This is a genomic window from Streptomyces sp. NPDC005374 (assembly GCF_042872225.1).
Classification (GTDB): Bacteria; Actinomycetota; Actinomycetes; order Streptomycetales; family Streptomycetaceae; genus Streptomyces.
The window spans coordinates 56,364-168,458 of sequence record NZ_JBIAKA010000016.1 but is presented as its reverse complement, the minus strand read 5'-3'; the positions used below and the strand labels follow the sequence as shown (position 1 = coordinate 168,458).

Below are 112,095 nucleotides of genomic sequence, written 5' to 3'. Positions count from 1 at the left end.
TGGTTGTGGCTGATGACGACCGCGTCGATGCGCGGAAGGATGTTCCAGTCGATGCCCACCGGGGTGATGCGGGCCGGGGTGCCGAGGATGCGGCGGGACCAGACCGGGTCGGTGAGAACGGTCAGGCCGCCGATCCGCACGACCCAACTGGCGTGTCCCGCCCAGGAGACGGCGACCGTGCGGCTGTCGACGGCGGGCAGCGGGCCGGGTTCGTAGGGCAGCTTCGGGATGTCGGCGAGGCCCTCGGGGCCGGGGCGTACGGCGCCCTCGCGGGCGAAGCGGGCCATGGACTTCAGACCCGGCAGCGGGGCGGTCAGACGGTCGTGGAAGGACCGTGGCCACACTCTGCGTTCCCCCAGCGGGCGGGGTTCGGCGAGCGGCGGGGACGGCGGCGCGAAGGAGGAGGAGACCAAGGGCTCGTCGGCCACTCGCATGCTCGTGGTCGACTCGGACTGCTGCGTCATCGAGGAGGCTCCCATCGCTGAGCGTCGTCGCAAAGGTCGTCGAAGACCGACTTCAAGGTGATCAACGCGCGTTGCACGTGTGGCAGTTCCAACGGTGCGGGTGACGTGAGGCATTCCGCGCGCTGCTCGTCCGTGGCGCCGAGCAGCGGGCCGGTGGACAGCCGTACGCGCAGCGCGCCGAGGTCGTCGCCGAAGCGGTGGCCGCCGGGCGCGGGCATGCCGAGCCGGGCGGTGAGGAAGTCCTCCAGGTCCTGGGCGTCGCCGACGCCCCGCGCGGTGAGCGCGGGGCGCAGGGGTCCGAGGTCGGGGTAGAGGTGGCGGCCGGCCCGCGGGGGCCGGCACAGAGCGCCCGCGCCGACGGCCACGGCGTGCGCGGCGGCGGCCACACGCGCGTGGAGGTCGACCACGGCGCCGCGGTGGGCGATGACCGGGGCGGGCTCGGTGAGCGCGTGGGCGGCGGCCGCGGCGACCGGGGCGGCGACGCGGGCGTCCAGGGCGGTCAGTACGTCCAGCACACGCGCGCGCAGGCCGTCGCCGCTGCCGTTGGCCGGGAGGCGGGCGATGGCGGCGGGCCAGCCGGCCGGCAACAGGCTGCCGGCGAGGTCGGTGACCACGGTGACCCGGTCGGGCATCATCTCGGCGGGGCTGAGCAGGACCGTCTCGTGCGGGGCGTGCACGGTGTCGCGCCAGGTCTCGTCGCTGACCAGGTGCAGGCCCTCGCCCGCGGCGGCCTCGACGGTCTCGTGCAGCACCTCGGGCGGGGCGACGGTGGCGGTGGGGTCGTCGGCGACGGACAGCACCAGCAGCCGTGGGTCACCGCCCTCGGCACGCACCCGGCGCACGGTCTCCAGCAGGGCGTACGGGTCCGGGACACCGCCGCACTCGGCCGGTGTCGCCACATGGAAGACGGGCCTTCCGAGCAGGCGTGCGTACGGCGCCCACCATGCGGCGCAGGGGCGGGGGACCAGGACGTCACCGCCGATTGCGGCGGTCAGGGCGAGCAGGAGGGAGGGGGCGCCGGGGGCGGCGACCACATGGTCGGGCCGGGCGGGCAGGCCACGCCGGTCGCCGTAGTCGCAGGCGGCTTCGAGGAACGGGGCGCCACCGCCGACGGGTTCGGCGTGGGGGCGGGCGGCCGCGGCGGCGAGCACGGCGGTGAGTTCGGGCAGTACCGGCAGCGCGTCGTCGGGCGGCGGGGGGCCGTAGCGGACGGGGCCGTGGCCCTCCGGGTGGGTCCGCATGATCACCTCCGTGAGCCGCTCTCCGGTGGCACGCAGGGCCCGCCGTCTCGTTTCCCGCGCTTCGGGGTGCGCTCGGCGCACTCCTCGCGGTCTGAGTACCCACGGTGCCACCGGCCCATGGGCGCCCGTGCGGGTTGCACCCGTCACACGGGCCCGGCGTTCCGCTCAGCCGTCCGCCGCGGGAGCCTTGCGGCGCAGCCGGTACACGGCCCCTGCCGCGGCGCCCGCGATCAGCAGCCCACCGGCGGCCAGGGCGGGGACGCTGTCGCTGAAGGTGCCGCCCTGACCGGCCCGGACGGGACGCTGGACGGTCGCGGCGTCGCAGGTGCCGGTGGCCGGTTCGGTGCGCGGCTCGGTGCACGGGCGGCGCTCGGGGCTTTCGGTGGCGCCGCCGCGGGCGACGGTGAACGTGGCGCTCCACGCCTTGCCGACCGCGCGGTCCGCGGCGGGGCAGGTGCCCTCGACGGTCCACGCGGAGTCCGGGCCGACACCGCCGGCGCCGTCCTGGAGCTCCTGGTCGGCGGCGATGAGCGCGGTACCGCTGTAGGCGGGGCCGGAGACCCCGTCGTCGTTGCCGGGCACCAGTTGCAGCCGGACGGTGTCCGTCTGGAAGGCCTGCGAGGTGGCGTCGACGGTGGCGGGTGGCGTACCCGCGCCGGGGTCGCACGAGACGGACACGGTGACACTGCCGCCCGGTGTGACACTGCTCGGGCTGACTTCGGCGGCCGGGTCGGCGAAGGCACTCGGCGCGGCGAGACCCAGGGCGATCCCGAGCGCGAAGAGGACGACGGACAGGGCCCGGAGACGGGCGGTGCGGCGCATGGGGTGGACTCCTTCGGCCGACGGCTGCGGGGCCCGTCGTCGGGCGTCGGGGGTACGACGACTGGACCGGGGGCACGACGGTCGCACCCACGGTCATCACAGCCCGCGGAGCTCCGGCCCGCGCGCGGCCGGAGGCCATTGGCGGGACGGTGAGGGCCGAGTGGGTGACCCCGGACGGCGTCGAAGGCTCAGGCGCTGTCGCTTCGGGACCGCCCCGTCACGCGGCGGCGTCACGCATGATCTGCTCGCGCAGTCGTGCACAGCAGCGGCTGATCAGCCGGGACACGTGCATCTGGGAGATGCCCAGCTGCTCGGCGATACGGCTCTGGGTCATGTCGCCGAAGAACCGCATGTAGAGGATGGCCCGCTCCCGCTCGGGCAGTGCGGCCAGCCGGGGCCTGACGGACTCGCGGTCCACGACCGTGGCCAGTGCGGGGTCGAGCGAGCCGAGGGCGTCGGCGAGGGAGTAGCCGTCCTTGCTGCCGGGCAGTTCGGCGTCGAGGGACAGGGCGGTGAAGCTCTCCAGTGCCTCCAGACCGACCAGGACGTCCTCCTCGCTCATGTTCGCGTGCGCGGCGATCTCGGCGACGGTGGGCCTGCGGCCGGGGATGGTCTGGGCGAGGTCCTGGGAGGCGAAGCGGACGCGGTTGCGCAGGTCCTGGACCCGGCGCGGCACGTGCAGGGTCCACATGTGGTCGCGGAAGTGCCGCTTGATCTCGCCGGTGATGGTGGGCACGGCGTAGCTCTCGAAGGCGTTGCCGCGTGCGGGGTCGTATCGGTCGACGGCCTTGACCAGGCCGAGCGCCGCGACCTGGCGCAGGTCGTCGAAACTCTCGCCGCGGTTGCGGAAGCGGCCGGCGAGGCGGCCGGCCATGGGCAGCCAGGCCTCCACGATCCGTCCGCGCAGGGCCTCGCGCTCGGGGCCCGGGGGCAGTGCGGCGAGCCTGCGGAAGCTGTCGGCCGTGTCGGGGGCGTCGTCGTGCGGGTGGTGCTTCGCGCTCACTGGAGTGGGCATGTGCGTCGCAACTCCCTAGATCGTGCTCTGGGGCGGGCGATCGGGGTGGGAGCGCGTCTGCGAGGGGGCCGGGCAGGCGCGACCGTGGCGGCGCGGAGCCGCTCCCACGGACGTGCCTCCGGTCCGAAGCACTGGGACTGCGCCTGCCCCCGGCCCCCGGGGGCAAACACCGGGGCAGGTTTTCCGGGAGCGCGCAGGGAGACTCGTAGGGCTGCTGCCCGTGCCACCTACGTCCGGGAGGTCAGCCCATGAGCACCAAGGTGTCCGATCACATCCTCGAGCGGCTGCGCGAGTGGGGTGTGGACCATGTCTTCGGCTATCCGGGCGACGGCATCAACGGCCTGCTGGCGGCCTGGGGCCGGGCGGACAACCAGCCACGGTTCGTGCAGTCCCGGCACGAGGAGATGTCCGCGTTCGAGGCGGTCGGTTACGCCAAGTTCAGCGGCCGCATCGGAGTGTGCGCGGCGACCTCCGGGCCCGGTGCGATCCACCTGCTCAACGGCCTGTACGACGCCAAGCTGGACCATGTGCCGGTGCTGGCGATCGTCGGGCAGACGCACCGGACCGCGATGGGCGGGTCGTACCAGCAGGAGGTGGACCTGCACACGCTGTTCAAGGACGTGGCCTCGGAGTTCGTGGAGACGGTGACGGTTCCCGAGCAGTTGCCGAACGTCCTGGACCGGGCGATCCGCACCGCGTACGCCCGCCGGTGTCCCACGGCGATCATCATTCCCGGGGACGTCCAGGAACTCGACTACTCGGCGCCCACACACGAGTTCAAGATGGTGCCGTCCAGTCTGGACCGCAGCGAGTGGACGTCGGTGCCCTCCCAGGAGGCGTTGGAGCGGGCCGCGGAGATCCTCAACTCCGGTGACAAGCCCGCGATCCTGATCGGCCAGGGCGCGGCCGGTGCCCGGCCCGAGGTGGAGCGACTCGCCGAACTGCTCGGCGCGGGGGTCGCCAAGGCGCTGCTCGGCAAGGACGCCCTGAGCGACGAACTCCCCTTCGTCACCGGCTCGATCGGCCTGCTGGGCACGCGGCCGTCGTACGAACTCATGCGGGACTGCGACACCCTGCTGACCATCGGCTCGTCGTTCCCGTACACGCAGTTCCTGCCGGAGTTCGGCAAGGCGCGGGGTGTGCAGATCGACATCGACCCGCACATGGTCGGAATGCGCTATCCGTACGAGGTGAATCTCGTCGGTGACGCGAAGGCGACGCTCCAGCGGCTGATCCCGATGCTGGACGTGGAGCGCGGCGGGCGAGAGTGGTACGACACGGTGTGCGACAACGTCACCCGCTGGCGTGACGTGATGGACCGGCGGGCGCAGCAGTCCGCCGACCCGATCAACCCGGAGTACGTGGCCCGCGCCCTGGACCCGCTGCTGCCGGACAACGCGATCGTCACCTCGGACTCCGGTTCCACCGCCAACTGGTACGCCCGGCACCTGACCATGCGGCCCGGTATGCGCTCGTCGCTGTCCGGCACGCTGGCGACGATGGGTCCGGGGGTGCCGTACGCGATCGGCGCGAAGTTCGCGCACCCGGACCGGCCGGCCATCGCGCTGGTCGGGGACGGGGCGATGCAGATGAACGGCATGGCGGAGCTGATCACCGCGGCCAAGTACCGGGAGCTGTGGGAGGATCCGCGGCTGATCGTCGCCGTCTGGAACAACCACGATCTCAACCAGGTCACCTGGGAGATGCGGGCCATGGAGGGCGCTCCTTCGTTCCTGCCCTCGCAGCAGTTGCCGGACGTGCAGTACGCGGCGTTCGCCCGGTCCCTGGGTCTGACCGGGATCCGGGTGGAGAAGCCGGAGGACGTCGAGGCGGCCTGGCGGGCCGGCCTGGCGGCGGACGGGCCTGCGGTCCTGGAGTTCCTCACCGACCCCGCCGTACCGCCGATCCCGCCGCACGCGACCTGGGAGCAGATGGAGGCCACGGTCTCCTCGATCCTCAAGGGCGACGCGGACGCGGCGTCCATGGTGAAGCAGGGCTTCAAGGCGAAGGTGCAGGAGTTCCTGCCGGGGCGGGAGAGGAAGTAACCGCCGCCGTCGGAAGGACGGCCGGTTCGGGCCGGTCGTCCTCCCCGATCGGAAGCATCAGCTCCTCGTACCGGCCCAGCGCGAGGACCACGCCGAGCATGAGCAGGGGTATGAGCGCGGCGAGGAACACCATCGCCAGTCCTTCCCGAGGGAGGTGCGCGGGGGGTCCGGACCGGGTCTCCCGGCTTCGGTGGCACAAACCCCGTGTCGGCCCGCGGTGCTCGGGTACGCGGTGCGGACCCGAAGATCTGGAGGGGAGACATGCAGCGAGGCAGCGACCGGCTGAGCCGCCACCGCGACGACGAGATGAAGCACGAACTCCAGGGAATGCTCCGCTCCGGGCATCCCACCCGGAGCGAGGAGTGGAACGACCCGGAGCCGACCGCCGACGACGATCCGCAGGTCTGGGGCGGGCCCGTGACACCCGGCCGGCCCGGGGCGTCACTGGAGGGCGTCCGGCTGGAACTGGCCCGGATCCTGGGCCGCAGCTCCTTCCCCGCCACTGCCGTGGAGCTGGGGCGGGCACTGCGCCGCAAGCACGCCCCCGACGCCCTTGTCGAGGCGGTGGAGGCGTTGCCGCGCAAGGAGAGCTACGCCACCGTCCAGGAACTCGCGCGGGCGCTGACCCGCGCGGAGGGCACGCCGTGACGGCCGAGCTCGTACGGGACGTGATGACACCCGGTGTGGTGGCCGTCCGCCCGGACGCCTCGCTGGTCGAGGCGGCGCGGCTGATGCGGGCGCAGGACATCGGCGACGTGGTGGTCGCCGACGGTCAGCGGGTGGTGGGGCTGCTCACCGACCGGGACATCACGGTCCGGGCGGTGGCCGAGGGCGTCGACCCGTTGACGGTGAGCGCCCGGTCGGTGTGCACGCCGGATCCGGTGACGGTGGCCCCCGGCGACCCGGTGACCCAGGCGGCCGCGCTGATGCGCGCGCATGCCGTACGGCGGCTGCCGGTGATCGAGGACGGTATGCCGGTCGGCATGGTGAGCCTCGGGGACATCGCGGAGGCGCGGGACCCGGGTTCGGCACTCGCCGACATCAGCCGTGCCGGTCCGGAGGACGGGGCCCCCGTATGAGCCGGGCCCCGCGGAACGGGCGCACGGCCCGTACAGGCCGTGGAAGGAAAATGCTTTCCAGGAAAGGTCGTTGATCCATCATGCGTATCGCGTTTGTGACCGCGCCCGAGGGCGTCGAGCAGATCGAGCTCACCGATCCGTGGCAGGCGGCGGTGGACGCGGGACACGAGCCCGTACTCGTGTCGACGAAGCCCGGGAAGATCCAGGCCTTCAACCACCTCGACAAGGCGGACACCTTCCCGGTGCAGGAGGTCGTGGGCGAGACGTCCGCGGAGTCCTTCGGCGCGCTGGTGCTGCCTGGCGGGGTGGCCAACCCGGACTTCCTGCGGACGGACGAGAAGGCCGTGGCGTTCGTCCGGGACTTCTTCACGCAGGGCCGCCCGGTGGCGGCGATCTGCCACGCGCCGTGGACGCTCGTCGAGGCGGACGTCGTACGGGGCCGGGTGCTCACGTCCTGGCCGAGTCTCGAGACGGACATCCGCAACGCGGGCGGCACCTGGGTGGACGAACAGGTGAAGGTCTGCGACCACGGGAACAACAAGCTGGTCACCAGCCGCAAGCCGGACGACCTCAAGGCGTTCTGCGAGACGTTCCTCGACGTGTTCGCCCAGGAGGCGGCCGCCTGACGGGATCAGGCCCCGCGAGCAGGACTCGGTGACCTGCTGATCACATGGTCGGCAGGTCACCTTTCGCTTTCGTGGGGCCGGTCACAACGTCGGCGCCGCCGACTCCCCCGGCCTGCGTTCACGCGCGCCCTCACGGGTGCGGCCCGCGGCCACTGTCCGGCGCGGGTTGCGGCGCAGGTACTCACCCTCGAGCCGTGCCATGCGCTCGTTGTGGGCGCTGAGCGCGTCGTTCGAGCCGTGGAGCAGCGTCTCGTGCCGGGTGCGGTGGATCGTCTCCAGCTCTTTCATGAGCTGCTGGTCGTCCAGCCGGTCGGGGTCGACTCCGGTCATGGTGGTGTCCCGCTCGTCGTGTTCGTTCATGCGCTTCGGGTACCCGCCCGCGAAGCATTACCGCACTGCCCCCGAGCGGTATCCGGGAGGGAAACAATGGATCTCGCTTTTCTGCATCCACTCTACGAACATCCGGGCCCCTGGGCCTCCGCGTACGTCGACGCCCCACGTCCCACGGAGGACGCGTCCCACGAACGGCATCTCGCGGCGGTCGCGGTCGCCCGCGAGCTGTCCACGCAGGGGGCCGACGAGGAGACCTGCGTGGCTGTGCGGGAGGCGCTTCAGGAGGTGCGGCAGTCGTCCGAACCGCACGGCCGGGCCGTGTTCGCGCGGGCGGGCGAGGTCGTCCTGGCCCTGCCACTGAGCCGGTCCCCCGACGGCAGCGTGGTCCGCTGGGCCCCGTTGCCGCACACCGCGCCGCTGCTCGAGCTGGCAGGTGAGGAGCCGGTGTGCGTGGTGGCGTGCGTCGACCGCAAGGGCGCGGACCTCGAGCTGCGCGGGTCGCTCGGGCGCGAGGACGCCGGCACGGTCACCGGCAGGCAGTGGCCCGTCCACCGGACGAGCACCGGCGATTGGTCGGAGCGGCACTTCCAGCTCAGGGTGGAGAACACCTGGGAGCACAACGCGGCCGAGATCGCGGACGCGCTCGCGGTCTGCCAGGAGGAGACCGGCGCCGACCTGCTGATCCTGGTCGGCGACGAACGCGAGAAGCGGTCCGTGCGCGAGCGGCTGCCGAAGCGGCTGCACGACATGGTCGTCGAGGCCGCGCACGGCGCCGGGAGCCGGCTGCTCGACGAGGACGTGGAACACACCCGCGCCGAGCATGTACGGCTGCGCGCGGAGCGGGAGCTGGAGCGGTTCCTCGCGGCCCGGGCGCCGGGTGACGACGGGCGTCCCGGGGCCGTGGAGGGCGTGCCCGCGCTGGTCGAGGCGGCGCGTGAGCACCGGATCGGCGAACTCCTGATCCGCCCGGACGGCCCCGACGCGCACCGCGAGGTGTGGGTCGGCGAGGATCCCGACCAGCTCGCGGTCCGTCGTACGGATCTGAAGATCCTCGGCGAGCAGAACTCCTGGTCGGCACGCGCGGACGACGCCCTGATCAGGTCGGCGGTGGCGACGGGCGCCGCGGCGCTCTCCGTGACACCGGCGCTCGGGGACGAGGCGCCGGTGGGTGGACTGGGCGCGCTGCTGCGGTGGACGTGACCCGCTTCCCGGACGGGCCCGGTGGCTACCGGGCCCGTTCCACGCGCCGCTCGTCCCACACCGGCTCGTCGGTCTCCCGTACTCGCCCGTCCGAACCGAAGACGAGATAACGGTCGAACGAACGCGCGAACCACCGGTCGTGCGTGACCGCGAGGACCGTGCCGTCGAAGGCCTCCAGACCCTCCTGCAGGGCCTCCGCGGACTCCAGGTCGAGGTTGTCCGTGGGCTCGTCCAGGAGCAGCGCGGTGACGCCCTGGAGCTCCAGCAGGAGGATCTGGAAACGGGCCTGCTGGCCGCCGGAGAGGCGGTCGAAGCTCTGCTCGGCCTGGCCGGTCAGTTCGTAGCGGCGCAGCCGGGAACTCGCGGCGCCCCGGTCCTGGGCGTGCTCCTTCCAGAGGATGTCCAGGAGCGTGCGCCCCTCCAGCTCGGGGTGGGCGTGGGTCTGGGCGAAGTGTCCGGGCACCACACGCGCCCCGAGCTTCCACTCCCCCGTGTGCGCCACGTCGCCGCCGGCCAGCAGCCGCAGGAAGTGGGACTTCCCCGAGCCGTTGGAGCCGAGGACGGCGACGCGTTCGCCGTAGAAGACCTCCAGGTCGAAGGGCTTCATCAGACCGGTCAGCTCAAGTCCCTTGCAGGTGACCGCCCTTACCCCGGTACGGCCGCCCTTGAGCCGCATCGTGATGTCCTGCTCGCGCGGCGGCTCGGGCGGCGGCCCGGCCTCCTCGAACTTGCGCAGACGCGTCTGCGCGGCCTGGTAGCGGGAGGACAACTCGTGGCTGATGCTGGCCGCCTGACGGAGGTTCAGCACCAGCTTCTTCAGCTGTGCGTGCTTCTCGTCCCAGCGTCGGCGCAACTCCTCGAAACGGGCGAAGCGTTCACGCCGCGCCTCGTGGTAGGTGGCGAAGCCGCCGCCGTGCACCCAGGCGTCCGCCCCGGTCGGCGAGGGCTCCACCGAGACGATCCTCTCGGCCGCGCGCGAGAGCAACTCCCGGTCGTGGGAGACGAACAGAACCGTCTTGCGGGTCTCCTTCAGCCGCTCCTCCAGCCAGCGCTTGCCGGGTACGTCGAGGTAGTTGTCCGGCTCGTCGAGGAGCAGCACCTCGTCCGTCCCGCGCAGCAGCGCCTCCAGCACGAGCCGCTTCTGCTCGCCGCCTGACAGCGTCCGCACCTCCCGGAACTGCGCCTTGTCGTACGGCACCCCGAGCGCGGCCATGGTGCACATGTCCCACAGCGTCTCCGACTCGTACCCGCGCACCTCGGCCCAGTCGGACAGGGCCTGCGCGTACTTCAGCTGCGCGGCCTCGTCGTCGACGGTCATGATCAGGTGCTCGGCGCGGTCCACGGCCTGCGCGGCCTCCCGGATCCGGGGCTGCGCCACCGACACGAGCAGATCCCGTACGGTCGTCTCGTCCCGCACGGAGCCCACGAACTGGCGCATCACGCCCAGGCCGCCGCTCACGTTGACCGTCCCGCCGTGCGGTTTCAGCTCTCCGGAGATCAGCCGCAGCAAGGTCGTCTTGCCGGCGCCGTTCGGCCCGACCAGGGCCACCACGGCCCCTTCGCCCACCCGGAAGGACACATCGCCGAGCAGCGCCCTCCCGTCGGGGAGGTAGTACTCGATGTGCGCGGCTTCCAGATGTCCCATGAGGCCGCATTCTGCGTGCGACCACGGGACCAGGGCAAACGCATATCGCTTGGTACCGGGTGCGGGGACCGCGCCCTTCAGGGGCGCGGGGCTGTATCGATGTGCGGCTCCGCCGCGTGGGCGCGACCAGCCACAGCGAACCCGCACCCGGCACCGAACAAGCACCCCCACGGCGGGTACCCGACACATCATGAGCCCAGACGTAGACCTGACCGCCCAGCCCATCGGCCCCCTCCGCGACCGCCTCCTCGCCCTGGACTCCCGCCTCTTCCACTTCGCGGCCACCCGGAACTGGCCCGCGGCCGAGCCGGTCCTCCCCCGCCTGAGCAGAAGCGCCAACCACGGCGTCCTCTGGTTCGCCACCGCCGCCGCGATGGCCGCGAGCCGCACCCCGCGGGCCCGCAGGGCGGCAGCCAGGGGCCTCGCCTCACTGGCCCTGGCCTCGGCGACCATCAACACCCTCGGCAAGCGCTCGGTACGCCGTACACGCCCCCTCCTGGATCCGGTCCCCCGCGTCCGGCAGCTGAAGCGTCAGCCGATCACCACCTCGTTCCCATCCGGCCACTCCGCGTCCGCCGCCGCCTTCGCTACCGGCGTCGCCCTGGAGTCCCCGGCCTGGGGAGCCGTCGTGGCCCCGGTCGCCTGGTCGGTCGCGCTGTCCCGGGTCTACACGGGTGTGCACTTCCCGAGCGATGTCCTGGCGGGCGCCGCCCTCGGTGCGGGCGCCGCGTTCGCCGTACGGGGCCTGGTGCCGACGCGTGCCCAGATCGTGCCGCCGGCCCGGCCCCGTGCGCAGGTGCCGGCACTGCCGGACGGCGAGGGGCTGATCATGGTCGCGAACACCGCCTCGGGTACCGCCGACCGGGTGCGCGCCCTGCACGACGGGCTGCCGCTGGCCGAGATCGTCGAGTGCGAACCGGCTCTCGTCCGGGCCGAGTTGGAGAAGGCGGCGGCCCGGGCCACGGTGCTCGGCGTGTGCGGCGGCGACGGCACGGTCAACACGGCCGCCGAGATCGCCCTGCGTCACGACGTGCCCCTCGCGGTGCTGCCCGGCGGCACCCTGAACCACTTCGCCCACGACCTCGGCGTGGAGGGGACACGCGATCTGACCCGGGCCGTCCAGCGGGGCGAGGCCGTGCGCGTGGACGCGGGCCGGTTCGTCTGCGGGGACCACGAGGGCGTCTTCGTCAACGCGTGCAGTCTGGGCGTGTACCCGGAGCTGGTGCGTGAGCGGGAGCGCTGGTCGAAGCGGGTCGGCGGCTGGCCGGCCGGGGTCCTCGGGGCGCTGCGCGTCCTGCGGGCCGACCGGCATCCGCTGGAGGCCGGGTTCGGCGGCCGGAGCAGGCCGCTGTGGCTGCTGTTCGTCGGCAACGGCACCTACCACCGGATGGGACTCACCCCCGGCCGCCGCACCGACCTCGCCGACGGCCGGTTCGACGTGCGGGTCGTGCACGGCGGCCGCCGGCCCGCCCTGCGCCTGCTCGCCGCCGTGCTCGCGGGCCCGCTGACCCGGTCCCCCGCCCATGCCGCCGTCCAGGTGGGGCGGCTCCACCTGTCGGGCGTCGCGCCGGGCACGCTCCTCGCCTACGACGGCGAGGTGACCGAGGTGGAGGGCGAGGTGACGCTGGAGAAACTGCCCGAGGGGCTCACGGTGTACCGCCCGCTGCGCGAGAACTGATCAACCGTCAGTCCACATCGCAATACTGGGGTCTCACCATTCGACATGCGGGCGTACGGTTCTGCGTACCGACGGACAAGTCGAGAAGGGGAGCCCGACCATGCCTGAAGCACAGGGAAAACCGCGGGAGACCGCCGTCTACACGCACGGCCACCACGAGTCCGTGCTGCGTTCGCACACCTGGCGTACCGCCGCCAACTCAGCGGCCTACCTGCTTGGTTCGCTGAAGCCCCATATGAAGATCCTCGACATCGGCTGCGGCCCGGGCACCATCACCGCCGACCTCGCCGCACTGGTCCCGGACGGACATGTCACCGCGGTCGACCGGGCGCCGGGCATCCTGGACCAGGCGCGGTCCACGGCCGCCGAGCGCGGTCTGACGAACGTCGACTTCGCGGTCGCGGACGTGCACGCCCTGGACTTCCCCGACAACACCTTCTGCGTGGTCCACGCCCATCAGGTGCTCCAGCACGTCGGTGACCCGGTGCAGGCGCTGCGCGAGATGCAGCGGGTCACCAAGAGGGGCGGGTACATCGCCGTACGCGAGTCGGACTACGCGGCCATGACCTGGTACCCCGCGTCCGAGGGGCTGGACGACTGGCTGGACCTGTACCGCCGGGTGGCGCGGGCCAACGGCGGCGAGCCCGACGCCGGGCGCCGGCTGAAGTCCTGGGCGCTGAGCGCGGGCCTCACCGACATCACGGCGAGCTCAGGCACCTGGACCTACTCCACCGCCGCGGAACGGGAGTGGTGGAGCGGGCTGTGGGCGGACCGCACCCTGGAGTCGGCGTACGCCGAGCGGGCCGTCGAGGGCGGTCACGCCACCGCGGACCAGCTGGCGGCCGTATCGGACGCCTGGCGGGAATGGGGAAAACGGGAGGACGGCTGGTTCTGTGTGCTGCACGGAGAGATTCTGTGCCGAAAGGACGGCTGAATCTCCTTTTCGGGGATACCCGGAAAGGAGGAGGTTCACATCATGATTGCCATTCTGCTGGTCCTGCTTCTGGTGCTGGTTCTTTTCGGCGCCGGATTCGCGGTGAAGATTCTCTGGTGGATCGCACTGGCCGTGCTGGTGCTGTGGCTCTTGGGGTTCCTGATGCGCGGCACGACAGCGGGCGGAGGCAGGGGCCGCTGGTACAGGTGGTGACGACTCCCGGGAACCGGTCCTGACAGGACCGTCCTGACTCATTCCCGGGGAAGCAGCGGTCCCAGCGGCCCGAGGTCCAGATTGAGGTCCTCGGGCCGCAGCCCGTAGCGCTCGCGCAGTTCGGTCATGCGGTCGTCGAGCAGCATCAGGGTGAGCCCGATGCGCTCCTCCTGCTCCTCGTTCAGGTCGCCCTCGTCGAAGCGGCGCAGCGCCTGCCGTTCCATGAGCTGACGCAGCAGCTCCACGACGGTCAGCACGAGCTTGACCAGGTCCCGCTCGACGGTGTCGGGTTCGAGGTCCAGTTTGTTGCGGCGGGCCGTCACAGCAACTCCTCCCAGGGCGAAGGCACTTGGGCGTTGACCGAGCTGATCAGCGCGTTCAGGTCGATGCGCACGAGATCGACGTCGGCGATGCGCAGGGTGATGTCCCCCGTGATGACGACCCCGCCGGCCAGCAGCCGGTCGAGCAGGTCGACCAGGGCCACCTCACGGCGTTCTATGACGGTCACGCCTGTTCCTCCCCCGTTTCCTCCCCGGCGAAGGAATACGCAGCCCAGGGGCCGGTGAGTTCCACCCGCATTCCCGGGACCTCGTCCTTCGTCCGGTCCACCATTTCCACGAATTCCTCGGAATCACCGCGCGGCACGAGATAGGCGGCGTTCAACACGTTCCGCCCGGACGCCCCGGAAAGCGTGGGGTTCTGCGGAGCGTGCAGTCGCGCGTCCTCGGAATACGCGGAAAGCGTCTGGTGCAGCCCGGTCGCGAAGGCCTCCGCCTGCTGCCACAGATCCTCGTGCGAGCGCACCTGCGAGCGCCGGCGCCGCAGATAGTCCCGGCCCGACACCGGCTTGGCCGGTGTCTCCTCCGGCTCGGCAGGCGCCGTCGCAGCCGTTTCGGCGTACACCTTGACGCCCCACTCCACCCGGTCCTTGAGCCGGTCGAGCGTGCGCAGGAAACCGTCCTCGCGTTCCTCGAGCATCACGCGGACCCCGCTGTCGTCGCGGAAGACGGTGCCGAGGCGGAGCGGCAGCGGGGTGGTGACGACGGTGAGCGCGTCGATGACGCTCTGGTGGGCGCGCACCGTCGTGGTCAGCCAGTCCAGGTCCTCCAGATGCTTGCGGAGCGGCTCTTCGGCGAAGTCCCGCTCCGGCACATGGCTGACCACGGCCACCAGTCCGTGGTGGTGCAGCAGTCTGGGCGGGTCACCGGCGACCCCGGCCAGCTGGGCCTGCAACGGGGTGCCGAAGGGACGGCAGACGGCGTAGACGTACCGCAGTCCGGTCATGAGCTCTTCTCCTCCTCGCCACGGGCAGGCTCCAGCTGTTCGAGACGCGCCAGCCGCTCGCGCAACTCGGTGTTCTCCCGGGTGAGTTCGTCACGGCGGGCGCGGGTGGACAACGCGGGGTCGTCCTCCCACCAGTCGATCCCCATCTCCTTGGCCTTGTCGACCGAGGCGACGATCAGCCGCAGTTTGATGGTGAGCAGCTCGATGTCGAGCAGGTTGATGCGGATGTCACCCGCGATCACGATGCCCTTGTCCAGCACGCGCTCCAGGATGTCGGCCAGGTTGGCGCCGCTTCCCTGTCCGTAGGGGTCCGGGAGCCGGCTGGGCATGCTCATCGTCGGCTCCCACCCTCGGCGTACTCGTAGTCCTCTTCTTCCTCGGGCTCTTCCTCGGGCGCCTCTTCGTCGTCAGCGGCCGCCTCGCCCTCGACCTCTTCGTCGGGCTCGGCCTCCTCCTCCGGCTCCTCCTCGTCGTACTCCTCGTACTCGTCCTCGGGCTCGCCCTCTTCCTCCGGCTCCTCCTCGGTCTCGTCCTCGGCGTACGGGCCTTCCTGCTCCTCTTCCTCTTCCTCGGTCTCCTCGGCGCCCTCTGCGCCCTCTTCTTCTTCCTCCGCCACCGCGTCCTCGTGGCTCTTGACGACCTCGCCGTCGCGGATCTCGCCGCGCCAGCCGTCCTCCGCCTCGCCCTTGAGCGTGATGAAGCGGGCGAAGTGCTTGAGGTCGAGCCGGGCCCGGCGGCCCTGGGCGCGCCAGATGTTGCCGGTCTTCTCGAACAGGCCCTTGGGGTAGTACTCGATCACCAGCAGGACCCGGGTGAGGTTGTCGGCGAGGCGGTGGAAGGAGACGACGCCCTTGGTGGTGCCCTTGGCGCCCTCCGACGTCCAGTGGATCCGGTCGTCGGGGATCTGGTCGGTGGTGGTGGCCTTCCAGCTGCGGTTGGACCAGAAGATCTTCATCTGCCAGTCGGTGTGGGTGTCGTCGGCGCGGTTCGCGCTCTTGACGCCCTTCGCGAAGGTGGAGAAGTCCTGCCACTGCGTCCACTGGTCGTAGGCCGTGCGCAGGTCCACGCCCACATCGATGAACTCGATGATCACCGTGGGCTTCTGGCCCGCCCCGCCCTTGCGCTTGCCCTTGCCGCCGCCGATGTTCTTGAAGGCGCCGACGACCTTGTCCTTGGCGTGCGAGAAGCCGAGCTCCACCGCGCTGCGCACGGGGCCCTTGCCCTCGGCGATCTTGCGGCCGCCGTCGAGGGCGAGCTTGGCGAAGCCGGGGCTGTTGCCCTCGGCTATGTCGTTCAGCTTGCCCGTGGTCTCGCCCAGCTTGTGACCGACTCCGACCAGCATCCGCTGGACCTGCGCGGACAGGTAGTCCTGCACCTCGCCCTTGAGCCGGTCGGCGGCCTCGCTGCGGACCACGTCCGTGACCGGGTTCTTCTTCGCCTTGTCGGTCACGTTCTTCGCTGCTCCGAGTGTCTCGGTCATCACTCACCGCCGCCCTTCGGCAGTCGGGTCCTGGCACCGCGGGCGCTGCCCCCGGACGCGGTCGACTTCTTGGCGGCCGACTTCTTCGCGGCGGTCTTCTTGGCCGGGGCGCGCTTGGCGGGCGGCTTGTTCTCGGCCGTCTTCTTCGCCGGCGCCTTCTTGGCGGTCCTCTTCACCGCAGCCGTGCCCTTGCTCTCGGGCCTCCGGCGGCGCGGTTCGGATTCCTCGTCGTCCTCTTCGCCGTCGTCCGCATCGGCGTCGGCGGCCTCGTCCGTCCCGGCGTCCTCCGCCTCCGGGTCGTCGTGCGCGCGGCTCTCGTCGTCCTCGGCGTCCTGGGTCTCTTCGTCCTCGTCCTCGAAGCCCAGGTCCGGCGTCACGCCGGAGAGCTGGTCGCGGACCTGGGCGGTACGACCGTGCAGACGGTCGGCGACGGCGTTGATCTGCCGCTCCACCATCGCGCCGGAGGCCGCCTTGCCGACGCCGCGCAGGTCCTGGCGCAGCGTGTCGCCGATCTCCTTGAACTGCGGGTTCTTCAGCAGTTGCTGGGTCACCAGGTCGGCGATCGCCCGAGGGCTCAGGTTCATCTTCTTGCCGGCGACTATGCCGCCGATGGCGAATGCCAGTTTCAGTTTCTTCGTACGTCCGAGGACGTATCCGGCCCCTACCGCGAGGCCCATTCCCACTCGGTTCATCGTGTCGTCCCGTCGCCAGTCCCCGCGCCACCGCGCAGGCCGATCTCCAACCGGTCGAGGAGTTCGTCCTCCTGTCGGTCGAACTCCTCCTCGTCGATCTCGCCCGCCTCCAGCCGCTCCTCCAGCCGCGCGAGTTCGGCCCGGACGGCCGCCGGGTCGTAGTAGAGGCGCTCCGCCTCGCTCAGCACCTGCCTGATCACCCAGGCGCTGCCGCGTACCGGTGCGAACGGCAGCAGCAGCACCTCTCCTATGAGTCCCACCGCCGCCTCACTCCTCGGCCCCCATGTCGGAGCTGATCCCGGCACCCGCCGGCTCCGGGCCCGGCTCCACGAAGCTGTACGGCGGCAGCGGGCCGTTGATCCGCAGTTCGAGGTGTGCGTGGCTCTTGCGGAGCTGCTCCGCGGTGGCCAGGAAGGTCTCCGCCGAGTCGCGGGGTACCAGGAAGGACACGTTGGCGAGCCAGCCGCTGGACTCGGGGCCCACGCTGACCGCGTCGGCGACGGGTTCCAGGGCGTGCTGCACATCGGCGGCGTCCTCGGCCTCGCGGGCCTTGACCGCGGCCACGACCATCTCGCCGAGCCTGAGCCGCTGCTCGTAAGTGCCGCCGCCCGCCTGCCGGTTGGCCTCGGTGACGGACCGGATCTCCGGGTTGTCGGACATCACCCGGTGCAGCACGGCCTCTTCGTCGTGCGTGGCCTTGATGTTGTACTCGACCCTGCCGTCCAGGGCCCGGAGCCGCTCCTTGTAGTGCTCGGCGCGGTCCTCCAGCACTCCGGTGACGGCACTGTCGTCCGTGGCGACGCTGCCGAAGCGCATGGGCAGCACGACACCGTCGGCGCCCGTCTCGGCCAGGACGTTCTGGTGGGCGAGCAGGTCCCGCCGCTTGGGCCGCAGTCCCTCGGGGGCGTCACTGACGACGGCCGCCAGATCGCCCGCCTTCAGCACCCGCACGGGGAGCGACGGCTCGCCGACGCCCGCCATGCCGTCCGGCAGCGAGGGGTGGGAGGCGGCGGTGATGCCGTAGACGTAGGTGCTCACTCCTGCTCCTCCTTCCTGCGCGTGGCCGTGGCCTTGCGGGCCCGCGGCCTGGACTGCCGCTCGGAGCTCTCGGACTCCTCACGTGACTGCTTGAAGGCGTCGGAGATGGTCTCCGCGGCTCCGGACAGCGCTCCCTTGGACTTGCCGCGCGCGCCGGACTCGGTCATCTCGCCGACGAGGTCGGGCAGACCGGGGTCACGGTGCGGGCCGGCCTCCAGGTCGAGTCGGTTGCAGGCCTCGGCGAAGCGCAGATAGGTGTCGACGCTCGCGACGACGACACGGATGTCTATCTTCAGGATCTCGATACCGACCAGGGAGACCCGTACGAACGCATCGATGACGAGACCCCTGTCGAGGACTAGTTCCAGAACGTCGTAGAGGCCACTGCTGCCGCCTCCGCCACCGCTCTGCTGGGCCGGGACAACGGTCATGTCGACCGCACCTCCTTGTCTGTGCACTGGTGACTGTCTGTGCTGGTGACTTGTCTGTCTGGTGACTTGTCTGTGGACAGGTGAGCAACGGGCGCGTGAGCTGCGGGGGCCTCCTAGCGACGGTGTGCGTCGGCCCGGCCGCGTTCGTAACGGCGAACGCGTCGATAGCCGGTGAGCTGACCCTCGTGGTCGAGTTCGACCCGGTAGCTCGCCATCAGGCTCATCGTGTCGGGCACCCGCGAGAGCTCGAGGACCTCCACCTCCAACGACCAGCCGTCTTCGGTCTGTTCGAAGGAGGAGACGTTCTCGGCGGTCATGCCGGTGAGCTCCGAGAGCTGGGCGCGCGCCTCGCGCAGCACCTCCATCGGCTTGGGCCGCCGCTCGTCAGCCACGTTCTCTTCCGTGTCCTTTTCTTTCCCTCTGGGGGAATTCTGTGAAGTCTGTGCTTCCGGTGAGTTCTTTGTGTTCGACATGGCACCTCTCCCTGCGGGTGGCCGCTCGTCCGTCGGCCAAACCTTCAGGAGGACATCAACGCGTTCAGCCGGCGCCGGGCCGGGCCCAGCGCCCGGCCCTTGGACAGCACTCCGGCCCAGGGATTGGTGCGGGCCTGCTCGACGGCGTCGGCGATGGTCCAGCGGCGCGCGTCCAGGCCCGGATCGTCCAGCTGGGTCCAGGCCATCGGGGTGGCCACCGGCGCGCCGGGTTTCGCGCGGACGGTGAAGGGAGCGACGGCGGTCTGCGCGTAGGCGTTGCGCTGCACGTCGAGGTAGAGACGATCGCCGCGGTCCTTCTTGCGGGCGGCGGTGGTGAGCCGGTCGGGGTGGCCTGCGACCAGGGTGTCGGCGACGTCCTTGGCGAACTCGCGCACCTCGTCGAAGTCGTGCCGGCCGTTGAGGGGCACGATCACATGCAGTCCGCGTGAGCCGGTGGTCATCAGCACCGAGGGCAGTTTCAGCTCGTCGAGCAGTTCCCCGAGCAGCCAGGCCGCCTCCCGTACGGCGCCGAAGTCGTCGTCCCCGACCGGGTCGAGGTCGAAGACCATCCGGTCGGGACGGTTCTCGCTGCCGACGCGGGACAGCCAGCGGTGCAGGGTGAGGGAGGCCTGGTCGGCGAGGTACAGCAGGGTGGCCGTGTCGTCACAGACGGTGTGACATACGGTGCCGCCCTCCTTCGACACCTCGACACGGCTGATCCACTCCGGGTAGCCGTCCGGGGTGTTCTTCTGCATGAACCGGGGGCCGTCGAGGCCGTCCGGATGCCGCTCCAGCATCAGCGGACGGCCCCGCAGCTGCGGCACCATGAACGGCGCGACGGACCGGTAGTAGTCGACGAGATCGCCCTTGGTGTACTCCTTCGCGCCGTCACCGCCGGGGAACAGCACCTTGTCCGGCCGGTGCACCTCGACGGTCCGCCGTCCCGCTCGTACGGTGCGTACGACGTCGCTGCTCACGGGGTGACCGACTGTTCCACCAGCAGCCGGGCGGCGGTCGCGATCGCCTCGGCGTCGATGCCCGCGGCGTGCAGCTGCTCGTCGGGCGAGGCCGAGCCCGGCATCGTACGGACGGCCAGGCGCACCAGACGGGGCACGGGCCGGCCGTCGGAGAACGCGTCCAGGACGGCGTCGCCGAGGCCGCCCTCCTCGTGGTGGTCCTCCACCGTCATGAGGCAGCCGGTGTCCTCGGCGGCCTGCCGGAGGGTGTCGCGGTCCACGGGCTTGACCGAGTACAGGTCGATCACCCGCACCTGGATGTCCTCGCGGTCGAGGGCGTCGGCGGCCTTCAGCGCCTCGTGCACGGTGACGCCCGCCGCGACGACCGTCATCCGGTCGCGGGCCGAGGAGCGCAGCACCTTGCTGCCGCCGATCGGGAACTCCTCCTCGGGTCCGTAGATCACCGGGCTCTCGCCGCGGTTGGTGCGCAGATAGCGGATGCCGTCCAGGTCCGCCATGGCGGCGATCAGGTGGGCGGTCTGGTTGGCGTCGCACGGGTACAGCACGGTCGAGCCGTACACCGACCGCATCATCGCCAGGTCCTCCAGGCCCATCTGGCTGGGCCCGTCCTGCCCGATGGCGACGCCCGCGTGCGAGCCGACGAGGTTGATGCCGGCCCCGCTGATGGAGGCCATGCGCACGAAGTCGTGGGCGCGGGTGAGGAAGGCCGCGAAGGTGGTGGCGTACGGCACCCAGCCGCGCGCGGCGAGTCCGACGGCGGCGGCGACCATCTGCTGCTCGGCGATGTAGCACTCGAAGTAGCGGTCGGGGTGCTCCTTGGCGAAGAGCTCGGTGCGCGTGGAGTCGCCGACCTCGCCGTCGAGGGCGACGATGTCTCCGCGTCCGGTGCCGAGGGCGGTGAGCGCCTGGCCGTACGCGTCGCGCGTGGCGACGCCCTCCTCCTCGGATCCCTTGTCCCACCTGGGCAGTTCGAGGTGTCCGGCGCGTACGGCGTGCAGCATGCGGGCGGCCTGCGGCTCGCGCACCTGGACCCGCAGGTCCCGTACGCCGCCGAGTTCCTCGATCGCGTCGTCGGCGTTCTTCAGCGGCTTCCCGTGCAGGCCCTCGCGGTCCTCGATGTCGGCGACACCCTTGCCCTTGAGGGTGCGGGCGATGATCGCGGTGGGCTGGCCCTTGGTGGACTCGGCCTCGCCGTACGCGCGCTCGATCGCGTCCACGTCGTGTCCGTCGACCTCGACGGTGTGCCAGCCGAAGGCCTGGAAGCGGCGGGCGTAGGCGTCGAGGTCATGGCCGTGCCGGGTGGCGCCGCGCTGGCCGAGCCGGTTGACGTCGACGATCGCGGTGAGGTTGTCCAGGTGCTCGTGACCGGCGTGTTCGGCGGCCTCCCAGATGGAGCCCTCGGCGAGTTCGCTGTCACCGGTGAGGACCCACACCCGGTAGCCGACACGGTCCAGCCGCTTCCCGGACAGCGCGATCCCCACGCCCACGGGCAGCCCCTGGCCCAGCGAGCCGGTCGCGGTCTCGACCCACGGCAGCCGGCGCGGAGTCGGGTGTCCTTCGAGACGGCTGCCGATCTTGCGGAAGGTCAGCAGTTCCTCGTCGTCGACGGCACCGGCCGCCTTGTAGGCGGCGTACAGCAGCGGGGAGGCGTGGCCCTTGGACAGCACGAAGCGGTCGTTGCCGGGGTGCTCGGGGCGGTCGAAGTCGTAGCGGAAGTGGTTCGCGAGAAGTACGGCCATCAGGTCCGCGGCGGACATCGAGGAGGTCGGGTGCCCGGAACCGGCGGAAGCGGAGGCGCGCACGCTGTCCACGCGCAACTGCTGGGCGAGTTCGACGAGTTCACCGGTGTTCATGAGTCTCCTTCCGCGGAATCCGCGTCAGTGTTCTTGACGGCGCCGAGGGATTTCCGCGGCTCACCGCCGGGGTGGTTCTTGGCGGGGTGGGAGCTGGGTCGGTTCTTGGCGGGCTCGGGGGCGGGTTGGTTCTTGGCGGGTTCACCGCCGGGTTGGCTCTTCGCGGGCTCGACGCCGGGCTGCTCCTTCGCCGGTTCGGAGCCGGGCCGGCCCTCGAAGGATTCGGACACCGGCCCGCTCCTCGCCTGTCCACCACCGGGCTCGCTCTTCGCGGGCTGCTTCCCCTGGGCCGCCTCGCGTGCCTTCGCTTCCGCGATCACCGCCTCGCCGGCACTCGCCCCGGCGACCGTCAGCTCCGGCGGATCGCCCTGCTCGGGCGCGGGGTTGCCCGACTTGGCAGGCTCCGCCGGAGGTTTCCCCGGCTCGCGTCCCCCGTCCGCGGGGTTCCCCGACTCGGGCCGCCCGCCCGCGGGATTCCCCGAACCAGCCTGCTCGGCCCCAGGATTCCCCTGATCGGCCTGCTCGGTCGGTCCCGGCCTCGTGTCCCTCGCTGTCGCGGCTCCAGGACCGGAACGGGCGGCGGCCTCCTCGCGCGCTCCCGGTCGCCCCGGGACGCGTGCCAGCTCCGGCGACGCCGACTCCAGTGGTACCGACCAGGACCGTACGAGGCCCAACTGGACCGCCTGGCGCGGGAGTACGGCGTCCAGCAGCCAGTCGGCGGCGACCCGGACGCGGTTGCCGGGCATGGCGGCGAGGTGGTAGCCGCGGGTGACGGCACCGGCGACGGGCCCGGACAGGGGGATGTGCAGCGGGTTGGCGGCGGCCTTGGCGCCACCGAGGTCGACGACGAAGCCCAAGTCCCTGTGCCGGTAGGGCTGTCGCTCACCGTCCCCGAACGAGGCGGCGATGTTGTGCGCCGCCGTCCTCCCGTGCCGCCAGGCGTGCTGCGCGGTCATCGGCGTGAAGCCGCCGGGGTTGTTCAGGTCGGGTACCGCGGCCGCGTCCCCGCAGGCGAACACCTCGGGGCGGCCTGGGAGTTGGAGGTAGGGGTCGACCACGAGCCGTCCGCGTTCCACGGGCTGACCGGTGGACTCGACCAGCGGATCCGGCCGTACCCCGACACACCACACGAGGGTCCGGGTCGCGACGAACTCGCCGTCGCTCAGCAGGACGCCGTCCGACGTGGCCTCCTTGACGGAGGTCCCCGTCCGCACCTCGACACCCCGCTCCCGCAGGGTGCGGTCGGCGGTGGTGGAGAGGTGCTCGTCGAGTTCGGGCAGCACCCAGTCGGCGATGTCGAGGAGCAGCCAGCGCGGCCGTACGCCCTCCTTCAGGGGCTGCCCCCGGACCTGCGCGTCGGTGTAGAGCTGCCCGTGCGCGGCGACCTCGGTGCCGGTGTATCCGGCGCCCACCACCACGAACGTGCTGCGCGCCCGGCACTCGTCGTGATCGTCGGTCGCGGCCGCGAGCTCCATCTGCCGGGTGACATGGTCGCGCAGGTACAGCGCCTCGGGCAGCCCGCGGAAGCCGTGCGCGTGCTCGGCGACCCCGGGGACGGGGAGCAGCTTGTTGACGCTGCCCACGGCCAGCACGAGCCGGTCGTAGGTCAGGGTGCCGCTGTCGCCCTCCGGGCCGGTGTAGTGGACGGTCCGCGCGTCCATGTCGATGCCGTCGGCCTCGCCGAGCACCAGCCGCACCCGGGGCAGGGTGCCGGAGAGGGAGACGGTCACCCGGCGGGGTTCCAGGATCCCGGCGGCGACCTGGGGCAGCAGGGGCAGATACAGAAAGTAGTCGGTCGGGTTGAGCAGGGTGATGTCGGCCTTGCCGCGGGCTTTTCGGGACAGTTCCTTTGCTGTCCGGTACCCGGCGAAGCCGGCACCGACGATCACGATTCGGGGTCGACTCACGGTTCGCCTCCGGGGCTGTCGCGTACCTCGGGAGCCTTCCGCGTCCCCCTGGCCAGGGCGCCCAAACGCCGGTTTCCGCACGGGTCGCCGGGTACTCGGACCGGGCCCACTGCTTATGGAGCCGCCGGAGGTGCCCCCATGCCCGAATACGGCTATTTCCTGTCGTGCGAGGAGTTCGGTCCCGCGGAGCTGGTCGAACAGGCCCGGATGGCCGAACAGGCCGGCTTCCGCTCCCTGTGGATCTCCGACCACTACCACCCGTGGAACGACGCACAGGGCCAGAGCCCCTTCGTGTGGTCGGTGATCGGCGCGCTCTCGGAGGCGGTCTCCCTGCCCATCGAGACGGCCGTGACCTGCCCGACCGTGCGGATGCACCCCGCGGTGGTGGCGCAGGCCGCGGCGACCTCGGCCGTGATGACGAACGGCCGCTTCCGGCTGGGCGTCGGCTCCGGCGAGGCCCTCAACGAGCACGTCCTCGGCCATGTCTGGCCGCCCGCGCACATCCGGCTGGAGATGCTGGAGGAGTCGATCCAGGTGATGCGGCGCCTCTTCACGGGTGAGGAGGTCAACCACCACGGCACGCACTACACGGTGGAGAACGCCCGCCTCTACACGGTTCCCGACCAGCCCGTCCCCATCGACATCTCCGGCTTCGGGCCCGCGGCCACCGCGCTCGCGTCCCGGGTCGGCGACGGCTACATCACGATGATGCCGGAGGCGCCGATGGTCGAGCAGTTCCGCAAGGGCGGCGGGGCCGGGAAGCCGGTGAGCGGCGGGACGAAGGTCTGCTATGGCACGGACCGCGAGGAATGCGTCCGTACGGTCCGCAAGCTGTGGTTCAACCAGTTCCTGCCCGGCGAGATGGCCCAGATCCTGCCCTCCCCCAGCCACTTCGAGCAGTTGGAACCGCTGGTCACCGAGGAGATGGTGACCGAGAAGTCGGTGTGCGGGGACGACGTCGACGAGCATGTCTCCGCGCTGAGCGCCTTCGCCGACGCAGGCTTCGACCGTGTCTACGTCAACCAGATCGGCCCGGACCAGCGCGGCTTCTTCGACTTCTACCGTACGAAGGTGCTGCCCCAGCTCCAGCAGGGGTGAACGGTAAAACTCCGCGCAGAGGGCCGACGGGGATTCTCGCGTCCCGTCGGCCCTCTGCGCGACCCGCCTGCTGTGCGTTCAGCCCCGGCCCCGGAGTCCGGCGGTCACCGCGGCGCCCAGCCCGCCGGCGGCCATCAGGCCCATGCCCAGCCGGTTGCGGTTGCGGGAGAACCAGTCCTGCCAACTCCTGCTCTGCGCCTCGGAGTCGAAGCGCCCGTGAGCCCCGAAGTCCCGTCCGTGCGGGCCGTCCAGCGGGGCCCACAGGTTCCCCGGCCCGTCGTGCGCGCCCTCGTCCTGCTGGGCCTCGAAGTTGGTCCGGGCCAGATAGCGGTCCAGCACACCGGGAACCACCGCGTTGGCGATCAGCGTGGCGGCCGTGGAGCCGCCGACCCAGTACTCCCGCCGCCGCCCGTGGGACGCCGCGTGCACGACCGCCCGAGCGGCGACCTCCGGCTGGTACACCGGCGCCACCGGCCGTGCCCGCCCCGGCATCCGGTTCAACACCCAGTCGAACTGCGGGGTGTTGAGGCCCGGAAGCTGCACCATCGTGGTGCGGACACCGGTGCCCGAGTGCAGCAGCTCGCACCGCAGGGACTCGTTGAACCCCTGGATGGCGTGCTTGGCCCCGCAGTACGCCGACTGGAGGGGAATCCCCCGGTAGGCCAGCGCGGATCCCACCTGCACGACGGTCCCCCGGTCCCGCGGCAGCATGTGCCGCAGCGCCGCCCGAGTGCCGAACACGTAGCCCAGATACGTCACTTCGGTCACCCGCCGGAACTCGTCCGGGGTGATCTCGGTGAACGGGGCGAAGACCCCGGTGAAGGCGTTGTTGACCCAGACGTCGATGTGCCCGAAGGCGTCGACGACCTGTTGGGCCGCGTCCTCGACGGCCTTCGCGTCGGCCATGTCGACGCTCACGACGAGGGCCTCGCCGCCGGCCCGCCGCACATCGTCGGCGGCCGCCGCGAGGCCCTCGGATCCCCGGGCCAGCAGGGCGACCCGGGCGCCCCGCTCGGCGAAGGCCCGGGCCGTGGCCCGCCCCACGCCGCCGCTGGCCCCCGTCACCACCACGACCCTGCCGGGCCTCACAGGTGGTTCCCTGCCTGTGTCGTGCACCATGCGTCACGCTCGGTGATGCGGCTGCTCGGGGTCGTTGAGGTCCTGTGTCGGCGCCGCACCGGGCGCCGGTGTGGCGGGGGCGACCGGCGGCATGGGCGGATACTGCGCGGCCGCGGGCGCCGTACCCTCGCCGACGCCGTCGCGCCCGGCCGTGGGCCGGTGCGCGGAGGGCCTGGCCGCGCCGCGCAGCGCGTAGGCGACGGCGCCCAGAATCGCGGCGGTGATCAGTGCGGCGGCCCAGTCGGGCAGCCCGAGGGCGAGTGCGAGGCCCACGGCCAGTGCCACGGCCGCGCCCGCGTACAGGGCGACGGCGCCGGACGCGGCGTACAGCATGGCCGTACGGCGTTGCTTGCGCGTCTGCTCGCGCAGCTCCTCCCGTACGGTCTCGCGCGCCACCTGCGCCAGCTCGTCGACCAGATGCTTGTCCAGATGCTCCAGGTGATCCAAGCGGTCCATGCCCGCCGGGTACCCGCACGCCTGTACGCGTAACGCCCGGGTCGGGAGGATCGCGTGAAACGATCTCCTCGTCCCGGCCGCCCGAACTAGGCTCGTCGGCATGGAGATTCTGGGAACCACGCTGCGCGTCTGCGTCGACGACCTGGACAGCGCGGTCGTCTTCTACGAACGACTGGCGGGCGCCAAGGCCCTCCGTTTCGAGCGCGCCGGCGTCCAAGTGGCCGCGGTGGGCTGCTTCCTGCTGATGAGCGGGCCCGAGGCGGAGCTGGAGGTGCTGCGCAAGGTCGCGGCGACCATCGCGGTGAAGGACGTCGACGAGGCCCGTCGGGTGCTGGGCGAGCTGGGCGCGCACATCGTCGCGGGCCCGGTGGCGACACCGGCGGGCCGCAATCTGATCGTGATGCATCCGGACGGTGTGGTGTACGAGTACGTGGACCGCAACGTCCCCCAGGGCCCCTAGGTCGGAGGGGCTTCCAGCACGGCGATATTCCGCATGCCGGGCATGCTCTCCGCCGTACAGTCGGCCCTCCACGACAACGCGAGGGAGCGACAGTGAGTGAGCAGCACACCTACCGGGTGATCGTCCGCGGCACCTGGGACGGACTCACCGAGGAGGCCCGTGCCCGACTGCTCGCCGAGGCGTCGGAGCACGGCATGACGAGCATGCGGTTCACCGAGGAGGGCTCGCTGTCGTACGAGCCCGCGCCGCTGAAGCGCTTCTCCCTGCGGTACGTGGTGGTGTCGGACGCGGCGGACGGCGAGGAGATGGCGGCCGCGATCGCGGAGGACCGCGCCGAGAGCGCGCTGCGCGACCTCGGTCACGGCTTCCGCGAGCTGAAGTCGACGGTCACGGACCTCGACACGATGAAGATCAACCGGAAGTCCGCATCTCGGCGGTGATCGCCCAGCGCTCGTGGTCCCGCCACTCCCCGTCGACGTAGATCATCTTCGGGGAGAAACCCTCCAGCCGGAAACCGCACCTACGGGCGAGCGCGATGGAGGCGGTGTTCCGGGGCTGGGCGTTGATCTCCAGACGGTGCAGCCGCATCGGGCCGAAGGCGTGCCCGACCACGAGGTCCAGCCCCTCACGCATCAGCCCGCGTCCGGCGGCGTGCGCGAAGGCGCCGTAGCCGAGGGCCCCGCACTGGAAGCCGCCCTCGACGATGTTGTTGATGTTGATGAACCCGGCGATGGCCCCGTCACCCCGCTCACCGTCCTTCTCGCAGACCAGGAACCCCCTCTTGGTCCGGTCCTCGATCAGCCGGCCCGCGTAGGCGGTGTACGCGTCGACGCTGTCCGGCGGGAACAGCCAGGGCTGGTGCAGGTCCTTGCTCTCGCGGGCCCGGGCGGTGAACTCGGCGCCGTCCTCGTGGGTGAAGTGGCGTATGCCCACGCGGGGGCCCTCGGCGAGATAGCGGGAAGTGGTCTTCGGCATCCCGCCACCCTACGGTCCGCCAGGGTCCCTCCCGCGGATCGGGCAGCCTGCCTCAGCTGCGCCGTTTCATGAAGTACGCCCCGCACAGGGCACCGATCAGGCCGGTGGCGAGCAGCGCCGTCCACAGCGGCATGGTCACCTCGGGGATCAGCAGCCTGATCTTCGTCTCCCGGGTGTTCTCGAAGATGAAGATCAGGGCGAGGACGGCGAGCAGCAGGACGATCACCCTGGCCGGTGTCACCGCCCCGCCCCTGCCTTTGGTCGTGCCGCGCTCGGAGGTCTTCGGGCTCATGCGACCAGGGTGCGCCCGAAGTCCCCGTCACGCACGGTGAGCGCCGCCCTCCGGGTGACTCCCGGCAGGCGGGGCCGACCGCCGTGACGGGTGTTCCTCGACGGAGACTCAGCGAAGGGCCGGCTCGTCCAGCGTCAACGTGCCCGCGTCGGCGTCGAGTTCGCCCGCCACCCCGAAGGGCATGGTCAACGCCCCCTCGCAGTGCCCGAATCCGAACTCCTCGACGACGGGGACACCGAGTCCGCCCAGCCGGTCGGCGAGAACCGCTCGCAGCACACCGTAGGGACCGCACCCCGCCCAGGAACCGAGGACGATCCCGCTGACCCCCTCCAGCCATCCGCTGCGCAGGAGTTGGGTCAGCATGCGGTCGACGCGGTACGCCTGCTCCCCCACGTCCTCGATCAGCAGCAGTCCGTCCCGGGCTCCGGGGCGGGCGTGCCGGGTGCCGAGGTCGGTGGCGAGCAGGCTGAGGCAGCCGCCCAGCGTGACTCCGCGGGCCCTCCCTGGGGTCAGGGCGCCGCCCCGGGAGGCGATCGTGCGGACCGTTTCCGGGGTGAACAGCGTGGCCTTCAGATGCTCCTGGGCGACGGCGCTCTTGACGAAGTCGACTCCGGCGGCGGCCGGCCCGTACAGCGTGACCAGTCCCATGCGGGTGGCGAACGCCTGGTGCAGCGTCGTGACATCGCTGAAGCCCACGAACACCTTGGGCCCGGCCGCCCGCATCGCGTCCCAGTCGAGCAGGTCGACCATCCGCTGGGCGCCGTAGCCGCCCCTGGCGCACAGCACCGCGTCGACGGACGGGTCGCACCAGGCCTGCTGGAGATCGGCGGCGCGGTCGGCGTCGGAGCCGGCCAGATATCCCAACTCACCGTGTGTGTCGAGCACATGAGGGGCGACGACCGGGTCGAGGTCCCAGCCGCGCAGGACGTCGAGTCCGGCCTGGAGGCGTTCCTCCTGCACCGGCCCGCTGGTCGCGACCACGGCCACGCGGGCGCCGGGGGCGAGTCTGGACGGCCGCACGAGTTCTGTCACTTGGTGAGCTCCAAGGTCGGGACACCGGGCGGGTTCAGCCCGAACACCTGGGCGTACAGGGAGAGTTCGGACTCCAGGGCTCGGATCATCGTGTCGGTCCGGCGGAACCCGTGGCCCTCCCCCTCGAACGCGAGGTAGGCGTGCGGCACCCGTCGCCCCGAGATCCGGGCGAGGAACCGCTCGCACTGCGCGGGCGGGCAGATCACGTCGTCCAGGCCCTGCAGCAGCAGGAACGGCACGGTGACCCGGTCGGCGTGCTCGACGGGTGAGCGCTCGGCGTATCTTCCGGGGACCTCGGCGAGCGGTCCGACCAGGCTCTCCAGGTACTGCGACTCGAAGTCGTGGGTCTCCCCGGCGCCCCAGCCGGCCAGGTCGAGAACCGGATAGGCGACCGTGCCGCAGGCGTAGACGTCGGTCGTGGTGAGGGAGGCGGCCGCGGTCCAGCCACCGGCGCTGCCGCCGCGGATCGCGAGCCGGCCGCGGTCGGCGGTGCCCTCGTCGGCGAGGGCGAGCGCGACGGCCGCGCAGTCCTCGACGTCGACCACACCCCACTGCTCGCGCAGACGGTTGCGGTACTCCCTGCCGTATCCGGTCGAGCCCCCGTAGTTGACCTCGGCGACGCCGATGCCGCGCGAGGTGAAGTAGGCGATCGAGAGGTCGAGCACAAGGGGCGCGTGTCCGGTCGGCCCGCCGTGCACCCACACGACGTACGGCGGCAGCTCGCCGCCGGGTGCCATGTACCCGGGGTGGTGGGGCGGGTAGACGTGGGCGTGGATGTCCCGGCCGTCCGGTCCGGTGAAGGTGCGGATCAGCGGCTCGGGGTAGTGGACGGGGTCGACCGGGTCGTCGTGCTCGGCGCCGATCACCCGGGCCCGGCCGATGGGGGCGCCCCCGCGCGAGGTTGTTCGAGCGTGGGGGAGCGTGTCGAGTTCGACGACCTCGTAGGCGGTGCGGGGGCTCGCCCCGACGCCGACGACCCGCTCGCCGTGCACCGCGAGGGTGGGCGCGAACTCGGTCCAGGGGCCCGCCGCGTCGACGAGTTCGCCGGTCTCGGGGTCGACGATGCCGAGCGCGGTCGAGCCGCTGCCGTGCACGACGGCGATGAGTCCGCTGTCCAGCGGGGCGAACCAGCGGTGGCCGAGCTTCCAGAGGGCGCCGCCGAACTCCTCCTCGCGCGGGCAGAGTTGCTCCCCGTCGCGGTAGAGGTTCCACCAGCCGGTGCGGTCGCTCGCGTACAGGAGGCGGCCGTCGGGCGACCAGTCGGCCTGGGCGATGGACTCCTCCGGTCCGCCGGCCACCGTGCGGGGCTCCCGGAGCATGCCCTGGTGGACCTCGGCGACGACCAGCTCGGTGCCGTCCCACGGCATGCGCGGGTGGTCCCAGGCGAGCCAGGCGGCGCGTGAGCCGTCGGGCGAGAGCCGGGGCCCGGTGATGAACCGGTGCCGGTCGTCGGTAAGTTCACGTACCGCGTCCCGGTCCTGCGCGGCAGAGCCGTCCAGGGGCACGGCGGCGAGCACCCGGCGTACGTCGGTGGGCCCGTCGCCGGTGAACTCCTCCAGGACGCACCACACCTCACCGCGGTCGAGCCTCAACTGCGGTTCCGCCCAGCGCAGTCCGCCGCCGACCGGGGAGTCGGGGGTGAGAGGGCGCGGCTCGGTCCCGGGCTCGTACCGGTACAGCCGCTGGTCGGCGAAGTTCACGAACACGACGAGGGGCGCACCGGCCACCACCGCGCCGGCCCAGGGGTGACCGCCGTACTCGATGACCCGGCTGCGCACGTTCCACGGCGCGGGCAGCACCGACTCCTCCGGGCCGTCGGCGCGTCTGCGCACCAGGGTGCGGCGGCCGTCCTCGGCGGGCCGGGGTTCCGTCCACCACACCTCGTCCCCGACGAAGCCCAGCCATTCGGGGCGTCCGTCGTGCGCGGCCGCGAGTGCCGCGTCGACGGGTGAGGACCAGGAACCGTATGGCGACGTCTGCACGCTCTCCCCCAACTCGCTCAGGCTGTCCGCAGGAACCGGTCGAGTACCCGGACTCCGAAGTGCAGTGCCTCCACCGGGACCCGCTCGTCGACCCCGTGGAACAGGGCCTGGTAGTCGAAGCCCACCGGAAGCTTCAAGGGCGTGAACCCGTACCCGGTGATACCGAGGCGGGAGAACTGCTTGGCGTCCGTGCCGCCGGACATGCAGTACGGCACGACGTGCCCCTCGGGCGCGAACTCCTCGACGGCGGCACGCATACCGGCGTACGTCGGCGAGTCGAGCGGCGCCTGGAGGGCGACCTCGCGATGGCTGAACTCCCAGTCCACGTCAGGCCCTGTGAGCTTGTCGAGGGTCGCGCGGAACTCGTCCTCGCCGCCGGGCAGATACCGGCCGTCGACGTAGGCCACGGCCTCCCCGGGGATGACGTTGAGCTTGTAACCGGCTTCCAGCATGGTCGGGTTGGCGCTGTTGCGGACGGTCGCCTCGACCAGCTTGGCGGCCGGGCCGAGCTTCTCCAGCAGCCCGTCCACGTCGGTGAGGTCGGTCTCGATGCCGTGGAGCGCGGCGAGTTCGGTGAGGGCCGCCCGGACCGTCGGGGTGAGCCGCAGCGGCCACTCGTGCTCGCCGATGCGGGTCACGGCGGCGGCGAGCCGTGTGACGGCGTTCTCCTTGTTGACCTTGGAGCCGTGCCCGGCGCGACCGCGTGCGGTGAGCTTCAGCCAGCCGGTGCCACGCTCCCCCGCCGCGATGGGGTAGATCTGCCGCCCGGCGCCGTCGTGGAAGGTGAACGCCCCCGACTCGCTGATTCCCTCCGTGCAGCCCTCGAAGAGCTCCGGATGCTCGTCGGCGAGGAACCCGGAGCCGTCCACGGCACTGGCCTCCTCGTCGGCGGTGAACGCGATCACGAGGTTCCGCCGGGGCCGCAGGCCCTCCCGGGCCCAGGCCCGCACGACGGCCAGGATCATCGCGTCCATGTTCTTCATGTCGACCGCGCCGCGCCCCCACACGACCCCGTCGCGGATCTCCCCGGAGAAGGGGTGCACGCTCCAGTCCGCGGCCTCGGCGGGCACGACGTCCAGATGACCGTGGACGAGCAGCGCGTCCGCCGACGGGTCGGTGCCCTCGATACGGGCGACGACGTTCGTGCGGCCCTCGGTGCGCTCCAGCATCAGGGGGTCCAGGCCTGCTCCGGCCAGTTGCTCGGCAGCGTACTCGGCGGCGGGGCGCTCCCGACAGTCTCCGCCGCCCCGGTTGGTGGTGTCGATGCGGATGAGGTCGGAGGTGAACCGGACGACCTCGTCCAGTGCCGTCTGGTCAGCCATACTGCTCCTCCACGGCGGCCGAGACGATCGTGGTGACCGCCTTGAAGGTACGGATTCCCTCGTACATGGTCTCGTGGGTGTACGCCACCTTCCGCGCCCCGATCCGCTCCACGCCCGGCACCACGGTGGCCGCCATCGCGAGGTGCTCGGCGTCGAACTCGACCGCGATCGTGAACGGCCCTGCGTCTACGGGTTCCTGACGGACCGCCAGCTGAGCGGCCTCCTTGGCCGCGGCCCTGATGTCGGCCGCGGTGCGGGCCGGGGTACGGCACACGGCGGCGTACCGCGAGACGTGGTCCTTGACGGCGACCTTCAGCGCCTCGGGCGCGTAACCGAGGGCGTCCTCGCAGGCCACGTCGTCGCCGGTGACCAGGATGACGGGGACGCCGTACTCGGCCACCACATGGGCGTTGAGGTGTCCCTCGCTCGCGGGGACGTCGTTCAGCCACACCCCGGTGATGGAGTTGGCGAGGTAGGTGTGGGCGAGGACACCCTCCTGGCCCGCACCCGCGTGGTAGCCGAGGAAGGCGATGCCGTCGACGTCGCCGTACTGGACGCCCTCGACCATGGAGAGGTCCTTGTGCCGTCCGGTGAGCATCTGCGCCCGCTCGTCGAGCTGTTCGAGCAGCAGGTTGCGCATCGTCGAGTGCGCCTCGTTGATGAGGACCTCGTCGGCGCCGCCGTCGAAGAAGCCGAGCACAGCGGCATTGACGTCCGAGGTGAACAGCGAGCGGCAGCGCTCCCACTGCGACGCCCCGGGCATCACGTCGTCCGGCCAGGTGACACCCGTGGCGCCCTCCATGTCGGCGCTGATGAGGATCTTCATGGTCCGTCACGTTACGCGCCGCGGAGGTTGCCGCGGAGGTTTACGCCGCCCGCAAGTGGTGAGGCGAGCCGAATGCCGCTTACCCCTGCCGCTTCGACAACTCCTGTAAGACGCGTATCCTCCCTCGCGGGTTCCACAGGAGACGGACAGGGAGAAGCGTGAGCGACACCGCACCGCCCGTGCAGGCGGCACGACGGACGACGGCGGCCACCACGCCGGGAAACTCCCCGGGGCGCCCGAAGCAACGCGACGCGTTCTTCGACAACGCGAAGTACCTGGCGATCGTGCTGGTCGCGATGGGGCACGCCTGGGAACCCCTGCGCTCCGACAGCCGGGCCGTCACCGCGCTCTACACGGTCGTCTACGCCTTCCACATGCCGGCGTTCATCATCGTCTCGGGCTACTTCTCGCGTTCGTTCGACGCGAGCCCGGCGAAGATCAAGCGTCTGATCACCGGGGTCGTCGTCCCCTACGTCGTCTTCGAGGTGGCGTACACCTTTTTCACCCGGTGGTCCGACGGTGTCCCGGACCGCAAGATCAGCCTGCTGGACCCGCTGTATCTGACGTGGTTCCTGGCCGCGCTGTTCGTCTGGCGGCTGACCACGCCGATCTGGCGGAGCGTGCGGTGGCCGTTGCCGATCGCCCTCACGATCGCCGCGCTCGCCACCCTCTCCCCGTCCATCGGCAACGACCTCGACCTCCAGCGCACCCTGCAGTTCCTGCCGTACTTCGTGCTCGGTCTGTGTCTGCGACCCGAGCACTTCTCGCTGGTGCGGCAGTGGCGGGTGCGGCTGGCGGCGGTACCGGTGTTCGCGGCCACGGTGGTGTTCTCGTACTGGGCGTTGCCGCGCATGGACTACGCGTGGTTCTTCCACCGCGACGCCGCCGAGCACTTCGGCGTGCCGGCCTGGTACGGGCCGCTCATGACACTGGCCCTCTTCGGCTGCTCGCTGGTGCTGGTCGCCTGCTTCCTGTCCTGGGTGCCGGGACGCCGGATGTGGTTCACCACGCTGGGCGCGGGCACGCTCTACGGCTATCTGCTGCACGGCTTCGTCGTCCAGGCCGGCAAGCACTGGGACTGGGCCGGGCACGCGTGGGCGCGCACCCCGCTCGGCGCGATCGCCGTCACCCTTGTCGCCGGTCTCGTCGTGACCGTTCTGTGCACCGCGCCGGTCCGTCGGGTCTTCCGGTGCGTGATGGAGCCGAGGATGGAGTGGGCGTTCCGCAGGACCTCGCCCGAATCGGGCGGGGTGCCCGCCCAGGTGCGCCGATAGCGCCTGCTTGCGGGGGCGGGGTCAGGTCCGGTGGATGCGGTCGACCAGGATGCCGCTGACCAGCGGGGTGCGCGGTCCGAAGCCGAGCAGCACCCCGTCCTCCAGGACAACGCCCACGGCCCGCACAGGCCGGGATCTCGCGGACTCCGGACATCTCGGCAACGCCGTCGGGCAGGCACCCCGTCCTCCGAGGCGGCGACCCCGCGGTCCGGACAGGCCGGGGCCTCCTGGACGCCGGGCAGCTCGACCAGGCCGTCGGAGGGCCCCCCGCCGGCGGGGGAGCCCGGCGGGCCGGGAGTCCCCCCGGCCCACCCGCTCGTCAGGCGGAGCGGCCCACCACCCACCACTTCGACGGCAGTTCGATCCGGGTGCCGTCGGACCGGTACTCGGTGGTGATGAGCGGCAGTTCACCGCTCGCCACGATCGTGAGCCCGGCAGCTCCGAGGTAGACGGGCACGGCGTCGTCGGCCACCTCACCGGGGGCGATGCCGTGCTGGAAGACGGGTGCCAGCTTGGCGGGCGGGCCGTCAGCGCTCTGCGCGAGGCCCATGAGGATGGGCTTGGCGGCCTCGGAGAGCTCGACGAGGAAGGCCCGGCCGCGCTCCCCGACAAGGGTGGCGACCCCGTCGACCATCTGCTGCCGGTCCTCTGGCGCGGCCTGGTGCAGCACGCCCCGCATATAGACGTTGGCGTCCCCGAGTTCGGCGTGCAGGTTCGCCGGCTCGCCCTTGTCGGAGGCGTCCAGCAGACGGTACGTCACCTGCTCGTCGGGGTCGGCGTCGCGCGCGTGGTCGAGGGCCGCGGCGGACAGGTCCACCCCGATCACCTGGTTGAAGTGGGCGGCGAGGAAACGGGCCTGGGTGCCGTTCCCACAGCCCAGGTCCACCAGCGGCAGCCCGGGATCGACCAGCAGGGGCTCGAAGTGGGCGAGGTGGACACCAGAGGTCAACACCGGCTCCGCATCCCAGAACACGGCCCCCTGCCGCCCCGGAGCCTCCCGCCAGAACCCCTCCCAGGACTCCCGGTAACGACTCGTCACGCTCATGCCCAACTCCCCAGGATACGAACACAACCCACCAAAGTTGGCAGGTCAGTACGGTGTATCGCGCCGGGGTCGCACGAACAAGCGCGTGGCGCATTCCTTCACGCCCAGTTCGAGAAACACGCGCCCGGGCAGGGGCCGTTCAGCGCCGGGGCAGGGTCAGTTCGAACCAGACGGTCTTCCCCGCCTTCGTACGGCTCGCACCCCACTCACGCGCGAGGGTGCTCACCACACGCAGCCCTCGCCCCTGTTCGTCGGCGGGCCCCGCGCTCAGCAGATTGGGCAGGTCGTGGTCGTCGTCGTCCACCTCGCACAGCAGGGTGTCGCCCCGCACCAGCCGCAGTTCCACCGCCCGGCTGTGCGAGTGCCGCACCGCGTTGGTCACCAGCTCGCTCACCAGGAGCTCCGCGGCATCGACCAGTTTCACCAGACCCCAGTCGTGAAGCTGCTCCCGCACCACCGCGCGGGCCCGCCCCACCTCGGCCGGATCGAGCGTGATCCGCCACTCGGCCACGTCGTCCGGCTCTATGCCGTTGAGCCGGGCCATCAGCAGGGCCACGTCGTCCTTGCGGCCACCGCGGGGGTTGAGCGCGCGGATGATCGCGTCGCAGGCGTCGTCCATCGACGCGGCCGGGTGTGCGGCGGACTCGGTGAGTGTCGCGAGCCCCACTCCGATGTCCTCGCCCCGGACCTCCACCAGCCCGTCGGTGCACATCAACAGCCGGTCACCGGGCTCCACTCGCACGCGTACGGCCTCGAAGGGCACTCCTCCGACGCCGATGGGCGCACCGGTGGGCAGGTCGAGGAGCTCACTGCGCCCGTCGCGGGCCCGCACGATCACCGGCGGGATGTGGCCCGCGTTGGCGAGGTGGAGTTCGCTCGCGATCGGGTCGTAGACGGCGTAGAGACAGGTTGCGAGGTAGGTGTCGCCGAGTCGCTGGGCGAGGTCGTCGAGGTTGCGCAGCAACTGCGCGGGCGGCAGGTCCAGCGCGGCCATGGTCTGCACGGCCGTGCGCAACTGCCCCATCATGGCGGCCGAGTTGAGGCCGTGCCCCATGACGTCGCCGACGACCAGGGCCGTCCGCGCGCCGGGCAGCTTGACCGAGTCGAACCAGTCGCCGCCGACGCGTCCCAGGAGCGTGCCCGGCAGATAGCGGGTGGCGATGTCGCAGCCCGCCATGCGCGGCGGGATGTGCGGCAGCATGCTGTCCTGGAGGGTCTCGGCGACGGACTCCTGGAAGGTGTACATGCGCGCGTTGTCCAGCACGAGACCGGCGCGGGCGGCGAGTTCGGCGCCGGTGACCCGGTCCATGTCGTTGAACTCGACGCGCTCCGGGTGCCGCAGCAGGATCATGAAGCCGAGGACCACATTGCGGGCCTTCAGCGGTACGACCAGCATGGAGCGGCCGGTGATCAACGGCCGGATGTCCCGCTTCTCGAACTGCGAGGCGATCGCGTGCCCCATCTGCTCGCTGATGCGCGGCACGAGGACGGGGTCGCCGGTGGTCATGCACTGGAAGAACGGGGTGTGCGCGGGGAACGGCATGGCCTCGCCGACCGGCACGACGTCGTCCCAGCGGCCGGGTTCGTCGGTGTGCTCGAGGGCGACCCGGTGCCACATGGTGGTGGTGTCGGGCACGCCGTCGGGGAACCCCTCACCGGCGACGACCTGTTCGCGCAGATAGGTGCCGGCCACGTCGGTGAAGCGGGGCACGACGGCCCTGCTGACCTCGACGATGGTCCGGGACAGGTCGAGGGAGGTGCCGATCTTCCCGCTGACCTCGTTGAGGAACTCCAGCCGCTCGCGTACGGCGACGTATTCGAGGTCCTCGCCCTCGTCGAGGTCGTCCTGCGGTACGGGCAGGCCGTCGGCGGCCGCCCTGGCCGCCCGCTCACGGCGGGCCTTGCGCTCGGCACGCCGGGGCACGCCCCAGTCGGGGGTGACGGGCACCCGGTCGTTCTGGCTGAACTCCAGGACGGGATAGCCCAGTTCGAGGATCTGCGCGACGATGCGGGCGCCTTCGCCGACGCTCATGCTGGGCAGGATCTCGGGAAGTCGGCGGGCGAGTTCGTCGGCGCCGGGGAAGTCGGTGTGCAGGGCGAAGGCGGGCGCGATCCGCTCGACGGCCACGGCGCCCTCGTCCAGGCCGATGTCCTGGTGGAGCCCGTCCGCGTCGGCGGCGAGGACCAGCAGTCGTTCCCGGCCGGGGCCCACCAGCGGGTAGGCCCACCACAGGACGTCGACGCGACCGTCCCCGGGGGCGGTGAGACGGGCACGCCCCGAGGCCGGGTAGGAGAGTCCGCCGTCGAGGGACGACTCCAGATCGGGTCCGAGGCCGTCGTAGGCGGCGAATCCGCCGTAGGACCGGGTGTCCTCGTCGTCGGGCAGTGCTCCGGAGACAGGCAGCAGGTCAACGGCCGTGCGGCCGATGGCCTCTTCCCTGCTGACGCCGAACAGCCGGCGCGCACCCCGGCTCCAGTGGGACACCAGGCCGTCGCGGTCCACCACGACCACGGCCAGCGGGACACGTCCGGCCGCGGCGTGCGCGTCCGCCGCGCCGTTCCCAGCTCCGCGGCTGGGAGGTGCGCCCCTCTCGGTGCCATGGTCCATGGCCCAGGCCCTCTCTCCGCAAGATCTGTGCCGCCTACTCCACCGTACGGCGCCGGTCGGTCACGGTGTGCGGCAATGCGGTAATTGGCCCGGACCGGCTCACCCCGGCGCGCGCCCCCGCCGCACCACACCGTGCGAAGGCGCCGGTCGGGGGCGGGCAACGCGAGCTGACGATCTGTCAGTCCTCGTGTCCGAGCTGGAGATCCCGCTCCGTGCGGCCGCCGTCGGCCATCCGGAACACGGTGGCGACGGGCGGGTAGCCGGCGGCGATGACGGTGTACTCGCCGGAGGACAGGTCGACGAAGCGGTAAGTGCCGTCGAGGCCGGTGGTGAGGGTGTCCACGACGTTGCCGGCCGTGTCCAGGAGCGTCACGCGCGCGTCCTCGACGGGGCGGCCACCGCCGGCCCGCACGGTGCCCCGCAGTACCGCGCCGCCGGCGAGTTCGACGTCCTGGCGGGTCTCCCGGGCGGCCTGGACGGTGACGGGGAGCGCGGCCGGGCGGAAGGCGGGGGCGCTCGCGGCGAGGGTGTACGCCCCGGCGACCAGTTCGGTGACGGCGTAGGCGCCCTCGGGTCCGCTGCGGGTGGTGGCCACGACGTCGCCGTGCCCGTCGGTGAGGGTGACGTTGGCGTCCCGCACGGGCGTGCCGTCGGCGGTCAGCACCCTGCCCGCGAGCCGTCCGGCTCCGCCGAGGACGAGGTCCAGCTCGACGGGGCGCTCGCCGATCGTCACGGCGACGGCCTGCGGCTGGTGTCCGCCCGCGGCCGCGATCAGGACGTACGACCCGGAGCCGGGCGTCGGCAGCGCGTACCGGCCGTCCTCGCCGCTGGCACTGCGCCCGATCTGTGCTCCGGCCACGTCGATGAGGGTGAGCGCGGCCCGGGGCACGACGCTGCCGTCGGAGTGCCGCACCGTGCCGCGGACGGGTGCTCCGTCGGCGCCGGACGAGCGGGCCTGCGGGATCGGCGCGGTCTCCGTCTCGGACGCGTTGTGGGACACCAGCGGTTTCTCCTTGAGGAAGAAGGCGATGAGGAGACCGAGGACGAGCACCGGCACCAGGTAGAGGAAGATCCTCGGCATGGCGTCGGCGTAGGCCCGGATGTAGCCGTCGCGCAGCGTCGGGGGCAGGGCGTGGACGAGCTGCGGGGTGAGGGACTCGGGGTCGGGCAGCCCGGCGCCCGCGGGCAGTCGCTCGGTGAGCGCGTCGGTGAGCCGGTCGGCGAACAGGGTGCCGAAGACCGCCGCCCCCATGCTGCCGCCGATCTGCCGGAAGTAGTTGTTGGCACTGGTGGCGGTGCCGAGGTCGGCGGGGCGCACGGAGTTCTGCACGGCGAGGATCAGTACCGGCATCACCATGCCGATCCCGGCGCCGAGGACGGCCATCCAGATGCTGTAGTGCAGGCGGGGCGTGTCGGTGTCGAGGTGGGACAGCAGCCACATGCCGACGGCGGCGAGGGCGCTGCCGAGGACCGGCCAGATCTTGTAGCGGCCGGTGTGGCTGATGAGTTGTCCGGCGACGACGGAGGCGCCGACGATGCCGGCCATCATGGGCAGCATCAGCAGCCCGGACTCGGTGGCGCTCGCGCCGTCGACCATCTGGAGGAAGGTCGGCAGGTAGCCGGCCGCCCCGAAGAGCGCGACCCCGATCACCAGGCCCACCAGGGCGGTGACATCGAAGACGGAGTCCCTGAACAGCCTGAGCGGGATGAGGGGTTCGGCGGCGAAGTGCTCGGCGACCAGGAAGAGCCCGGCGGACACGACCGCCCCGGCTCCGAGGGCGAGGACGACCCGTGAGTCCCAGGCGTACTCGGTGCCGCCCCAACTGGTCAGCAGCACCAGGCAGGTTGAGGACGCGGCGAGCAGCAGCGCGCCGAGGACGTCGAAGCGGGGCTTCGCCGTGGGCCTGGGGAGTTTCAGTACGGCGGTGACGACCGCCAGGGTCAGCAGACCGAAGGGCACGTTGACGTAGAAGCACCAGCGCCAGGAGAGGTGGTCCGTGAAGTAGCCGCCGAGCAGGGGGCCGGCGACGGAGGCGAGTCCGAAGGCGGCGCCGATCAGGCCCATGTAGCGACCGCGCCGCCGGGGCGGCACGATGTCGGCGATGATCGCCTGCACGCCGATCATGAGGCCGCCCGCGCCGACGCCCTGGACCGCGCGGAAGGCGATCAGCTGGTCCATGGTCTGCGCCCGTCCGGCCAGCGCGGAGCCGATGACGAAGACGACGATCGCGAACTGGAAGACGCCCTTGCGGCCGAGCAGGTCGCCGAGTTTGCCGTAGACCGGCAGTCCGATGGTGGCGGTGAGCAGGTAGGCGGTGATCGCCCAGGACATCCGGTCCAGGCCGTGCAGTTCACCGACGATCCTGGGGAGCGCGGTGGCGACGATCATCTGCTCCAGCGCGGCGAGAAGCAGCGCGAGCATGAGCCCGAAGAAGATCAACCGCACCCTGCGTGGGCCGGGTTCGACGGTGGGGGCGGGAACCTCCGGGGGCGCTTCGACCTGTTCCTCGTGCACCGGAGTCGTCACGCCCACGTCCCGCTCCCCTCGTCGCGCCTGCCACGCATTTCCCGCATAAGGCGACAACTACGAGCAAGCGCGACGAGTTACGGCACACCAGGGGGTCGTGCGGAGATCCACTCGATCCGGTGACCGGGAGCAACATCCGCCGGGCGGCAGGGACTTACTTCTCGACCTCGGTGGCGAGCCGGTCGAGGATGCTGTCGTAGATCCGGCCGAGGCCCTTGGGTGCGAAGGTCCGCTCGAAGAAGCCGCCGATGCCGCCGGCGCCGTCCCAGGTGGTGGTCACCACGACCCGGGACTTGCCCTCACCGGCCGGGGTGACCCGCCAGGTGGTGACCATGGAGGAGTTGCGGTCCTTCTCGACGAGCTCGCCGTCGGTGGGCTCGGTGACCTCCAGGAGGCAGTCGCGCACGCGCTTGCTGGTGGCCTGGAGCTTCCAGTGGACGAGGGTGCCCTCGCCGTCGCCGCCCTCGCGCACCTCGTACTCGCTGAACTGCTCGGGCAGCACCTTCGAGCGCGTGCCGCTGTAGTCGGCGACGGCGTCGAACACCTTCTCCGCGTCCGCCGCGACGATCCGCTCCGTAGTGGCCTCGACCTGCGCCATCGACTTCCTCCAGGACTTCAAGTTCTCGGGGTCGGGGCAAGCCAACCACCCCCGCCCACGGGCTCCCAAATCGGGGTTGCACAAGAATTCGAACAAGTGTTTCACTCGAGGGGCAGTGCTACCGAGGAGGCCTCATGCGCTGGGAGAACCTCACCGGCTCCGCCGAACACGGACGGGCCGACGCCGCCCTGTTCGGCGCCGACGCGGTGGTCAGCCGTACCTTCGACACACCCGAGTTCGCCGGGATCACCTTCCACGAGATCCGGGCCCGTTCGATCATCAACCGGGTGCCGGGCGCCTCCCGCATGCCCTTCGAGTGGACCGTGAACCCCTACCGGGGCTGCTCGCACGCGTGCGTGTACTGCTTCGCCCGCAAGACGCACAGCTACCTGGACCTGGACACGGGGCTCGACTTCGACTCGCAGATCGTGGTCAAGATGAACGCGCCCGAGCTGCTGCGCCGCCAGCTGGGCTCGCGCCGCTGGACCGGTGAGCACATAGCGATGGGCACCAACGTCGACTGCTACCAGCGCGCGGAGGGCCGCTACCGGCTGATGCCGGGCATCCTCGCCGCCCTGCGCGACCACGCGAACCCCTTCTCGATCCTGACCAAGGGCACCCTGATCCTGCGCGACCTGGACCTGCTGAAGCAGGCCGCCGAGGTGACGGACGTCGGCATCTCCGTCTCGGTCGGCTTCACCGACGCCGAGCTGTGGCGCACCGTCGAGCCGGGCACACCGGCTCCCGAGCGGCGCCTGGACGTCGTACGGACACTGGCCGACCACGGCATCGGGTGCGGGGTCCTGATGGCTCCGGTGATCCCGTTCCTGAGCGACGGTCCGGCCCAGCTGCGGGCCACCGTGCGCGCGATCGCCGCCGCGGGGGCCACGTCCGTCACCCCGCTGGTGCTGCATCTGCGGCCCGGCGCCCGGGAGTGGTTCATGGCCTGGCTGGACCGGGAGCACCCCCATCTGGTGCGCCGCTACGAGCGGCTGTACGCGGACGGCGCCTACGCCCCGAAGTGGTACCAGCGCCGGATCACCCGTCAGGTCCACGAGCTGGCGCGGGAGTACGGCATCGGCCCCTCGGGCGCGGAGATGCCGCGGCGGATCCGCGAACCGGAGCCCGAGGTGACGCCGATGTCCGAACCGACCCAACTCACGTTGATCTGAGAGCGTTCGAGCGCATCGGACGGCCCAATCGGGTCAAGTATCAGCAGAACAGGTTCTTCCGGGCGTGCTTTCCGGGACGATGCCGCGTGGACCGTGACCCTCGCGGCCCGAAACCCTCCGTCCTGGGAGGACTTCATGAGAAAACGCGCAGCCGTCCTGTGCGGTGCCGCGGTCGTCATGGCCGGGGCCTTCACCGCCGTCCCCGCCGACGCCGGCACCCCGCAGCACACCCACAACGCCCAAGCCGCGCGACTCGACTGGAAGAAGTGCGGCACCACCAACTCCCCGACCCTTCAGTGCGCGTCCCTCAAGGTGCCGCTCGACCACGCGAACCCGCGCGGGCAGCAGATCACCCTCGCCCTGTCCCGGGTCCCGCACACCGCGAAGAAGTACCAGGGCCCGCTGCTGGTCAACCCCGGCGGCCCCGGCGGCAGCGGTCTGACCTTCGCCGGGTTCATCGCCTCCGGCCTGCCCAAGTCCGTCGCGGCCCAGTACGACGTCATCGGCTTCGACCCGCGCGGGGTGGGCAAGAGCAAGCCCGCCCTCGACTGCAGGCCGGGCCACTTCGACCCGGTGCGCCCGAACTCGGTGCCGAGCACACCCGCCATCGAGAAGGCCAACCTCGATCGCGTGAAGTCCTTCGCCGCCGCCTGCGGCCGGAAGTACGCGGACGTGCTGCCCTACATCGACACCGTCAGCGCCGTGCGGGACATGGACTCCATCCGCCAGGCCCTCGGCGCCGAGAAGATCAACTACTTCGGCTACTCGTACGGCACCTACCTCGGCGCGGTCTACGCCAAGCTCTTCCCGCACCAGGTACGCCGTCTGGTCCTGGACTCGATCGTCGACCCGACCGGCGTCTGGTACGACGACAACCTCGCCCAGGACTACGCCTTCAACGACCGCCACCGCGCGCTGATGGCCTGGATCGCCAAGTACGACACGACGTACAGACTCGGCACCGATCCGGAGAAGATCGAGGCCAAGTGGTACGCGATGCGGGCGGCCCTCGCCAAGAAACCGGCAGGCGGCAAGGTCGGCGCCTCCGAGCTGGAGGACACCTTCGTCCCCGGCGGCTACTACAACGGCTACTGGCCCTACCTGGCCGAGGCGTTCTCGGACTACGTGAACAGCAAGAACGCCGACCCGCTGGTCGAGGCGTACGAGAACTTCGCCGCCGTCGACGCGTCCGGGGACAACGGCTACAGCATCTACACCTCCGTCCAGTGCCGTGACGCCTCCTGGCCGCGCGACTGGGACCAGTGGCGCGACGACAACTGGGCCGTCTACGAGAAGGCTCCGCTGATGGCCTGGAGCAACGCCTGGTACAACGCGCCGTGCGCGTTCTGGCCCGCGGAGTCGCTCGAGCCGGTGAACATCGCCAACGGCAAACTGCCGCCGACGCTGCTCTTCCAGGCGACGAACGACGCGGCCACCCCGTACGAGGGCGGCGTCACGGTCCACCGTCTGCTGGCCGGCTCGAGCCTGGTCGTCGAGCAGGGCGGCGGGAACCACGGCATCACGCTGAGCGGCAACGCGTGCCTGGACAGGTACCTGGCCGCGTATCTGACCGACGGCAAGGTGCCGCGCGGCGGTGGTGAGGCCGACGCGGTGTGCGAGGCGATGCCCGATCCGAAACCGCTGAGCTCCAAGGCCGCGTCCACGTCCTCGCGCGGCTCGACACTGCACGGGCTGCTCGGCTTCCGAGGCTGAGCGTCCGAGGCTCCGTCGGGGACGGGCTCTGTCAGTGCTGTGGTCCACCATGGACACATGAGTGAGCTGACCAGGATTCCCGCCCCCGCCGGGGTCGCCCCCGCGGCCCAGTACTCCCACGTGGTGCTGGGCCGCGGTCGTTTCGTCGCGGTCTCGGGCCAGGTCGCCCTCGACGAGGACGGCAGGCTCGTCGGCGAGGGCGACGCCACCGCCCAGGCCCGCCAGGTCTTCGAGAACCTCCGCCGCTGCCTCACCGCCGCCGGGGCGACCTTCGACGACGTCGTCAAACTCACCTACTTCGTCACGGACATGGCCCACATGCCGGCGATCCGCGAGGCCCGCGCCGAGCACATACCCGACGACGGGCTGCCCGCGGCCTCCGCCGTGCAGGTCGCCGGGCTGGTGCGTCCGGAGTTCCTGCTGGAGATCGAGGCGTTCGCGGTGGTCGGCGGATAATGCGGAGGCCTGGGGGGCGGACGCTGCATAGGGTCTGTCGTCATGGACGCCCCTCTCCTCATCCGCGAGATGGCCCTCGCCGACTGCGACCGTGTCTCGGAGATCCGGATCCGGGGCTGGCAGAGCGCGTACCGCGGCCTCATGCCCCAGCCGTTCCTCGACGCGCTCAGCGTTCCGGCGGACGCCGAGCGTCGCCGCGCCCGCTTCGGACAGAGCGGCAGCCGCAGGGGGGACCTGGTCGCCGAACGGGACGGCGAGATCCTCGGCTGGGCCTGCCACGGTCCCTACCGGGACGGTGAACTGCGCACCGAAGACGCCGAGTTGTACGCGATCTACGTGGACGTGCAGCGGTTCGGCAGCGGCATCGGACACGCCCTGCTCCAGGAGTCCGTACACCGCACCTCGGCCGCCGGGCACCCCCGCCTGCTCCTGTGGGTCCTCAAGGACAACACGCGCGCCCGGCACTTCTACGAACGCCGGGGCTTCACGGCCGACGGCGCCGAGGAGCCCTTCGAGGTGGACGGAGTTCCGGTTCCCGAGGTGCGGTACGTGAAGGAACTGGCCCCCTGACAGCTCACCTCTGCTTCGGGATCCGCCGAAGCGCCCGCACCGCCTCCTCCGCGAGCGACGGATGCGCGAGGGCCTCGTTCAGTACGGGCCGGGCCCGGGCGTCGGCCAGGGTGCCGAGGCCCTCCACGCAGGCGAGTGCCACGCGGCGGTACGGGTCGTGCGGGCGCAGCCGGCGTTCCAGCGTGGTGATCAGCGCGGGCACCGATTCGGGGGCATGGAGTTCGGCCAGCAGCCGGACCGGGTGCAGGGCGTAGGCGACGCGGAGTTCGTTGGTGGCCAGGGTTGCCGCCGCGCGGGCCGTGCGCGGGTCTCCCAGCCGGGCCAGGGCGTACGCGGCGGCGGCGCAACGCGGTGGATCACGGTGGTTGAGCAGCAGGACCAGCGACTCGAAGGCCCGGCGGTCCCCCGCGAGCCCGAGCCGGAACGCGGCCAGCTCCCGGGCCCACAGCGGCTGTCCGGGCTCGGTGAGGACTCCGGCCAGTTCATCGGGGTCCTCCGTCGTCGCAAGACGCTCATAGGCGGCCGATGCCCCCGACTCCAGCCGTAAGCGCTCCGTGACCGATCGCGACTCTTCGTCCATGAACCCGAGGTTAGGGGGCTCGTCGAGGGCGCGGGACGTACATCACAAATCCGGGGGCTGGCGCGCTCGTTACCCACCGGTTAAGCTCAGACGAGCGAGTTACCCACTCGTTGGAACTCCTTGCGGTGGCCTGGTGACGCAGCCGCCGTGAGAGCAGTCGGTTCGGTGCCTCAGGTACCGCCAGTACGCAGTACGACCCGGCTTGGGACAGGGCCGGTCGGCTTCCACCGTTCTCCGGGCGTGTGCACGCCCGCGACGACGGCCCGGGCGTGTGCGCTCGCAGCCCGGCAACACCCGCACTCCGCAGGTCCTCACGCACCCGGTGCGCCTCTCGGCGTACCGGGTCGCGCTCCCAGTCGTCACCCTCATTCCTGGAGTTCCGCGATGGCCACTCCCCTGTCCGACCCCTCTTCCTCCCCGCTCCGGACGATTGCCGTCATCGGCCTCGGCACCATGGGCACCGGCATCGCCGAGGTCCTCGCCAAGGCCGGCCGCGAGGTCGTCGGCATCGACATCAGCGAGGCGCAGGCCGCCAAGGCCGTCGCCGCCCTGGAGAACGCCACCGCCCGCGCCGTGGAGCGCGGCCGGCTCACCGAGCAGGAGCGCGTGGACGTCCTCGCCCGCCTCCGCACCTCCACCGACCTGCGGGCCGCGGCCGACGCCGACCTCGTCATCGAGGTGGCTCCGGAGTCGTACGAGATCAAGCACCAGATCTTCCGTGAGCTCGACGGGATCGTGCGCCCCGAGACGATCCTCGCCACCGGCACCAACGCCCTGTCGGTGACGCGCCTGGCGGCCGACTCGGCCCGCCCGGAGCGCGTGCTCGGTCTGCACTTCTTCAACCCGGCACCCGCGATGAAGCTGGTCGAGGTGGTCTCCTCGGTGCTCACCGCGCCGACGGCCGTCACCGCGGTCACCAACCTCGCCCTCGACCTCGGCAAGGAGCCCGTCGCGGTCGGCGACCGGCCCGGTTTCGTCGCCGACGGGCTGCTGTTCGGCTACCTCAACCAGGCGGCCGCGATGTACGAGGCGAAGTACGCCTCCCGCGAGGACATCGACGCGGCGATGCGGCTCGGCTGCGGCCTGCCCATGGGCCCCCTCGCCCTGCTCGACCTGATCGGCGTCGACACCGCGCGCACGGTCCTGGAGGCCATGTACTCCGAGTCCCACGACCGGCTGCACGCCCCCGCCCCGATCCTCAAGCAGCTCAGCGAGGCGGGCCTGTCCGGCCGTAAGTCGGGCCGCGGCTTCTACACCTATGAGGCTCCCGGCAGTGCGACGGTCGTGCGGGACGCGCTGACTCCCCTGGCGGACTCGGCGCAGGCGCCGGGCCGCGAGGTCCGCTCCGTCGGTGTCGCGGGCTCCGGGACCATGGCGTCCGGGATCGCCGAGGTCTTCGCCAAGGCCGGGTACGAGGTCGTCCTCGCCGCCCGCAGCGAGGAGAAGGCGCAGACGGCGAAGGCCCGTATCGGCAAGTCCCTTTCCCGCTCCGTCGACAAGGGCCGGATGACGGCCGAGGCGGCCGCGCAGACCCTGGACCGGATCACCGCGGCGGGGTCCTACGAGTCCTTCGCGGACGTCGATCTGGCCGTCGAGGCCGTCGCCGAGGACCTGGAGATCAAGCAGCAGCTCTTCCAGGCGCTGGACAAGGTCTGCAAGCCGGGCGCGGTCCTGGCCACGACGACCTCCTCGCTGCCCGTCGTCGCCTGCGCCCGCGCCACCTCGCGCCCGCAGGACGTGATCGGCATGCATTTCTTCAACCCGGCGCCGGCGATGAAGCTGGTCGAGGTCGTCCGTACGGTCCTGACGGCCGAGGACGTCCACTCGACGGTCCGCGAGGTCTGCGTCCGGATCAAGAAGCACGCGGTCGACTGCGGGGACCGTGCGGGCTTCATCGTGAACGCCCTGCTGTTCCCGTACCTCAACAACGCGATCAAGATGGTGCAGGAGCACTACGCGTCCCTCGACGACATCGACGCGGCGATGAAGCTGGGCGGCGGCTACCCGATGGGCCCCTTCGAGCTCCTGGACGTCGTCGGTCTCGACGTCTCGCTGGCGATCGAGAAGGTCCTGCACCGCGAGTTCCGCGACCCGGGCCTCGCACCGGCGCCGCTCCTGGAGCACCTGGTGGCCGCGGGCTGCCTCGGCCGCAAGACCGGCCGCGGCTTCCGCGAATATGCCCGGCGCTGAGCGTCCCGGCGACTGGTTCAGAGACGGTGAGGACTGGGGCGGCCTGCTCGACCCGGGCGGCCGCCCCCCGCTGACGGGGCCCGGCACATGCCCGCCGGTCCCCGCTGGGGGAACCCCCGGACACGCGCGGCAACCTGCGCACATGCAGTACGTTCGGGTCATGCCCCAGCCCGCCAGGTCCTCTCGTCCACCAGCCACGCCCGACGCGCCGGAAAGTGCGGCCGGCGGTCGCGCGGCCGCCCAGCGGCTCAAGATGCGCCGAGAACTGGCGGCCGCCGCGATGGAGCTGTTCTCCACCAAGGGGTACGAGGCGACCACCGTCGACGAGATCGCGGCCGCGGCCGGGGTCGCCCGACGCACCTTCTTCCGCCACTTCCGGTCCAAGGAAGAAGCGATCTTCCCCGACCACGACGACACCCTGATCCGGGCCGAGGCGGTGCTCAACGCGGCCCCCGCGCACGAGCACCCGCTCGACACGGTGTGCCGCGGCATCAAGGAAGTCATGAAGATGTACGCGGCCCGGCCGGACATCTCGGTCGCCCGCTACAAGCTGACGCGCGAGGTGCCGACGCTGCGGGAGGCCGAGATCGCGTCGGTGGCCCGCTACGAGCGGCTGTTCACGCGGTACCTGCTGGGTCATTTCGACGAGCACGCGCACGACGACGAGGCGAACGACGATCCACTGCTGGCGGAGGTCGCCGCGTCCGCCGTGGTCACCGCCCACAACCATGTGCTGCGGCGGTGGCTGCGGGCCGGCGGACAGGGGGACGTGGAGAGCCAGTTGGACCATGCGTTCGCGATCGTCCAGAAGACGTTCGGGAGGGGGATCGGAGCGGGCCGGGACGCGTCGCCGCTCCCGGCACCACCGGCTTCTGTGGCCTCTCAGGGAGAGGTCCTGGTGACCGTCGCCCGGACGGATGCGCCGCTCGACGAAGTGATGCGGGCCATCGAGCAGGCCCTCAAGGAGCGGTGACGGTTCTCAGCGCGCCTCGCAGGTGAGAACCCGGCCGCCGCCTGCTCCGGGTCCGCCTCCCCCACCACCCACCCGGTGATCAGCCGGCCCATCACGGCGCCGGCATGTTGCGACCGGTCGCGAGCAGCACCGCACCCGGGACCGGCCCGGCGACGGTCCGATCAGGGGCAGACCGTCCGGGGTCATCGGCCGGGGGCCCCACCCACTCCCGCTGCCGCCGGTCCCAGGCTCCACCCGGCGTTGCCGTAAGCGGTCGGGGTCACGGCCCATCGCGCCGGCGGCTTCGGCCTGCTTGCCGAGAGCAGTGAGGCCCGCCTTCGCCGCGCCCTGTGCACCAGGCAGCGCGGCAGCGGCTCCACGAGGACCGCGAAGCCGTAGCCCTTGCCGGGCGCGAGGCCGATGCGTAGGCCGAGCGGGTGGCACGGCTCGCGGGGCCACGCCACGGCGGCCACGATCACCCTGTCCGCCGTGCGGGTTCCGGTGGCCGTACCGTGCCCGATAACGCCCGATTGACGCCTACTCGCCAGTAGGTTTGATCGATCATCGCTCATTTGTTACGTAAAGATTTCATCTGAGGGCAATCTCTGGCACTCAGTGCCTTGCACGGTGGCACGCGGTGTCTTACGTTGAAGGAAGTCCGGGCGGCCGGCGTGCAGCGACCTTTCGCACGTCGGCTGTCCCAGCAACTCATCGAGCTGCTCGCCCGGACGCCTGCGTCACAGGCAACCTCCCGCGCCACAAAGCGCTGCCGAGCAAGACACCGCCGAACCGACGGCACCGACGTAACCCTCAGCGTCCCTCCCTCAGGACGCTTATCGCCGGAGGCAACACCGTGACCGTGAAGGACATCCTGGACGCGATCCAGTCGCCGGACTCGACTCCGGCCGACTTCGCCGCTCTGCCGCTCCCCGAGTCGTACCGCGCGATCACCGTGCACAAGGACGAGACGGAGATGTTCGCGGGTCTGGAGACCCGCGACAAGGACCCGCGCAAGTCGATCCACCTCGACGAGGTCGCCCTGCCCGAGCTGGGCCCGGGCGAGGCCCTGGTCGCCGTCATGGCGTCGAGCGTCAACTACAACTCCGTGTGGACCTCGATCTTCGAGCCGGTGTCGACGTTCTCCTTCCTGGAGCGCTACGGCCGGCTCAGCGAGCTCAGCAAGCGGCACGACCTGCCGTACCACGTCATCGGTTCCGACCTCGCGGGCGTCGTCCTGCGCACCGGCCCGGGCGTCAACGCCTGGCGGCCCGGTGACGAGGTCGTCGCGCACTGCCTGAGCGTGGAGCTGGAGTCCTCGGACGGCCACAACGACACGATGCTCGACCCCGAGCAGCGGATCTGGGGCTTCGAGACCAACTTCGGCGGGCTCGCGGAGATCGCGCTCGTCAAGTCCAACCAGCTGATGCCCAAGCCGGACCACCTCAGCTGGGAGGAGGCCGCCGCCCCGGGCCTGGTCAACTCCACCGCTTATCGGCAGCTGGTGTCCCGCAACGGTGCCGGCATGAAGCAGGGCGACAACGTCCTGATCTGGGGCGCCAGCGGCGGGCTCGGCTCCTACGCCACGCAGTTCGCGCTGGCCGGCGGCGCCAACCCGATCTGTGTCGTCTCCAGCCCGCAGAAGGCGGAGATCTGCCGCTCGATGGGCGCCGAGGCGATCATCGACCGCAACGCCGAGGGCTACAAGTTCTGGAAGGACGAGAACACCCAGGACCCCAAGGAGTGGAAGCGCTTCGGCAAGCGCATCCGCGAGTTCACCGGGGGCGAGGACATCGACATCGTCTTCGAGCACCCGGGCCGCGAGACCTTCGGCGCGAGCGTCTACGTCACCCGCAAGGGGGGCACCATCACCACCTGCGCCTCGACCTCGGGCTACATGCACGAGTACGACAACCGCTACCTGTGGATGTCCCTGAAGCGGATCATCGGCTCGCACTTCGCCAACTACCGCGAGGCCTGGGAGGCCAACCGGCTCATCGCGAAGGGCAAGATCCACCCGACTCTGTCCAAGGTGTACTCCCTGGAGGAGACCGGACAGGCCGCCTACGACGTGCACCGCAACCTCCACCAGGGCAAGGTCGGCGTCCTGTGCCTGGCCCCCGAGGAAGGTCTCGGCGTGCGCGACGAGGAGATGCGCGCCAAGCACATCGACGGCATCAACCGCTTCCGCAACATCTGAGACACCCGGGGTCATAGATGACTGAGCGTCAGCCCGCCGAAGGCACGCGGGAGAAGGACCGGCCGTGGCTCATGCGCACGTACGCCGGCCACTCCACAGCCGAGGCGTCCAACGAGCTGTACCGCCGCAACCTCGCCAAGGGGCAGACAGGGCTCTCCGTGGCCTTCGACCTGCCGACGCAGACCGGCTACGACTCCGACCACATCCTCGCCCGCGGCGAGGTGGGCCGGGTCGGCGTGCCGATCGCGCACCTCGGTGACATGCGCCGGCTGTTCCAGGACATCCCCCTGGAGCAGATGAACACCTCGATGACGATCAACGCCACCGCCATGTGGCTGCTGGCGCTCTACCAGGTCGTCGCCGAGGAGCAGGGTGCGGACATCACCCGGCTCCAGGGCACGACCCAGAACGACATCGTCAAGGAATACCTGTCGCGGGGAACCCATGTCTTCCCGCCGGGGCCCTCACTCCGGCTGACGACGGACATGATCGCGTACACGGTCTCCCACATCCCGAAGTGGAACCCGATCAACATCTGCAGCTACCACCTGCAGGAAGCGGGCGCCACGCCGGTCCAGGAGATCGCCTACGCGATGTCCACCGCGATCGCGGTTCTCGATGCCGTACGCGACTCGGGGCAGGTTCCCGCCGAGAAGTTCGGGGACGTCGTGGCCCGCATCTCCTTCTTCGTGAACGCGGGTGTCCGCTTCGTCGAGGAGATGTGCAAGATGCGGGCGTTCGGGCGGATCTGGGACCGGATCACGCGCGAGCGGTACGGCATCGAGAACCCCAAGCAGCGCCGCTTCCGGTACGGCGTCCAGGTCAACTCCCTCGGTCTGACCGAGGCGCAGCCGGAGAACAACATCCAGCGGATCGTCCTTGAGATGCTGGCGGTGACCCTCTCGAAGGACGCACGCGCGCGTGCCGTCCAGCTGCCGGCCTGGAACGAGGCCCTGGGGCTCCCCCGGCCCTGGGACCAGCAGTGGTCGCTGCGGATGCAGCAGGTGCTGGCCTACGAGAGCGACCTGCTGGAGTACGAGGACATCTTCGAGGGCTCGCACGTCATCGAGGCGAAGGTGACCAGGCTGGTCGAGGACTCGTTCGCGGAGATCGACCGGATCCAGGAGATGGGCGGCGCGATGGCCGCCGTCGAGTCGGGCTACCTCAAGTCGCAGCTCGTCTCCTCGCACGCCGAGCGCCGGGCCCGGATCGAGTCCGGGCAGGAGAAGATCATCGGCGTCAACATCTTCGAGACGACCGAGCCGAACCCGCTCACGGCCGACCTGGACACCGCGATCCAGACGGTCGACCCGGCCGTCGAGGCCCGGGTGATCGCGGGACTCCAGCACTGGCGCGACACGCGGTACCAGCCGCCCTTCAACCACCCGCGGCCCTGCAAGGCGCTGGAGAAGCTGAAGGAGGCCGCGAAGGGCACCGGCAACCTCATGGAGGCCACCCTGGAGTGCGCCCGCGCGGGTGTCACTACCGGAGAGTGGTCCGGGGCCCTGCGGGAGGTGTTCGGCGAGTTCCGGGCGCCCACGGGTGTCTCCTCCGCGCCGGTCGCGGTCCCCGCGGAAGCGGGCTCGGCCATGGCCGACGTCCGCCGACGGGTCGAGGTGACCGCCAGGGACCTCGGCGTCGGCAAGCTGCGCTTCCTGGTCGGCAAGCCCGGCCTGGACGGGCACTCCAACGGGGCCGAGCAGATCGCCGTACGCGCGCGTGACGCCGGCTTCGAGGTGGTCTACCAGGGCATCCGGCTCACCCCGGAGCAGATCGTGGACGCGGCCCTCGCCGAGGACGTGCACGCGGTCGGCCTGTCCATCCTGTCCGGCTCGCACGCGCAGCTGGTACCGGACGTCCTGGAGAGGCTGCATGTGGCAGGCGCCACAGATGTACCTGTCATCGCCGGTGGGATCATCCCCAATGGAGACGCCGAGCAACTGCGGGCAGCCGGAGTGGCCGCCGTCTTCACCCCGAAGGACTTCGACATCACCGGCATCATCGGCCGCATCGTCGACGAGATCCGGAAAGCGAACAAGCTCGACCCCCTGGAGGTCCCCGCATGACCGTCAACCGTCTGCGTCCCCGTCGCTCGTGTCTCGCGGTCCCGGGAAGCAACCCCCGCTTCCTGGAGAAGGCACAGGGTCTCCCGGCGGACCAGGTCTTCCTCGACCTGGAGGACGCGTGCGCCCCGCTCGCCAAGCCCGAGGCGCGGCACACCATCGTCAAGTTCCTCAACGAGGGTGACTGGACGGGCAAGACGAGGGTCGTGCGCGTCAACGACTGGACGACCGAGTGGACGTACCGCGATGTCGTCACGGTCGTCGAGGGCGCGGGCCAGAACCTCGACTGCATCATGCTGCCGAAGGTGCAGACCGCCCAGCAGGTCGTCGCCCTCGACCTGCTGCTGACGCAGATCGAGAAGACGATGGGCTTCGAGGTCGGCAAGATCGGCATCGAGGCGCAGATCGAGAACGCGCAGGGCCTCAACAACGTCAACGAGATCGCGACCGCGTCCCAGCGCGTCGAGACGATCATCTTCGGCCCGGCCGACTTCATGGCGTCGATCAACATGAAGTCGCTGGTCGTGGGCGAGCAGCCGCCCGGCTACCCGGCGGACGCCTACCACTACATCCTGATGAAGATCCTGATGGCCGCCCGCGCCAACAACCTCCAGGCGATCGACGGCCCCTACCTGCAGATCCGCAACGTCGACGGCTACCGCGAGGTCGCCCAGCGGGCCGCGGCCCTCGGCTTCGACGGCAAGTGGGTGCTGCACCCGGGCCAGGTCGAGGCGTCCAACGAGATCTTCTCGCCCTCGCAGGAGGACTTCGACCACGCCGAACTGATCCTGGACGCGTACGAGTACTACACGTCCGAGGCGGGCGGCAAGAAGGGCTCCGCGATGATCGGCGACGAGATGATCGACGAGGCCAGCCGCAAGATGGCGCTGGTCATCTCCGGCAAGGGCCGCGCGGCCGGCATGCAGCGCACGTCCAAGTTCGAGATCCCGGAGGCGTGAGCATGCAGTTCGGACGCACCTACGAGGAGTTCGAGGTCGGGGCGGTCTACAAGCACTGGCCCGGGAAGACGGTCACGGAGTACGACGACCACCTCTTCTGCCTCCTCACCATGAACCACCACCCGCTCCACATGGACGTCAACTACGCCGAGAAGACGACGGACTTCGGCAAGAACGTCGTGGTCGGGAACTACATCTACTCCCTGCTGCTCGGCATGTCCGTGCCGGACGTCTCCGGCAAGGCGATCGCCAACCTGGAGATCGAGTCGCTCAAGCACGTGGCGCCGACCTTCCACGGCGACACGCTCTACGGCCAGACGACCGTGCTCGACAAGTGGCCGTCCAAGTCGAAGAACGACCGCGGGATCGTGTACGTGGAGACCAAGGGCTACAAGCAGGACGGCACGCTGGTCTGCGTGTTCCGCCGCAAGGTGCTGGTGCCGACCGAGACGTACATCAAGGAGCGCGGCGGCGAACAGCCCGGCCGCCCGGAACTTCAGGAGGGCTGAGCCCCATGGCACGCCTCGCCCAGACCGCCGGTCTGACGGACATCCAGCAGGAAATCCTCTCCACGGTCCGCGACTTCGTGGACAAGGAGATCATCCCGGTCGCCACCGAGCTGGAGCACCGCGACGAGTACCCGCAGCAGATCGTGGACGGGCTCAGGGAGTTGGGCCTGTTCGGGCTGATGATCCCCGAGGAGTACGGCGGTCTGGGCGAGTCGCTCCTGACGTACGCGCTGTGCGTCGAGGAGATCGCCCGCGGCTGGATGTCGGTGTCCGGCATCATCAACACCCACTTCATCGTGGCGTACATGCTCAAGCAGCACGGCACGCAGGAGCAGAAGGACCACTTCCTGCCGCGCATGGCGGCCGGTGACATCCGGGGCGCGTTCTCGATGTCGGAGCCGGCGCTGGGTTCCGACGTGTCCGCGATCACCTCCAAGGCGGTCAGGGACGGCGAGGAATACGTCCTCAACGGCCAGAAGATGTGGCTGACGAACGGCGGAACGTCAAGTCTGGTGGCCGTTCTCGTCCGAAGTGATGAAGGACACTCCCCGGAAGAGGCAGCCGCCAAGCCCCACAAGTCGATGACGACCTTCCTGATCGAGAAGGAGCCCGGTTTCGGAGAGGTCCGCCCCGGCCTCACCATCCCCGGGAAGATCGACAAGATGGGCTACAAGGGCGTCGACACCACCGAACTGATCATGGATGGCCTGCGACTTCCGGCCGATCGCGTGCTCGGCGGGGTCACCGGGCGAGGTTTTTACCAAATGATGGACGGGGTCGAGGTGGGCCGCGTCAACGTGGCGGCTCGTGGCTGCGGCGTCGCTCAACGTGCCTTCGAACTGGGCGTCCGGTACGCGCAGCAGCGTCACACCTTCGGCAAGCCGATCGCCCAGCACCAGGCGATTCAGTTCAAGCTGGCCGAGATGGCTACCAAGGTCGAGGCCGCGCATGCGATGATGGTCAACGCGGCACGCAAAAAGGACTCCGGGGAGCGAAACGACCTTGAGGCAGGGATGGCGAAGTACCTCGCCTCCGAGTACTGCAAGGAGGTCGTTGAGGACGCCTTCCGGATCCACGGCGGCTACGGCTTCTCCAAGGAGTACGAGATCGAGCGCCTCTACCGTGAGGCCCCGATGCTGCTGATCGGTGAAGGTACCGCCGAGATCCAGAAAATGATCATCGGTCGCAGGCTGCTCGAAGAGTATCGGTTCCAGGGCTAGATGTCCGGATACGGGGTGTTTTCTTGGAGAAGAAGATCACACCCCGTCAACGCGCTTCAAACCCCGACTCGGCTTCCTGGCTTGCCCAGTTGTGGCCCTCGACCGGTACGATCCCGGAAAGCCGCCGTCCCCCGTCTAGTGCGCGGCATCATCCGCTACGAAGGTCATCCATGCCCCACAGCCAAACCTCTGCACCTCGCGACAGCCTGGCAGGCGTACGCCTGGCGCGCGGAGCATCGCCGTGGCTCCTTCCGACTGTCGCCACCGCAGCCGTCAGCCTGCTGCGCGCACGCCGCTCCGGCGTCGCGAAGGCCGTCGCCGTGCCCACCACCGCGCTGGCGGCGGGCATGCTGTGGTTCTTCCGCGACCCCGAGCGCGAGATCGCGCAGGGCCGGGTCATCTCGCCCGCCGACGGTGTGGTGCAGAGCATCATGCCGTGGAAGGACGGTCGCACCCGGGTCGCGATCTTCATGAGCCCGCTCAACGTCCACGTCAACCGCGCGCCGCTCTCCGGCACGGTGACGTCGGTCGAGCACATCCCCGGCGGGTTCGTTCCGGCGTTCAACAAGGAGAGCGAGAACAACGAGCGCGTCGTCTGGCACTTCGACACCGAGCTCGGTGACATCGAGATGATCCAGATCGCCGGCGCGGTGGCCCGCCGTATCGTCCCCTACATCCCGCAGGGCACGAAGGTCGAGCAGGGCGAGCGCATCGGTCTGATCCGCTTCGGCTCGCGCGTCGACATCTACCTGCCGGAGGGCGTGGACGTCGCGGTCGAGGTCGGCGAGAAGACGGTGGCTGGGGTGACTCGCATTGACCGTGATTGATCCTGAGACCCAGGCGGGCTGGGTGCCCGAGGCCGACGTGGCCGACGACGAGGAGGAGATGCCCCTTTCTCTCCGCCTCTCAATAGCGGACACCCTCACCCTCGGCAACGCCACGTGCGGCTTCATGGCGGTGTACTTCACCACCACCGGAATCCTGATCCCGCACCTCACCGACAGCCAGGAATCCGGCATGGCCCGCAACAGCGCGGCCACGGCGGTCATCCTGATGCTGTGCGCGGCGGTCTTCGACCTCTTCGACGGCCTGGTGGCGCGCAAGCTCCGCTCCTCGCCGATGGGCGCGGAGCTGGACAACCTCTCCGACCTGATCAGCTTCGGCCTCGCGCCGGCGTACTTCGTCCTCGTCTACGGCATGGTCGCGGACGACGCGTCGCAGAAGGTCGCCGCTGTCGGGGCGGTGGTGGTGCTTCTCGCGGTGGTGCTGAGACTCGCGCGGTTCTCCTGTGTGACGGTGAAGGACGGCACCTTCCAGGGCATGCCCTCGCCGTTCGGCGCACTGACGGTGGTCTCGATCGTGCTCCTGGAGCTCCCGTTCGTGGCGACGCTCCTGGCGATCGTGGGTACGGCCTGGCTGATGGTGAGCCGGGTCGAGTACCCGAAGCCGCGGGGCCGCCTCGCGGTCGCGATGCTGTCCTGGATCGTCCTGGGGATGGGCCTCCTGGCGGCCTGGGCGTTCGGCGCCCCGGGCGGTCAGCTCCTCCTCCAGACGGGCTGCGCCCTCCAGCTGGTGATGGGCGCGGTGATCCCCCTGTTCGCCACGGCCCGCCGGGTGAACAACTTCCGCGACAACCGGCGCGAAGCCCGGGCGGCCCAGCTGCCGTAAGGCTCCGCCGTACCGCTCCCGAAGGGCCCGAACCGATGACGGTTCGGGCCCTTCCGGTGTCTCACGCCCCCGGCGTGTACGCCTCTGCCGCCTCCGAGGCCGCCGCCTCCCGTACGACCTTCATGCCGCCCGTCACGTTCTTGTCGGGCTGGAGGATCACGCTCTCGTGGGAGGAGGGTGACTTGGGGTCCGTGAAGTCCTGGGTGACGCCGAAGCCGATGTCGTAGGAGCCGATGGACAACAGGGCCTTGTCGACGCCCTCCCTGGTGAGGTCCTTGTTCGCGCAGGCCTTCTTCAGGGCCTCGCCGAAGGCCGACGCGGCGGTCCAGCCGGCGACGATGCCGTTGTCCAGGGCGTCGTCCGGGTAGGCGGCCCGGTAGTCGGCGACGAGCTTCTTCGCCTCCGGGGTGTCCGCGCCGATGGGGAGCGAGGGTGAGGCCACGTAGTAGTTCTTCATCAGGGCCGGGCCCGCCTGGGTGGCCAGGAGCTGCGGAGCGAAGGCCGAGTTGTTGCCGATGACCGGTACGGCGAAGCCACTCGCCGCCGCCACTCCGACCAGCGAGGCCGCCTGCCGCGGGCCCGCGCTGAGCACGATCGCCTTGACGCCGGCCTGCTTGAGGGCGGTGACCTGGGCGGTCATGTCGTTGTCCGTCGGCTTGATCTTCTGCTCGACGACGGTCAGCCCGGCCTCCTTCGCGATGTGCTTGGAGCCGACCAGGGCGCTCTCGCCGTAGTCGCCCTCGAAGTAGACGTGACCGATCCTGTCCCCCTTCTTCACTCCCTTCTCCTTGATCAGGAAGTCCACCGCGTTGATCGTCTCGATGTCGTAGGTGGACCCGATCACCCTGATGTACGGGCTGCCGAGCAGCGCGGCCGACCAGGCCTGTGGGAGCACCAGCCCCTTGTCCTGTCCGTCGATGCGCTGCTTGACCGCGGCGACGAAGGGTGAGCCGATGAACTGCGCGAAGCCCAGCACCTTCGGCTCCAGCTCGGTGTAGCCGGAGACCGCCTTCTGCGGGTCGTAGCCGTGGTCGCGGACCGACAGGGCCACTTTGTAGCCACAGACGCCTCCGGCGGCGTTGAGCTGCTTCACGTACAGCTGCTGGGCCTGGGTGACGCTCTTGCCGAGGGTCGCGTAGACGCCGGTCATGTCGGTGAGCGCGCCGAGCGTGATCGTCTTCCCGGAGATGCCCTTCCCGGTCCTCACCCCGCCCGCGGTCGCCTTGTCACCGTTGCCGTCGTCGGAGTCCTTGGCCTTGGAGCTGCACCCGGCCAGCACCAGCAGCGCGGCGAGCGCGCCCGCGGCGGCCCTGGCGCCGTATGTCCTGATCATCGTTCCTCCCCTGAATGGGTTGTGACTCGACGCCGTACGGCCGTCCCGACCAGGCCGCCGGGCAGGAACAGCACCACCAGCACGACGGCGGCGCCGTAGAGGTACCGGGATGCCTCGCCCGGTGCGATCCCGCCCGTGCCGGGGGCGGAGACCAGCGGCAGCGCATCGCTGTAGCGGGTCAGCAGTTGCGGCAGCAGGGACACGAACACGGCTCCCGCCACCGCCCCGGAGACCGAGCCGAGCCCGCCGATGACGATCATCGCGAGGTACTCGAGCGAGAGCGTGATGCCGAAGTAGTCGGGCACCGTCCGCTGGAAGACCAGCGCGAGCAGCACACCCGCGAGGCCCGCGTACATCGACGACAGCACGAAGACGGCGGCGCGGTGGCGTGCGACCGGCACGCCGAGCACTCCGGCGGCGATGCGGTGGTCGCGGATGGCGTTCATGGCCCGGCCCGGGCGGCCGCGCAGGACGCCCCGCGCGAAGAGGGCGCCTGCCGCCAGCAGGACCAGACCGGCGTACCAGAGCTTCTCCGCCGACCCGAACGGCACGGCGGCGACGAGCAGCTCGCGGTCGTCGAAGGTGAGGCCGAACAGGTTCAGCGGCGGCACGTCACGGCCGTTGGCACCGCCGGTCAGGTCGTGCGCGTTGAACATGACGTGCTGGCCGATGAAGACGAGCGCGAGCGTGGCGATGCCCAGGTAGGCGCCGCTGAGCCGCCCGGAGATCGGGCTGAACAGCCCGCCCGCGGCGCCCGCGGCCAGCACCGCGAGCACGGCCGCGAGCCAGGTCGGCAGCCCGAGCCCGGTGAGTCCGTCGCCGCCGTCGGCCGCGAACACGCAGTAGGTGTAAGCGCCGACCGCGAGGAAGAAGGCGTGCCCCATGGAGAGCTGCCCGGTCGCCCCGGTGAGGAGGTTGATGCCGATCGCGCCGATGGCGGCGGCCATCGCGAACAGACCCGTCTGGAGCCAGAACCGGTCCAGGTAGAAGGGCAGGGCGAGCAGGACCACTCCCCCGGCGGCCCAGAGGTACGTGCGGGAGCGGACCGCTCGCCACGGCTTCACGAGGGCCTCAGACACGGGCGAGCTCCTTCGTGCCGAACAGCCCCGCGGGCCGTACGAGCAGGATCGCGACCATCACGAGGTAGGGCGCGAGATCCCCCAACCCGCGCCCCAGGAAGGTCAGATCGCTCTGGTAGCCGGTGGCGAGGGACTCCGTCACGCCGACCAGCAGCCCGCCCACCAGCGCACCCGTCGTGGAGTCGAGGCCGCCGAGGATGGCGGCCGGGAACGCCTTGAGCGCGGCGAGGGAGGTCGCCCGTTCCAGCCCCGGCGTCGGGAACACGGTGAGGAACAGGGCCGCCACGGCGGCGAGTCCGCCCGCCACCGCCCAGGCGCCCAGCGACACCCGGCCCAGTCGCACCCCCATCAGCGCGGCCGTCTCCGCGCTCTCCGCCGCCGCCCGCATCGCGACCCCCCACGAGGTGTGGCGGAACGCCAGCAGGAACGCGGTGATGAGCAGCGCGGCCGCCACGAACGCGGCGATCCGGGTGTGGGCCAGGGAGATCGGCCCGAGCCTGAGCACGGCGTCGCCCCACGGGTCGCCGAGTGCCAGGACGTCCGTGCCGATACGGCGGGTCAGTTCGGTCGTGAGCAGTATGTCCACGCCGATGGTGACGATGGCCAGGACGCTGTGGTCGCTGCCCCGGTACCGCCGCATCACCAGGAACTCCACGGCCGCCCCGACCAGCGCGGCCCCCGCGACGCCGGCGAGCAGCGCGGGCCAGAAGCCAATGTCGTCGTGGAGGACCGCGGTGACGTACCCGCCCGCCAACAGCAGTGACGCGTGGGCGAAGTTGACGACCTCGGTGGCCCGGAAGATCACCACGAAGCCGAGCGCGATGAGGGCGTACACCGACCCCAACGAGACGCCGTTCAGGAGGATTTCGGTGAGGGTGCTCATGGCGCGGTCCCCAAGTAGGCCTGTACGACGGCTGGATCGTTCTGCACGTCCACGGGGGCGCCGTCGGCGATCCGGCGCCCGAAGTCCAGTACGGTCACCGCGTCCGCGAGCCGCATCACCACCCCCATGTCGTGTTCCACCAGCACGATCGAGATGCCGAGGGAGTCGCGAACTCCCGCGATCACTGAAGCCGTTCGGCGCCGTTCGTCGGCGGTCATGCCCGCGACCGGTTCGTCGAGGAGCAGCAGGCGGGGTTCCATGCACAGCGCGCGGGCGAGTTCGGCGAGCTTCTGCTGCCCGTACGGCAGGGAGCCCGCGGGCCGTGGCAGACAGTCCGCGACGCCGACGAACTCGGCTATCTCGCGCACCCGTTCGCGGTGTCGCCGTTCCTCGCGGGCAGCCGAGGGCAGCCGGAGTCCCGCGGAGAGGAAGCCGGTCCGGGTGAGCCGGTGCCGGCCGAGGAGCAGACAGTCCTCGACCGAGGCGCGGGGCGGCAGCGCGAGGTTCTGGAAGATGCGGGCGACACCGAGGGCGGCGATGCGGTGCGGCGGCATGCCGGTCAGCTCGTGCGGGCCGAGGCGGACGCTGCCCTCGGTGGCCCGGTAGACGCCGGAGAGGACATTGAAGCAGGTTGACTTTCCTGCCCCGTTGGGGCCGATGAGGGCGTGGACGGTGCCGGGGCGCACGGTGAAGCTCACGTCGTCGAGGGCGGTGAGTCCGGCGAAGCGGACGGTGAGGTGACGTACCTCCAGGGCCGGGGAGTTCACCCCTCCCACCTCGCCAGGGTCCGGCCCGTCGCCTGTTCCGCGTCGGCCGCCGCGTCCTCGTCGACCACTCCCAGGTAGCGGCGGCGGACCTCGTCGGAGGCGGCCAGGTCGGCGGCGGGGCCCGACAGGGTGACCTCGCCGACTTCGAGGACGTACGCGCGCGTGGCGAGGCCGAGGGCGAGTGCCGCGTTCTGTTCGACGAGGAGGACGGAGGTGCCCTGGGTGTTGATCTCCCGGACGGTGTCGGCGATGCGCCGGGCCATGAGCGGGGCGAGGCCGAGGGAGGGTTCGTCGAGGAGAAGCACGCGCGGGGTCGCCATCAGGGCGCGGGCGACGGCGAGCATCTGCTGTTCGCCGCCGGAGAGGAGTCCGGCGCGCTGTGAGGCGCGTTCGGCGAGTACGGGGAACAGTTCCTGGACGCGGTCGAGGGCGGTGGACCGTCCCGATCTCGTGCCGCCGAGGGCGCCCGCGCGCAGGTTGTCGGCGACCGTCATGCGCGCGAACACCCTTCGCCCCTCGGGCACTTGGGACACCCCCGCGGCGACCACCCGGTCCGGGCCCAGCCCGTCGAGGCGGCGGCCGTCCAGGGTCACCGTGCCTTCGGTGACCGCGCCGCCGTGGAACGAGAGGGTCCGGCTGATCGCGCGGAGCAGCGTGGACTTGCCCGCGCCGTTACCGCCGAGCACCGTCACCACGGCTGCCTCGGGCACCTCCAGGGACACCCGGCGCAGGGCCCGCACGGGGCCGTATCCGACCGACAGGTTCTGGACGACCAATCCGGCTGACGCCATGGGCTCCCCCGTGTCCGCACTCGGTGTGGCGCTCACCCCAGCACCGGCAAAGGCGTGCGTCCACGGCTCGCGGCGGAATCGCTGCGGGTGCCCAGCGGGGCGGTGCGGTCGTTGTGCGCGTGCACAACACCGCGTGTCAGGGGCCTGTGCGCGGCAGTGTTCCGGTGGCATCCTCCGGCCATGGGAGGGCGACGGCCGCGGACCGGTCATGACTGGAAGCTGCTCGCGGAGTCCTGCACGGCTCTGCTGGAACAGGTGCCCGAGCTCGTCGACGAGCATCTCAGGCAACTCACCGACCACTCCCCCGTCTACGCCCAGGTGCTGTCGCACGACCAGCAGTGGCGGGAGGCGGAGGAGGCGATGCGGATCGGCATCGAGACGATCTCCGCGCCGCGGGACTCGCCGCGCCGCGACCTGCAGTACGCCGAGGACGCGGGCCGGCGCCGGGCCCACCAGGGCCTCCCGCTGGACCTCCTGGTGCACGCCTACCGGAACGCCGGCTACCTGGTGTGGGACGCGCTCGTCGAGGGGACGGCCGGGCGGGAGCCGGAGCGGCTCGCGGCGCTCATGCGGTCGACGACGATGGTGTGGTCGGCGGTGGACGCGCAGGCGCAGGCGGCGTCGGAGGCCTACCGGGCCACCGAGGCGGAGCTCAGACGGCGCACGGACGAACAGCTCCAGGCGCTCCTCGACGCCCTGTTGGAGGGACAGGCGACGCCCGGGCTCGCGGCGCGGGCGGCGGCCGGGCTCGATCTGCCGGAGCACGGGCCGTACGCGGTGGTGGTGCTGCGGGCCGAGCGGCGGGAGGCGACCGAGCGGCCGGTGCGGGGCGCCGGGTTCCGGTTCATCTGGCGGATGCGGGCGGACGGCGAGGTGGCGGTGGTGGCGCTCGCGCCGGGGCAGGGCCTGGACGGCGTGGCGCGTGCGTTGGAGGGCCGCTGCTCCGGGCCCGGCGGGATCAGTCCCGTGGTGCCGGGGCTCGCCGAGCTGGGGCGGGCCCGGCGGCTCGCGGAGCTGGCGCTGCGCACGTGTCCGCCGGACGCCACCGCGGTCGTACGCCTTGATCAGCGGATGCCGACCGCGCTGGTGGTGAGCCAGCCGGAGCTGGCCGACCGCCTGGTGAAGGACGTGTTCGGCGCGCTCCTGGAGCTGGAGCCCGCCGACCGGGCCGTGCTGCTGGAGACCCTCGACGTGTGGCTGGTGTGCGAGGGATCGGCGGGGCGGGCGGCCGGACGGCTGTACTGCCATCGCAACACGGTCTTCAACCGGCTGCGGCGGCTGGAACAGCTCACGTCCCGGTCACTGGCCCGGCCCCGCGATCTCATCGAGATGACGCTGGCGCTGGACGCGTACCGGTTGTCGGGGGTGCGGGGGTGAGCGGCGGCCGGCGGGGGGGCGGGAGACGGTCCGTTCCCGATGGGTCTCGGCGGAGCGGGCGGGCGGATCGGATTCGGCGGGGCGGCGGCCCGGGCGGCCACTTGGGGCGGTCCCCGGCGGGCCTCTGCGGCGACCGCCGGGCCTATGCGGGCCTCGGCGGGGAGGAACCCCTCCAGCAGCTCGCCCCTTCCAACGGCTCAGCCCGAGGATCGCGGCACCTGAATGACGCCCCGGTGCCCCCTGAACCCCCTGACCCCCCTCAGACGAGGAAGTCCCGGGCGATCCGCTCCGCCACGTCCTCCAGGATCGGCCCGGCCTCGGCGATGCACCGCTGGATGTCCGGCTCCGCGTCGGTGAGCGGATAGGCGCGGCGGATGCCGGCCCTGCCGATGGCCTCCGGTGGCAGCGCGAGGCGGCCGCACACGGCGATGACCTCCTTGTCCGCCGCGCGGGCGGCGGCGGCGACGCCCGCCGGGGCCTTGCCGTGCAGGGTCTGCTCGTCCAGGGACCCCTCACCGGTGATCACCAGGTCCGCCCGCTCCAGCGCGGGCGCGAACCCGAGGACGTCGAGCATGACGTCGATACCGGGGCGGAACCTGGCGCCGACGAGGAGGGCGCCATAGCCGATGCCGCCGGCCGCGCCCGCACCCGGCGAGGACGCGTACGCGGCGGCCTTCGCTCCGACGGACTCCTCCAGCACCTTCGCGAAGTGGGCCAGCGCCGAGTCGAGCGCCTCCACGTCGTCCGGGGCGGCGCCCTTCTGCGGGCCGTAGACCGCGGGGGCGCCCTTGGGCCCGGTCAGCGGGTTGTCGACATCGCTGGCCAGGACGAGGTCGATGTCGGCGAGCCGCGGGTCCAGGCCCGACAGGTCGGCCGAGGCGAGGTCGGCGAGGCCTTCGCCGCCGGGTGCCACGGGCTCGCCATCGGCGTCCAGGAAGCGGGCACCGAGCGCGGAGAGCATTCCGGCACCGCCGTCGGTGGTGGCGCTGCCGCCAACCCCGAACACGATCGTGCGGGCACCGGCGTCCAGCGCGGCGCGCAGGAGCTCTCCGGAGCCGTACGTGGACGCCGTGAGCGGGGCGAAGACACCCGCGGGCAGCCGCTGGAGGCCACTGGCCTCGGCCATCTCCACGACGGCCGTGTCCCCGCGCACCGCGAAGGCGGCCGTGATCTCCTGCCCGAGGGGTCCGGCGACCGGCACCTCCCGGCGCTCGAATCCGGCCGCGACCGCCGCGGCGACGGTGCCGTCACCGCCGTCGGCCACGGGCAGCGACTCGACCTCCACGCCCGGCACGACCCGGCGCAGCCCGGCCGTCACCCGCTCCGCGACCTGCACGGCCGTGAGCGATCCCTTGAACTTGTCCGCGGCGATGAGCACGCGCTGTGTCACGTTTTCCCCTTGCTCTAGGGCCTCGCGCACGTCAAGGCCAGTCGCGCCGCTGCGACCCTAACCGCAGACGCCCCCCGCCGTCATGCCCCGACCGGACCCTGAGAAGGCCCTGCGAACCCTCTGTGCGGACTCCCGGAATCGGGTAGACCGGAGCTATGACCCCTGTGGGCACTGAGCCAGAGCTCGCCGACCGCATCCTCGGGGGCTGGCTGGGCCGGATCGCGGGCAACATGCTCGGCAAGCCGGTCGAGCAGGGCGACCTGTGGACGCGGGACCGGATCGACCGCTATCTCCGGCAGGCCGCCGCCCTGCCCCTGACCGACTACCTTCCCGAGCCCGTCGGCGAGAGCGACGGCTTCGAGCTGCGCCCCGAGTGGCGCGAGTGCGTGCGCGGCCGCATCCACGGCAGCTGCCGCGACGACGACGTCGACTACGCCATCCTCGGCCTCGACCTCCTGGAGACCCACGGCTTCGCCTTCAGCACCGAACAGGTCGGTGACCTGTGGCTGCTGAGGCTGCCGTATCTGCAGACGTTCACCGCGGAGCGGGCGGCCTACCGCAACCTCGCGAACGGGCTGAAACCGCCGCTGACGGCGACGTACGACAACCCGTGCCAGGAGTGGATCGGGGCGCTCATCCGCGCCGACATCTACGGCTGGACCTGCCCCGGCGTCCCGCGTCGCGCCGCCTCCCTGGCCCGCCGGGACGCGGTGCTCTCGCACACCGGGAACGGCGTGTACGGGGCGATGTGGGCGGCGGCGCTGATCTCGGCGGCGTTCACGGCCGACACCGTGCGGCACGCCGTGGACCAGGCGCTCGCCGTGATCCCCGCGAGCAGCCGCCTCGCGCGCACCGTACGGCGTGTCGCCTCCCTCCATGACACCCGGATGACCTGGGAGGACACACTGACCACGGTTTCGGAGGAGACCGCCGGGCTCGGCTGGATCCACACGATCCCGAACGCGGCGGTCCTCACCGCCGGGCTGCTGTACGGCGACGGGGACTTCACCCGCACCATCACGCTGACCGTGCGAGGCGGTCTGGACACCGACTCCAACGGCGCGACCGCGGGCTCGGTGGCCGGGGTGCTCACGGGTGCGCAGGCGATTCCCGCGCAGTGGACGGAACCGTTGGAGGACCGGGTGCGCAGTGCGGTGTTCGGGTTCGACGGGGTGCACATCAGCGAACTGGCGGAGCGGACGGTGCGGTTGGCGGGGGCGGAGGGGTAGGCGCGTCGGAGACCATGGCAGGAGCAGGTCTCCCGAGGAGTCCGACGAAGCTCGTTACTCTTCGGAGGTGACCAGCTCCCAGGACTTCGCCACGTACATCGCCGGCCTTCCCCGTGTCCTCGCCGGTGCCGCCGCTCTCTTCCGTGACGCCACGGGCCGGGTGCTGCTCGTCGAGCCCAACTACCGTGAGGGCTGGGCGCTTCCGGGCGGCACCATCGAGTCCGACCAGGGCGAGACCCCGCGCCAGGGCGCGCGCCGCGAGACCCTCGAGGAGATCGGCCTGGACCGTGAGCTCGGGCGGCTGCTGGCCGTCGACTGGACGCACGGCACCGCCCGCCCGCCACTGGTCGCCTACCTCTACGACGGCGGCGTCCTCACCGAGAACGACTTCAAGGCGATCCGCCTCCAGGAGGAGGAGTTGCTGTCGTGGCGGCTGGTGCCCCGCGAGGAACTCACCGAGTATCTGCCGGGGGCGCTCGGCCGCCGGGTGCTGGCCGCGCTGGATGTTCTCGCGGACGGTACGGGAACCGTCGAGCTGGAGAACGGCCGCCAGGTCTCCTGACTCTCACAAGACCCTTTACCGGCCCCATTGCTCAGGGCGGGAATCAGAGTTCCCCGCTCACGGCCGGCTGCGGCCCCGCGTCGATATCCCTTGGCCCCGAGCGGGCAACGGCTCCTATCCTCGCCCCATGAACAAGCCCCTCGTCGCGCTCCTCAGCGGCGCCGGTATCTCCACCGACTCCGGGATCCCCGACTACCGCGGCCCGAACGGACTGTGGCGCAAGGATCCGGAGGCCGAGAAGCTCGTGACGTACGACTACTACATGGGCGATCCGGAGATCCGTCGCCGCTCGTGGCAGATGCGGCGCGCGAACCGGACGCTGAAGGCCGAGCCCAACGCCGCGCATGTGGCGGTGGCCGAGCTGGAGAAGTCCGGCGTGCCGGTGCGGGTGATCACGCAGAACGTGGACGGGCTCCACCAGCTCGCCGGGATGCCCGCCCGCAAGGTCCTCGAACTGCACGGCACCGCACGGCAGGTGGTGTGCACCAAGTGCCACGCCCGCGGTCCCATGGAGGACGCGCTCGCCCGCGTCGAGGCCGGCGAGGAGGACCCGCCGTGCCTGGAGTGCGGCGGCATCCTGAAGTCGGCGACCGTGATGTTCGGCGAGCGTCTCGACCCCGTCGTCCTCGGCGAAGCCGTCGCCATCACCAAGGCCTGCCAGGTCTTCATCGCCGTCGGCAGCAGTCTTCAGGTGCAGCCCGCGGCCGGGCTCGCCGGGGTCGCCGCCGACCATGGCGCCCGGCTCGTCATCGTCAACGCCGAGCCGACACCGTACGACGACCGGGCGGAGCAGGTGATCCGGGAACCGATCGGTACGGCGCTGCCCGCGCTTCTGCGCACGTTGAGTCCTCAGAGCTGAAGTCGGTTCCCATGCCAGAGCTGCAGCAGTTGCACGCTGATCACGCCCCGGCGGTCCTGGCTTTCGAGTTGGCCAACCGCGCCTACTTCGCCGCCTCCGTCTCCGACCGCGGCGACGACTACTTCGACCGGTTCACCGAGCGCTTCAACGCCCTGCTGGCCGAGCAGGAGACCGGCCTCTGCGCCTTCCATGTGCTGGTCGCCGAGGACGGCTCGGTACTCGGCAGGTTCAACCTGGTCGACCTCGAGGACGGCGGCGCGGACCTCGGCTACCGGCTCGCCCAGCACGCCACCGGCCGGGGCGTGGCGACGACGACGGTCCTGGAACTGTGCCGGCTGGCGGCGACCCGTTACGGGCTGCGCAGGCTGCGTGCGGCCACCGCCCACGAGAACATCGCGTCCCGAAGAGTGCTCGTCAAAGCGGGCTTTGTCATGGTCGGCCCCGCCGACCCGGCCGCTCTCGGTGGCAGGGCCGGCGTCTGGTACCAACGCGAGCTGACGTTCCGGCCGTAGACCGCGACCTGCCGGACGACCAGGCGGCCGGACTGCCGAGCCTGGGGCTCGCGGCGGCGGTTCGCGCGGGTCCTCGGGCCGTCCAGGCGGCGACACCGGCCACGGTCAAGCCGATTGCGACGATGTGTCCTCGCCGAACTCGGCCTACGCAACCGGGTTCAAGTTCTCGGGTACGCCTATGAATACGCCCTCGTGCGCCCAGGGGAAACGGACGACCCCTAGTCGGACCTGTGGTCACCATGCTTCGGTCGGTGTCCGTGCCGCTAGAACAGCGCCTCCCCCCGCTCGAAGTCCAGCAGTTGCTGCTTCCGCTCCAGCCCGCCGCCGTATCCCGTGAGGCTGCCGTTCGCGCCGACCACTCGGTGGCAGGGGACGATGATGCCGATCGGGTTCCTGCCGTTGGCGAGGCCGACCGCGCGGGAGGCCTTGGGGTTGCCGAGGGCGTCGGCGAGTTCGCCGTAGGTGCGGGTCTCGCCGTGCGGGATCCCGCGGAGCTGTTCCCAGACCTCGCGCTGGAACGGCGTTCCGTGCAGGCGCAGTTCCAGGGTGAACTCCTTCAACTCGCCCTCGAAATACGCCTTCAGCTGGTCCTCGGCTTCCTTGGACCATCTGTCGTCCGGCGTGCCGAAGGTCTCCTCGGGCGGGCGGTGGCGCTGGGCGGTCATATAGAGGCCGCACAGGACGCCGTCGTCGGCGACGAGGGTCAGGGGACCGTAGGGGCTGTCGATCACGGTGTGCTGCCTGGTCATGGGCTGTCCTCGAACGTGCTCATACGGGAAGGGAATTGATCGGGTGGCTGTCGGTCGCCCACAGGTACTGGACCGCGTAGGCCCGCCAGGGCCGCCAGGCCGCCGCTCGGGCCGTGAGCGCCGCCGGGGTCGAGGGCAGGCCCAACTCCTGGGCGGCGCGGCGGATTCCGAGGTCGGTCGGAAGGAAGGCGTCCGGGTCGCCGAGGGCGCGCATGGCGATGACGTCGACCGTCCAGCGACCGAATCCGGGCAGGTCGAGGAGGCGGGCGCGGGCTTCCGCCCAGTCGCTCTCGACGCCCAACCCAAGGGCCCCGGAGGACAGTTGACCCACCAGGGTGGTGAAGGTCGTACGGCGGGTGCGGGGCATCGCGAGCGAGGCGGGGTCCAGCGTGGCCAGCGCCTCGGAGGACGGGAACAGGTGGGTGAGGCCGCCGTCGGGGTCGTCCACCGGTTCGCCGTGGGCTGCGACCAGGCGGGCCGCGTGGGTGCGGGCCGCCGCCGTGGAGACCTGCTGGCCCAGCACGGCCCGTACCGCGAACTCCTCCTCGTCCACCGTGCGTGGGACGCGTCGGCCGGGGGCCTTGTCCACCAGGGGTGCCAGGAGCGGGTCCGTGCGCAGGTGGTCGTCGATCGCTACGGGGTCGGCGTCCAGGTCGAGCATGCGGCGGCAGCGGCTGATCGCGACGGTGAGGTCGCGCAGGTCGCCGAGCGTCAGTCGGCAGGCGATGTGGTCGGGCCGTGGGGCGAGGGCCACGACGCCGTGTCCGTACGGCAGCCGCAGGGTGCGCCGGTACGCCCCGTCCCGCCACTCCTCCACGCCCGGGACGGCGGTCGCCGCGAGGTGGCCGAAGAGGTTGTCGGGGTTGAGGGGCGCGCGGAACGGCAGGCGCAGACTCAGCACGCCCCGGGTGCCTCCCTCCGCCCTCCTCGGTGCCCGGGCGCGCAGGTCGCTCGGTGCGAGCGCGAAGACCTCGCGCACGGTGTCGTTGAAGGTGCGGATCGCGGAGAACCCGGCCGCGAAGGCGATGTCCGCCATCGGGAGCGCGGTCGTCTCGATGAGGATCCTCGCCGTCTGGGCGCGCTGGGCCCGGGCGAGCGCCAGCGGACCCGCGCCCAGCTCGGCGAGCAGCTGGCGTTCGATCTGCCGGGTGCTGTAGCCGAGCCGGGCGGCGAGGCCGGGCACGCCCTCGCGGTCGACCACTCCGTCGGCGATCAGGCGCATCGCGCGGGCCACGAGGTCGGCGCGCTGGTTCCACTCCGGCGAGCCGGGGCTGGTGTCGGGCCGGCACCGTTTGCAGGCCCGGAAACCCGCCTGCTGGCAGGCCGCCGCGCTCGGGTAGAAGGTCATGTTCGCGGGCTTGGGCGGTACGACCGGGCAGCTGGGCCGGCAGTAGATACGGGTGGTCAGGACGGCCGTGAAGAACCAGCCGTCGAACCGCGCGTCCTTCGATTGCACCGCGCGCACGCAGCGCTCGGTCTCGGTGTGCATCCCCGTCTGCATGTGTCCAGCATCGGCCACCGGCGGGGCCCGGGCTGGCGGGAATCCGACATCAGCCTCCCGTGTGCCGGACCCAGGCGGACTCCTTCAGCAGCCGCAGCCCGTTCAGGCCGACCAGGACCGTCGAGCCCTCGTGGCCCGCGACACCGAGCGGCAGCGGGAGGTGGCCGAGGAGGTCCCACAGGACGAATCCGGTGATGAAGGCACCCGCGATCACCAGGTTCTGGACGACCAGCCGGCGGGCGGCCCGGGACAGCCCCACGACCGCCGGAACGGTCGTGAGCTCGTCCCGTACGACCACTGAGTCAGCCGTCTCCAGTGCCAGGTCGGAGCCCGCCCGCCCCATTGCGACGCCGGAGTGGGCGGCGGCGAGCGCGGGAGCGTCGTTGACGCCGTCCCCGACGAACAGCACCTTGCGCCCGGCGTCCTGGAGCTCTCTTAGGGCGTTCACCTTGTCCTCGGGCAGCAGGTCCGCGCGGACGTCCACCAGGCCGGTGGCGTCGGCGACGCGGGCGGCGGCCCCGGCGTTGTCGCCGGTGAGCAGGACGGGGGCGGTGCCGGTCAGGGCGGTGAGCGCGGCGGTGGTGGCGGGGGCGCCGGGGCGGAGACGGTCGGTGAGGGCGAGGGTGCCGAGGGGGATGCCGTCGCCGGTCACGAGGACGACGGTGGCGCCGGCCTCGGAGCCGGGAGTGCCCGTCGAGGGCGGATCGGCGCGCTCCTCACCGGCGACCGGGGCGGTATGCGTCGGTCCGGAAGTGTGTCCGATCCCCCGGCCCGGTACCCGGCCGACCTCGATCACCCGCCCTTCGACCACTGCCGTCACCCCGTGCCCGGGCACGGCGGCGAAATCCCGCGCGACGGCCATCCGCAGCCCGCGCTCCCCCGCCGCCCGCACGATCGCCCGCGCCAGCGGATGCTCGCTCCGGTGCTCGGCCGCCGCCGCCAGCGCCAGCAACCCGTCCTCGTCGAGCCCGGCTCCCGGCAGCGGCCGTACGGCCGTCACCTCCGGCATCCCCTCGGTCAGCGTCCCCGTCTTGTCGAGCGCCACGGCGTCCACCTCCCCCAGCCGCTCCATCGCGACCGCCGACTTGACCAGGACGCCGTGCCGGCCGGCGTTGGCGATGGCGGAAAGCAGCGGCGGCATGGTCGCGAGGACGACCGCGCAGGGTGAGGCGACGGTCATGAAGGTCATCGCGCGCAGCAACGCGTCCGTGAGGTCGGCGCCGAACAGCAGCGGGACACCGAACACGGCGAGCGTGGCCATCACCATCCCGACCGCGTACCGCTGCTCGACCTTCTCGATGAACAGCTGCGTCGGCGCCGTGGTGCGCGAGGCCTCCTCGACCAGCGTCACGATGCGGGCGATCACGGAGTCGGCGGGGTCGCGCTCGACGCGTACGCGCAGCGCGCCGGTGCCGTTGAGGGTGCCGGCGAAGACCTCGTCGCCGGGGCCCTTGGCGACCGGAAGGGGTTCGCCGGTGATGGTGGCCTGGTCGGCCTCGCTCGCGCCGTCCAGAACCCGGCCGTCGGCACCGATGCGCTCGCCGGGCCGGATCAACAGAACGTCACCTACGGCGAGTTCAGCGGTGGGGACGCTCTCCTCGCCGATGCCGATGCCGATACCGATACCGACGCCGTCTCCGTCGCCGTCGCCGGTAAGCCGGGTGGCGACGGAGGGCGCGAGATCCAGCAGCCCCCGCACCGAGTCGGCGGTCCGGGCGGTGGCCAGGGCCTCCAGGGCGCCGGACGTGGCGAAAATGACGATCAGCAGGGCACCGTCCAGGACCTGTCCGATCGCGGCGGCGCCCAGCGCCGCGACGATCATCAGCAGGTCGACGTCCAGGGTCCGCTCGCGGAGCGCCCGCAGCCCCTCGAGCGCCGGTTCCCAGCCGCCGGTGAGGTAGGCGACCGCGTACAGGGGGCCGTACGCCCACCACGGGAGGCCGCCGAGGTCCAGTGCGAGGCCGAGCAGGAACGCGATCGTCGAGGCCAGCGCCCAGCGGGCCTCGGGGAGGGCCAGCACCCGGGTGCGGCGGTGGGGCGCCGGACGAGCGGTCGGGGGGACGCGGACGGGGGTGAGAGTCGTGGACACCCGAGCACCATACAGGAACACATGAAGACTCGTTCATCTGTTCATGTACGGCGGGTAAGATACCGCCCATGGGTCATGGAGCCGTCACCACCAACGCCGCCGAAGAGCGCGTACGCCTGGACGCGGCCAATGTCGCCAAAGTGGCCACCACGCTCCAGGCTCTCTCCACCCCGTCCCGTCTGCTGATCCTCGCGAGACTGCGCGAAGGACCGTTGCCCGCCACGGAGTTGGCCGCCGAGGTCGGCATGGAGCAGTCGGCGTGCTCGCACCAGTTGCGCCTGCTGCGCAACCTGGGCCTCGTCGTGGGTGAGCGCAGCGGCCGGTCGGTGGTGTACGCGCTGCACGACCACCACGTCGCCGAACTCCTCGACCAGGCCGTGTACCACGTCGAGCATCTGCGGCTGGGGCTCAGCGACACGGCGGAGTAGGGCGCCCGGAGCGGATCACTCCGAGCGCCCCTGCGCCTACTCCCCCGCCGTCGGCCGGCGCGAGGCCGCTGTCGCCCGCGTCACGTCCGTCAGCGGACGCAGCCGGTAGGTGTACGCGTAGTCCGTGTTGGCGAACAGCTTGTACTCGTCGTGGGTGTGCGCGCCCCAGCTGTTGTCACCGCCGACGCCCATCTGCCGGTGGTTCACCCGCAGGACGACCGCGTCGCGCGGGGTGAGCTGGTAGTCGTGCCGCACCCCGTTCGACAGGTCCTCCGGGGTGAAGTGCGAGGCGTTGACCTCCAGGAGCGGCTCACCGGAGACGAGCAGTCCGACTCCGTGACGGTCGGTCAGGGCGGCCCAGCGCACATCCGTCTTGTTGCCGTTCTCCTGCGGGCGGATGTAGGGGGTCCACTGCTCGGCGACGGTCCCGGACCAAATCCCCACGTCCGTACCGTCGTTGCGGTCCCAGTGGTTCTCCTCGGGTCCGCGGCCGTAGTAGTGCAGCCGGTCCAGGCGTCGCGGCAGGAACAGGATCGTGCCGATCTCCGGGATGTACGGCAGTGAACTCGCCCCCGGGTGCAGGGTGTTGTCGACCCTGACCTCACCGTTGCCGAAGACGGTGTAGGTCGTGGTGTACGTCGACACGGTCGTCGTGGGCAGGGTGCCGGCCACCTTGATCTCGACGGCCCTGTCCCCCAGCGCCCGCACGCCCACCTCGGTGACCTTGCGGTTCGCGCCGGCGTCGCGCCAGGTCTGGTTGCGGGTGTGCTGTCCGTTGCCGTGGTCGTTGTCGGTGGGTGCCCGCCAGAAGTTCGGCACGGGCCCGCCGTTGATCAGCCGGGTGCCGCGGGCCTCGTACGAGGTGATGGTCCCGCTGCCCTTGTCGACCGTGACGGAGAACCCCTTGCCGGTGACGGTGACCTGGTCCGACGTGTCCTCGTGCGACAGCACCGGGACCTTGGCCAGCGGCACCGGTGTCACCGCCGGACTGCCCGCGTCGACCGCGAGTTGCTGCGCGGCCACCTCGAAGCCGGCCTTCGCCCAGGGCGTGGACTCCTTGGTGGTGAAGGAGAGCCGGAGGAAGTACTCGGTGCCCGGCGCCGGGGTGTTCGGCAGCTTGTAGGGGACGGTGATCTCCTTGCCGGCCAGCGGCGCCAGATCGAGTTGGTCCCGCGTCAGCTTTCCGCGCTGCACCACCTTGCCGTCGGCGACGAGTGCCCAACTCCCGTCGAATTCGCGGAGGTTGGTGAACAGGTACTCGTTGGTCAGGGTCACCGCCCCACCCTGCCCCCAAGCCGCGTTGACCGCCTGGTAGATCCGCTTGACCTCGGCGGCCTTGCCGGTGTGTCCGCGGTCGGCGGTGACGATGCCGTCCGCGACGAAGGCACCGTCGTTGGGGTTGTCGCCCCAGTCGCCGCCGAACGCGAAGAAGGTCTTCTCGGCGGACCGCTTCTCGCTCAGTCCGACGGTGGCCGCGTCGAACCAGAACCGCACTCCCTGGTCCCCCGACTGCCTGCTGTCGGAGGCCAGTTCGGTGGCGCTCAGGGCGCGGGCGTACACACGCGCCTTCCGGATGGAGCCGCTGAACTCCCGTGTGGGGTTGTCGACATCGACGGCCAGCGCGAGGGGCGCGGTGTTGCTGCCGGGCCGCTGTGTCGTGGTCCGGGTCGCCCTGACCTGGCCGTCCACATGGAGGGTCAGCGTGCCCGCGTCCGCGTCGAAGACACCGGCGACATGGTGCTCGCGGCCCGTCCAGTCGTCCGGCAGCGTCCAGGTGGCGGTGATCCACTGGCCGCCGCCGTAGATGAAGAACTCCAGTGTCTTCCCGGACTGTTTGAGGGCGTACTGGGTGTCGCCCTTGGCTATGAGCGGCTGGTGACCGCTCGTCACCTTCGGGGTGCCCCAGGCCTCCAGGGTCAGCGAGCCGTGGAGGTCGAGGCCGGGGTCGCGGGCGAAGACCGTGCCGCCGTCGACCCCCTTGGCATGGTCGAACCTGGCGCTCGCCGGGAGGACTTCGCCCGTCAGCGCGCCGGGACCGGTCTCGGTCAGCAACTGGCGCAGCGGGACCCGCTCGGTGAGGGACTGGTCCACGAAGTCCCAGATCCAGCCGCCCTGGAGGACGGGGTAGCGGCGGACGATGTCCCAGTACTTCTTGAAGTTGCCGTTGGAGTTGCCCATCGCGTGGCAGTACTCGATCATCACGTACGGCCGGGTGTCCGCGGTGTCCTTGGCGCGCTGCTCGACACGTGCGGGGCTCTCGTACATCTCGGAGCGGATGTCGCTGATGGTGGGCCGGTCGTCGCCCTCGTACTGGACGACGCGGGTGGTGTCGTACGACTTGATCCAGTCGCGCATGTTCACGAAGGTGCTGCCGCCGCCCGCCTCGTTGCCCAGCGACCAGATGACCACCGAGGCGTGGTTCTTGTCGCGGTGGACCATGTTCTGGGCGCGGGCCACGCACGCCGCGCTCCAGTCGGGGTGGTTGCCGGGGTACTCGTCCCGGATGCCGTGGGTCTCCAGGTTGGTCTCGTCGACCAGGTAGAGGCCGTACTCGTCGGCGAGTTCGTACCACAGCGGGTTGTTGGGGTAGTGCGAGGTGCGGACGGAGTTGATGTTCAGCCGCTTGATGATCGTGATGTCCTTCACGAGGTCCGCGCGGGTGAGCGCGGTGCCGCGGTCGGGGTGCATCTCGTGGCGGTTGGTGCCGCGAAGGGAGACGGGCTTGCCGTTGATGCGCATCAGCCCGTCCTTGAGCGCGAACTCGCGCAGGCCGACACGGTGCGAGAGCGTCTCGATCACCTTGCCCGCGGGGTCGCGCAGCCGCAGGACGGCGGTGTAGAGGTTCGGGTGCTCGGCCGACCAAAGCTTGGGCGCTGGTACGGCTTTCGCGGCCTGTACGGTCGTCTCGGCTCCGGCGTCGAGGGCCGCGGCCTGCTGGAGGGGGCGGGACCAGACCGCGTGGCCGCCGGCGTCGTAGAGCTGGGTCTCGACCGTGTAGCGGCCCTGGTTGCCGCCGCCGTAGTCGCGCACGCTCGCGGTGACCGAGAGTTCGGCGGAGGTGTAGTCGTCGCCGAGCGGGGTGTCCAGCTTGAAGTCGCGCAGGTGAACGGCCGGGGTGGAGTAGAGGTGGACCGAGCGGAAGATGCCGCTCAGCCGGATCATGTCCTGGTCCTCCAGCCAGTCGCCGTCGGAGAAGCGGTAGACCTCGACGGCGATCTGGTTGCTGCCCGGCTTGAGGTGCTCGGTGATGTCGTACTCGGCGGGGGTGTAGGAGTCCTCGTGGTAGCCGACGAGTTCGCCGTTGATCCACACGTAGTGGGCGGACTTGACGCCCTCGAAGTGCAGGAAGGTCCGCCGTCCCGACCAGTCCTTCGGGACGGTGAAGCTGCGTCTGTACTGGCCGACCGGGTTGTAGCGGGTCGGGGCTGCGGGCGGCTGGGCCTCCTCACCGAGGCCGTTGGGACCCCACCACGGGTAGGTGATGTTGACGTAGATCGGGAAGTCGTAGCCATGCACCTGCCAGACCGAGGGGACGGGAATCGTGTCCCAGTCCCTGTCGTCCACGTCCGTGCCGTAGAAGTCGACGTCCCGGTCGGCGGGGCGGTCGGCGTAGGCGAACTTCCATGTGCCGTCGAGGCTGAGGCGGTACGGCGAGCGGGTGCGGTCGGCGGTGAGCGCCTGGCCGACGTCCGCGTACGGCATGAGGGTGGTGTGCGGCGGCTCGGTGCCCACCTGGAAGAGGTCGATGGCGCCGTTCCACTGCGGGGAACCCTCCGCCGCGTGGCCGCGGCCGGCCAGGGGACCCGAGGAGAGGGCGAGGGCGCCGAGGACGGCCGCGCCCGACTCGAGCAGACGTCGGCGGCTGATGGGAGCGGGCGGATACGGATGGGACATGGGGGGAACCTTCCTCGGGACGACAGTGCGGTGTACGTACTGAGGGAGCGTCAATTCCTGTGCGCTATTGGTGACTTTGAGGCACAGGATGCGACTCAACCTAGATCCCGAAGACTTCCCAGGCAATGACTCTGTCGGACTTTGAGTGGTCCTGGGGACATGACGACAGACGGCACCCCCGCGTGCGATCACGCGGGGGTGCCGTGCTGCTGCGGTGCTGTGCCCTCGTCTCAGCCGGTGGCAGGCAGCGCCGGCAGGGCGGGCAGGGCCGGCACGGCGGACAGTGAGGGGAGGCCGCCGCCGAGGAGGCCGGTGACGGCGCCGAGTACGGCGCCCAGGAGTCCGGTGACCGAACTCAGCACCCCGCCCAGGTCCAGCGAGGTCAGCGACTTGATGAGGTCGTCGATCGTCGACTGGAGCGAGGCCACCAGGTCGGAGACCGGGTCGGCCGCCGCCGCGGACCGGTCGGTGCCGCTCAACTGCCGCAGCTCTTCCTGGACCTGAGCGTTCGCCGCCTCCACGGCCTTCGCGTGGGCGGCCGCCTCGCTCGCGTCGAGGTGGATGCCGTCCAGGGCGGTGATGTCGGCGACGGCGTCCAGGAGGGGCTGCAGGACGCTGCCGCGCTCGGCCCGGTCCAGTGCGTCGAGGCGGTCCACCAGGGTGTCCGCGTTGTCGGTGCCGTACCAGGTGGCCGGCTGCGCCACCCCGTGGTCCGTTGCTGCACGGCCCGCGTCGGTGACGGCGGCCGCGGTGCCGACCGGGCCGAGGATCAGCGCGGCACAGACCAGGGGCGGCAGGAGAAGGCCGCGGGAGACGAGGGGGCGCATGCACGTTCCTTTCGAAGAACTTCCTTGGGCCCACCGTGGGAAGCGGCCCGCCCTCCCGCAACCGATCACGGAACGCCGGGCCACCCCCGCAGGCCGCCCGCACCGGCGCGACCAGGCTCTTTGCCCTGTACGGCTGTCTCTTCGGCGCTCGGAGCACATTCGTCCGTAAGGGTGTGCCGCCCGTGATGGCGGGTCAGCACAGGTGCCGTGCGAACGCCTGGTACGTCGCGTCGTCGAAGAGCACGAACCGGACCTCGTCGACGGCGGTCGGCGTCTCCCGTACGGTCGCCATCGCGATCCGGGCGGCGTCGTCGATCGGCCAGCCGTAGATACCGGCGGAGACCGCGGGGAAGGCGACCGTCCGTGCTCCGAGTTCGTCGGCGACGCGCAGTGACTCGCGGTAGCAGGAGGCCAGCAGGGTCGAGCGGTCCTCCTGGTGGCTGTGGCGGGGGCCGACGGTGTGGATCACCCACCGGGCGTCCAACTTGCCGGCGGTGGTGGCGACGGCTTTGCCGGTGGCCAGACCCTTGCCGTAGTGCGAGGCGCGCAGCTTTCGGCAGTCGGCCAGGATCGCGGGGCCGCCTCGGCGGTGGATGGCGCCGTCGACTCCTCCCCCGCCGAGGAGGGAGGAGTTCGCGGCGTTGACGATCGCGTCGGCGCTCACGCGCGTGATGTCGCCCTGGACAAGCGTGATGGTGGCCATGACCGCCTCTATAGCAGCCGCGCGGGCCGAGACGTCGCTGCGGGTCCCCGGGTGCGGACCTCTCCACCGCCCGCGGGATCAGATGTCGAGGACCGTGGATCTCAGCTCTGCTGCCGCAGCCTGCGCCAGACCGCCTTCGCCGCGTTGTGGCCCGACATGCCGTGCACGCCCGGCCCCGGCGGGGTCGCCGAGGAGCAGATGAAGACGGCCGGGTGCGGGGTGCCGTACGGGGAGAGGGACAGCCTGGGGCGCAGCATGGTCTGGAGTCCGCTGACCGCGCCGGAGGCGATGTCGCCGCCGACGTAGTTGGCGTTGCGTGCGGCCAGTTCGGGCGGGCCCGCGGTGGCGCGGGCGAGGACACGGTCGCGGAATCCCGGGGCAAAGCGCTCCAGTTGGCGTTCGAGGGCGTCGGTGAGGTCGCCGGTCCAGCCGCTGGGGACATGGCCGTAGGCCCAGAACACGTGCTTTCCGGCCGGAGCCCGGCCGGGGTCCACGACACTGGGCTGCACGGTGATCATGAACGGCCGGTCAGGGGCGCGGCCCTCCCGGGACGCGGCACGCAGGGCGGTGCCGATCTCCGCGGTGTCGGCGCCGATCTGCACGGTGCCCGCGCCGCGCGCCTCCTTCGCGGTCCACGGAACGGGGCCGTCGAGGGCGTAGTCGACCTTGAAGACGCCCGGGCCGTAGCGGTAGCCGTCGTAGTAGCTGCCGAAGCCGGCGATGCGGGCAAGGGCCGTCGGCGAGGTGTCGAAGACATACGCGCGGGCGGGCGGCAGGTCGTCAAGGCGCTTGACCTCGAAGTCGGTGTGAACGGTGCCGCCGAGGTCCTTGAGGTACGCGGTGAGGGCGTCGGAGATGGACTGGGAGCCGCCGCGGGCCACGGGCCAGCCGCGGGCGTGCGCGGCGAGGGCGAAGACCAGGCCGATGGCGCCGGTGGCGAGGCCGTCGAGCGGGGCCATCACATGCGCGACGAGACCGGCGAACAGGGTCTTCGCACGCTCGTCACGGAAGCGGCGCATCAGCCATGTCGACGGCGGCAGACCGACGAGACCGAAACGGGCGAGGGTGACCGGGTCGCGGGGCAACGCGGTCAGGGGCAGGGACATGAAGTCGCGGGCCAGGGTGTCCCACTTGGGCAGGAACGGTTCGACCAGCCTGCGGTAGGTGCCCGCGTCACGCGGCCCGAACGAGGCGGCCGTCTCGGCGACCGACCTCGACAGGACGGCGGCGGTGCCGTCGGTGAAGGGATGCGCCATGGGCAGCTCCGCGTGCAGCCACTCCAGGCCGTAGCGCTCCAGGGGCAGGGCGCGGAACGCCGGGGAGTTGATGCCGAGCGGGTGGGCCGCGGAACACGGGTCGTGGAGGAAGCCTGGGAGGGTCAGCTCCTCGGTGCGGGCTCCCCCGCCCACGGTGCCCCGCGCTTCGAAGACGGCCACGGAGAAGCCGCGCCGGGCCAGCTCCACGGCAGCCGTCAGTCCGTTCGGCCCCGCACCCACCACGACCACATCGAGCATCGACGGCACCTTCGGACCCCTTCGTCAGCCGATGGCCAGAGGATCAGGATATGCCGGGGTGCCGACAGTCCCGGGGTTCGGGGGTAAGTCGGGCAGGCGGGCATCGAGGCCCGGGGTGTCCCGGCCTCCCCCGCGGGCCCCGGTGCCGCGTCAGGCCTCGCCCGCCAGCAGGCCCCGTATCCTGCGGGCCGTCGCCGCGTCGCGGGCGGCCGTGAACGGCAGGGTGTTGCCTCCCGTGATGCGGAGGGGTTCGTCGGCGCGGGTCAGATGGGCGCCGCCCGCCTCCTCGACCAGCAGCAGGCCCGCCGCGTGGTCCCAGGCCGCCTCCCAGGAGAACGCGACCGCGTCCAACTCGCCACGGGCGACGGCGAGATACTCCAGACCGGCCGAGCCACACGGGCGTGGTGCGACACCGTCCGTCCACAGGCAGCGCAGGGCTCGCTTCTCCTCGTCCGTCGTGTAGTCCGGGTGGGAGGTGGCCACTTGGAGGTCCCGCCCGGGGGTGGGGGAGCCCGCGTGCAGCCGCTCGCCGTCGAGGAACGCGCCCCGGCCCCGCTGTGCCGTCGCCAGCTGGTCACGGGCGGGTGCGTAGGTCCAGGAGGCGAGCAGGACGCCGTTTCTCGCGAGCGCGACCAGCGTGCAGAAGCCCGGGTCGCCGTGGACGAACTGGCGGGTGCCGTCGACGGGGTCGACGATCCAGACCGGGGTGTCGCCCTGTATCGCCTCGTACGACGCCGGGTTGGCGTGGACCGCTTCCTCGCCGACCACCACGGAGCCGGGAAGGAGCGCGCCGAGCACCTTGGTGAGGTACTGCTCGGCCAGCCGGTCGGCGTCCGTGACCAGGTCGTGGGGGCCGCTCTTCTGGTCGACCTCGTGCGCGGCGAGCCGACGGAAGCGCGGCATGATCTCGGCCGCGGCGGCCTTGCGCACCGCCTCTTCCACGTCGTCCGTGTGCCGGTCGAGAAACTCGTCGATGGTTTCCATGTGTCCGATCATGACTCCATGAGAGCACGCGGGACTGACAATCCCTCCCGGACCGGTGGACAGCGACTGGAATCGCCGTGAACACCGGGACCGGGCTGCGAGGCCGCGTACCCCGGCGTGACGTCATGACCCACTCGACCGCCGTCGGGGCTCGCCGCCCGGGTCGCCTCCCGGCGAACCGTTACGCCCAGCGCCTCGCTCACCGCCCCACCGCGTACCCCTGCATCCCCCGGGGGTTCGCCGCCGCCGACAGCACACCCGTCTCCGGGTCCCGCGCCACCGCGCACAACCGTCCCTCCGACCAGGGCTCGCCCACCGTCACGTCGTGCCCCCGCCGCCGTAGCTCCGCCACCACCTCCGGGTCCGTCCGCGCCTCCACCGTGACACTGCCCGGGCGCATGCCGCGTGGGTAGAAGGAGCCGGGGAAGCTGTCGTTGTGCCAGTTCGGGGCGTCGATCGCGCCCTGGAGGTCGAGGCCGCCGCGGACCGGGGAACGCAGGGCGACGGCGAGGAAGAAGTGGAGCTGCCACTGGTCCTGCTGGTCCCCGCCGGGCGTCCCGAAGGCCAGGACCGGCACCCCGGCGCGCAGGGCGAGCGAGGGGGTGAGGGTGGTGCGGGGGCGGCGGCCGGGCGTGAGGGAGTTCGGCAGGCCCTCCTCCAGCCAGGCCATCTGGAGCCGGGTGCCGAGCGGAAAGCCCAGTTCGGGCACGACGGGGTTGGACTGCAGCCATCCTCCGCTGGGCGTGGCGGCGACCATGTTGCCCCAGCGGTCGACGACGTCGATGTGGCAGGTGTCGCCCCGGGTGGTGCCGTCGGGACCGGTCTCGGGCTCACCCGGTACCGGGGAGGTGGGGTTCTTCGCGACCGTCGGCTCCCCGACCCCCATCGGGCTGAAACCGGGTGCGTCGGTGACGACCACACGCGCGTGCGCGCTGAGCCGCGGGGCGCGCCCGCCTGGGCTGCCGGGCCGCAGCTCGTACGAGGCCTTGTCGCCGACGAGTTCACGCCGCCCCGCGTTGTACTCCGGCGACAACAGCTCACCGAGGGGCACCTCGGCCGCGTCCCCGTACCAGGCCTCACGGTCGGCCATGGCCAGTTTGCAGCCCTCGACCAGCAGATGGACGTACTCCGCGGACCCGTACCGGGGCAGTTCGGGCGGCAGCAGCGCGAGCTGCTGGAGGAGTACCGGTCCCTGGCTCCAGGGGCCGGCCTTGCACAGGGTCCAGCCGTTCCAGTCGTACATCGCGGGCGCCTCGTAGGCCGCGGACCATCCGGCGAGGTCGGCGGCCGTCAGCGTGCCGGTGTGCCGCGAACCGCTGGTGTCCATGGTGGGCCGCCGGGCCTGCCGTACGAGCGCCTCGGCGATGAATCCGGTACGCCACACCTCGCGCGCCGCCTCGATCTGCGCGACCCGGTCGCCCGCCCCGGCCACCTCGTCGATCAGCCGTTTCCAGGTGGCGGCGAGCGTGGGGTTGCGGAACAGCGAGCCGGGGCGAGGGCTCTGTCCTCCCGGCAGATAGACCTCCGCCGACGAGGTCCACTCCGTCTCGAACAGCTGCCGCACGCTCTCGACGGTCGCGCCGACGTTCTCCACGGGCGCGTGCCCGTCCTCGGCGTACCCGATGGCGTACCTGAGGACCTCTGCGAGGGACTTGGTCCCGTGGTCGCGCAGGAGCAGCATCCAGGCGTCGAAGGCGCCCGGGACGGCGGCGGCGAGGGGGCCGGTGCCGGGCACGAGTTCCAGGCCCAGCCCCCGGTAGTGCGCGACGGTGGCCCCGGCGGGCGCGACGCCCTGACCGCACAGCACCCGCACCTCCCCGTCGGCCGGCGCGAGCAGGATCGGTACCTCACCGGCGGGGCCGTTGAGGTGCGGCTCGACGACGTGCAGGACGAAGGCGCCGGCCACCGCGGCGTCGTACGCGTTGCCGCCGTCCTCCAGCACCGCCATCGCCGACTGCGAGGCCAGCCAGTGGGTGGAGGACACCATGCCGAAGGTGCCCTGGAGGGTGGGACGGGTCGTGAACATACGGCCTCTCACCTCGAAGTTTCCGCGCGTCGGCCGAACCGATGGGCGCTCGGGACCGGTCCTGGGGGAATCCGGGGAGTTCGGCCGAGCGCTCTCCTCGGCCCGCTCCACGAGCAGGCTATCGATCGCCCTGAACGGGTCGCGCTCACGGCCTCCTGGTCGTCGTGCACCGCACTGCCGCGGGTCCGTCCGGGCCGGCCGGCCGCCGGACACGGGGAGGGAACACAGCCGGTCGGCCTCCTCCTCGCTGCCTGTACGGCCCTGTCCGCCACCGTCGCGACGACCGCCGGCCCGCCTTCCGTCGCCAGGTCGGATCGCTCACGGCGCAGAGCCCTGCGGACGGCCACCTTCGGCAGGCCGCTGCCGTGGAGTCGGCGGACCCGGAAGACGCCGCAGGTGGACGCGTAGTACCGCGGTACCACGTGCCCGTCGGTTTCAGCCTCCCGGTACCACCGGATCGGGGTGATGCGGCGCCTAGCGTGGCCGGTGAGGCGTCGGAAGCCAGGACGCCACCGGCCCAGAGGGAGAGCGCGGATGATCGACGCACGCCAGTTGACCAAGCGGTACGGCGACAAGACGGCCGTCGACGGGCTGGACTTCGTGGTGAAGCCGGGCACGGTGACAGGCTTCCTGGGCCCCAACGGCGCGGGCAAGTCCACGACCATGCGCATGATCGTCGGCCTCGACGCCCCGACGAGCGGCTCCGTCACCGTGAACGGCCGCCCCTACGCCCGGCACCAGGCGCCGCTCCAGGAGGTCGGCGCCCTCCTGGAGGCGAAGTCGATCCACCCGGGCCGCTCGGCGTACAACCACCTCAGGGCACTCGCGCTGACCCACGGCATCCCGGGCAGCCGGGTCGACGAGGTGATCGACCTCGCCGGACTCGGCAGCGTGGCGAAGAAGCGGGCCGGTGCCTTCTCCCTCGGGATGGGCCAACGGCTGGGCATCGCGGCGGCACTGCTGGGCGATCCGCACACGGTGATGCTGGACGAGCCGGTCAACGGGCTGGACCCGGAGGGCGTGCTCTGGATCCGCAACCTGCTCAAGGGGCTCTCCGACGAGGGGCGGACGGTGTTCGTGTCCTCCCACCTGATGAGCGAGATGGCTCTGGTCGCGGACCACCTGATCGTCGTCGGGCGCGGTCGGCTGCTGGCCGACACGACCGTGTCGGACCTGATCCGCCAGGCGGGCGGCGACACGGTGAACGTCGCGACGCAGGACCCGGCGCGGCTTCGGGACGTGCTGGCCGGGCCGGGCGTCGACGTCACCGGCCGGATCGGCTCCGAGCAACTGCAGGTGACCGGGCTGACCGCCCGCCAGATCGGGCTGAAGGCCGCCGAGCACGGGATCGCGCTGTTCGAGCTGACCGCACGGACCGTGTCTCTGGAGGAGGCGTTCATGGAGCTGACCAGGGATGCCGTGGAGTACCACGGCTCCACGACCGGGATCGAGACCCTCGAGGCCGTAGGGAGGACCGCGTGAGCACCCTCACCGCAACCGCCGAGGAACCCCGCACCACCCCCGCCCGGCCCGTCCACCGGGTGACCGGACGGCGCGTGCTGTCCTCGGAGTGGGCCAAGCTGTGGTCCCTGCGCTCGACCTGGATCACCCTGGGTCTCGGTCTGCTGTTCCTGGTGGCCTTCGGCCTGATCTCCGCGAGCCACTACAAGTCGGGGATCGACTCCGGCCACACCGACCGGGACTTCGCCGACGCGACGGCCGTCAGTCTGTCCCTCTTCGGTACGAACTTCGCCCAGCTGGCCCTGGGCGTGCTCGGTGTGCTCGTCACCGCGGGCGAGTACTCGACCGGCATGATCCGCTCGACGCTCGCCGCGGTACCGCGCAGACTGCCCGTGCTGTGGTCCAAGGCGGCCGTCTTCGGGCTGGTCGCGCTGGTCGTGGGAACGCTGGGCGGGTTCGTCGCCTTCCTCATCGGGAGCGGCATCGTCTCGGGCACGCCCGCGGCCATGAGCCTCTCGCACGCCGGCGTCCTGCGCAGCCTCCTGGGCGCAGGGCTCTACCTCGGCCTGGTCGGGGTGATCGGCACCGCTCTCGGCGCGCTGCTGCGGTCGGTCGCCGGCGGGATCTCGGTTCTGGTGGCCGCCCTGATGCTGGTCCCGGGGCTGATCTCCCTGCTGCCGAGCTCCTGGCAGGACGACATCAGCCCCTACCTGCCGTCCAACGCGGGGCAGGCGATGTTCGCCCTGACGCACGACGCCACGACCCTCTCACCGGGCACCGGACTGCTGGTCTTCCTGTCCTGGACGGTACTGGCGCTGGGCGGCGCGGCGTACCGGCTCGCGCGCAGTGACGTCTGACGCCTGCACCATGGACAGGTGACGTCCGTGACCACCGATGACATCAGCGGGATGGGGCCGCTGGTCGCCCGGCTGTCCCGGGGCGGCCGGCGGCTGCGGCAGGCCGACCGGACACATCCGTGGGTGCTGGACACCGCGGTCGTCGTCCTGGTCTTCCTGATGTTCTGCCTGCCCGACCTGCTCCACGACGGCGTCGGTGACGGCGACGGTCCGCGACGGTTCCGGCTCGTGTTCACCCAGCTGCCCGTGGCGGGGATGCTCGCCCTGCAGGCCGGTCTGGTGCTGCCGCTGTTGTGGCGGCGGAGGAGGCCGGTGGCGGCGTTCGCCGTCATCACGGCGGTGTTCGTCCTGCAGTGGTCCCTCAACACCCCGCTGCGCGCGGACGTCGCCCTCTTCATCGCCCTGTACAGCCTGGCCCTGCACGGGCGGCTGCGCCAACTGCCGTGGGCCTGTGCGGCCATGGCGGGCGCCATGGTGCTGGTCGCCGTACGCGTGTCGTCGGCAGTGTCCGTCTGGGACGCGCTGTTCTTCCTGCTGAGCACGGCGACCGCGGCTCTCGCGCTCGGCATGATGGTCCGGATCCGCCGGGCCCAGCTCGCCGGACTGCGGGAGAGGGCCACCCGGCTGGAGATCGAGCGCGACCAGCGCAGCCGGCTGGCCACGGCCACCGAACGCACCCGTGTCGCCCGGGAGATGCACGACATCGTCGGCCACAACCTGTCCGTCATCATCACGCTCGCCGACGCCGGCGCCTACGCCACCGACAGCGCCCCCGAACGCGGCAAGGAGGCCCTCCGGCTCATCGGCGACACCGGCCGTCAGGCCCTCGGCGAGCTGCGGCGCGTCCTCGGCGTGCTGCGCGAGGCCGCGGACGGTACCCCGGGCGGGCCCGAACTCAGCCCGCAGCCCGGCGTCGTGGACATCGGCGCACTGTGCGCCAAGGTGCGCTCCGCCGGACTGGAGGTGGTCTACCGGACCTCCGGCGACGTGGACGCCCTGGACGGCGGGGTACAGCTGACGGTGTACCGCATCGTCCAGGAAGCCCTCACCAACACCCTGAAGCACGCCGACACCCGCACCCGGGTGCACCTGGCGATCGTCGTCGAGGACAACCGGCTGACCATGCGCATCCAGGACACCGGTCCGGCCGTACCGCCCGGACCACCGAACGAGGAAGGACACGGCCTGGTGGGCATGCGGGAGAGAGCGGCTCTGTACGGCGGGAGCGTCAGCGCGGGGCCGACGGACCGCGGAGGATGGAGCGTCGAGGCCGTCCTCGACCTCACGCCCCGGGGCGGTGCCCGGTGACCACCGTGCTCATCGTGGACGACCAGCCGCTGCAACGCTACGGCTTCCACATGCTCCTGGACTCCGTCGCCGAGACCGATGTCGTCGGCGAGGCCGCCCACGGCGCCGAGGCCGTCCGCAAGGCCGCCGAACTGCGCCCGGACGTCGTCCTGATGGACGTCCGGATGCCCGGCATGGACGGCATCGAAGCCACCCGCCGCATCGTCGCCGCCGGCGGCCGCTCGCGCGTCCTGGTGCTCACCACCTTCGATCTCGACGAGTACGTGCACGCCGCCATCCGGGCCGGCGCCAGCGGCTTCCTGCTCAAGGACGCGCGCCCCGAGGAACTCCTCGCCGGCATCCGGGCCGTCGACTCCGGCGACGCCGTCATCGCACCCGCCCTCACCCGCCGCCTTCTGGACGAGTACGCCCGCTACGTCCCCGCCCACCGCCCGGCCGCCACCGAGGAACCGGGACTCGGCTCCCTCACCGACCGCGAGCGCGAGATCCTCGTCGCCGTCGGCAAGGGCTGGACCAACGGGGAGATCGCCACCCGGTTCGTCCTGTCCGAGTCCACCGTCAAGACCCACGTCGGCCGCGTCCTGGCCAAGATCGGCGCCCGCGACCGCATCCAGGCCGTGATCTTCGCCTACGACCACGGGCTCGCCCGGCCCAACACGGACTGAGCCGGGGAACGCCCGTCCGGGCAGGCCGCGTTCGCGGCTGCGAGGACACCACCCAGGTCGGGACGGGCCTTGGGCAACCCACGTACCAGAAGCCCCAAAACTCTGGCAAAGGGGGCTGGGGCAACGGCAGGGTGCCATGTCATCGTGCCTGCCATGCCGACTGATCACCTCACTCACAACCAGCCCCTGGGGCACATGCGTCACACGGCGAGCAAGGTGCCGGAGGTGACCGTCTACTTCTGGATCATCAAGGTGCTGACCACCGGGATGGGCGAGACGGCATCGGACTGGCTCGCCCACCTCCTCGGCCCGATCCCGGCGGTCGCACTCGGTGGTCTGGCCCTGGCGGTCGCACTGGCGGTGCAGTTCGCGGCCCGCCGGTACGTGGCCTGGATCTACTGGACGGCGATCGTCGTGGTGAGCGTGTTCGGCACGATGGCCGCCGACGTGCTCCATGTCGGCCTCGGCGTGCCGTACATCCTCTCGACCCCGTTCTTCATGGCCGCGCTGGCCGCCGTCTTCGCCCTCTGGTACCGGAGCGAACGCACCCTGTCCATCCACAGCGTCCGCACCCGTCGGCGCGAGACCTTCTACTGGGCCGCGGTCCTGGCCACCTTCGCCCTCGGCACCGCGGCCGGCGACCTCACCGCGACGATCGGCCTCGGCTACCTCGGCTCCGTCGTCCTGTACGCCGCCGCGATCGCCGTTCCGGCCGTCGCCCACCACCGGGGCGGCCTGAACGCGGTGACGGCCTTCTGGGCCGCGTACGTCATCACCCGTCCCCTCGGCGCGTCGATCGCCGACTGGATGGCCGTCGGCCACGGCAGGGGCGGACTCGACCTGGGCCTCGGACCGGTCACCGTGTCCTGGACGGTGGCCATCATCGGCTTCGTCGGCTACCTGGCCGTCTCCCGGACGGACGTCCGGAGCAAGCCCGTCTCCTGATGCCGCGGGGATGCCGAGGGGGTGCTGCGCTTCGGCGAGGGAGCGGTTCGAGCTGAGCACCCCGACGGTGGTCGGGCGGCTCCGCGACGAAGATTTTGCGATCACACGAGAACTTCATGAACCGCCTCCCACCTGCGCGAAGTCCCTTTTGCCCGACCGTGCTGACCATCGGTAACCCCGAGTTCACCGGCCTTCTCTTCCTGCGCGTTCTACGCGCGTGGTGCCATGCGGTTGCCCGCCCCCCTGCGGGCACCAACTCGACCAGGAGTCACGCATGTTGTGGAAGGTCCTCACCCGTACCGGAGTCGCTCTCGCCGCCGGTGCCGCCGTACTCGCCGCCTCCGTCCCCGCCAGTGCCGCGAGCTACACCGCGTTCGCCTTCTCGCAGAGCAGCGGTCAGCCCACGATCTACGACTTCATCAACTCGGCGACCACGTCCCTCGACATGACCATGTACGAACTCGAGGACACGACAGCCGTCAACGACCTCATAGCCCTGAAGAACAAGGGCGTCACCGTCCGGGTCGTTCTGGACCGCGCGCACCAGAGCGCCAACAGCTCGGCCTACACGGCGTTGACGAACGCGGGCGTGGGTGTGGTGTGGTCGCCGTCGAGCTTCGTCTACACGCACCAGAAGACGATCACCGTGAACGGCACCAAGTCGCTTGTCCTCACCGGCAATCTGACTTCCCAGTACTACGCGACCGGCCGTGACTACGGGGTGTTCACCGACGACACCCGCGATGTCGCCGCGATCGAGAAGGTGTTCAACGCGGACTACGCCGGGACCTCCGTCACGCCCACCGACGGCGACCACCTGCTCTGGTCCCCCACCGACTCCCGCAGCCGTCTGCTGTCCGTGATCAACGCCGCCACCAAGACGCTCGACGTCCAGGAACTCGAGTTCAGCGACAGCACGGTCGTGGACGCCGTCGCGGCGCGTGCGAAGGCGGGCGTGAAGGTACGGGTCGTCCTGGAGACGCCGGGTGACTACGCCGACGAGGTCTCCGAGATCAAGGCGGCCGGCGGCACGGTCGTCGGGTACTCCGACCCCAACGGCTTCTACATCCACGCCAAGGCCATGGTCGCCGACTACGGCCTCGCGACCCAGGAGGTGGAGGCGGGCTCCATGAACATCAGCAGCAACTCGCTCTCCAACAACCGGGAGTTGGGCATCATCCTGACCGGCACCGGGGTCGCGCAGTCGGTGGCCACCACCGTCGAGACCACGTTCAACGGCGACTACGCGGGCGGCACGGCCGCGTAGTCGCCACGGTGCGGACGGCCGGCCTGCCTCAGCGCGCCGGCCGTCCGCCCACCGTGAGCAGGTGCCCGCTCACCCCCAGCAGCGTCGGCTCCGACTCGATGTGCCGACACGCCGCCAGAACGGCCTCACGGCGCTCCGGGTCGTCCAGCCAGTCCTCGACACCGCCCATGAGCCAGGCGACGCCCTCGACGCCGTACCGGCCCTCGACGGTCAGCCGCGCGTCGGTGAACTCCTTTGCCACCTGGTCCGGTTGGGCGAAGTGGGCGACGGTGAAGAAGCCTTCGTCGTGGTGGGGGTGCCGGCCGTCGTCCACGAGAACGGCGTCGGTGCGTTCGCGGTGCTCCGGGACGAAGTAGCGTTCCTCGCGCATCAGGTCATGCAGTTGCGCGTACCGGTTGATGGTGGCCGCGACGACCAGCCCACCGGGCCGGACCACTCGGCGCGCCTCGGCCAACGCCTTTACCCGGTCGGCCCGTTCGGGCAGGTGGTACAGGGGCCCGAGCATCAGCACCGCGTCGTACGCGCAGTCGTCGGCGGGCAGTGAGCGGGCATCTCCGGACAGTGCCCGCACACCCGGCAGCCGGGCCGCCTGTTCCACGTGGAGCGGCACGGGATCGACGAGGTCGACCTCGTACCCGTCCTGGGCCAGCCACTCCGCGTGCACTCCGCTGCCGCCACCGACGTCCAGCACCCGCGCGGGCGCGGCGGGCAGAAACCGCCGCAGCACGTCCTGGGTGCGCCAGAACTCCAGCCGCCCGGCGGAGGCGCCGCCCGGTCTGAGGCGGGCGTCCTCCTTGCCCTGGGCGTAGTAGGCGAGGATCTCTTCGCGGACCTGCGGTGTCGTCTCGGTCATCGCCCCAGCCTGCTGATCCCGGACGGCGGCGGGCAACGGGATTTCAGCCGCCGCGCGCCGTCACCAGTCCCGACTCGTAGGCGAACACGACCAGTTGGGCGCGGTCCCGGGCGCCCAGCTTGGTCATCGCGCGGCTGATGTGGGTCTTGGCCGTGAGGGGGCTGATCACCATGTGCCGGGCGATCTCCTCGTTGGTCAGGCCACGGGCGGCCAGGCCCGTCACCTCGCGTTCGCGGCGGGTGAGGCATTCCAGGCCGGGAGCGGTGGAGCGGTCCGGTGGGCGGGAGACGAACTCCCCGATCAGGGTGCGGGTGACCGCCGGTGACAGCAGCGCCTCGCCCCGGGCCACCACCTCGATGGCCTGGAGGAGGTCGGCCGGCTCGGTGTCCTTCAGCAGGAAGCCGCTGGCGCCCGCCCGCAGTGCCTCGAAGACGTACTCGTCCAGGCCGTAGTTGGTCAGGATCACCACCCGCACCCTCGCCAGCTCCGGATCCGCGGCGATCCGGCGGGTCGCCTCGATGCCCGTCATCACCGGCATCTGGACGTCGATCAGCGCGATGTCGGGCACCTGCGCGCGCACCAGGTCCACGCCGCGCTCGCCGTCCGCCGCCTCCCCGACCACCTCGATGCCGTCCTCGGCGTCGAGCAGGGCCCGGAACCCGGCCCGCATCAACGCCTGGTCGTCCACGAGCGCCACCCTGATCACGCCGACTCCCCCACCCGTAGGGGCAGTTGCGCCCGCACCGAGAACCCGCCCTCCGCGCGTGGCCCGGCCGTCAGAGTCCCGCCCAGCGCCGTGACGCGTTCGCGCATGCCGCTGAGGCCGTGGCCGGGCTCGGGCGGCCGGTCCGGGTCCGCGGCCCCGTCGTCCTCGACACGGATCGTCAGGTCCTCCTCGCTGTAGTCCAGTTCGACCCGCACCTTCGCCGGTCCCGCATGCCGGGCCGCGTTCGTCAGGGACTCCTGGACGATCCGGTAGGCGGCCCGGTCGAGGGTGGCGGGCAGGGGGCGCTCCGCACCGGCCACAGCCAGGTCGACGGCGAGGCCCGCCGCCCGGGCCCGCTCCACGAGCAGGGCGGGGGTGCCGGTCGGCTCGTCGGTGCGCAGGACCTCCAACGTGGCACGGAGTTCGCGCATCGCCTCGCCGCTCGCCTCCTGGATGGCGAGCAGGGCGGCAGGCACCTCCTCGCCCCGTTTTCGGGCCAGGTGGACGGCCACGCCCGCCTGGAGCTTGACGATGGAGATGCTGTGGGTGAGCGAGTCGTGCAACTCTCTTGCTATGCGCAGGCGTTCCTCCCCGGCGCGGTGCAGGGCCGCCTCCTCCCGGGTCCGCTCGGCCTCCAGGGCACGCTGTTCGGTCTGGCGGAGATACGCCTGCCAGTTGCGGTCGGCGAGACCTGCCACCACCATGCAGAGGAACCAGCCCGCGAGCAGCCCGGCCTTCCCGACCGCCTCCTGGGTCGTGGACCCGGTGGCGATGTACGCCGTCAGGTACACCCCGCTCGCCACGGCCGCCCAGCCCCGGTGGCCCAGTTGCGCCGCGGTGAGCACGGCGGCGAGGACGGGCAGGGCGGCGAGCGCCCCCGGATGGGCGTGCAGCACATACGCCGTGCCACCCGCCGTGGCCGCCGCCAGTACCACCAGCGGAGCGGCCCGGTGGAACGCGAGGACCAGCGAACTCAGCGCCACCAGCGCGAAGTCGACGGCCGCCGTGTCCGCGTCGAAGGCCGCCACGGTCAGGGCGAGGGCACCGACCACGACCGCGAGGGCCGAGTCGGCGAGCCTTTGGCGTGTGGCCGGGCCGGCCGGGTACGCACTCATGCCCACACGCTAGACCGCCGCACCGACAGCGGCGTCAGCCCTGTGGACAACTCCCGCGCTACTCCCCCCGTAGTAGTGCCAGGACCGGCCCGCCCTCCCCGACGCAGCGCGGACTCCCTCCGGCCGTACGACGACCCGGGGCACCCTCGGGGCGCACGCTGCTGCCCATGCCCACACCCTTCCGCCACACCGAGCCCCCGTCACCGAAGGCCGCCACCGGACGGGTCGCCGAGGTCTACGAGCAGTTGGCCCGTGACTTCGGCATCGCCGAACCCGTCACCTTCGTGGTCCTCTCCTCCGCACCCGAACTCCTCGCCCCCGCCTGGGCGCTGATGCGCGAGTCGCTGATCGCCGGCCCCGGCGGCCGCACCGGCAAGGAGCTCGCGGCGCTCGGTGTCTCGCTCGCGAACCGGTGCCCGTTCTGTGTGGACGCGCACACCATGCTGCTGCACGCCACCGGCGACCATGCCCTCGCCGAACGCCTCGCCCGGGGCGAGCGGCCGGAGAACGACGAGCACGCGCGTGTACTGGACTGGGGCAGGCACACGCGCGTGCCGGGCGGCCTGGGCGCGGGGCCGTACCCGTTCCCACGCGAGCACGCCCCCGGTTACCTCGGCACCGCGTTCGCCTTCCACTTCATCAACCGGATCGCGTCCGCCCTGCTCACCGAGAACCTGCTGCCCGGCAACGCCCAGCGGTTCCGGGCCGTCCGCAGCCTCGCGGGCCGCACGCTCGCCCGGACCGTACGCCGGCCCGCCCGGCCCGGCGCGGCCCTCTCCCTGCTCGATCTGCCCGACCCCGGTGAGGCCCCCGCGTGGGCGGACGGCACACCCGTCGGACTCGCGTACGCGGCGCTCCTGCGCGCGGCCATGGCGGGCGCGAGCCTGCTGGACATCGACGACCAGGATCTCGTGGAGGAGACGCTGCTGGACTGGGACGGTTCACACCCGCCACTGGACCTGAGGGGATTCCCGGACCGGGAGGAGCGCCCCGGTGCACGACTTGCGCTGCTGGCGGCCCTCGCGCCGTACCGGATCACAGACCTGGATGTGGCGGCCTGGCGGCGGCCGGAGCACACCGACCACCGTCTGGTACAGCTCGTGGCCTACGGGGCGTTCCTCGCCGTGGACCGGATCGAATCGGCCCTGTACCGCCCCATCGCCCGGACATAAAGGGACACATGACGCATCGACGGCAATCGGCGGCAGGGCACTGTGACGGCACAGGTACGGAGCGAGTTCGCACTTCCGCCCCACAGGGAGTCGTGTGAAACTGGCGTCCCGTCCGCAGTACGGACCCGTCCGCACCGTCCGTCCCCCACGAAAAGTGCGCCGTGCGAACTCTTTCCCTGCCGCTCGCCCTCACCGCACGCATCTCGCCCGTCATGGTGCTCGCCGCGGCGGGCTGGGCGCTCACCTCAGGCCCGGGCGCGACACCCGCCGCCCAGAAGGAGCCGACGCCCCAGTCGGCCGGCGAGTCCCCCTCGGGCACGTCCACGGGTGCGGCTGCCTCGAAGCAGTACGCCGCCGCCCCCGCGCCCTGCGGCAGCATGAGCGCGGCCACCATCAAGGCGCTCGTGCCGGGCGCCAAGGCGGCCGGCAAGGAGATCCCCTCGACGGACACGGCCCTGCGCCGCACCTGCTCCTGGAACGCGCTCAAGGGGTACGACTACCGCTGGCTCGACGTGTCCTTCGAGATCACGGAGTCCGACTCGGCGGCCGCGAAGTCGTACAAGGAGAACATCTCCGAGAAGAGCGGCGGCGGGAGCGTGCCCGGTGTCGGTGACGCCGGGTACTCGGTGGTGAACCTGACCACCGAGGACAAGCAGCAGACCCGCGAGGGCGTGGTCATGATCCAGGCGTCCAACGCGCTGGTGACCGTGACGTACAACGGCAGCGACTTCGAGTCGAAGAAGGCGCCGAGCACGGACGAGATCAACAAGGGCGCCATCAAGGCCGCCAAGGAAGCGGTCGCGGCACTGAAGAGCGGCCAGAAGGCCTGAGCCGACAGGCCCGAGCCGATTCCGACCGCTCTCCACACGCGCGTGACCTCGACCGTCAGACCTTGATGCCCTCCTGCTTCCTGCCCTTGGGCAGCATCAGCGCGACGTACAGCACCAGCGAGGTGCCCAGACCCACCGCCCAGCCGTAGTCGGCCAGCGGCTTGAGGAAGGGGATCAGACCGTCGGTCGGGAACGGGCCCGTCTTCTTGCCGTCCGCGCCCACGCCCGAGTACGAGCCGCCGACCGCGAGCAGACCGCCGACCACGAACGCGGCGATGGCCCGCCAGTTCCAGCCGTTGGTGTACCAGTAGCGGCCGCCGGGCGTGTAGAGGTCCACGAGGTGCAGGACCGTGCGCCGGATGATCCAGTAGTCGGCGATGAGGATGCCCGCGACCGTGCCGAGCAGGCCGCCGACCACGCCGAGCCAGGTGAAGATGTAGAACTCCGGCGTGGAGATCAGCTTCCACGGGAAGATCAGGATGCCGACGACACCCGTGATCAGCGCGCCCGTGCGGAAGTTGATGAACTTCGGCGCCAGGTTGGACAGGTCGTACGCCGGTGAGACCACGTTCGCCGCGATGTTCACGGAGATCGTGGCGACCAGCACGATGATCAGCGCGAAGAGCAGACCGAAGGCGTTGTCCGCCTTGGCGGCCAGCGCGACGGGGTCCCAGATGGCCTCGCCGTAGACGACCTCGGAGCCGGAGGTGACCAGCACGGCGAGGACCGCGAAGAGCGTCATCGTCGTGGGAAGTCCGAGGGCCTGCCCCCAGGTCTGCGCCTTCTGACTGGCGCCGAAGCGGGTGAAGTCGGGGATGTTCAGCGACAGGGTCGCCCAGAAGCCGATCATGCCCATCAGGGACGGGAAGAAGACCGGCCAGAAGTCGGGGCCCCAGCCGAGCTTGGAGGGCTGGTCGAGCAGCGCGCCGAAGCCGTCCGCCTTGACGGCGATCCAGATCAGCAGGACGAGGGCGCCGGCGATCACGAAGGGCGCGGCCCAGTTCTCGAAGTGCCGCAGGAAGTCCATGCCGCGGTAGATGATCGCGATCTGGAGTGCCCAGAACAGGATGAAGCAGAGCCACAGGGGCCACGGGTTGCCGGCGATCTGGCTCGCGTTCTCCCAGTGGCCGCCGGTGAGTTTGGAGCCCAGCGCGAAGATGCCGCTGCCGCCGATCCAGGTCTGGATGCCGAACCATCCGCAGGCCACGGCCGCCCGGATCAGCGCCGGGACGTTGGCGCCGCGCAGCCCGAAGGAGGCGCGGGCGAGCACCGGGAAGGGGATGCCGTACTTGGGTCCGGCGTGCCCGGTGGCCAGCATCGGCAGCAGCACGATGATGTTGGCCAGGGCGATGGTGAACACGGCCTGCTTCCAGTCCATGCCGAGGGCGACCAGGCCGGAGGCCAGGGTCCAGCTGGGGATGCAGTGCGCCATGGAGATCCACAGGGCCGCGAAGTTGTACGTCGTCCACTTGCGCTCGGAGACGGGTACGGGACGCAGGTCCTCGTTGGCGAAGGGGCTGTCGGCGGGGAATGCCTCGGGGGCGAGCTCGACGCGGCCACCGGTACTGCCGGCGGACTGCGGTATCGACGACCCCGTGGGGACTGTTTCGGTCATGGGCAGGCCAATCGATCAGAACGGGACGGGATAGGCCGTGCGGGGGCCTCGGGCGGAGCCGGGACGGGCGGGGAGGCCCTGCCCGGCCCCGCCACCCCTCCCCGGGACGGCGGGAAGGGGGGACAAGGAGTGGGGGGTCGGTCGAGCGGTACCGCGAGGAGGGTCAGGAGTTGACGGCGGGGATGATCTTGGAGCCGTACGCGTCGATGGTCGCTTCCTGGGCGTCGTGCATGTCGTAGACGGCGAACTGGTCGACGCCCAGCTCGCGCAGCGCGTTCAGCTTCTCGATGTGCTTCTCGGCCGGTCCGATGAGGCAGAACCGGTCGACGATCTCGTCGGGCACGAAGGCGGTGTCCGGGTTGTCGGCGCGCCCGTGGTGCGAGTAGTCGTACCCCTCACGCGCCTTGATGTAGTCCGTGAGCTCGTCGGGGACGGCGGCGGAGTGCTCGCCGTACTTCGACACCAGGTCGGCCACGTGGTTGCCGACCATCCCGCCGAACCAGCGGCACTGCTCACGCGCGTGGGCGAGCGCCTCGGGCGAGTCGTCCTCGGTGACGTAGGCGGGGGCGGCGACGCAGATCGTGACCTCCGAGGGGTCCCGGCCCGCGGCGACGGCCGCGTCCTTGACCGCCTTCACCATGTACTCGGTGAGGTACAGGTCGGCCAGCTGGAGGATGAACCCGTCGGCCTCCTCACCGGTCATCTTCAGCGCCTTCGGCCCGTACGCCGCCATCCATACGGGGAGTTCGGCGCCTTCCTTGATCCACGGGAACCTGATGACGGTCCCGCCGAGGTCGGCCTCCTGGCCCGAGCCGAGCGCCTTGATGACCTTCATGGCCTCGCTGATCCGCGCCAGCGTGTTGGGCGTACGGCCCGCGACCCGCATCGCGGAGTCACCGCGGCCGATGCCGCAGACCGTGCGGTTGCCGAACATGTCGTTGAGGGTGGCGAAGGTGGACGCGGTCACCTCCCAGGTACGGGTGCCCGGGTTGGTGACCATCGGGCCGACCTTCAGCTTCGAGGTGTTGGACAGGATCTGGCTGTAGATGACGAACGGTTCCTGCCACAGCACGGCGGAGTCGAAGGTCCATCCGTAGGTGAAGCCGTTGCGTTCGGCCCGCTTCATCAGGCTGATGACCTTCGAGGCGGGGGGATCCGTCTGCAGGACGAGTCCGAAGTCCATGCGCGCCACTCCTAGTTGAGGTACTGACAGGTGGAGCGGGGGGTGTACGTGCCGTGGCCGGCGCGTCCGGTGTACTCCCGCTCGGTGATGACGAGTTCGCCGCGCGAGAGAACCGTCTCGACCCGGCCGGTGAGGCGCCGGCCCTCGTAGGCCGAGTAGTCGACGTTCATGTGGTGGGTCTCGGCGGAGATGATCTGCTCGGCGTGCGGGTCGTAGATCACGATGTCGGCGTCGGCGCCCGGGGCGATGGTGCCCTTCTTCGGGTACATGCCGAACATCCGGGCCGGGGTGGCGCAGGCGATCTCGATCCAGCGGCGGCGTGAGATGTGTCCGTCGACGACGCCCTGGTGGAGCAGGTCCATGCGGTTCTCGACGCCGGGAAGGCCGTTGGGGATCTTCGAGAAGTCGCCGCGGCCGAGTTCCTTCTGCCCGACGAAGCAGAACGGGCAGTGGTCGGTGGAGACGACCTGGAGGTCGTTGGTCCTGAGGCCCTGCCACAGCTTGGCCTGGTGTTCCTTCGGACGCAGCGGCGTGCTGCACACGTACTTCGAGCCCTCGAAATCGGGTTCCGCGAGGTTGTCCGTGGAGAGGAACAGGTACTGCGGGCAGGTCTCTCCGAAGACGTTGAGCCCCTCGTCGCGCGCCCGCGCCAGCTCGGCCACTGCCTCCATGGCCGAGACGTGCACGACGTACAGCGGGGCGCCCGCGACCTGGGCGAGCTTGATGGCGCGGTGGGTGGCCTCGGCCTCGAGCAGCGCCTTGCGCACCTCGCCGTGATAGCGGGGGTCGGTCTCGCCGCGTGCCAGCGCCTGTTCCACGAGCACGTCGATCGCGATGCCGTTCTCGGCGTGCATCATGATCAGGCCGCCGTTCTCGGCGGAGCGCTGCATGGCACGCAGGATCTGGCCGTCGTCGGAGTAGAAGACGCCGGGGTAGGCCATGAACTGCTTGAAGGAGGTGACTCCTTCCTCCACCAGCAGGTCCATCTCCTTGAGCGTGTCCTGGTTCACGTCGGAGACGATCATGTGGAAGCCGTAGTCGATGGCGCAGTTGCCCCCGGCCTTGGCGTGCCAGGCGTCCAGGCCCTCGCGCAGGGTGTGGCCGACGCTCTGCACGGCGAAGTCGACGATCGTCGTCGTTCCGCCCCAGGCGGCGGCCCTGGTGCCGGTCTCGAAGGTGTCGGAGGCGAAGGTGCCGCCGAACGGCAGCTCCATGTGGGTGTGGGCGTCGACGCCACCGGGGATGACGTACTTCCCGGTGGCGTCGATCGTGCGGTCCGCGGTCCAGTTCTGCGTGCCGGGCACGGCGAGGGCGGCGATGCGGCCGTCCTCGATCAGCACGTCGGCGTGGATCTCGTCGGACGCGGTGATGACGAGGCCACCGCGGATGACGGTACGGCTGCTCATGTTCCCTCTCCTGCCAAGGTGATCGGTTCGGTCAGGGTGCGGTCAGCGGCGGGTAGGCGTCCGGACGGCGGTCGCGGTAGAACTGCCAGCGGTCGCGGACTTCCCTCAGCTTGGCCATGTCCAGGTCGCGGACGACGAGTTCGGTCTCCTTGTCGCTCGCCACCTCGCCGACGAACTGCGCCTCCGGGTCGACGAAGTACGTCGTGCCGTAGAAGTCGTTGTCGCCCAGCTCCTCGACACCGACCCGGTTGATCGCGCCGACGAAGTACTCGTTGGCGACGGCCGCCGCGGGCTGCTCCAGCTGCCACAGGTAGGCGGACAGTCCGCGCGAGGTGGCCGAGGGGTTGAAGACGATCTCGGCGCCGGCGAGGCCCAACGCCCGCCAGCCTTCCGGGAAGTGGCGGTCGTAGCAGATGTAGACACCGATCTTTCCGACCTTGGTGTCGAAGATCGGCCATCCCAGGTTGCCGGGGCGGAAGTAGAACTTCTCCCAGAATCCGGGCACTTGGGGGATGTGGTGCTTGCGGTACTTGCCGAGGTACGAGCCGTCCGCGTCGATGACGGCGGCGGTGTTGTAGAGGACGCCGGGCTGCTCCTCCTCGTACATCGGAAGGATCAGGACGATGCCCAACTCCTTGGCCAGCGACTGGAATCGCTTGACGATCGGGCCGTCCGGGATCTGTTCGGCGTACTCGTAGAACGCCTTGTCCTGGACCTGGCAGAAGTACGGCCCGTAGAACAGCTCCTGGAAGCACAGGACCTGAGCACCCTGCGCGGCCGCGTCGCGGGCCGCCTGCTCGTGTACCTGGATCATCGACTCCTTGTCGCCCGTCCACGCGGTCTGGAAAAGGGCGGCGCGAATCACTCTGCTCATCGGGACCTCCGGGTCACTCGGTGTGTGAGAAGACTAGGAAGTCCGAAAACCGGCTTTGAGTTGCACGGTGTCACGTCTGCGGGCGTGCTGCGTGCCACGGTGTCACCCTGTCGTGAGCCCATGTTTCACCGCCGTTTTCCCAGGTCGTGGCATGTTTCAGCCCTGTTGCGCGTCGTGCGCGAGGAGCGCGATGTGTACCGAGGCGGCCTGCTCGAAATCGTCGAGGTCGACGCCGAGCCGGGTCTGTATCGCCTCCAGCCGCCGGTAGAGCGCGGGGCGGGAGACGTGGTGGAGCTGGGCGGTGCGGGACTTGTTGCGGCCGGTGGCGAGATAGGTGCGCAGGACGGCGAGCAGGTCCTCGCCGGCCGCGCACAGCAGACCGTCCAGCTCACGCTCGGCGAAGGACTGCACGTGCGGGTCGTCCCGCAGCAGCCGGATCAGGCCACGCAGATGTACGTCCTTGAGCCGGACGACCGGGGGAAGATCGAGGACCGTCACCGAGTCGGCGACGGCGTCGGCGACGTGCTGGGCCTCCCGCAGACCTCCGGGGACGTCGTCCCAGGCGGTCCTGGGATCCGCGGCGGCCACGACGGTGCGCGTCAGCCGGGCCGCGAAGTTCGCCACGAGCGTCGCCGCGTCCTGGTCCCGGGCCAGGCTCAGCAGCACGGCGGTGGCGTCGTCCGCGACTTCGGCGACGATCCCGGGCAGCCCCAACAGCCGTAGCACCCGGTCGAGTTCGGCCGGATCACCGTCCCGCACGACGAGCGGCACGAAGGTGCGCCGGTTGACGGGCAGTCCGGCCGCCCGCGCACGGGGCAACAGCTGCCTGGCCGGTACGACCCCGCTGACCAGGTCGGTGAGCAGGCTCTGCGCGGACTGCTCCTCCCAGGTGTGGGCGGAGGTGCCGCCGAGCATGCGGTGCAGGACGAGGGCCTCGGCAGCGCGGTCGGCGAGGAGGCGTCCGGTGGCAGTGTCGCCGCGGTAGCCGCACAGCATGATCTGGCCCCAGCGCTCCCCGCGCCCGCCCAGTTCGGCGCGGATCCAGCCGTCGCCCTCGCTGCCGCCGGCCTGGCGGGAGATGCGTTCCCAGTCGCGCAGCACGTCGTCCACCGCGGACCGCTCCCCCGCCGTGGCGAGGACGCGGTGGGCGAGGTTGGTGACGACGACGGGACAGCCGCTGTGGTGGGCGATCTCGTCCAGCAGCCGCTGGAGCGGGGCGCCCGCGGTGATGAGCCCGGTGAGGGCGGTGCGGACGGCCTCGGACATGCTGACGGCGGCGAACTTCCGCCGCACCAGCCGCGCCTGGACCTCCTCGGTCAGCTCGGCGAAGGGGAAGGGCCGGTGCAGGACGACCATGGGCAGCCCGCACCGCTCGGCGGCCCTGCGCATCGTGTCCGGCGCCGTCGGGAACGCGCGGCCGAGTCCGAGGACCACGGCCGCGGCCTCCGCGCGGTGCAGGGACTGGATGTACTCGGCCTGCTTGCTCTCGTCACCGGCGAGCAGCACCCCGGTGGTGAGGACCATCTCGCCGCCGCTGAGCATCACGCCGACGTCGGCGGCCTCGGCCACGTGCACCCAGCGCACGGCCCGGTCGAGCTGGCTCGCACCGGCCACCACCTCGGGCTCCCCGGCCAGGACCCGTTCCAGCATGAGGACCTGGCGGACCGACAGGGTCGGCTCCAAGGACTCCAGGGGCTCCAAGGTGGTGCTCATGACGGTGTTCCCTTGCTCTGGACCTACTGGATGGTGCTCCTCAGAGCGCGTTCGAGGATCGCGGCGCCCTCTTCGGCCTCCGCGACGGTCAGGGACAGGGGCGGGGCGATCCTGAGGGCGCTGGTGTTGTGCCCGCCGCCCTTGCCGAGCAGCAGCCCCTCGGCGCGGGCCGCCTCCAGTACGGCGGACGCGGTCTGCGGGTCGGCCTCGTCGGTGCCGGGCTTGACCAGCTCGACGCCGATCATGAGCCCGCGCCCCCGCACCTCCCGTACGCCCGGAAGCTGTGCCGCGACGGCCCGCAGCCGCTCGATGAGCAGTCCGCCGACCCGCCGGGCGTTGCCCTGCAGGTCGTGTTCCAGGAGGTACGCCAGGTTGGCGAGGCCGGCGGCCATGGTGATCTGGGTGCCGCCGAACGTCGAGATGCTGTTGGAGTCCAGGCAGTTCATGATCTCGGCGCGGGCGACGACCCCGCCGATGGACATGCCGTTGCCGATGCCCTTGGCGAAGGTGAGGATGTCCGGCGGGCCGTTTTGGTCGTGTGCCTGCCAGCCCCAGAAGTGGTCGCCGGTGCGGCCCCAGCCGGTCTGCACCTCGTCGGCGATCCAGAGGATGCCGTGTTCGTGGAGCACCTCGCGGAAGGCGGCGTAGAGGCCGTCGGGCGGGGAGGTGAAGCCGCCGACGCCCTGGACGGGTTCGGCGATCAGGGCCGCGGGCGGGCGGGTGTGGCCGAGGAGGTCCTTGAGGTCGTCGACGCAGGCGGCGATGAAGTCGTCGTCGTTCAGGGACGCGTACGGGCCGCGGGTGCGCACGCCTCCGTGGACGTACAGCGTCTGGAGCGGGGACAGCGAGGTGGGTGACCAGCCGCGGTTGCCGGTGATGCCGACGGCGCTGAAGGAGCGGCCGTGGTAGCTGTTGCGCATCGCGAGGATCGTGTTGCTGCGGCGGTGGGTCGTGGCCAGCATCAGGGCGGTGTCGTTGGCCTCGGTGCCGGAGGTGGTGAAGAAGACCCGGGCGTCCGGGATGCCGGACAACTGGCTGATCCTCTCGGCCAGTTCCACCATCGGCCGGTTGAGGTAGAGAGTGGACGAGTGGATGATCCTCCCGGCCTGTTCACTCACCGCCTTGGTGACCTCGGGCAGCGCGTGCGCGGTCATCGTCGTCAGGATGCCGCCGAAGAAGTCGAGGTACTTGTTGCCCTCGGAGTCCCACACGTGCCGGCCCTCGCCGTGCGTGATCTCCAGCGGGTTCTCGTAGTAGAGGGCGAGCCAGTCGGGAAGCACGGCCCGGTGGCGGCCCAGCAGGTCCTCGGTCACGGCTGCACCAGCCCTTCGTAGGCGTCGGGACGGCGGTCGCGGTAGAACGCCCACTGCTGCCGTACCTCTTCGACGAGGTCGAAGTCGAGATCGCGGACGAGGAGTTCCTCCTCCTTGTCACTCGCCGTGTCCCCCACGAACTGGCCACGAGGATCGACGAAGTACGACGTCCCGTAGAAGTCGTTGTCGCCGTACTCCTCGACGCCGACCCGGTTGATGGCCGCGACGAAGTACTCGTTGGCGACGGCCGCCGCCGGCTGCTCGAGGCGCCACAGGTGGGAGGAGAGCCCCCGGTGCGTGGCGGACGGGTTGTAGACGATCTGGGCGCCGTTCAGGCCGAGTTGCCGCCAGCCCTCCGGGAAGTGGCGGTCGTAGCAGATGTAGACGCCGACCTTGCCGACGGCCGTGTCGAAAACCGGCCAGCCGAGGTTGCCGGGCTTGAAGTAGTACTTCTCCCAGAAGCCCTTGACCTGCGGAATGTGGTGCTTGCGGTACTTGCCGAGGACGCTGCCGTCGGCGTCGATCACGACCGCGGTGTTGTAGTAGAAGCCGGACTGCTCGATCTCGAACACCGGCACGACGATCACCATGCCGGTCTCGCGGGCGAGTTCCTGCATACGAAGTGTGGTGGGCCCGTCGGGCACCGGTTCGGCCCAGCGGTAGTGCTCGGGTTCCTGGACCTGGCAGAAGTAGGGGGCGTTGAACACTTCCTGGAACCCGATGATCTTCGCGCCCTGTCGGGCCGCCTCGCGGGCGTGCTCCTCGTGTTTCGCCACCATGGACTCGGTGTCGCCGGTCCAGGTGGCCTGAACCAGAGCGGCACGTACGACGTTGGCCATGAGCTGCTCCTTCGGCGGGACGCCAGTGCCTCTACGCCCGTAGACACGGCCGTAGAGGCACGAACGTAAGCCTCCTGGAGAGGCTTGCCAAGACCATCGTCGTTAACCCGCGAAGTCGATCACGTTTCGCACCCCACTGGACGAGTGGCATGGCCGGTCGGCGGGGTTGTGCGGGACCCGTCAGGCGGAGAAACCGGCGACGCGCAGGGCGTGGACCAGGTCCCAGTGCCGCTCGTCCGAGATGCCTTTCGCGGCCTGGAGGAGCAGCGGCACCAGCGTCTGCGGGCCGGGCTCCGCGCTGCGGGCGGCCTCCTCGGGGGTACGGACGCGGACGTAGGCGTCGAGGAGCGCGGAGACCTCCCGCCTGCGCCCCTCGGAGATCAGCCCGAGCACGGCGGCGCCGATCTCGGCGGCGGGCCGCGCGACGCCCTGCCGGAGCATCTGCTCCCCGTCCGTGCTCCGCCCGGCCGCGACCAGCGCGTCCGCGGCGGCCACCAGGCGCTCGGCGGGCAGCGAGGCGGCCTCCCACAGCAGGGTCGCCCAGTCCGCGCCGAGCCCGGCGTGCTGGAGCTCCGCGGCGAGCAGCGGGAAACGGCCGGCGGGCCAGTGGGCGATCTCGACGAGCAGGGCGTGCGCCTCGCCGGTACGGCCCTCGGAGCGCAGCCGCACGAGCGTCGCGACGGTGTCGGCGGTCTCCCGCCGCGCCACCACGTCCAGCGGCTCGCCCTGCTGCTCCGACCGTGCCTCGGACGCCCTCGCGGCCCCGGCGAACCTGGCCCCCCGTGGGGTCCGCCCCTTCGTCACGGGCTCGGCGGGCGCATCGGGCCCCGCCGCCGGGGGTACGGCGACGGCGGCGGCGTCCCCCTCGGCCATACCGGCGAAACGGGCACTGCCCCGGCGACGCTTGCGCTGCTTGGGTGCCGGGGCGTCCTCGGGGGGCCGGGCGGCGGGAGCCGGTTCGGCAGCGTCGACCGGGGGACTCTCGCGCTGCTGGGGTATCTCCGGGAACCCGACACCTCGGCCGCCGGTTCCACGGGACTCGGCCTCCCGGCCACCGCCCCCGTACCCGCCGGTCTCGTGACCGCCACCCCTGTGACCGCCGCCCCTGTGACTTCCGCCCGCCTCCCCGTGGCCGCCGGCGCCACGCCCACCGGCTCCGGCACCGCCGTCCCCACGTCCGTCGTCCCAGGCGCGGTCCGCCCGTGGTGCGTCCTTCGGTGCCCCCCGGAACATCCCGCTGTCCGCGGCCTGTGCGCGTCCGCCCGCCCCGTTCCTGCCGGACATCGACCGGCGGTCCGACTCGGCCATCCGGGACTGGAGTTCGGCGCAGCGGCGGGTCGCGCGTTCGTGGTCGTCGCGGGCCCAGGCGAGGTCGAGGCGGATCGCGTCGGCCTGGTCCTGAGTGGTGGCGGCGGCGAGCAACCGGCCCAGTTCGGCCTGCCGTTCGGCGGCGTAGCGCTGTTCGCGGAGCATGACGTCGAAGCGGTCACCGAGGGCGTCCCGGCCGCCGGGCCGGGCGTCGTGGGCCGCCTGCGCGGCTGCGTGCAGGGGCCGGGCCCGCTCGGCCTCGACGCGGGCCGCCTCGGAGCCGTAGCCGACGGCGAGGTCCTGGAGGAGCGCCTCCACCACGTCCCAGGGCGGGACTTCACGGCCGTCGAGGCAGGCTTGCATACCGTCCGGGTCGCGCTGCCAGAACACCGCGCACCAGCCGGCGCCCTGATCCAGGCGCGCCAGCACACGCTCCAGGTATGCCACGAACTCCCGCACTTGACCCGGGAGTTGATCCACTGCCATTGCTCAACTCCCGTTAGACCGGAGCACTCCGACCGTTAGGCAACACCAGCAGTGTTACGAACGGGCTACAGCGAGTTTGCAATGGGGCAGCAGGAGCCTCATCGCACGACGCCGGCCACTGCGCGAACTCCCGTCACACGCCCGCCGGCTCGCACAGACCGGCCAGTTCGTCCATGGAGAGCCCGAGGGCCCGGGCGAGGGCGGCGACCGTGAAGAACGCCGGGGTCGGGGCCCGTCCGGTCTCGATCTTCCGGAGGGTCTCCGCGGAGATACCGGCGCTCGCCGCGACGTCGGCCATGCTGCGGCCGCCGCGGGCCTCGCGCAGCAGCCTGCCGAGCCGCTCGCCGCGTTGGCGTTCTTCCGGGGTGAGAGGGGTGCGCACCATGGGACCATTCTAATACCGGTATAGTAATTGGCATGGTGGAACTGAAGACGGACACATCGATCGACGCCATGTACGACGCGGGACAGGTGGTCGGGCGCGCCCTGACAGCCGTAAGAGAAGCCGCTGACGTGGGCGTTTCCCTGCTGGAGCTGGACGAGGTGGCGCGCGGGGTGCTGCGGAGGGCCGGGGCCTCGTCCCCGTTCCTCGGGTACCGGCCGTCGTTCGCCACGACCCCCTTCCCCGCCGTCATCTGCGCCTCGGTCAACGACGCGATCGTGCACGGCATCCCGACCGCGTACCGCCTGCGTGACGGCGACCTGGTCTCGATCGACTGCGGTGCCGAACTCGGCGGCTGGGCGGGCGACTCGGCGATCAGCTTCACCGTGGGCAGGCCGCGTCACGCCGACGTACGGCTGATCGAGACCGCCGAGCGGGCGCTGGCCGCCGGGATCGCGGCGGCGGTCGTGGGCAACCGCATCGGGGACATCGCGCACGCGATCGGCACGGTCTGCCGGGACGGCGGGTACGGCGTGCCGGAGGGCTTCGGCGGACACGGCATCGGCCGCCGTATGCACGAGGACCCGCCGGTGCCGAACGAAGGGCGCCCGGGGCGTGGGCTCCGGCTGCGGCACGGCATGGCGCTCGCGATCGAACCGATGCTCATCGGCGGCGGCACGGACGGGTACCACGAGGCGCCGGACGGCTGGACGCTGAAGACGAACGACGGCTCACGGGCGGCGCACGCCGAGCACAGCGTGGCGATCACGGACGCCGGGCCGCGCATCCTGACAGCGCGCTGAGTCACACCGTTCCGGCGCACACCAGAAATGCCCGCCTCCCCCATCCGTGCGAAGGTGTAACCGGCTGACACCCGGGTTACCCGACCCCGGCACGTCGATCAGCGAGGGCGTCCCCGGCCCTCCCCCAGTCCGCGCACGGACTCGGCCCGGGGGGACCCCTGGGGATGCCGGATGGGAACGGCCATGACCAGCGGATTCAGCGGAACCGAGGGCTACGACGCCTTCGGGGAATTCCTCGCCCGCTTCTTCGGCGGACCCCGCCCCGGCCCACGGCAGATCAACATCGGCCAGTTGCTCAGCCGGCCGGCCAGAGAGCTGGTGCGGGGCGCCGCGCAGTACGCCGCCGAGCACGGCAGCCGGGATCTGGACACCCAGCACCTGCTGCGGGCCGCGCTCGCCGCCGAGCCGACCCGGACCCTGCTGAGCCGGGCCGGCGCCGACCCCGACTCGCTCGCCTCGCAGATCGACGAGCGCTCCGGCCCCGTACAGCACCAGCCGGAGGAGGCCCCGCCGCCGACCTCCCTGTCCCTGACCCCGGCGGCCAAGCGGGCCCTGCTGGACGCGCACGAGCTGGCCAGGGCCCGGGGCGCCGGATACATCGGCCCGGAGCACGTGCTCAGCGCCCTGGCCGCGAACCCCGACTCGGCGGCCGGGCACATCCTCAACTCGGCCAGGTTCGCCCCCACCGGTCTGCCTCCCGAGACGGCCCCGGACACTCCGCGTGCCGATGGACCCCGCAGCACCGGCACCCCCACCCTCGACAAGTACGGCCGCGATCTCACCGACCTGGCCCGGCAGGGCCGTATCGACCCGGTGATCGGGCGGGACGAGGAGATCGAGCAGACCATCGAGGTGCTGTCCCGGCGCGGCAAGAACAACCCGGTCCTCATCGGTGACGCGGGCGTCGGCAAGACCGCCGTCGTGGAGGGGCTGGCCCAGCGGATCGCCGACGGGGACGTGCCCGACGTACTGACCGGGCGGCGGGTCTTCGCCCTGGACCTGACCGGTGTGGTCGCAGGCACCCGCTACCGGGGCGACTTCGAGGAGCGCCTGACGAACATCGTGGGCGAGATCAGCGCCAACTCCGACCGGCTGATCGTCTTCATCGACGAGTTGCACACGCTCGTCGGCGCGGGCGGGGGCGGCGAGGGCGGCTCCATGGACGCCGGCAACATCCTCAAGCCCGCCCTGGCCCGCGGCGAGCTGCACATCGTGGGCGCGACCACGCTGGAGGAGTTCCGCAGGATCGAGAAGGACGCGGCCCTGGCCCGCCGCTTCCAGCCGATCCTGGTCCCGGAACCCACCGTCGCGGACGCGATCGAGATCCTGCGCGGGCTGCACGACCGCTACGAGGCCCACCACCAGGTCCGCTACACCGACGAGGCCTTGGTCGCCGCCGTGGAGCTGTCCGACCGCTACCTCACCGACCGCCGTCTGCCGGACAAGGCGATCGACCTCATCGACCAGGCGGGAGCGCGCGTACGGCTGCGCGCCCGCACGAAGGGCACGGACGTACGGGCCCTGGAGCGCGAGGTCGAGCAGCTGACGCGGGACAAGGACCAGGCGGCCGCGGACGAGCAGTACGAACAGGCCATGCAACTGCGGGACCGTATCGCCGAGTTGAAGGGGCGGATCGACGCCGCAGGGGACGGCGAGGCGGACGAGGGGCAGCATCTGGAGGTGACGGCGCAGGCCGTCGCGGAAGTGGTGTCCCGGCTCACCGGCATCCCGGTCAGCAGCCTCACCGAGGAGGAGAAGGACCGGCTGCTCGGCCTCGCGGACCACCTCCACGAACGAGTCGTGGGCCAGGAGGAGGCCGTACGGGTCGTCTCGGACGCCGTACTGCGCTCCCGTGCGGGCCTCGCCAGCCCCGACCGCCCGATCGGCAGCTTCCTCTTCCTCGGTCCGACCGGCGTCGGCAAGACCGAACTGGCCCGCGCCCTCGCCGAGTCCCTGTTCGGCAGCGAGGACCGCATGGTCCGCCTCGACATGAGCGAGTACCAGGAACGGCACACGGTCAGCCGCCTGGTGGGCGCCCCGCCCGGATACGTCGGCCACGAGGAGGCCGGCCAGCTCACCGAGGCCGTTCGCAGGCACCCGTACTCGCTGCTCCTCCTCGACGAGGTGGAGAAGGCCCATCCGGACGTCTTCAACATCCTCCTCCAGGTCCTCGACGACGGTCGGCTCACCGACGCACAGGGCCGCACGGTCGACTTCACCAACACGGTCATCGTGATGACGAGCAACCTCGGCTCGGATGCGATCACCCGCAGGGGCGCGGGCATCGGGTTCGGGCCGCAGTCCGACGAAGAGGCCCGCCGCGAACAGATCCTGCGTCCCCTGCGCGAACACTTCCGGCCGGAGTTCCTCAACCGCATCGACGAGATCGTCGTCTTCCGGCAGCTGACGGGAGAGCAACTACGGGACATCACCAAGTTGTTGCTGGAACGGACCCGCCGCCTGCTCCACGCCCAGGGTGTCACCGTCGACTTCACCGACTCGGCGATCGACTGGCTGGCGGAACGCGGCTACCAACCGGAGTACGGCGCCCGCCCGTTGCGCCGCACGATCCAGCGGGAGGTGGACAACCAGCTGTCGCGGCTGCTCCTGGACGGCACGATCGAGGAGGGCGGCCGAGTGACGGTGGACACAGCAGCAGGCGAACTGACGTTCTCGAAGACCCCCTAGGGGCGCGGGGCTGGATCGATATGCGGCTCCGCCGCGAGGGCGCGACCAGCCCCCACCCGCCCGCAGACAACTACGGCGCGGGGTACACCACTTGCGCAGACCCTCCACCCCTGCGAGAAGTCTCAGCCGCCGCCAGCCACTTCCCACCCGGCAACCGCTGCACACCGGTAGCGGCCCCGATCTCCGGATTCAGCTTGAACGAGTGCCCGATGGCCTCCAGTTGAGACCGCACCCCACTGCTGTACAGCGCCGGCTCCAACTCGGTCTGCGCGGCGTTGCGCTGACTCGCCCGGGGCGCGGCGATCGCGTCCACGAGCGGCAGCTTCCGGTCCACGAACTCGGTCAGCACCTGGAGCACGGTGGTGATGATGGTCGCCCCACCGGGCGAACCCAGCGCCACCACCGGCTTGTTCTGCCGGTCGAGCACGATCGTCGGCGAGATCGAGGACCGCGGCCGCTTACCGGGGCCGGGCAGGTTCGGGTCGTGGGCAGCCGGGTTCGCCGGGGCGAAGGAGAAGTCCGTCAGCTCGTTGTTGAGGATGAAACCGCGCCCGGGAACGGTGATCGCGCTGCCGCCGGTCTGCTCGATGGTGAGGGTGTAGGAGACGACGTTCCCCCACTTGTCGGCCACCGTCAGATGCGTGGTGTTCTCCCCCTCGTACGTCGTCGGCGCCACCGTGCCCCGGTCCGAGCAGGACTCGGGGTCACGCGGATCGCCCGGCGCCACCGGGCTGGTGAGCACCGCGTCGTCCTTGATCAGGCACGCCCGCGAGTCGGCGAACTTCTGGGACAGCAGTCCCTTCGTCGGTACGTCCTCGAAGGCGGGGTCACCGACCCAGCGCCCCCGGTCCGCGAAGGCGATCCGGCTGGCCTCGATGTAGTGGTGCAGGTACTGGACCTCACTGGCCTTCGAAAGGTCGGTGCGCTCAAGGATGTTGAGGGCTTCACCGACGGTCGTGCCACCGGAGGAGGAGGGTGCGATGGAGTAGACGCCGAGTCCTCGGTAGGAGGTCCTGGTCGGCTTCTGCAGCTTGGCCCGGTAGGCGGCGAGGTCCTTCTCGGACAGCGCACCGGGTCGTGCGTTCCATCCTGAACCCGGGTCCACGGGCGGGTGGTTCACGGTGTCGACGATGTCGTCGCCGAGGTCGCCGTGGTAGATCGTGCCGACGCCCTTGCGGCCCAACTCCGCGTAGGTGCGGGCGAGATCGGGGTTCTTGAAGGTGGATCCGACGACCGGGAGCTGACCACCGGGAAGGAACAGCTTCGCGGTGTCCGGGAAGTACCGGAACCGTGTCTCGTTGGACGCGGTCTGCGAGCGGAAGGTGTCGTCGACCGTGAACCCGTCGCGGGCGATGCGCTCGGCGGGCTTCAGGACGGTACCGAGCGATCTGCTGCCCCACTCGCCCAGCGCCGTGGCCCAGGTGGCCGGCGTGCCCGGGGTGCCGACGCTCAGACCGCTGCTGACGGCGTCGGCGAAGGCGAGCGGCTTGCCGTTCTCGATGAACAGGTTCGAGTCGGCGCTCAGCGGTGCCGTCTCGCGGCCGTCGATCGTGTGGACCGTACGGGACTTGGCGTCGTAGTAGACGAAGTAGCCGCCTCCTCCGACGCCGGAGGAGTAGGGCTCGGTGACGCCGAGCGCGGCGGCGGTGGCCACGGCCGCGTCGACCGCGTTGCCGCCCTTCCTCAGGACTTCGATGCCGGCGGCGGAGGCGTCCGCGTCGACGCTGGAGACGGCACCGCCGTAGCCGACGGCGACGGGCACTTTCTCGGGGGTCGGGGTGGCGTGCGGCGGCGCTGCCGCCCCCACCGAGACCACGGCGGCCGACACCGCAAGGACCGACAGTTTCCGCGCGACAGGGCGACGCATCCTTACCTCCAGTCCAAGAACATCCGCGCAGCGTAACCACATCGCCGGGGACACGACAGCCCTCTTCGGGTCAGGTGTCATGCGAATGCCACACTTCGAACACCGGTACGTACCAGTCCGGTCGGCCCGCTAGCATGCGCGCACATGAATGACGACGTGCGCAATATCGTCCTGGGCGTGGTCGCCGCCGGCATCAGTGCCACGCTGGGCTGGCTCGCCCGCACGTACCTGTGGAAGCGGAAGCTCCGCCGCAAGCAGGCCTTCTTCGGGCTGCCGGCCAACTCCGAGTCGCTGCTGGTCGTGAACCGGGACGCCGGCGGCACCGATCTCACGGTGCACCGCTACGACGTGTTCGCCCTGCTCGAACTCTCGGCCCTCATCAAGGACTGCGGCGCGCACGCCGAAGTGGTGGCTCAGGACGTGGCCCGGCAGGGCTTCGGGGAGCGCACGGAGTTCTGCGTCGGCGGCCCTTCGTCGAACCGGCGCATGATGGCGCACATGAGCGCCATGCTGCCCGGGGTGCACGTGAACATCGACGCGTCGGAACCGGGCCCGGTCCGGATGACGTACCAGATAGGCAGCGAGCGTTACCTCCTGGAGAAGGGGGTGTCCGAGTACGTCCTGCTGGCCCGCCTGACCGCCGGGCAGCCCGGACTGAGCCGGCCCGTCTTCCTGTTCTGCGGCCAGACCGCGATCACCAACCAGGCCGCGACCCGCTACCTGGCCCGCAACCACGAGCGTTTGTCCCGCAAGCACGGCAACAATCCGTTCGTCCTCCTCCTGAAGGTGGTCAACTCGCAGGCGTACGGCCCCGATGTCGCCGAACTCGTCGCGGACGTGACCCGCGCGGCCCAGACTCCGCTGCCGACAACCGCGGTCGCACGGAACTCCCACCGCGCCTCCTGAATTGATTCACACCACAACAATCGTTACTCCCACGTAACTTACCGACGGGTTACTTCCGGTAAGGCGCCGAGGTTACCGTCTGGTCACTTTGCATTGACACGAGTAGGGAGTGACCCGTGGGACACCCTCGCAAGGCCCTGCGTACGACCACCGTGGGCGCCGTCTCCGCGACCCTGATCGCCGGTAGCGCCCTCGGACTCGCCCCCACCGCCCAGGCGGCGGACGCCGTCCGCTTCGTCGACATCACCGGCGACGGCGGCACGGTCCTCAAGGCGAACGTCATCACGCCTGCCGGTTCCGACGGCTCGCGGCGCTACCCGCTGCTCGTCCTGCCGACGAGCTGGGGCCTGCCACAGGTCGAGTACCTCGCCCAGGCCCAGAAGCTCGCGAACTCCGGTTACATCGTGGTCAGTTACAACGTCCGCGGCTTCTGGCAGTCGGGCGGGGAGATAGAAGTGGCGGGTCCTCCCGACACAGCAGACGCCTCGAAGGTCATCGACTGGGCGCTCGCCAACACCCCCGCCGACGCCGGGCACATCGGCATGGCGGGCGTCTCGTACGGCGCCGGCATCAGCCTCCTCGCCGCCGCGCACGACAAGCGCATCAAGGCCGTCGCAGCCCTCAGCGGCTGGGCCGACCTGATCGACTCGATCTACTCGGGCCGCACCCAGCACGTCCAGGCCGCGGCCGTGCTGGACGGCGCGAGCCTGGTCACCGGCCGTCAGAGCGCCGAGATCCGGCAG

Annotated in this window: 103 protein-coding genes (2 of these 103 running past the window's edge); 43 read left to right on the top strand and 60 right to left on the bottom strand. The window is 71.1% G+C overall.

Annotated elements, in window-relative coordinates:
• From ACFYRX_RS34605 to ACFYRX_RS34590, 4 genes are all read right to left on the bottom strand, one after another.
• Window positions 1–464 carry the 5' portion of an MBL fold metallo-hydrolase gene (locus tag ACFYRX_RS34605; protein WP_389108527.1) on the bottom strand. 592 nt of this gene lie to the left of the window's left edge, so the window shows 464 of its 1,056 coding nt (coding positions 1–464); the start codon lies at window positions 462–464; the stop codon falls past the left edge of the window.
• Entirely contained in the window at window positions 461–1,705 is a 1,245-nt protein-coding gene (locus ACFYRX_RS34600) for an aminotransferase class I/II-fold pyridoxal phosphate-dependent enzyme (protein ID WP_389108524.1), read from the bottom strand. The genes ACFYRX_RS34605 and ACFYRX_RS34600 overlap by 4 nt, the downstream gene beginning before the upstream one ends.
• 165 nt (window positions 1,706–1,870) lie before the next feature.
• Complete coding sequence (locus ACFYRX_RS34595) at window positions 1,871–2,527, bottom strand: hypothetical protein (protein WP_389108521.1); 657 nt, start codon at window positions 2,525–2,527, stop codon at window positions 1,871–1,873.
• A 217-nt stretch (window positions 2,528–2,744) separates the two neighbouring features.
• Entirely contained in the window at window positions 2,745–3,542 is a 798-nt protein-coding gene (locus tag ACFYRX_RS34590) for an RNA polymerase sigma factor SigF (protein ID WP_389108518.1), read from the bottom strand.
• A 248-nt stretch (window positions 3,543–3,790) separates the two neighbouring features.
• Here ACFYRX_RS34590 and ACFYRX_RS34585 point away from each other — a divergent pair, with 248 nt between their 5' ends.
• The 4 genes from ACFYRX_RS34585 to ACFYRX_RS34570 all read left to right on the top strand — a co-directional run bounded on the left by ACFYRX_RS34585 (window position 3,791) and on the right by ACFYRX_RS34570 (window position 7,292).
• Window positions 3,791–5,587 carry a thiamine pyrophosphate-requiring protein gene (locus ACFYRX_RS34585; RefSeq protein ID WP_389108514.1) on the top strand — a complete coding sequence of 599 codons (1,797 nt, stop codon included), beginning with the start codon at window positions 3,791–3,793 and terminating at the stop codon, window positions 5,585–5,587.
• Window positions 5,588–5,848: 261 nt separating this feature from the next.
• Entirely contained in the window at window positions 5,849–6,235 is a 387-nt protein-coding gene (locus ACFYRX_RS34580; protein WP_389108511.1) for a DUF2795 domain-containing protein, read from the top strand.
• A complete protein-coding gene (locus ACFYRX_RS34575; protein WP_389108509.1) occupies window positions 6,232–6,666 on the top strand; it encodes a CBS domain-containing protein in 435 nt (144 codons plus the stop codon). Before ACFYRX_RS34580 ends, ACFYRX_RS34575 begins: the two co-directional genes overlap by 4 nt.
• An 80-nt stretch (window positions 6,667–6,746) precedes the next feature.
• Window positions 6,747–7,292: a type 1 glutamine amidotransferase domain-containing protein gene (locus tag ACFYRX_RS34570; protein ID WP_389108506.1), complete on the top strand. Its 546-nt coding sequence runs from the start codon at window positions 6,747–6,749 to the stop codon at window positions 7,290–7,292.
• A gap of 81 nt (window positions 7,293–7,373) precedes the next feature.
• Here ACFYRX_RS34570 and ACFYRX_RS34565 read toward each other — a convergent pair whose 3' ends face one another.
• Complete coding sequence (locus tag ACFYRX_RS34565) at window positions 7,374–7,652, bottom strand: DUF6158 family protein (protein WP_389108503.1); 279 nt, start codon at window positions 7,650–7,652, stop codon at window positions 7,374–7,376.
• 66 nt (window positions 7,653–7,718) lie between these two features.
• Here ACFYRX_RS34565 and ACFYRX_RS34560 point away from each other — a divergent pair, with 66 nt between their 5' ends.
• Complete coding sequence (locus ACFYRX_RS34560) at window positions 7,719–8,825, top strand: Vms1/Ankzf1 family peptidyl-tRNA hydrolase (RefSeq protein ID WP_389108500.1); 1,107 nt, start codon at window positions 7,719–7,721, stop codon at window positions 8,823–8,825.
• A 25-nt stretch (window positions 8,826–8,850) separates the two neighbouring features.
• Here the strand turns inward: ACFYRX_RS34560 and ACFYRX_RS34555 are convergent, their stop codons facing one another.
• The gene (locus tag ACFYRX_RS34555) at window positions 8,851–10,470 is read right to left on the bottom strand and encodes an ABC-F family ATP-binding cassette domain-containing protein (protein ID WP_389108497.1); all 1,620 of its coding nucleotides are present in this window, start codon (window positions 10,468–10,470) and stop codon (window positions 8,851–8,853) included.
• Between the two features lie 190 nt (window positions 10,471–10,660).
• On the opposite strand from ACFYRX_RS34555, the gene ACFYRX_RS34550 reads away from it, so the two are divergent.
• The 3 genes from ACFYRX_RS34550 (at window position 10,661) to ACFYRX_RS34540 (ending at window position 13,295) form a co-directional block, all read left to right on the top strand.
• Window positions 10,661–12,148 carry a bifunctional phosphatase PAP2/diacylglycerol kinase family protein gene (locus ACFYRX_RS34550; RefSeq protein WP_389108494.1) on the top strand — a complete coding sequence of 496 codons (1,488 nt, stop codon included), beginning with the start codon at window positions 10,661–10,663 and terminating at the stop codon, window positions 12,146–12,148.
• A 100-nt stretch (window positions 12,149–12,248) separates the two neighbouring features.
• A complete protein-coding gene (locus ACFYRX_RS34545; RefSeq protein WP_389108491.1) occupies window positions 12,249–13,082 on the top strand; it encodes a class I SAM-dependent methyltransferase in 834 nt (277 codons plus the stop codon).
• Between the two features lie 42 nt (window positions 13,083–13,124).
• Entirely contained in the window at window positions 13,125–13,295 is a 171-nt protein-coding gene (locus ACFYRX_RS34540) for a hydrophobic protein (protein ID WP_389108488.1), read from the top strand.
• A 38-nt stretch (window positions 13,296–13,333) separates the two neighbouring features.
• On the opposite strand, the gene ACFYRX_RS34535 is transcribed toward ACFYRX_RS34540, so the two are convergent.
• The 13 genes from ACFYRX_RS34535 to ACFYRX_RS34475 form a co-directional block, all read right to left on the bottom strand.
• Complete coding sequence (locus tag ACFYRX_RS34535) at window positions 13,334–13,618, bottom strand: gas vesicle protein K (protein WP_389108486.1); 285 nt, start codon at window positions 13,616–13,618, stop codon at window positions 13,334–13,336.
• A complete protein-coding gene (locus ACFYRX_RS34530) occupies window positions 13,615–13,803 on the bottom strand; it encodes a gas vesicle protein (RefSeq protein ID WP_007385868.1) in 189 nt (62 codons plus the stop codon). The genes ACFYRX_RS34535 and ACFYRX_RS34530 overlap by 4 nt, the downstream gene beginning before the upstream one ends.
• Window positions 13,800–14,579: a GvpL/GvpF family gas vesicle protein gene (locus ACFYRX_RS34525; RefSeq protein WP_389108484.1), complete on the bottom strand. Its 780-nt coding sequence runs from the start codon at window positions 14,577–14,579 to the stop codon at window positions 13,800–13,802. The genes ACFYRX_RS34530 and ACFYRX_RS34525 overlap by 4 nt, the downstream gene beginning before the upstream one ends.
• Complete coding sequence (locus tag ACFYRX_RS34520; RefSeq protein WP_389108481.1) at window positions 14,576–14,914, bottom strand: gas vesicle protein; 339 nt, start codon at window positions 14,912–14,914, stop codon at window positions 14,576–14,578. Before ACFYRX_RS34520 ends, ACFYRX_RS34525 begins: the two co-directional genes overlap by 4 nt.
• Window positions 14,911–16,059, bottom strand: coding sequence for an SRPBCC family protein (locus ACFYRX_RS34515; RefSeq protein ID WP_389108478.1), 1,149 nt, complete (start codon window positions 16,057–16,059; stop codon window positions 14,911–14,913). The genes ACFYRX_RS34520 and ACFYRX_RS34515 overlap by 4 nt, the downstream gene beginning before the upstream one ends.
• A complete protein-coding gene (locus ACFYRX_RS34510) occupies window positions 16,059–16,751 on the bottom strand; it encodes a DNA primase (protein ID WP_389108475.1) in 693 nt (230 codons plus the stop codon). Before ACFYRX_RS34510 ends, ACFYRX_RS34515 begins: the two co-directional genes overlap by 1 nt.
• The gene (locus ACFYRX_RS34505; RefSeq protein WP_389108472.1) at window positions 16,748–17,011 is read right to left on the bottom strand and encodes a gas vesicle protein GvpG; all 264 of its coding nucleotides are present in this window, start codon (window positions 17,009–17,011) and stop codon (window positions 16,748–16,750) included. Before ACFYRX_RS34505 ends, ACFYRX_RS34510 begins: the two co-directional genes overlap by 4 nt.
• 7 nt (window positions 17,012–17,018) lie before the next feature.
• Window positions 17,019–17,789: a GvpL/GvpF family gas vesicle protein gene (locus ACFYRX_RS34500; protein ID WP_389108469.1), complete on the bottom strand. Its 771-nt coding sequence runs from the start codon at window positions 17,787–17,789 to the stop codon at window positions 17,019–17,021.
• Entirely contained in the window at window positions 17,786–18,220 is a 435-nt protein-coding gene (locus ACFYRX_RS34495) for a gas vesicle structural protein GvpA (protein WP_328751631.1), read from the bottom strand. Before ACFYRX_RS34495 ends, ACFYRX_RS34500 begins: the two co-directional genes overlap by 4 nt.
• 113 nt (window positions 18,221–18,333) lie before the next feature.
• Window positions 18,334–18,693 carry a gas vesicle protein gene (locus ACFYRX_RS34490; protein ID WP_389108466.1) on the bottom strand — a complete coding sequence of 120 codons (360 nt, stop codon included), beginning with the start codon at window positions 18,691–18,693 and terminating at the stop codon, window positions 18,334–18,336.
• 44 nt (window positions 18,694–18,737) lie between these two features.
• Complete coding sequence (gene ligD, locus ACFYRX_RS34485; protein WP_389108463.1) at window positions 18,738–19,670, bottom strand: non-homologous end-joining DNA ligase; 933 nt, start codon at window positions 19,668–19,670, stop codon at window positions 18,738–18,740.
• A complete protein-coding gene (locus ACFYRX_RS34480) occupies window positions 19,667–21,523 on the bottom strand; it encodes a transketolase (protein WP_389108460.1) in 1,857 nt (618 codons plus the stop codon). Before ACFYRX_RS34480 ends, ligD begins: the two co-directional genes overlap by 4 nt.
• Window positions 21,520–23,430 carry an FAD-dependent oxidoreductase gene (locus ACFYRX_RS34475; protein WP_389108457.1) on the bottom strand — a complete coding sequence of 637 codons (1,911 nt, stop codon included), beginning with the start codon at window positions 23,428–23,430 and terminating at the stop codon, window positions 21,520–21,522. Before ACFYRX_RS34475 ends, ACFYRX_RS34480 begins: the two co-directional genes overlap by 4 nt.
• A 138-nt stretch (window positions 23,431–23,568) precedes the next feature.
• Between ACFYRX_RS34475 and ACFYRX_RS34470 the strand changes: the two genes are divergently transcribed.
• On the top strand, window positions 23,569–24,528 hold the full coding sequence (locus tag ACFYRX_RS34470) for an LLM class F420-dependent oxidoreductase (protein ID WP_389108454.1): 960 nt from the start codon (window positions 23,569–23,571) through the stop codon (window positions 24,526–24,528).
• A 78-nt stretch (window positions 24,529–24,606) separates the two neighbouring features.
• On the opposite strand, the gene ACFYRX_RS34465 is transcribed toward ACFYRX_RS34470, so the two are convergent.
• On the bottom strand, window positions 24,607–25,617 hold the full coding sequence (locus tag ACFYRX_RS34465; protein WP_389108452.1) for an SDR family oxidoreductase: 1,011 nt from the start codon (window positions 25,615–25,617) through the stop codon (window positions 24,607–24,609).
• 33 nt (window positions 25,618–25,650) lie between these two features.
• Window positions 25,651–26,103 carry a phage holin family protein gene (locus ACFYRX_RS34460; protein ID WP_389108450.1) on the bottom strand — a complete coding sequence of 151 codons (453 nt, stop codon included), beginning with the start codon at window positions 26,101–26,103 and terminating at the stop codon, window positions 25,651–25,653.
• A 100-nt stretch (window positions 26,104–26,203) separates the two neighbouring features.
• Here ACFYRX_RS34460 and ACFYRX_RS34455 point away from each other — a divergent pair, with 100 nt between their 5' ends.
• Both ACFYRX_RS34455 and ACFYRX_RS34450 read left to right on the top strand, forming a co-directional pair.
• Window positions 26,204–26,563 (top strand): VOC family protein, encoded by a 360-nt coding sequence (locus tag ACFYRX_RS34455; protein ID WP_389108447.1) that lies wholly within the window; start codon window positions 26,204–26,206, stop codon window positions 26,561–26,563.
• Between the two features lie 92 nt (window positions 26,564–26,655).
• Window positions 26,656–27,003, top strand: a complete 348-nt coding sequence (locus ACFYRX_RS34450) for a DUF6204 family protein (RefSeq protein ID WP_389108445.1) — start codon at window positions 26,656–26,658, stop codon at window positions 27,001–27,003.
• Here ACFYRX_RS34450 and ACFYRX_RS34445 read toward each other — a convergent pair.
• The 6 genes from ACFYRX_RS34445 to ACFYRX_RS34420 form a co-directional block, all read right to left on the bottom strand.
• Window positions 26,975–27,538: a GNAT family N-acetyltransferase gene (locus ACFYRX_RS34445; RefSeq protein ID WP_389108442.1), complete on the bottom strand. Its 564-nt coding sequence runs from the start codon at window positions 27,536–27,538 to the stop codon at window positions 26,975–26,977. The genes ACFYRX_RS34450 and ACFYRX_RS34445 overlap by 29 nt on opposite strands.
• Before the next feature lie 52 nt (window positions 27,539–27,590).
• Window positions 27,591–27,830: a LapA family protein gene (locus ACFYRX_RS34440; protein ID WP_389108439.1), complete on the bottom strand. Its 240-nt coding sequence runs from the start codon at window positions 27,828–27,830 to the stop codon at window positions 27,591–27,593.
• Window positions 27,831–27,938: 108 nt separating this feature from the next.
• Complete coding sequence (locus tag ACFYRX_RS34435) at window positions 27,939–28,862, bottom strand: LD-carboxypeptidase (RefSeq protein ID WP_389108437.1); 924 nt, start codon at window positions 28,860–28,862, stop codon at window positions 27,939–27,941.
• On the bottom strand, window positions 28,859–30,844 hold the full coding sequence (locus ACFYRX_RS34430) for an LpqB family beta-propeller domain-containing protein (RefSeq protein ID WP_389108434.1): 1,986 nt from the start codon (window positions 30,842–30,844) through the stop codon (window positions 28,859–28,861). Before ACFYRX_RS34430 ends, ACFYRX_RS34435 begins: the two co-directional genes overlap by 4 nt.
• 17 nt (window positions 30,845–30,861) lie before the next feature.
• Entirely contained in the window at window positions 30,862–32,166 is a 1,305-nt protein-coding gene (locus tag ACFYRX_RS34425; protein ID WP_389108431.1) for a M20/M25/M40 family metallo-hydrolase, read from the bottom strand.
• The gene (locus tag ACFYRX_RS34420) at window positions 32,159–32,992 is read right to left on the bottom strand and encodes a M55 family metallopeptidase (protein ID WP_389108429.1); all 834 of its coding nucleotides are present in this window, start codon (window positions 32,990–32,992) and stop codon (window positions 32,159–32,161) included. Before ACFYRX_RS34420 ends, ACFYRX_RS34425 begins: the two co-directional genes overlap by 8 nt.
• Window positions 32,993–33,150: 158 nt before the next feature.
• Between ACFYRX_RS34420 and ACFYRX_RS34415 the strand changes: the two genes are divergently transcribed.
• Entirely contained in the window at window positions 33,151–34,266 is a 1,116-nt protein-coding gene (locus ACFYRX_RS34415; protein ID WP_389108426.1) for an acyltransferase family protein, read from the top strand.
• Window positions 34,267–34,585: 319 nt separating this feature from the next.
• On the opposite strand, the gene ACFYRX_RS34410 is transcribed toward ACFYRX_RS34415, so the two are convergent.
• The 4 genes from ACFYRX_RS34410 to ACFYRX_RS34395 form a co-directional block, all read right to left on the bottom strand.
• The gene (locus tag ACFYRX_RS34410) at window positions 34,586–35,311 is read right to left on the bottom strand and encodes a class I SAM-dependent methyltransferase (protein ID WP_389108423.1); all 726 of its coding nucleotides are present in this window, start codon (window positions 35,309–35,311) and stop codon (window positions 34,586–34,588) included.
• 139 nt (window positions 35,312–35,450) lie between these two features.
• Window positions 35,451–37,919 carry a SpoIIE family protein phosphatase gene (locus ACFYRX_RS34405; protein WP_389108420.1) on the bottom strand — a complete coding sequence of 823 codons (2,469 nt, stop codon included), beginning with the start codon at window positions 37,917–37,919 and terminating at the stop codon, window positions 35,451–35,453.
• 178 nt (window positions 37,920–38,097) lie between these two features.
• Window positions 38,098–40,452, bottom strand: coding sequence for an MFS transporter (locus ACFYRX_RS34400; RefSeq protein ID WP_389108417.1), 2,355 nt, complete (start codon window positions 40,450–40,452; stop codon window positions 38,098–38,100).
• Window positions 40,453–40,600: 148 nt separating this feature from the next.
• Window positions 40,601–41,044 carry an SRPBCC family protein gene (locus ACFYRX_RS34395; protein WP_389108415.1) on the bottom strand — a complete coding sequence of 148 codons (444 nt, stop codon included), beginning with the start codon at window positions 41,042–41,044 and terminating at the stop codon, window positions 40,601–40,603.
• A 134-nt stretch (window positions 41,045–41,178) separates the two neighbouring features.
• On the opposite strand from ACFYRX_RS34395, the gene ACFYRX_RS34390 reads away from it, so the two are divergent.
• The 4 genes from ACFYRX_RS34390 to ACFYRX_RS34375 all read left to right on the top strand — a co-directional run bounded on the left by ACFYRX_RS34390 (window position 41,179) and on the right by ACFYRX_RS34375 (window position 44,955).
• On the top strand, window positions 41,179–42,216 hold the full coding sequence (locus ACFYRX_RS34390) for an Rv2578c family radical SAM protein (protein WP_389108413.1): 1,038 nt from the start codon (window positions 41,179–41,181) through the stop codon (window positions 42,214–42,216).
• Window positions 42,217–42,351: 135 nt separating this feature from the next.
• Window positions 42,352–43,929, top strand: coding sequence for an alpha/beta hydrolase (locus ACFYRX_RS34385; protein WP_389108410.1), 1,578 nt, complete (start codon window positions 42,352–42,354; stop codon window positions 43,927–43,929).
• Window positions 43,930–43,986: 57 nt separating this feature from the next.
• A complete protein-coding gene (locus ACFYRX_RS34380; protein WP_389108408.1) occupies window positions 43,987–44,385 on the top strand; it encodes a RidA family protein in 399 nt (132 codons plus the stop codon).
• A gap of 42 nt (window positions 44,386–44,427) precedes the next feature.
• Entirely contained in the window at window positions 44,428–44,955 is a 528-nt protein-coding gene (locus tag ACFYRX_RS34375; protein ID WP_389108405.1) for a GNAT family N-acetyltransferase, read from the top strand.
• 4 nt (window positions 44,956–44,959) lie between these two features.
• Here ACFYRX_RS34375 and ACFYRX_RS34370 read toward each other — a convergent pair whose 3' ends face one another.
• Window positions 44,960–45,535: an adenylosuccinate lyase gene (locus ACFYRX_RS34370; RefSeq protein ID WP_389108402.1), complete on the bottom strand. Its 576-nt coding sequence runs from the start codon at window positions 45,533–45,535 to the stop codon at window positions 44,960–44,962.
• 384 nt (window positions 45,536–45,919) lie between these two features.
• Here ACFYRX_RS34370 and ACFYRX_RS34365 point away from each other — a divergent pair, with 384 nt between their 5' ends.
• The 9 genes from ACFYRX_RS34365 to pssA all read left to right on the top strand — a co-directional run bounded on the left by ACFYRX_RS34365 (window position 45,920) and on the right by pssA (window position 57,293).
• Window positions 45,920–47,725 (top strand): 3-hydroxyacyl-CoA dehydrogenase family protein, encoded by a 1,806-nt coding sequence (locus tag ACFYRX_RS34365; RefSeq protein ID WP_389108399.1) that lies wholly within the window; start codon window positions 45,920–45,922, stop codon window positions 47,723–47,725.
• A 142-nt stretch (window positions 47,726–47,867) separates the two neighbouring features.
• Window positions 47,868–48,698, top strand: coding sequence for a TetR family transcriptional regulator (locus ACFYRX_RS34360; protein WP_389108396.1), 831 nt, complete (start codon window positions 47,868–47,870; stop codon window positions 48,696–48,698).
• A gap of 838 nt (window positions 48,699–49,536) precedes the next feature.
• Entirely contained in the window at window positions 49,537–50,874 is a 1,338-nt protein-coding gene (gene ccrA / locus ACFYRX_RS34355) for a crotonyl-CoA carboxylase/reductase (RefSeq protein ID WP_389108725.1), read from the top strand.
• Window positions 50,875–50,891: 17 nt separating this feature from the next.
• Window positions 50,892–52,940 (top strand): protein meaA, encoded by a 2,049-nt coding sequence (locus ACFYRX_RS34350; RefSeq protein WP_389108393.1) that lies wholly within the window; start codon window positions 50,892–50,894, stop codon window positions 52,938–52,940.
• Window positions 52,937–53,896, top strand: coding sequence for a CoA ester lyase (locus ACFYRX_RS34345; RefSeq protein WP_266820829.1), 960 nt, complete (start codon window positions 52,937–52,939; stop codon window positions 53,894–53,896). The genes ACFYRX_RS34350 and ACFYRX_RS34345 overlap by 4 nt, the downstream gene beginning before the upstream one ends.
• A 2-nt stretch (window positions 53,897–53,898) precedes the next feature.
• Complete coding sequence (locus ACFYRX_RS34340; RefSeq protein ID WP_171144605.1) at window positions 53,899–54,405, top strand: MaoC family dehydratase; 507 nt, start codon at window positions 53,899–53,901, stop codon at window positions 54,403–54,405.
• Window positions 54,406–54,410: 5 nt separating this feature from the next.
• Window positions 54,411–55,625: an acyl-CoA dehydrogenase family protein gene (locus tag ACFYRX_RS34335; protein WP_389108388.1), complete on the top strand. Its 1,215-nt coding sequence runs from the start codon at window positions 54,411–54,413 to the stop codon at window positions 55,623–55,625.
• A gap of 170 nt (window positions 55,626–55,795) precedes the next feature.
• Complete coding sequence (locus ACFYRX_RS34330) at window positions 55,796–56,452, top strand: phosphatidylserine decarboxylase (RefSeq protein ID WP_389108722.1); 657 nt, start codon at window positions 55,796–55,798, stop codon at window positions 56,450–56,452.
• Window positions 56,453–56,474: 22 nt separating this feature from the next.
• Complete coding sequence (gene pssA / locus ACFYRX_RS34325) at window positions 56,475–57,293, top strand: CDP-diacylglycerol--serine O-phosphatidyltransferase (RefSeq protein ID WP_389108719.1); 819 nt, start codon at window positions 56,475–56,477, stop codon at window positions 57,291–57,293.
• A gap of 61 nt (window positions 57,294–57,354) precedes the next feature.
• On the opposite strand, the gene ACFYRX_RS34320 is transcribed toward pssA, so the two are convergent.
• The 5 genes from ACFYRX_RS34320 to ACFYRX_RS34300 are packed head-to-tail and all read right to left on the bottom strand — an operon-like array spanning window position 57,355 to window position 62,146.
• Complete coding sequence (locus tag ACFYRX_RS34320; RefSeq protein WP_389108385.1) at window positions 57,355–58,626, bottom strand: ABC transporter substrate-binding protein; 1,272 nt, start codon at window positions 58,624–58,626, stop codon at window positions 57,355–57,357.
• Window positions 58,623–59,705: a branched-chain amino acid ABC transporter permease gene (locus ACFYRX_RS34315; RefSeq protein WP_389108383.1), complete on the bottom strand. Its 1,083-nt coding sequence runs from the start codon at window positions 59,703–59,705 to the stop codon at window positions 58,623–58,625. The genes ACFYRX_RS34320 and ACFYRX_RS34315 overlap by 4 nt, the downstream gene beginning before the upstream one ends.
• Complete coding sequence (locus tag ACFYRX_RS34310) at window positions 59,698–60,588, bottom strand: branched-chain amino acid ABC transporter permease (RefSeq protein ID WP_389108380.1); 891 nt, start codon at window positions 60,586–60,588, stop codon at window positions 59,698–59,700. The genes ACFYRX_RS34315 and ACFYRX_RS34310 overlap by 8 nt, the downstream gene beginning before the upstream one ends.
• The gene (locus ACFYRX_RS34305; RefSeq protein ID WP_389108377.1) at window positions 60,585–61,355 is read right to left on the bottom strand and encodes an ABC transporter ATP-binding protein; all 771 of its coding nucleotides are present in this window, start codon (window positions 61,353–61,355) and stop codon (window positions 60,585–60,587) included. Before ACFYRX_RS34305 ends, ACFYRX_RS34310 begins: the two co-directional genes overlap by 4 nt.
• The gene (locus tag ACFYRX_RS34300) at window positions 61,352–62,146 is read right to left on the bottom strand and encodes an ABC transporter ATP-binding protein (RefSeq protein ID WP_389108374.1); all 795 of its coding nucleotides are present in this window, start codon (window positions 62,144–62,146) and stop codon (window positions 61,352–61,354) included. The genes ACFYRX_RS34305 and ACFYRX_RS34300 overlap by 4 nt, the downstream gene beginning before the upstream one ends.
• A gap of 180 nt (window positions 62,147–62,326) precedes the next feature.
• Between ACFYRX_RS34300 and ACFYRX_RS34295 the strand changes: the two genes are divergently transcribed.
• Window positions 62,327–63,523, top strand: a complete 1,197-nt coding sequence (locus ACFYRX_RS34295) for a PucR family transcriptional regulator (RefSeq protein ID WP_389108371.1) — start codon at window positions 62,327–62,329, stop codon at window positions 63,521–63,523.
• Window positions 63,524–63,782: 259 nt separating this feature from the next.
• Here ACFYRX_RS34295 and ACFYRX_RS34290 read toward each other — a convergent pair whose 3' ends face one another.
• Window positions 63,783–64,901 (bottom strand): glycerate kinase, encoded by a 1,119-nt coding sequence (locus ACFYRX_RS34290; RefSeq protein ID WP_389108716.1) that lies wholly within the window; start codon window positions 64,899–64,901, stop codon window positions 63,783–63,785.
• 167 nt (window positions 64,902–65,068) lie between these two features.
• On the opposite strand from ACFYRX_RS34290, the gene ACFYRX_RS34285 reads away from it, so the two are divergent.
• From ACFYRX_RS34285 to ACFYRX_RS34270, 4 genes are all read left to right on the top strand, one after another.
• Window positions 65,069–66,142 carry an ADP-ribosylglycohydrolase family protein gene (locus ACFYRX_RS34285; protein ID WP_389108368.1) on the top strand — a complete coding sequence of 358 codons (1,074 nt, stop codon included), beginning with the start codon at window positions 65,069–65,071 and terminating at the stop codon, window positions 66,140–66,142.
• 67 nt (window positions 66,143–66,209) lie between these two features.
• Window positions 66,210–66,704, top strand: coding sequence for an NUDIX domain-containing protein (locus ACFYRX_RS34280; RefSeq protein ID WP_389108365.1), 495 nt, complete (start codon window positions 66,210–66,212; stop codon window positions 66,702–66,704).
• 127 nt (window positions 66,705–66,831) lie between these two features.
• Entirely contained in the window at window positions 66,832–67,563 is a 732-nt protein-coding gene (locus ACFYRX_RS34275; RefSeq protein ID WP_389108362.1) for an NAD-dependent deacetylase, read from the top strand.
• Between the two features lie 11 nt (window positions 67,564–67,574).
• Window positions 67,575–68,075: a GNAT family N-acetyltransferase gene (locus tag ACFYRX_RS34270; protein ID WP_389108359.1), complete on the top strand. Its 501-nt coding sequence runs from the start codon at window positions 67,575–67,577 to the stop codon at window positions 68,073–68,075.
• A 263-nt stretch (window positions 68,076–68,338) separates the two neighbouring features.
• On the opposite strand, the gene ACFYRX_RS34265 is transcribed toward ACFYRX_RS34270, so the two are convergent.
• From ACFYRX_RS34265 to ACFYRX_RS34255, 3 genes are read right to left on the bottom strand one after another with little or no spacing between them, the layout of a single operon-like run.
• Window positions 68,339–68,824, bottom strand: a complete 486-nt coding sequence (locus ACFYRX_RS34265; protein ID WP_389108356.1) for a methylated-DNA--[protein]-cysteine S-methyltransferase — start codon at window positions 68,822–68,824, stop codon at window positions 68,339–68,341.
• Between the two features lie 19 nt (window positions 68,825–68,843).
• Window positions 68,844–70,325, bottom strand: coding sequence for an AlkA N-terminal domain-containing protein (locus ACFYRX_RS34260; RefSeq protein ID WP_389108353.1), 1,482 nt, complete (start codon window positions 70,323–70,325; stop codon window positions 68,844–68,846).
• A gap of 49 nt (window positions 70,326–70,374) precedes the next feature.
• Window positions 70,375–72,414: a heavy metal translocating P-type ATPase gene (locus tag ACFYRX_RS34255; RefSeq protein WP_389108350.1), complete on the bottom strand. Its 2,040-nt coding sequence runs from the start codon at window positions 72,412–72,414 to the stop codon at window positions 70,375–70,377.
• 68 nt (window positions 72,415–72,482) lie between these two features.
• Here ACFYRX_RS34255 and ACFYRX_RS34250 point away from each other — a divergent pair, with 68 nt between their 5' ends.
• Complete coding sequence (locus ACFYRX_RS34250) at window positions 72,483–72,842, top strand: ArsR/SmtB family transcription factor (protein WP_389108347.1); 360 nt, start codon at window positions 72,483–72,485, stop codon at window positions 72,840–72,842.
• A 36-nt stretch (window positions 72,843–72,878) separates the two neighbouring features.
• On the opposite strand, the gene ACFYRX_RS34245 is transcribed toward ACFYRX_RS34250, so the two are convergent.
• From ACFYRX_RS34245 to ACFYRX_RS34220, 6 genes are all read right to left on the bottom strand, one after another.
• Window positions 72,879–76,736, bottom strand: a complete 3,858-nt coding sequence (locus tag ACFYRX_RS34245) for a glycoside hydrolase family 2 TIM barrel-domain containing protein (RefSeq protein WP_389108343.1) — start codon at window positions 76,734–76,736, stop codon at window positions 72,879–72,881.
• A gap of 230 nt (window positions 76,737–76,966) precedes the next feature.
• On the bottom strand, window positions 76,967–77,563 hold the full coding sequence (locus ACFYRX_RS34240) for a hypothetical protein (protein WP_389108340.1): 597 nt from the start codon (window positions 77,561–77,563) through the stop codon (window positions 76,967–76,969).
• Window positions 77,564–77,756: 193 nt separating this feature from the next.
• The gene (locus ACFYRX_RS34235) at window positions 77,757–78,266 is read right to left on the bottom strand and encodes an O-acetyl-ADP-ribose deacetylase (RefSeq protein ID WP_389108337.1); all 510 of its coding nucleotides are present in this window, start codon (window positions 78,264–78,266) and stop codon (window positions 77,757–77,759) included.
• A gap of 101 nt (window positions 78,267–78,367) precedes the next feature.
• Window positions 78,368–79,780 carry a phytoene desaturase family protein gene (locus tag ACFYRX_RS34230; protein ID WP_389108334.1) on the bottom strand — a complete coding sequence of 471 codons (1,413 nt, stop codon included), beginning with the start codon at window positions 79,778–79,780 and terminating at the stop codon, window positions 78,368–78,370.
• A 150-nt stretch (window positions 79,781–79,930) separates the two neighbouring features.
• Window positions 79,931–80,776, bottom strand: a complete 846-nt coding sequence (locus tag ACFYRX_RS34225; protein ID WP_389108331.1) for an inositol monophosphatase family protein — start codon at window positions 80,774–80,776, stop codon at window positions 79,931–79,933.
• Between the two features lie 187 nt (window positions 80,777–80,963).
• On the bottom strand, window positions 80,964–82,790 hold the full coding sequence (locus ACFYRX_RS34220; protein WP_389108328.1) for a gamma-glutamyltransferase family protein: 1,827 nt from the start codon (window positions 82,788–82,790) through the stop codon (window positions 80,964–80,966).
• A 534-nt stretch (window positions 82,791–83,324) separates the two neighbouring features.
• Here ACFYRX_RS34220 and ACFYRX_RS34215 point away from each other — a divergent pair.
• From ACFYRX_RS34215 to ACFYRX_RS34190, 6 genes are all read left to right on the top strand, one after another.
• The gene (locus ACFYRX_RS34215) at window positions 83,325–84,272 is read left to right on the top strand and encodes an ATP-binding cassette domain-containing protein (protein WP_389108325.1); all 948 of its coding nucleotides are present in this window, start codon (window positions 83,325–83,327) and stop codon (window positions 84,270–84,272) included.
• On the top strand, window positions 84,269–85,108 hold the full coding sequence (locus tag ACFYRX_RS34210) for an ABC transporter permease (RefSeq protein WP_389108322.1): 840 nt from the start codon (window positions 84,269–84,271) through the stop codon (window positions 85,106–85,108). The genes ACFYRX_RS34215 and ACFYRX_RS34210 overlap by 4 nt, the downstream gene beginning before the upstream one ends.
• A gap of 27 nt (window positions 85,109–85,135) precedes the next feature.
• Entirely contained in the window at window positions 85,136–86,416 is a 1,281-nt protein-coding gene (locus ACFYRX_RS34205; protein ID WP_389108319.1) for a sensor histidine kinase, read from the top strand.
• Window positions 86,413–87,081, top strand: a complete 669-nt coding sequence (locus ACFYRX_RS34200; RefSeq protein ID WP_389108318.1) for a response regulator — start codon at window positions 86,413–86,415, stop codon at window positions 87,079–87,081. Before ACFYRX_RS34205 ends, ACFYRX_RS34200 begins: the two co-directional genes overlap by 4 nt.
• Window positions 87,082–87,234: 153 nt before the next feature.
• On the top strand, window positions 87,235–88,026 hold the full coding sequence (locus ACFYRX_RS34195) for a hypothetical protein (protein ID WP_389108315.1): 792 nt from the start codon (window positions 87,235–87,237) through the stop codon (window positions 88,024–88,026).
• A 274-nt stretch (window positions 88,027–88,300) separates the two neighbouring features.
• Window positions 88,301–89,293 carry a phospholipase D-like domain-containing protein gene (locus ACFYRX_RS34190; RefSeq protein ID WP_389108313.1) on the top strand — a complete coding sequence of 331 codons (993 nt, stop codon included), beginning with the start codon at window positions 88,301–88,303 and terminating at the stop codon, window positions 89,291–89,293.
• A gap of 28 nt (window positions 89,294–89,321) precedes the next feature.
• Here ACFYRX_RS34190 and ACFYRX_RS34185 read toward each other — a convergent pair whose 3' ends face one another.
• From ACFYRX_RS34185 to ACFYRX_RS34175, 3 genes are read right to left on the bottom strand one after another with little or no spacing between them, the layout of a single operon-like run.
• Window positions 89,322–90,146, bottom strand: coding sequence for a class I SAM-dependent methyltransferase (locus ACFYRX_RS34185; RefSeq protein WP_389108310.1), 825 nt, complete (start codon window positions 90,144–90,146; stop codon window positions 89,322–89,324).
• A gap of 43 nt (window positions 90,147–90,189) precedes the next feature.
• Window positions 90,190–90,852 (bottom strand): response regulator, encoded by a 663-nt coding sequence (locus ACFYRX_RS34180; protein WP_389108308.1) that lies wholly within the window; start codon window positions 90,850–90,852, stop codon window positions 90,190–90,192.
• Window positions 90,849–91,967, bottom strand: a complete 1,119-nt coding sequence (locus ACFYRX_RS34175; protein ID WP_389108306.1) for a sensor histidine kinase — start codon at window positions 91,965–91,967, stop codon at window positions 90,849–90,851. Before ACFYRX_RS34175 ends, ACFYRX_RS34180 begins: the two co-directional genes overlap by 4 nt.
• 167 nt (window positions 91,968–92,134) lie before the next feature.
• Here ACFYRX_RS34175 and ACFYRX_RS34170 point away from each other — a divergent pair, with 167 nt between their 5' ends.
• Together ACFYRX_RS34170 and ACFYRX_RS34165 are read left to right on the top strand one after the other, a co-directional pair.
• Entirely contained in the window at window positions 92,135–93,139 is a 1,005-nt protein-coding gene (locus tag ACFYRX_RS34170; RefSeq protein WP_389108304.1) for a carboxymuconolactone decarboxylase family protein, read from the top strand.
• A gap of 161 nt (window positions 93,140–93,300) precedes the next feature.
• On the top strand, window positions 93,301–93,969 hold the full coding sequence (locus ACFYRX_RS34165) for a hypothetical protein (protein WP_389108302.1): 669 nt from the start codon (window positions 93,301–93,303) through the stop codon (window positions 93,967–93,969).
• Window positions 93,970–94,024: 55 nt separating this feature from the next.
• Here ACFYRX_RS34165 and ACFYRX_RS34160 read toward each other — a convergent pair whose 3' ends face one another.
• From ACFYRX_RS34160 to ACFYRX_RS34120, 9 genes are all read right to left on the bottom strand, one after another.
• Window positions 94,025–95,584 (bottom strand): NCS1 family nucleobase:cation symporter-1, encoded by a 1,560-nt coding sequence (locus ACFYRX_RS34160; protein ID WP_389108301.1) that lies wholly within the window; start codon window positions 95,582–95,584, stop codon window positions 94,025–94,027.
• Between the two features lie 163 nt (window positions 95,585–95,747).
• Window positions 95,748–96,767: a TIGR03842 family LLM class F420-dependent oxidoreductase gene (locus ACFYRX_RS34155; RefSeq protein ID WP_389108299.1), complete on the bottom strand. Its 1,020-nt coding sequence runs from the start codon at window positions 96,765–96,767 to the stop codon at window positions 95,748–95,750.
• An 11-nt stretch (window positions 96,768–96,778) separates the two neighbouring features.
• Window positions 96,779–98,173, bottom strand: coding sequence for a dihydropyrimidinase (gene hydA, locus ACFYRX_RS34150; protein ID WP_389108297.1), 1,395 nt, complete (start codon window positions 98,171–98,173; stop codon window positions 96,779–96,781).
• A gap of 31 nt (window positions 98,174–98,204) precedes the next feature.
• Entirely contained in the window at window positions 98,205–99,047 is an 843-nt protein-coding gene (locus ACFYRX_RS34145) for a nitrilase-related carbon-nitrogen hydrolase (RefSeq protein WP_355746358.1), read from the bottom strand.
• Between the two features lie 156 nt (window positions 99,048–99,203).
• Entirely contained in the window at window positions 99,204–100,760 is a 1,557-nt protein-coding gene (locus ACFYRX_RS34140; protein ID WP_389108295.1) for a PucR family transcriptional regulator, read from the bottom strand.
• Between the two features lie 23 nt (window positions 100,761–100,783).
• Window positions 100,784–102,073: an aspartate aminotransferase family protein gene (locus ACFYRX_RS34135; RefSeq protein ID WP_389108292.1), complete on the bottom strand. Its 1,290-nt coding sequence runs from the start codon at window positions 102,071–102,073 to the stop codon at window positions 100,784–100,786.
• On the bottom strand, window positions 102,070–102,912 hold the full coding sequence (locus ACFYRX_RS34130; RefSeq protein ID WP_389108290.1) for a nitrilase-related carbon-nitrogen hydrolase: 843 nt from the start codon (window positions 102,910–102,912) through the stop codon (window positions 102,070–102,072). Before ACFYRX_RS34130 ends, ACFYRX_RS34135 begins: the two co-directional genes overlap by 4 nt.
• A gap of 180 nt (window positions 102,913–103,092) precedes the next feature.
• A complete protein-coding gene (locus ACFYRX_RS34125; protein WP_389108288.1) occupies window positions 103,093–104,706 on the bottom strand; it encodes a hypothetical protein in 1,614 nt (537 codons plus the stop codon).
• 133 nt (window positions 104,707–104,839) lie between these two features.
• Window positions 104,840–105,091, bottom strand: a complete 252-nt coding sequence (locus tag ACFYRX_RS34120; protein WP_389108285.1) for a helix-turn-helix domain-containing protein — start codon at window positions 105,089–105,091, stop codon at window positions 104,840–104,842.
• Window positions 105,092–105,123: 32 nt separating this feature from the next.
• Here ACFYRX_RS34120 and map point away from each other — a divergent pair, with 32 nt between their 5' ends.
• Both map and ACFYRX_RS34110 read left to right on the top strand, forming a co-directional pair.
• Complete coding sequence (map, locus tag ACFYRX_RS34115) at window positions 105,124–105,891, top strand: type I methionyl aminopeptidase (RefSeq protein WP_389108282.1); 768 nt, start codon at window positions 105,124–105,126, stop codon at window positions 105,889–105,891.
• A 183-nt stretch (window positions 105,892–106,074) separates the two neighbouring features.
• Window positions 106,075–108,579: an ATP-dependent Clp protease ATP-binding subunit gene (locus ACFYRX_RS34110; protein WP_389108279.1), complete on the top strand. Its 2,505-nt coding sequence runs from the start codon at window positions 106,075–106,077 to the stop codon at window positions 108,577–108,579.
• Window positions 108,580–108,649: 70 nt separating this feature from the next.
• On the opposite strand, the gene ggt is transcribed toward ACFYRX_RS34110, so the two are convergent.
• On the bottom strand, window positions 108,650–110,446 hold the full coding sequence (ggt, locus tag ACFYRX_RS34105; RefSeq protein ID WP_389108276.1) for a gamma-glutamyltransferase: 1,797 nt from the start codon (window positions 110,444–110,446) through the stop codon (window positions 108,650–108,652).
• 144 nt (window positions 110,447–110,590) lie between these two features.
• Between ggt and ACFYRX_RS34100 the strand changes: the two genes are divergently transcribed.
• Both ACFYRX_RS34100 and ACFYRX_RS34095 read left to right on the top strand, forming a co-directional pair.
• On the top strand, window positions 110,591–111,352 hold the full coding sequence (locus ACFYRX_RS34100) for a hypothetical protein (protein WP_389108274.1): 762 nt from the start codon (window positions 110,591–110,593) through the stop codon (window positions 111,350–111,352).
• 116 nt (window positions 111,353–111,468) lie between these two features.
• Window positions 111,469–112,095 carry the beginning of a CocE/NonD family hydrolase gene (locus ACFYRX_RS34095; RefSeq protein ID WP_389108271.1) on the top strand. It continues 939 nt past the right edge of the window, so only the first 627 of its 1,566 coding nucleotides appear in the window; its start codon is at window positions 111,469–111,471; its stop codon lies beyond the right edge, outside the window.

What these genes read in the sequence shown, in the direction of transcription:
- ACFYRX_RS34145 (WP_355746358.1), bottom strand. Translation starts at nt 99,047, where the DNA reads ATGAGCAGAGTGATTCGCGCCGCCCTTTTCCAGACCGCGTGGACGGGC.
- ACFYRX_RS34395 (WP_389108415.1), bottom strand. Translation starts at nt 41,044, where the DNA reads ATGGCGCAGGTCGAGGCCACTACGGAGCGGATCGTCGCGGCGGACGCG.
- ACFYRX_RS34110 (WP_389108279.1), top strand. Translation starts at nt 106,075, where the DNA reads ATGACCAGCGGATTCAGCGGAACCGAGGGCTACGACGCCTTCGGGGAA.
- ACFYRX_RS34345 (WP_266820829.1), top strand. Translation starts at nt 52,937, where the DNA reads ATGACCGTCAACCGTCTGCGTCCCCGTCGCTCGTGTCTCGCGGTCCCG.
- ACFYRX_RS34175 (WP_389108306.1), bottom strand. Translation starts at nt 91,967, where the DNA reads ATGAGTGCGTACCCGGCCGGCCCGGCCACACGCCAAAGGCTCGCCGAC.
- ACFYRX_RS34565 (WP_389108503.1), bottom strand. Translation starts at nt 7,652, where the DNA reads ATGAACGAACACGACGAGCGGGACACCACCATGACCGGAGTCGACCCC.
- ACFYRX_RS34250 (WP_389108347.1), top strand. Translation starts at nt 72,483, where the DNA reads ATGGGTCATGGAGCCGTCACCACCAACGCCGCCGAAGAGCGCGTACGC.
- ACFYRX_RS34445 (WP_389108442.1), bottom strand. Translation starts at nt 27,538, where the DNA reads ATGCCGAAGACCACTTCCCGCTATCTCGCCGAGGGCCCCCGCGTGGGC.
- ACFYRX_RS34215 (WP_389108325.1), top strand. Translation starts at nt 83,325, where the DNA reads ATGATCGACGCACGCCAGTTGACCAAGCGGTACGGCGACAAGACGGCC.
- ACFYRX_RS34600 (WP_389108524.1), bottom strand. Translation starts at nt 1,705, where the DNA reads ATGCGGACCCACCCGGAGGGCCACGGCCCCGTCCGCTACGGCCCCCCG.
- ACFYRX_RS34125 (WP_389108288.1), bottom strand. Translation starts at nt 104,706, where the DNA reads ATGGCAGTGGATCAACTCCCGGGTCAAGTGCGGGAGTTCGTGGCATAC.
- ACFYRX_RS34300 (WP_389108374.1), bottom strand. Translation starts at nt 62,146, where the DNA reads ATGGCGTCAGCCGGATTGGTCGTCCAGAACCTGTCGGTCGGATACGGC.
- ACFYRX_RS34390 (WP_389108413.1), top strand. Translation starts at nt 41,179, where the DNA reads ATGCGCTGGGAGAACCTCACCGGCTCCGCCGAACACGGACGGGCCGAC.
- ACFYRX_RS34380 (WP_389108408.1), top strand. Translation starts at nt 43,987, where the DNA reads ATGAGTGAGCTGACCAGGATTCCCGCCCCCGCCGGGGTCGCCCCCGCG.
- ACFYRX_RS34425 (WP_389108431.1), bottom strand. Translation starts at nt 32,166, where the DNA reads ATGGCTGACCAGACGGCACTGGACGAGGTCGTCCGGTTCACCTCCGAC.
- ACFYRX_RS34245 (WP_389108343.1), bottom strand. Translation starts at nt 76,736, where the DNA reads ATGTCCCATCCGTATCCGCCCGCTCCCATCAGCCGCCGACGTCTGCTC.
- ACFYRX_RS34340 (WP_171144605.1), top strand. Translation starts at nt 53,899, where the DNA reads ATGCAGTTCGGACGCACCTACGAGGAGTTCGAGGTCGGGGCGGTCTAC.
- ACFYRX_RS34275 (WP_389108362.1), top strand. Translation starts at nt 66,832, where the DNA reads ATGAACAAGCCCCTCGTCGCGCTCCTCAGCGGCGCCGGTATCTCCACC.
- ACFYRX_RS34570 (WP_389108506.1), top strand. Translation starts at nt 6,747, where the DNA reads ATGCGTATCGCGTTTGTGACCGCGCCCGAGGGCGTCGAGCAGATCGAG.
- ACFYRX_RS34140 (WP_389108295.1), bottom strand. Translation starts at nt 100,760, where the DNA reads ATGAGCACCACCTTGGAGCCCCTGGAGTCCTTGGAGCCGACCCTGTCG.
- ACFYRX_RS34365 (WP_389108399.1), top strand. Translation starts at nt 45,920, where the DNA reads ATGGCCACTCCCCTGTCCGACCCCTCTTCCTCCCCGCTCCGGACGATT.
- ACFYRX_RS34370 (WP_389108402.1), bottom strand. Translation starts at nt 45,535, where the DNA reads ATGGACGAAGAGTCGCGATCGGTCACGGAGCGCTTACGGCTGGAGTCG.
- ACFYRX_RS34385 (WP_389108410.1), top strand. Translation starts at nt 42,352, where the DNA reads ATGAGAAAACGCGCAGCCGTCCTGTGCGGTGCCGCGGTCGTCATGGCC.
- ACFYRX_RS34100 (WP_389108274.1), top strand. Translation starts at nt 110,591, where the DNA reads ATGAATGACGACGTGCGCAATATCGTCCTGGGCGTGGTCGCCGCCGGC.
- ACFYRX_RS34190 (WP_389108313.1), top strand. Translation starts at nt 88,301, where the DNA reads ATGTTGTGGAAGGTCCTCACCCGTACCGGAGTCGCTCTCGCCGCCGGT.
- ACFYRX_RS34185 (WP_389108310.1), bottom strand. Translation starts at nt 90,146, where the DNA reads ATGACCGAGACGACACCGCAGGTCCGCGAAGAGATCCTCGCCTACTAC.
- ACFYRX_RS34225 (WP_389108331.1), bottom strand. Translation starts at nt 80,776, where the DNA reads ATGATCGGACACATGGAAACCATCGACGAGTTTCTCGACCGGCACACG.
- ACFYRX_RS34555 (WP_389108497.1), bottom strand. Translation starts at nt 10,470, where the DNA reads ATGGGACATCTGGAAGCCGCGCACATCGAGTACTACCTCCCCGACGGG.
- ACFYRX_RS34230 (WP_389108334.1), bottom strand. Translation starts at nt 79,780, where the DNA reads ATGCTCGATGTGGTCGTGGTGGGTGCGGGGCCGAACGGACTGACGGCT.
- ACFYRX_RS34495 (WP_328751631.1), bottom strand. Translation starts at nt 18,220, where the DNA reads ATGACCGTTGTCCCGGCCCAGCAGAGCGGTGGCGGAGGCGGCAGCAGT.
- ACFYRX_RS34590 (WP_389108518.1), bottom strand. Translation starts at nt 3,542, where the DNA reads ATGCCCACTCCAGTGAGCGCGAAGCACCACCCGCACGACGACGCCCCC.
- ACFYRX_RS34460 (WP_389108450.1), bottom strand. Translation starts at nt 26,103, where the DNA reads ATGGACCGCTTGGATCACCTGGAGCATCTGGACAAGCATCTGGTCGAC.
- ACFYRX_RS34350 (WP_389108393.1), top strand. Translation starts at nt 50,892, where the DNA reads ATGACTGAGCGTCAGCCCGCCGAAGGCACGCGGGAGAAGGACCGGCCG.
- ACFYRX_RS34410 (WP_389108423.1), bottom strand. Translation starts at nt 35,311, where the DNA reads ATGAGCGTGACGAGTCGTTACCGGGAGTCCTGGGAGGGGTTCTGGCGG.
- ACFYRX_RS34595 (WP_389108521.1), bottom strand. Translation starts at nt 2,527, where the DNA reads ATGCGCCGCACCGCCCGTCTCCGGGCCCTGTCCGTCGTCCTCTTCGCG.
- ACFYRX_RS34195 (WP_389108315.1), top strand. Translation starts at nt 87,235, where the DNA reads ATGCCGACTGATCACCTCACTCACAACCAGCCCCTGGGGCACATGCGT.
- ACFYRX_RS34585 (WP_389108514.1), top strand. Translation starts at nt 3,791, where the DNA reads ATGAGCACCAAGGTGTCCGATCACATCCTCGAGCGGCTGCGCGAGTGG.
- ACFYRX_RS34470 (WP_389108454.1), top strand. Translation starts at nt 23,569, where the DNA reads ATGCCCGAATACGGCTATTTCCTGTCGTGCGAGGAGTTCGGTCCCGCG.
- ACFYRX_RS34540 (WP_389108488.1), top strand. Translation starts at nt 13,125, where the DNA reads ATGATTGCCATTCTGCTGGTCCTGCTTCTGGTGCTGGTTCTTTTCGGC.
- ACFYRX_RS34560 (WP_389108500.1), top strand. Translation starts at nt 7,719, where the DNA reads ATGGATCTCGCTTTTCTGCATCCACTCTACGAACATCCGGGCCCCTGG.
- ACFYRX_RS34545 (WP_389108491.1), top strand. Translation starts at nt 12,249, where the DNA reads ATGCCTGAAGCACAGGGAAAACCGCGGGAGACCGCCGTCTACACGCAC.
- ACFYRX_RS34240 (WP_389108340.1), bottom strand. Translation starts at nt 77,563, where the DNA reads ATGCGCCCCCTCGTCTCCCGCGGCCTTCTCCTGCCGCCCCTGGTCTGT.
- hydA (WP_389108297.1), bottom strand. Translation starts at nt 98,173, where the DNA reads ATGAGCAGCCGTACCGTCATCCGCGGTGGCCTCGTCATCACCGCGTCC.
- ACFYRX_RS34515 (WP_389108478.1), bottom strand. Translation starts at nt 16,059, where the DNA reads ATGACCGAGACACTCGGAGCAGCGAAGAACGTGACCGACAAGGCGAAG.
- map (WP_389108282.1), top strand. Translation starts at nt 105,124, where the DNA reads ATGGTGGAACTGAAGACGGACACATCGATCGACGCCATGTACGACGCG.
- ACFYRX_RS34440 (WP_389108439.1), bottom strand. Translation starts at nt 27,830, where the DNA reads ATGAGCCCGAAGACCTCCGAGCGCGGCACGACCAAAGGCAGGGGCGGG.
- ggt (WP_389108276.1), bottom strand. Translation starts at nt 110,446, where the DNA reads ATGCGTCGCCCTGTCGCGCGGAAACTGTCGGTCCTTGCGGTGTCGGCC.
- ACFYRX_RS34490 (WP_389108466.1), bottom strand. Translation starts at nt 18,693, where the DNA reads ATGTCGAACACAAAGAACTCACCGGAAGCACAGACTTCACAGAATTCC.
- ACFYRX_RS34480 (WP_389108460.1), bottom strand. Translation starts at nt 21,523, where the DNA reads ATGAACACCGGTGAACTCGTCGAACTCGCCCAGCAGTTGCGCGTGGAC.
- ACFYRX_RS34160 (WP_389108301.1), bottom strand. Translation starts at nt 95,584, where the DNA reads ATGACCGAAACAGTCCCCACGGGGTCGTCGATACCGCAGTCCGCCGGC.
- ACFYRX_RS34375 (WP_389108405.1), top strand. Translation starts at nt 44,428, where the DNA reads ATGGACGCCCCTCTCCTCATCCGCGAGATGGCCCTCGCCGACTGCGAC.
- ACFYRX_RS34270 (WP_389108359.1), top strand. Translation starts at nt 67,575, where the DNA reads ATGCCAGAGCTGCAGCAGTTGCACGCTGATCACGCCCCGGCGGTCCTG.
- ACFYRX_RS34260 (WP_389108353.1), bottom strand. Translation starts at nt 70,325, where the DNA reads ATGCAGACGGGGATGCACACCGAGACCGAGCGCTGCGTGCGCGCGGTG.
- ACFYRX_RS34335 (WP_389108388.1), top strand. Translation starts at nt 54,411, where the DNA reads ATGGCACGCCTCGCCCAGACCGCCGGTCTGACGGACATCCAGCAGGAA.
- ACFYRX_RS34170 (WP_389108304.1), top strand. Translation starts at nt 92,135, where the DNA reads ATGCCCACACCCTTCCGCCACACCGAGCCCCCGTCACCGAAGGCCGCC.
- ACFYRX_RS34285 (WP_389108368.1), top strand. Translation starts at nt 65,069, where the DNA reads ATGACCCCTGTGGGCACTGAGCCAGAGCTCGCCGACCGCATCCTCGGG.
- ACFYRX_RS34455 (WP_389108447.1), top strand. Translation starts at nt 26,204, where the DNA reads ATGGAGATTCTGGGAACCACGCTGCGCGTCTGCGTCGACGACCTGGAC.
- ACFYRX_RS34405 (WP_389108420.1), bottom strand. Translation starts at nt 37,919, where the DNA reads ATGGACCATGGCACCGAGAGGGGCGCACCTCCCAGCCGCGGAGCTGGG.
- ACFYRX_RS34235 (WP_389108337.1), bottom strand. Translation starts at nt 78,266, where the DNA reads ATGGCCACCATCACGCTTGTCCAGGGCGACATCACGCGCGTGAGCGCC.
- ACFYRX_RS34295 (WP_389108371.1), top strand. Translation starts at nt 62,327, where the DNA reads ATGGGAGGGCGACGGCCGCGGACCGGTCATGACTGGAAGCTGCTCGCG.
- ACFYRX_RS34525 (WP_389108484.1), bottom strand. Translation starts at nt 14,579, where the DNA reads ATGACCGGACTGCGGTACGTCTACGCCGTCTGCCGTCCCTTCGGCACC.
- ACFYRX_RS34120 (WP_389108285.1), bottom strand. Translation starts at nt 105,091, where the DNA reads ATGGTGCGCACCCCTCTCACCCCGGAAGAACGCCAACGCGGCGAGCGG.
- ACFYRX_RS34220 (WP_389108328.1), bottom strand. Translation starts at nt 82,790, where the DNA reads ATGTTCACGACCCGTCCCACCCTCCAGGGCACCTTCGGCATGGTGTCC.
- ACFYRX_RS34320 (WP_389108385.1), bottom strand. Translation starts at nt 58,626, where the DNA reads ATGATCAGGACATACGGCGCCAGGGCCGCCGCGGGCGCGCTCGCCGCG.
- ACFYRX_RS34265 (WP_389108356.1), bottom strand. Translation starts at nt 68,824, where the DNA reads ATGACCAGGCAGCACACCGTGATCGACAGCCCCTACGGTCCCCTGACC.
- ACFYRX_RS34130 (WP_389108290.1), bottom strand. Translation starts at nt 102,912, where the DNA reads ATGGCCAACGTCGTACGTGCCGCTCTGGTTCAGGCCACCTGGACCGGC.
- ACFYRX_RS34155 (WP_389108299.1), bottom strand. Translation starts at nt 96,767, where the DNA reads ATGGACTTCGGACTCGTCCTGCAGACGGATCCCCCCGCCTCGAAGGTC.
- ACFYRX_RS34550 (WP_389108494.1), top strand. Translation starts at nt 10,661, where the DNA reads ATGAGCCCAGACGTAGACCTGACCGCCCAGCCCATCGGCCCCCTCCGC.
- ACFYRX_RS34510 (WP_389108475.1), bottom strand. Translation starts at nt 16,751, where the DNA reads ATGAACCGAGTGGGAATGGGCCTCGCGGTAGGGGCCGGATACGTCCTC.
- ACFYRX_RS34520 (WP_389108481.1), bottom strand. Translation starts at nt 14,914, where the DNA reads ATGAGCATGCCCAGCCGGCTCCCGGACCCCTACGGACAGGGAAGCGGC.
- ACFYRX_RS34310 (WP_389108380.1), bottom strand. Translation starts at nt 60,588, where the DNA reads ATGAGCACCCTCACCGAAATCCTCCTGAACGGCGTCTCGTTGGGGTCG.
- ACFYRX_RS34420 (WP_389108429.1), bottom strand. Translation starts at nt 32,992, where the DNA reads ATGAAGATCCTCATCAGCGCCGACATGGAGGGCGCCACGGGTGTCACC.
- ACFYRX_RS34580 (WP_389108511.1), top strand. Translation starts at nt 5,849, where the DNA reads ATGCAGCGAGGCAGCGACCGGCTGAGCCGCCACCGCGACGACGAGATG.
- ACFYRX_RS34330 (WP_389108722.1), top strand. Translation starts at nt 55,796, where the DNA reads ATGCCCCACAGCCAAACCTCTGCACCTCGCGACAGCCTGGCAGGCGTA.
- ACFYRX_RS34360 (WP_389108396.1), top strand. Translation starts at nt 47,868, where the DNA reads ATGCAGTACGTTCGGGTCATGCCCCAGCCCGCCAGGTCCTCTCGTCCA.